The organism is Haloferax chudinovii (genome assembly GCF_042663345.1).
GTDB classification, from domain to species: domain Archaea; phylum Halobacteriota; class Halobacteria; order Halobacteriales; family Haloferacaceae; genus Haloferax; species Haloferax chudinovii.
In genome coordinates this window covers 1-111,565 of record NZ_JBHTAB010000003.1, presented here as the reverse complement: position 1 = coordinate 111,565, position 111,565 = coordinate 1, and the positions used below count along the sequence as shown (strand labels likewise).

General features: G+C 67.6%; 107 protein-coding genes and 3 tRNA genes (1 of these 110 cut by a window edge). 49 read left to right on the top strand and 61 right to left on the bottom strand.

Translation table 11 applies throughout. The annotated features are described in order from the left end of the window. Together ACFQI8_RS08105 and ACFQI8_RS08100 are read left to right on the top strand one after the other, a co-directional pair. Window positions 1-389: the 3' portion of a DUF5805 domain-containing protein gene (locus tag ACFQI8_RS08105; RefSeq protein ID WP_390243862.1), read on the top strand. Its footprint begins 58 nt before the window's first position; the window shows 389 of its 447 coding nt (coding positions 59-447); its start codon lies beyond the left edge, outside the window; it ends in the stop codon at window positions 387-389. Then, window positions 379-1,434: a tyrosine-type recombinase/integrase gene (locus ACFQI8_RS08100; RefSeq protein WP_390243861.1), complete on the top strand. Its 1,056-nt coding sequence runs from the start codon at window positions 379-381 to the stop codon at window positions 1,432-1,434. The genes ACFQI8_RS08105 and ACFQI8_RS08100 overlap by 11 nt, the downstream gene beginning before the upstream one ends. 73 nt (window positions 1,435-1,507) lie before the next feature. Here ACFQI8_RS08100 and ACFQI8_RS08095 read toward each other — a convergent pair whose 3' ends face one another. After that, window positions 1,508-1,891, bottom strand: coding sequence for a RidA family protein (locus ACFQI8_RS08095; protein ID WP_390243860.1), 384 nt, complete (start codon window positions 1,889-1,891; stop codon window positions 1,508-1,510). 188 nt (window positions 1,892-2,079) lie between these two features. Between ACFQI8_RS08095 and ACFQI8_RS08090 the strand changes: the two genes are divergently transcribed. Beyond that, entirely contained in the window at window positions 2,080-2,700 is a 621-nt protein-coding gene (locus tag ACFQI8_RS08090) for an ArsR/SmtB family transcription factor (RefSeq protein ID WP_390243859.1), read from the top strand. 42 nt (window positions 2,701-2,742) lie between these two features. After that, a complete protein-coding gene (locus tag ACFQI8_RS08085) occupies window positions 2,743-3,702 on the top strand; it encodes an META domain-containing protein (protein WP_390243858.1) in 960 nt (319 codons plus the stop codon). Here the strand turns inward: ACFQI8_RS08085 and ACFQI8_RS08080 are convergent, their stop codons facing one another. The 3 genes from ACFQI8_RS08080 to ACFQI8_RS08070 all read right to left on the bottom strand — a co-directional run bounded on the left by ACFQI8_RS08080 (window position 3,703) and on the right by ACFQI8_RS08070 (window position 7,686). Continuing rightward, window positions 3,703-4,599, bottom strand: coding sequence for a hypothetical protein (locus ACFQI8_RS08080; RefSeq protein WP_390243857.1), 897 nt, complete (start codon window positions 4,597-4,599; stop codon window positions 3,703-3,705). It lies immediately after the preceding gene. Between the two features lie 75 nt (window positions 4,600-4,674). Next, the gene (locus tag ACFQI8_RS08075; protein WP_390243856.1) at window positions 4,675-6,696 is read right to left on the bottom strand and encodes a hypothetical protein; all 2,022 of its coding nucleotides are present in this window, start codon (window positions 6,694-6,696) and stop codon (window positions 4,675-4,677) included. Between the two features lie 156 nt (window positions 6,697-6,852). Further along, entirely contained in the window at window positions 6,853-7,686 is an 834-nt protein-coding gene (locus ACFQI8_RS08070; RefSeq protein WP_390243855.1) for an MBL fold metallo-hydrolase, read from the bottom strand. Between the two features lie 257 nt (window positions 7,687-7,943). Here ACFQI8_RS08070 and ACFQI8_RS08065 point away from each other — a divergent pair, with 257 nt between their 5' ends. After that, a complete protein-coding gene (locus ACFQI8_RS08065) occupies window positions 7,944-8,066 on the top strand; it encodes a hypothetical protein (protein ID WP_390243854.1) in 123 nt (40 codons plus the stop codon). Window positions 8,067-8,220: 154 nt separating this feature from the next. Next, a complete protein-coding gene (locus tag ACFQI8_RS08060; protein WP_390243853.1) occupies window positions 8,221-8,670 on the top strand; it encodes a TIGR00725 family protein in 450 nt (149 codons plus the stop codon). Between the two features lie 28 nt (window positions 8,671-8,698). Here ACFQI8_RS08060 and ACFQI8_RS08055 read toward each other — a convergent pair whose 3' ends face one another. From ACFQI8_RS08055 to dph2, 3 genes are all read right to left on the bottom strand, one after another. Next, window positions 8,699-10,303 (bottom strand): hypothetical protein, encoded by a 1,605-nt coding sequence (locus ACFQI8_RS08055; protein ID WP_390243852.1) that lies wholly within the window; start codon window positions 10,301-10,303, stop codon window positions 8,699-8,701. 80 nt (window positions 10,304-10,383) lie between these two features. Continuing rightward, window positions 10,384-10,947, bottom strand: coding sequence for a DUF8173 domain-containing protein (locus ACFQI8_RS08050; protein WP_390243851.1), 564 nt, complete (start codon window positions 10,945-10,947; stop codon window positions 10,384-10,386). A 154-nt stretch (window positions 10,948-11,101) separates the two neighbouring features. Beyond that, window positions 11,102-12,136: a diphthamide biosynthesis enzyme Dph2 gene (gene dph2, locus ACFQI8_RS08045; RefSeq protein WP_390243850.1), complete on the bottom strand. Its 1,035-nt coding sequence runs from the start codon at window positions 12,134-12,136 to the stop codon at window positions 11,102-11,104. A 161-nt stretch (window positions 12,137-12,297) separates the two neighbouring features. Here dph2 and ACFQI8_RS08040 point away from each other — a divergent pair, with 161 nt between their 5' ends. The 4 genes from ACFQI8_RS08040 (at window position 12,298) to ACFQI8_RS08025 (ending at window position 14,734) form a co-directional block, all read left to right on the top strand. Then, window positions 12,298-12,951, top strand: a complete 654-nt coding sequence (locus ACFQI8_RS08040; RefSeq protein ID WP_390243849.1) for an alpha/beta hydrolase — start codon at window positions 12,298-12,300, stop codon at window positions 12,949-12,951. 77 nt (window positions 12,952-13,028) lie between these two features. Continuing rightward, a complete protein-coding gene (locus tag ACFQI8_RS08035) occupies window positions 13,029-13,403 on the top strand; it encodes a YlbF/YmcA family competence regulator (protein ID WP_390243848.1) in 375 nt (124 codons plus the stop codon). 63 nt (window positions 13,404-13,466) lie between these two features. Beyond that, a complete protein-coding gene (locus ACFQI8_RS08030) occupies window positions 13,467-14,084 on the top strand; it encodes a MinD/ParA family ATP-binding protein (RefSeq protein ID WP_390243847.1) in 618 nt (205 codons plus the stop codon). Between the two features lie 26 nt (window positions 14,085-14,110). Beyond that, window positions 14,111-14,734, top strand: coding sequence for an RAD55 family ATPase (locus ACFQI8_RS08025; RefSeq protein ID WP_390244050.1), 624 nt, complete (start codon window positions 14,111-14,113; stop codon window positions 14,732-14,734). Window positions 14,735-14,767: 33 nt separating this feature from the next. On the opposite strand, the gene ACFQI8_RS08020 is transcribed toward ACFQI8_RS08025, so the two are convergent. Together ACFQI8_RS08020 and ACFQI8_RS08015 are read right to left on the bottom strand one after the other, a co-directional pair. Then, window positions 14,768-15,034 carry a hypothetical protein gene (locus ACFQI8_RS08020; protein ID WP_390243846.1) on the bottom strand — a complete coding sequence of 89 codons (267 nt, stop codon included), beginning with the start codon at window positions 15,032-15,034 and terminating at the stop codon, window positions 14,768-14,770. A gap of 73 nt (window positions 15,035-15,107) precedes the next feature. Then, window positions 15,108-16,040: an FKBP-type peptidyl-prolyl cis-trans isomerase gene (locus tag ACFQI8_RS08015; protein ID WP_390243845.1), complete on the bottom strand. Its 933-nt coding sequence runs from the start codon at window positions 16,038-16,040 to the stop codon at window positions 15,108-15,110. A 155-nt stretch (window positions 16,041-16,195) separates the two neighbouring features. Here ACFQI8_RS08015 and ACFQI8_RS08010 point away from each other — a divergent pair, with 155 nt between their 5' ends. From ACFQI8_RS08010 to ACFQI8_RS07995, 4 genes are read left to right on the top strand one after another with little or no spacing between them, the layout of a single operon-like run. Then, window positions 16,196-16,675 (top strand): hypothetical protein, encoded by a 480-nt coding sequence (locus ACFQI8_RS08010; RefSeq protein ID WP_390243844.1) that lies wholly within the window; start codon window positions 16,196-16,198, stop codon window positions 16,673-16,675. 1 nt (window position 16,676) lies between these two features. Further along, on the top strand, window positions 16,677-17,384 hold the full coding sequence (locus tag ACFQI8_RS08005) for a DUF7546 family protein (RefSeq protein WP_390243843.1): 708 nt from the start codon (window positions 16,677-16,679) through the stop codon (window positions 17,382-17,384). Then, complete coding sequence (locus ACFQI8_RS08000) at window positions 17,381-18,802, top strand: hypothetical protein (RefSeq protein WP_390243842.1); 1,422 nt, start codon at window positions 17,381-17,383, stop codon at window positions 18,800-18,802. The genes ACFQI8_RS08005 and ACFQI8_RS08000 overlap by 4 nt, the downstream gene beginning before the upstream one ends. After that, window positions 18,799-19,086, top strand: coding sequence for a DUF7410 domain-containing protein (locus ACFQI8_RS07995; protein WP_390243841.1), 288 nt, complete (start codon window positions 18,799-18,801; stop codon window positions 19,084-19,086). Before ACFQI8_RS08000 ends, ACFQI8_RS07995 begins: the two co-directional genes overlap by 4 nt. A gap of 17 nt (window positions 19,087-19,103) precedes the next feature. Here ACFQI8_RS07995 and ACFQI8_RS07990 read toward each other — a convergent pair whose 3' ends face one another. From ACFQI8_RS07990 to ACFQI8_RS07965, 6 genes are all read right to left on the bottom strand, one after another. Continuing rightward, complete coding sequence (locus ACFQI8_RS07990) at window positions 19,104-19,322, bottom strand: hypothetical protein (RefSeq protein ID WP_390243840.1); 219 nt, start codon at window positions 19,320-19,322, stop codon at window positions 19,104-19,106. Between the two features lie 71 nt (window positions 19,323-19,393). After that, window positions 19,394-19,627 carry a hypothetical protein gene (locus ACFQI8_RS07985; RefSeq protein WP_390243839.1) on the bottom strand — a complete coding sequence of 78 codons (234 nt, stop codon included), beginning with the start codon at window positions 19,625-19,627 and terminating at the stop codon, window positions 19,394-19,396. Continuing rightward, entirely contained in the window at window positions 19,624-19,884 is a 261-nt protein-coding gene (locus ACFQI8_RS07980) for a cytochrome C oxidase subunit IV family protein (protein ID WP_390243838.1), read from the bottom strand. Before ACFQI8_RS07980 ends, ACFQI8_RS07985 begins: the two co-directional genes overlap by 4 nt. A 10-nt stretch (window positions 19,885-19,894) precedes the next feature. Continuing rightward, on the bottom strand, window positions 19,895-22,456 hold the full coding sequence (locus tag ACFQI8_RS07975; RefSeq protein WP_390243837.1) for a cbb3-type cytochrome c oxidase subunit I: 2,562 nt from the start codon (window positions 22,454-22,456) through the stop codon (window positions 19,895-19,897). Next, window positions 22,453-23,259: a cytochrome c oxidase subunit II gene (gene coxB / locus ACFQI8_RS07970; RefSeq protein WP_390243836.1), complete on the bottom strand. Its 807-nt coding sequence runs from the start codon at window positions 23,257-23,259 to the stop codon at window positions 22,453-22,455. The genes ACFQI8_RS07975 and coxB overlap by 4 nt, the downstream gene beginning before the upstream one ends. 328 nt (window positions 23,260-23,587) lie before the next feature. After that, on the bottom strand, window positions 23,588-24,103 hold the full coding sequence (locus ACFQI8_RS07965) for a DUF6789 family protein (RefSeq protein ID WP_390243835.1): 516 nt from the start codon (window positions 24,101-24,103) through the stop codon (window positions 23,588-23,590). A 114-nt stretch (window positions 24,104-24,217) separates the two neighbouring features. Here ACFQI8_RS07965 and cyaB point away from each other — a divergent pair, with 114 nt between their 5' ends. Both cyaB and ACFQI8_RS07955 read left to right on the top strand, forming a co-directional pair. Continuing rightward, entirely contained in the window at window positions 24,218-24,775 is a 558-nt protein-coding gene (cyaB, locus tag ACFQI8_RS07960) for a class IV adenylate cyclase (RefSeq protein ID WP_390243834.1), read from the top strand. Between the two features lie 126 nt (window positions 24,776-24,901). Next, window positions 24,902-26,110 (top strand): methionine adenosyltransferase, encoded by a 1,209-nt coding sequence (locus ACFQI8_RS07955; protein ID WP_390243833.1) that lies wholly within the window; start codon window positions 24,902-24,904, stop codon window positions 26,108-26,110. A gap of 72 nt (window positions 26,111-26,182) precedes the next feature. On the opposite strand, the gene ppk1 is transcribed toward ACFQI8_RS07955, so the two are convergent. Next, window positions 26,183-28,729 carry a polyphosphate kinase 1 gene (ppk1, locus tag ACFQI8_RS07950; protein WP_390244049.1) on the bottom strand — a complete coding sequence of 849 codons (2,547 nt, stop codon included), beginning with the start codon at window positions 28,727-28,729 and terminating at the stop codon, window positions 26,183-26,185. A gap of 266 nt (window positions 28,730-28,995) precedes the next feature. Between ppk1 and thiI the strand changes: the two genes are divergently transcribed. From thiI to ACFQI8_RS07935, 3 genes are all read left to right on the top strand, one after another. Next, window positions 28,996-30,171, top strand: coding sequence for a tRNA uracil 4-sulfurtransferase ThiI (gene thiI / locus ACFQI8_RS07945; protein WP_390243832.1), 1,176 nt, complete (start codon window positions 28,996-28,998; stop codon window positions 30,169-30,171). 209 nt (window positions 30,172-30,380) lie between these two features. Then, window positions 30,381-30,635 carry a hypothetical protein gene (locus ACFQI8_RS07940; protein ID WP_390243831.1) on the top strand — a complete coding sequence of 85 codons (255 nt, stop codon included), beginning with the start codon at window positions 30,381-30,383 and terminating at the stop codon, window positions 30,633-30,635. Between the two features lie 42 nt (window positions 30,636-30,677). Next, the gene (locus tag ACFQI8_RS07935) at window positions 30,678-31,130 is read left to right on the top strand and encodes a DUF5804 family protein (protein WP_390243830.1); all 453 of its coding nucleotides are present in this window, start codon (window positions 30,678-30,680) and stop codon (window positions 31,128-31,130) included. A gap of 21 nt (window positions 31,131-31,151) precedes the next feature. Here ACFQI8_RS07935 and ACFQI8_RS07930 read toward each other — a convergent pair whose 3' ends face one another. Further along, window positions 31,152-32,072, bottom strand: coding sequence for a PLP-dependent cysteine synthase family protein (locus tag ACFQI8_RS07930; protein WP_390243829.1), 921 nt, complete (start codon window positions 32,070-32,072; stop codon window positions 31,152-31,154). Between the two features lie 181 nt (window positions 32,073-32,253). Between ACFQI8_RS07930 and ACFQI8_RS07925 the strand changes: the two genes are divergently transcribed. After that, window positions 32,254-32,634 (top strand): thioredoxin family protein, encoded by a 381-nt coding sequence (locus tag ACFQI8_RS07925; protein ID WP_390243828.1) that lies wholly within the window; start codon window positions 32,254-32,256, stop codon window positions 32,632-32,634. A gap of 36 nt (window positions 32,635-32,670) precedes the next feature. On the opposite strand, the gene ACFQI8_RS07920 is transcribed toward ACFQI8_RS07925, so the two are convergent. After that, the gene (locus ACFQI8_RS07920; protein ID WP_390243827.1) at window positions 32,671-34,782 is read right to left on the bottom strand and encodes a thioredoxin domain-containing protein; all 2,112 of its coding nucleotides are present in this window, start codon (window positions 34,780-34,782) and stop codon (window positions 32,671-32,673) included. 182 nt (window positions 34,783-34,964) lie between these two features. Between ACFQI8_RS07920 and purD the strand changes: the two genes are divergently transcribed. After that, window positions 34,965-36,251: a phosphoribosylamine--glycine ligase gene (purD, locus tag ACFQI8_RS07915; protein WP_390243826.1), complete on the top strand. Its 1,287-nt coding sequence runs from the start codon at window positions 34,965-34,967 to the stop codon at window positions 36,249-36,251. Between the two features lie 90 nt (window positions 36,252-36,341). After that, entirely contained in the window at window positions 36,342-36,884 is a 543-nt protein-coding gene (locus tag ACFQI8_RS07910) for an acyltransferase (protein WP_390243825.1), read from the top strand. 86 nt (window positions 36,885-36,970) lie between these two features. Here ACFQI8_RS07910 and ACFQI8_RS07905 read toward each other — a convergent pair whose 3' ends face one another. The 4 genes from ACFQI8_RS07905 to ACFQI8_RS07890 form a co-directional block, all read right to left on the bottom strand. Further along, complete coding sequence (locus tag ACFQI8_RS07905; RefSeq protein WP_390243824.1) at window positions 36,971-37,864, bottom strand: mechanosensitive ion channel domain-containing protein; 894 nt, start codon at window positions 37,862-37,864, stop codon at window positions 36,971-36,973. Window position 37,865: 1 nt separating this feature from the next. Further along, a complete protein-coding gene (gene dacZ / locus ACFQI8_RS07900) occupies window positions 37,866-38,675 on the bottom strand; it encodes a diadenylate cyclase (RefSeq protein WP_390243823.1) in 810 nt (269 codons plus the stop codon). 117 nt (window positions 38,676-38,792) lie between these two features. Continuing rightward, a complete protein-coding gene (locus ACFQI8_RS07895; protein WP_390243822.1) occupies window positions 38,793-39,155 on the bottom strand; it encodes a group I truncated hemoglobin in 363 nt (120 codons plus the stop codon). A 361-nt stretch (window positions 39,156-39,516) separates the two neighbouring features. After that, window positions 39,517-39,599 (bottom strand) — tRNA-Leu (locus ACFQI8_RS07890). Window positions 39,600-39,705: 106 nt separating this feature from the next. Between ACFQI8_RS07890 and ACFQI8_RS07885 the strand changes: the two genes are divergently transcribed. Next, a complete protein-coding gene (locus tag ACFQI8_RS07885; RefSeq protein WP_004063163.1) occupies window positions 39,706-40,014 on the top strand; it encodes a transcription initiation factor IIB family protein in 309 nt (102 codons plus the stop codon). A 4-nt stretch (window positions 40,015-40,018) separates the two neighbouring features. On the opposite strand, the gene ACFQI8_RS07880 is transcribed toward ACFQI8_RS07885, so the two are convergent. The 6 genes from ACFQI8_RS07880 to ACFQI8_RS07855 all read right to left on the bottom strand — a co-directional run bounded on the left by ACFQI8_RS07880 (window position 40,019) and on the right by ACFQI8_RS07855 (window position 44,140). After that, on the bottom strand, window positions 40,019-40,225 hold the full coding sequence (locus tag ACFQI8_RS07880; RefSeq protein ID WP_390243821.1) for a DUF8147 domain-containing protein: 207 nt from the start codon (window positions 40,223-40,225) through the stop codon (window positions 40,019-40,021). Window positions 40,226-40,253: 28 nt separating this feature from the next. Continuing rightward, entirely contained in the window at window positions 40,254-40,754 is a 501-nt protein-coding gene (locus ACFQI8_RS07875; RefSeq protein WP_390243820.1) for a phosphopantetheine adenylyltransferase, read from the bottom strand. 116 nt (window positions 40,755-40,870) lie between these two features. Beyond that, entirely contained in the window at window positions 40,871-41,335 is a 465-nt protein-coding gene (locus ACFQI8_RS07870) for a helix-turn-helix domain-containing protein (protein WP_390243819.1), read from the bottom strand. A 67-nt stretch (window positions 41,336-41,402) separates the two neighbouring features. Then, window positions 41,403-42,479: a glutamate--cysteine ligase gene (locus ACFQI8_RS07865; protein WP_390243818.1), complete on the bottom strand. Its 1,077-nt coding sequence runs from the start codon at window positions 42,477-42,479 to the stop codon at window positions 41,403-41,405. Between the two features lie 156 nt (window positions 42,480-42,635). After that, on the bottom strand, window positions 42,636-43,301 hold the full coding sequence (locus tag ACFQI8_RS07860; protein ID WP_390243817.1) for a fibrillarin-like rRNA/tRNA 2'-O-methyltransferase: 666 nt from the start codon (window positions 43,299-43,301) through the stop codon (window positions 42,636-42,638). Further along, window positions 43,298-44,140, bottom strand: coding sequence for an NOP5/NOP56 family protein (locus ACFQI8_RS07855; RefSeq protein WP_390243816.1), 843 nt, complete (start codon window positions 44,138-44,140; stop codon window positions 43,298-43,300). Before ACFQI8_RS07855 ends, ACFQI8_RS07860 begins: the two co-directional genes overlap by 4 nt. A 115-nt stretch (window positions 44,141-44,255) precedes the next feature. Here ACFQI8_RS07855 and ACFQI8_RS07850 point away from each other — a divergent pair, with 115 nt between their 5' ends. The 8 genes from ACFQI8_RS07850 (at window position 44,256) to ACFQI8_RS07815 (ending at window position 48,674) form a co-directional block, all read left to right on the top strand. Next, window positions 44,256-44,390 carry a rubrerythrin-like domain-containing protein gene (locus ACFQI8_RS07850; RefSeq protein WP_152420716.1) on the top strand — a complete coding sequence of 45 codons (135 nt, stop codon included), beginning with the start codon at window positions 44,256-44,258 and terminating at the stop codon, window positions 44,388-44,390. Further along, window positions 44,387-44,809, top strand: coding sequence for a DUF8009 family protein (locus tag ACFQI8_RS07845; RefSeq protein ID WP_390243815.1), 423 nt, complete (start codon window positions 44,387-44,389; stop codon window positions 44,807-44,809). The genes ACFQI8_RS07850 and ACFQI8_RS07845 overlap by 4 nt, the downstream gene beginning before the upstream one ends. A gap of 38 nt (window positions 44,810-44,847) precedes the next feature. Continuing rightward, entirely contained in the window at window positions 44,848-45,219 is a 372-nt protein-coding gene (locus ACFQI8_RS07840) for a hypothetical protein (protein WP_390243814.1), read from the top strand. Between the two features lie 94 nt (window positions 45,220-45,313). Further along, the gene (locus ACFQI8_RS07835; RefSeq protein ID WP_390243813.1) at window positions 45,314-45,964 is read left to right on the top strand and encodes a DUF6517 family protein; all 651 of its coding nucleotides are present in this window, start codon (window positions 45,314-45,316) and stop codon (window positions 45,962-45,964) included. A gap of 89 nt (window positions 45,965-46,053) precedes the next feature. Beyond that, window positions 46,054-46,209, top strand: coding sequence for a hypothetical protein (locus tag ACFQI8_RS07830; protein WP_390243812.1), 156 nt, complete (start codon window positions 46,054-46,056; stop codon window positions 46,207-46,209). Further along, window positions 46,206-47,189 carry a magnesium/cobalt transporter CorA gene (gene corA / locus ACFQI8_RS07825; RefSeq protein WP_390243811.1) on the top strand — a complete coding sequence of 328 codons (984 nt, stop codon included), beginning with the start codon at window positions 46,206-46,208 and terminating at the stop codon, window positions 47,187-47,189. Before ACFQI8_RS07830 ends, corA begins: the two co-directional genes overlap by 4 nt. Before the next feature lie 221 nt (window positions 47,190-47,410). Beyond that, window positions 47,411-48,406, top strand: a complete 996-nt coding sequence (locus ACFQI8_RS07820; protein WP_390243810.1) for a transcription initiation factor IIB — start codon at window positions 47,411-47,413, stop codon at window positions 48,404-48,406. 88 nt (window positions 48,407-48,494) lie between these two features. Continuing rightward, window positions 48,495-48,674, top strand: a complete 180-nt coding sequence (locus ACFQI8_RS07815; protein ID WP_390243809.1) for a DUF7836 family putative zinc-binding protein — start codon at window positions 48,495-48,497, stop codon at window positions 48,672-48,674. Between the two features lie 51 nt (window positions 48,675-48,725). On the opposite strand, the gene ACFQI8_RS07810 is transcribed toward ACFQI8_RS07815, so the two are convergent. Continuing rightward, the gene (locus tag ACFQI8_RS07810; protein WP_390243808.1) at window positions 48,726-49,133 is read right to left on the bottom strand and encodes a translation initiation factor IF-2 subunit beta; all 408 of its coding nucleotides are present in this window, start codon (window positions 49,131-49,133) and stop codon (window positions 48,726-48,728) included. A gap of 267 nt (window positions 49,134-49,400) precedes the next feature. On the opposite strand from ACFQI8_RS07810, the gene ACFQI8_RS07805 reads away from it, so the two are divergent. Beyond that, complete coding sequence (locus ACFQI8_RS07805; RefSeq protein ID WP_390243807.1) at window positions 49,401-49,637, top strand: UPF0058 family protein; 237 nt, start codon at window positions 49,401-49,403, stop codon at window positions 49,635-49,637. A gap of 167 nt (window positions 49,638-49,804) precedes the next feature. Here the strand turns inward: ACFQI8_RS07805 and ACFQI8_RS07800 are convergent, their stop codons facing one another. From ACFQI8_RS07800 to malQ, 4 genes are all read right to left on the bottom strand, one after another. Then, entirely contained in the window at window positions 49,805-50,245 is a 441-nt protein-coding gene (locus ACFQI8_RS07800) for a DUF555 domain-containing protein (protein WP_390243806.1), read from the bottom strand. Window positions 50,246-50,306: 61 nt separating this feature from the next. Then, complete coding sequence (locus tag ACFQI8_RS07795; RefSeq protein ID WP_390243805.1) at window positions 50,307-51,221, bottom strand: DNA-3-methyladenine glycosylase family protein; 915 nt, start codon at window positions 51,219-51,221, stop codon at window positions 50,307-50,309. Between the two features lie 139 nt (window positions 51,222-51,360). Further along, the gene (locus ACFQI8_RS07790) at window positions 51,361-52,305 is read right to left on the bottom strand and encodes a mechanosensitive ion channel family protein (RefSeq protein ID WP_390243804.1); all 945 of its coding nucleotides are present in this window, start codon (window positions 52,303-52,305) and stop codon (window positions 51,361-51,363) included. Window positions 52,306-52,368: 63 nt separating this feature from the next. Beyond that, window positions 52,369-53,859: a 4-alpha-glucanotransferase gene (gene malQ / locus ACFQI8_RS07785; RefSeq protein WP_390243803.1), complete on the bottom strand. Its 1,491-nt coding sequence runs from the start codon at window positions 53,857-53,859 to the stop codon at window positions 52,369-52,371. Between the two features lie 206 nt (window positions 53,860-54,065). Here malQ and thrS point away from each other — a divergent pair, with 206 nt between their 5' ends. Beyond that, entirely contained in the window at window positions 54,066-55,997 is a 1,932-nt protein-coding gene (thrS, locus tag ACFQI8_RS07780) for a threonine--tRNA ligase (protein ID WP_390243802.1), read from the top strand. Window positions 55,998-56,027: 30 nt separating this feature from the next. On the opposite strand, the gene ACFQI8_RS07775 is transcribed toward thrS, so the two are convergent. After that, window positions 56,028-57,485: an alpha/beta hydrolase gene (locus tag ACFQI8_RS07775; RefSeq protein ID WP_390243801.1), complete on the bottom strand. Its 1,458-nt coding sequence runs from the start codon at window positions 57,483-57,485 to the stop codon at window positions 56,028-56,030. A gap of 351 nt (window positions 57,486-57,836) precedes the next feature. Between ACFQI8_RS07775 and ACFQI8_RS07770 the strand changes: the two genes are divergently transcribed. Then, a complete protein-coding gene (locus ACFQI8_RS07770) occupies window positions 57,837-58,088 on the top strand; it encodes a hypothetical protein (protein WP_390243800.1) in 252 nt (83 codons plus the stop codon). Window position 58,089: 1 nt separating this feature from the next. Here the strand turns inward: ACFQI8_RS07770 and ACFQI8_RS07765 are convergent, their stop codons facing one another. After that, window positions 58,090-58,320, bottom strand: a complete 231-nt coding sequence (locus tag ACFQI8_RS07765; RefSeq protein ID WP_390243799.1) for a hypothetical protein — start codon at window positions 58,318-58,320, stop codon at window positions 58,090-58,092. Window positions 58,321-58,438: 118 nt separating this feature from the next. Continuing rightward, window positions 58,439-58,512, bottom strand: a tRNA-Lys gene (locus tag ACFQI8_RS07760). Window positions 58,513-58,644: 132 nt separating this feature from the next. Between ACFQI8_RS07760 and ACFQI8_RS07755 the strand changes: the two genes are divergently transcribed. Continuing rightward, window positions 58,645-60,102 (top strand): DHH family phosphoesterase, encoded by a 1,458-nt coding sequence (locus ACFQI8_RS07755; protein ID WP_390243798.1) that lies wholly within the window; start codon window positions 58,645-58,647, stop codon window positions 60,100-60,102. Between the two features lie 4 nt (window positions 60,103-60,106). Here the strand turns inward: ACFQI8_RS07755 and ACFQI8_RS07750 are convergent, their stop codons facing one another. From ACFQI8_RS07750 to ACFQI8_RS07730, 5 genes are all read right to left on the bottom strand, one after another. Then, window positions 60,107-60,400, bottom strand: a complete 294-nt coding sequence (locus tag ACFQI8_RS07750; protein ID WP_007274456.1) for a PRC-barrel domain-containing protein — start codon at window positions 60,398-60,400, stop codon at window positions 60,107-60,109. Between the two features lie 184 nt (window positions 60,401-60,584). Then, window positions 60,585-62,786 carry an LUD domain-containing protein gene (locus tag ACFQI8_RS07745; protein ID WP_390243797.1) on the bottom strand — a complete coding sequence of 734 codons (2,202 nt, stop codon included), beginning with the start codon at window positions 62,784-62,786 and terminating at the stop codon, window positions 60,585-60,587. Further along, on the bottom strand, window positions 62,779-63,282 hold the full coding sequence (locus ACFQI8_RS07740; protein WP_390243796.1) for a LutC/YkgG family protein: 504 nt from the start codon (window positions 63,280-63,282) through the stop codon (window positions 62,779-62,781). The genes ACFQI8_RS07745 and ACFQI8_RS07740 overlap by 8 nt, the downstream gene beginning before the upstream one ends. Before the next feature lie 78 nt (window positions 63,283-63,360). After that, complete coding sequence (locus tag ACFQI8_RS07735; RefSeq protein ID WP_390243795.1) at window positions 63,361-65,196, bottom strand: Nramp family divalent metal transporter; 1,836 nt, start codon at window positions 65,194-65,196, stop codon at window positions 63,361-63,363. Between the two features lie 121 nt (window positions 65,197-65,317). Continuing rightward, entirely contained in the window at window positions 65,318-65,959 is a 642-nt protein-coding gene (locus ACFQI8_RS07730; RefSeq protein ID WP_390243794.1) for a helix-turn-helix domain-containing protein, read from the bottom strand. A 372-nt stretch (window positions 65,960-66,331) separates the two neighbouring features. Between ACFQI8_RS07730 and ACFQI8_RS07725 the strand changes: the two genes are divergently transcribed. The 3 genes from ACFQI8_RS07725 to ACFQI8_RS07715 all read left to right on the top strand — a co-directional run bounded on the left by ACFQI8_RS07725 (window position 66,332) and on the right by ACFQI8_RS07715 (window position 72,256). Beyond that, window positions 66,332-68,044, top strand: a complete 1,713-nt coding sequence (locus ACFQI8_RS07725) for an L-lactate permease (protein WP_390243793.1) — start codon at window positions 66,332-66,334, stop codon at window positions 68,042-68,044. Window positions 68,045-68,238: 194 nt separating this feature from the next. Continuing rightward, on the top strand, window positions 68,239-71,319 hold the full coding sequence (locus ACFQI8_RS07720) for an FAD-binding and (Fe-S)-binding domain-containing protein (protein ID WP_390243792.1): 3,081 nt from the start codon (window positions 68,239-68,241) through the stop codon (window positions 71,317-71,319). A 148-nt stretch (window positions 71,320-71,467) separates the two neighbouring features. After that, window positions 71,468-72,256, top strand: a complete 789-nt coding sequence (locus ACFQI8_RS07715; protein WP_390244048.1) for a CBS domain-containing protein — start codon at window positions 71,468-71,470, stop codon at window positions 72,254-72,256. Window positions 72,257-72,298: 42 nt separating this feature from the next. Here ACFQI8_RS07715 and ACFQI8_RS07710 read toward each other — a convergent pair whose 3' ends face one another. The 4 genes from ACFQI8_RS07710 to ACFQI8_RS07695 all read right to left on the bottom strand — a co-directional run bounded on the left by ACFQI8_RS07710 (window position 72,299) and on the right by ACFQI8_RS07695 (window position 75,495). After that, window positions 72,299-73,423 carry a pyridoxal phosphate-dependent aminotransferase gene (locus tag ACFQI8_RS07710; protein WP_390243791.1) on the bottom strand — a complete coding sequence of 375 codons (1,125 nt, stop codon included), beginning with the start codon at window positions 73,421-73,423 and terminating at the stop codon, window positions 72,299-72,301. A gap of 71 nt (window positions 73,424-73,494) precedes the next feature. Continuing rightward, a complete protein-coding gene (locus ACFQI8_RS07705; protein ID WP_390243790.1) occupies window positions 73,495-74,286 on the bottom strand; it encodes a helix-turn-helix transcriptional regulator in 792 nt (263 codons plus the stop codon). A 234-nt stretch (window positions 74,287-74,520) separates the two neighbouring features. Next, window positions 74,521-75,042: a GIY-YIG nuclease family protein gene (locus ACFQI8_RS07700; protein ID WP_390243789.1), complete on the bottom strand. Its 522-nt coding sequence runs from the start codon at window positions 75,040-75,042 to the stop codon at window positions 74,521-74,523. 21 nt (window positions 75,043-75,063) lie between these two features. Further along, window positions 75,064-75,495 carry a DCC1-like thiol-disulfide oxidoreductase family protein gene (locus ACFQI8_RS07695; RefSeq protein ID WP_390243788.1) on the bottom strand — a complete coding sequence of 144 codons (432 nt, stop codon included), beginning with the start codon at window positions 75,493-75,495 and terminating at the stop codon, window positions 75,064-75,066. 105 nt (window positions 75,496-75,600) lie between these two features. Between ACFQI8_RS07695 and ACFQI8_RS07690 the strand changes: the two genes are divergently transcribed. From ACFQI8_RS07690 to ACFQI8_RS07665, 6 genes are all read left to right on the top strand, one after another. After that, window positions 75,601-77,952: a DEAD/DEAH box helicase gene (locus ACFQI8_RS07690; protein WP_390243787.1), complete on the top strand. Its 2,352-nt coding sequence runs from the start codon at window positions 75,601-75,603 to the stop codon at window positions 77,950-77,952. Between the two features lie 127 nt (window positions 77,953-78,079). Further along, complete coding sequence (locus ACFQI8_RS07685) at window positions 78,080-79,237, top strand: alpha-1 4-glucan-protein synthase (protein WP_390243786.1); 1,158 nt, start codon at window positions 78,080-78,082, stop codon at window positions 79,235-79,237. 137 nt (window positions 79,238-79,374) lie between these two features. Further along, window positions 79,375-80,541, top strand: coding sequence for an iron ABC transporter substrate-binding protein (locus tag ACFQI8_RS07680; protein WP_390243785.1), 1,167 nt, complete (start codon window positions 79,375-79,377; stop codon window positions 80,539-80,541). Window positions 80,542-80,553: 12 nt separating this feature from the next. Further along, window positions 80,554-82,149: an ABC transporter permease gene (locus ACFQI8_RS07675; protein WP_390243784.1), complete on the top strand. Its 1,596-nt coding sequence runs from the start codon at window positions 80,554-80,556 to the stop codon at window positions 82,147-82,149. Then, window positions 82,139-83,308 carry an ABC transporter ATP-binding protein gene (locus ACFQI8_RS07670; RefSeq protein ID WP_390243783.1) on the top strand — a complete coding sequence of 390 codons (1,170 nt, stop codon included), beginning with the start codon at window positions 82,139-82,141 and terminating at the stop codon, window positions 83,306-83,308. Before ACFQI8_RS07675 ends, ACFQI8_RS07670 begins: the two co-directional genes overlap by 11 nt. Window positions 83,309-83,310: 2 nt before the next feature. Then, window positions 83,311-85,677, top strand: coding sequence for a DUF7846 domain-containing protein (locus ACFQI8_RS07665; protein WP_390243782.1), 2,367 nt, complete (start codon window positions 83,311-83,313; stop codon window positions 85,675-85,677). A 72-nt stretch (window positions 85,678-85,749) separates the two neighbouring features. Here ACFQI8_RS07665 and ACFQI8_RS07660 read toward each other — a convergent pair whose 3' ends face one another. Beyond that, window positions 85,750-87,048 (bottom strand): MFS transporter, encoded by a 1,299-nt coding sequence (locus ACFQI8_RS07660; RefSeq protein ID WP_390243781.1) that lies wholly within the window; start codon window positions 87,046-87,048, stop codon window positions 85,750-85,752. 303 nt (window positions 87,049-87,351) lie between these two features. Next, a complete protein-coding gene (gene malA, locus ACFQI8_RS07655) occupies window positions 87,352-89,391 on the bottom strand; it encodes an alpha-amylase MalA (protein ID WP_390243780.1) in 2,040 nt (679 codons plus the stop codon). A 174-nt stretch (window positions 89,392-89,565) separates the two neighbouring features. Here malA and ACFQI8_RS07650 point away from each other — a divergent pair, with 174 nt between their 5' ends. After that, window positions 89,566-94,095: a DUF7997 domain-containing protein gene (locus ACFQI8_RS07650; protein WP_390243779.1), complete on the top strand. Its 4,530-nt coding sequence runs from the start codon at window positions 89,566-89,568 to the stop codon at window positions 94,093-94,095. A gap of 105 nt (window positions 94,096-94,200) precedes the next feature. Beyond that, complete coding sequence (locus tag ACFQI8_RS07645; RefSeq protein WP_390243778.1) at window positions 94,201-94,686, top strand: SRPBCC family protein; 486 nt, start codon at window positions 94,201-94,203, stop codon at window positions 94,684-94,686. 65 nt (window positions 94,687-94,751) lie between these two features. Here the strand turns inward: ACFQI8_RS07645 and ACFQI8_RS07640 are convergent, their stop codons facing one another. The 3 genes from ACFQI8_RS07640 to ACFQI8_RS07630 form a co-directional block, all read right to left on the bottom strand. Next, window positions 94,752-96,893 (bottom strand): hybrid sensor histidine kinase/response regulator, encoded by a 2,142-nt coding sequence (locus ACFQI8_RS07640; RefSeq protein ID WP_390243777.1) that lies wholly within the window; start codon window positions 96,891-96,893, stop codon window positions 94,752-94,754. A 121-nt stretch (window positions 96,894-97,014) separates the two neighbouring features. Further along, the gene (locus tag ACFQI8_RS07635; protein ID WP_390243776.1) at window positions 97,015-97,896 is read right to left on the bottom strand and encodes a DMT family transporter; all 882 of its coding nucleotides are present in this window, start codon (window positions 97,894-97,896) and stop codon (window positions 97,015-97,017) included. A gap of 166 nt (window positions 97,897-98,062) precedes the next feature. Next, entirely contained in the window at window positions 98,063-98,194 is a 132-nt protein-coding gene (locus ACFQI8_RS07630; protein ID WP_256364934.1) for a hypothetical protein, read from the bottom strand. A 53-nt stretch (window positions 98,195-98,247) separates the two neighbouring features. Between ACFQI8_RS07630 and ACFQI8_RS07625 the strand changes: the two genes are divergently transcribed. Beyond that, window positions 98,248-99,579, top strand: coding sequence for an RNA-guided endonuclease InsQ/TnpB family protein (locus ACFQI8_RS07625; RefSeq protein ID WP_390243775.1), 1,332 nt, complete (start codon window positions 98,248-98,250; stop codon window positions 99,577-99,579). Window positions 99,580-99,628: 49 nt separating this feature from the next. On the opposite strand, the gene ACFQI8_RS07620 is transcribed toward ACFQI8_RS07625, so the two are convergent. The 6 genes from ACFQI8_RS07620 to ACFQI8_RS07595 form a co-directional block, all read right to left on the bottom strand. Then, window positions 99,629-100,381 (bottom strand): class I SAM-dependent methyltransferase, encoded by a 753-nt coding sequence (locus ACFQI8_RS07620; protein ID WP_390243774.1) that lies wholly within the window; start codon window positions 100,379-100,381, stop codon window positions 99,629-99,631. 96 nt (window positions 100,382-100,477) lie between these two features. Then, window positions 100,478-101,200, bottom strand: a complete 723-nt coding sequence (queC, locus tag ACFQI8_RS07615) for a 7-cyano-7-deazaguanine synthase QueC (RefSeq protein ID WP_390243773.1) — start codon at window positions 101,198-101,200, stop codon at window positions 100,478-100,480. An 82-nt stretch (window positions 101,201-101,282) separates the two neighbouring features. Further along, window positions 101,283-102,056, bottom strand: coding sequence for a 7-carboxy-7-deazaguanine synthase QueE (locus ACFQI8_RS07610; RefSeq protein ID WP_390243772.1), 774 nt, complete (start codon window positions 102,054-102,056; stop codon window positions 101,283-101,285). Next, entirely contained in the window at window positions 102,056-102,532 is a 477-nt protein-coding gene (locus ACFQI8_RS07605; RefSeq protein ID WP_390243771.1) for a 6-pyruvoyl trahydropterin synthase family protein, read from the bottom strand. Before ACFQI8_RS07605 ends, ACFQI8_RS07610 begins: the two co-directional genes overlap by 1 nt. Before the next feature lie 121 nt (window positions 102,533-102,653). Further along, window positions 102,654-103,037, bottom strand: coding sequence for an acyl-CoA thioesterase (locus tag ACFQI8_RS07600; RefSeq protein ID WP_390243770.1), 384 nt, complete (start codon window positions 103,035-103,037; stop codon window positions 102,654-102,656). A gap of 117 nt (window positions 103,038-103,154) precedes the next feature. After that, window positions 103,155-103,433 (bottom strand): hypothetical protein, encoded by a 279-nt coding sequence (locus tag ACFQI8_RS07595; RefSeq protein WP_390243769.1) that lies wholly within the window; start codon window positions 103,431-103,433, stop codon window positions 103,155-103,157. 192 nt (window positions 103,434-103,625) lie between these two features. Here ACFQI8_RS07595 and ACFQI8_RS07590 point away from each other — a divergent pair, with 192 nt between their 5' ends. Beyond that, complete coding sequence (locus ACFQI8_RS07590) at window positions 103,626-104,003, top strand: 2Fe-2S iron-sulfur cluster-binding protein (protein WP_390243768.1); 378 nt, start codon at window positions 103,626-103,628, stop codon at window positions 104,001-104,003. Between the two features lie 125 nt (window positions 104,004-104,128). Here ACFQI8_RS07590 and ACFQI8_RS07585 read toward each other — a convergent pair. The 3 genes from ACFQI8_RS07585 to ACFQI8_RS07575 all read right to left on the bottom strand — a co-directional run bounded on the left by ACFQI8_RS07585 (window position 104,129) and on the right by ACFQI8_RS07575 (window position 107,066). Beyond that, window positions 104,129-104,202: transfer RNA gene (locus tag ACFQI8_RS07585), tRNA-Tyr, on the bottom strand. A gap of 74 nt (window positions 104,203-104,276) precedes the next feature. Continuing rightward, on the bottom strand, window positions 104,277-106,412 hold the full coding sequence (locus ACFQI8_RS07580; protein WP_390243767.1) for a DEAD/DEAH box helicase: 2,136 nt from the start codon (window positions 106,410-106,412) through the stop codon (window positions 104,277-104,279). 171 nt (window positions 106,413-106,583) lie between these two features. Then, a complete protein-coding gene (locus ACFQI8_RS07575) occupies window positions 106,584-107,066 on the bottom strand; it encodes a hypothetical protein (RefSeq protein ID WP_390243766.1) in 483 nt (160 codons plus the stop codon). Window positions 107,067-108,343: 1,277 nt separating this feature from the next. On the opposite strand from ACFQI8_RS07575, the gene ACFQI8_RS07570 reads away from it, so the two are divergent. Continuing rightward, entirely contained in the window at window positions 108,344-109,549 is a 1,206-nt protein-coding gene (locus tag ACFQI8_RS07570; RefSeq protein WP_390243765.1) for a Cdc6/Cdc18 family protein, read from the top strand. Window positions 109,550-109,723: 174 nt separating this feature from the next. On the opposite strand, the gene ACFQI8_RS07565 is transcribed toward ACFQI8_RS07570, so the two are convergent. Both ACFQI8_RS07565 and ACFQI8_RS07560 read right to left on the bottom strand, forming a co-directional pair. Continuing rightward, window positions 109,724-110,506, bottom strand: a complete 783-nt coding sequence (locus tag ACFQI8_RS07565; protein ID WP_465261706.1) for a helix-turn-helix transcriptional regulator — start codon at window positions 110,504-110,506, stop codon at window positions 109,724-109,726. A gap of 83 nt (window positions 110,507-110,589) precedes the next feature. Then, on the bottom strand, window positions 110,590-111,150 hold the full coding sequence (locus ACFQI8_RS07560) for a TATA-box-binding protein (protein ID WP_390243764.1): 561 nt from the start codon (window positions 111,148-111,150) through the stop codon (window positions 110,590-110,592). Between the last annotated feature and the right edge of the window lie 415 nt (window positions 111,151-111,565).

Genomic DNA, 111,565 nt, shown 5'->3' with positions numbered 1-111,565 from the left:
CAATCTGGAAGGACCACGCGGACCGACTCGGGATGAGTCAGAGCGAATTTGTCAGAACGATGGTACAGGCCGGTCGGCGCGATTTCGACGTTCCGGCGAGGGGCGATAAAGCGGCCACAACCCCCGGGGTTGAAGGGGTGGAAACAGGCCTCCAGAACGACGGTTCGAATCAGGACAAAGTGGGCGAACATAACGACCGGTTCGAGGCCCGAATCGTCGAGGCGCTCGCGGCCGATTCGCATCGGTCGTGGGACGACCTCGTCGAGGCGCTGACCGACGGCATCGAAGACCGCCTCGAATCGACGCTTCAGGAGTTGCAATCGAGGGGCCGAGTCGTGTACAGCGGGCGACACGGCGGCTACACGCTGGCGGAGCGCGATGGCCGCTGAGCGACCCGCCGACGCGGAGGACCCGGTCGGCTACTTCCTGCAGGATATGACCTATCACGGGAAGACCGACCGGACCCGCGACGCCTACGAGCGCGTCCTCCGGGCGTTCGAGTCGTTCCTCGGCGACCCCTCGCGAAACCCCTCCGGGACCGTCCGGTCGGTCGACGACGCGACCCACCGCGACTGCATGGCGTGGATACACACCCTGCGAAACCGGGATGTCGCGCCGAGCACGGTGGCGACGTACGCCTCCTACCTCCACCGGTTTTACGCCTACATGGCGCAGGTCGGCGCGTTCGACTCCAACCCGATGAGCCTCGTGATGGAGGAGATGGACGAGCGCATCGACACCAACCCCGCCCGACGGGAGCTTTCGGTCCCGCAGATGCGGGCGTTCGTCCGCGGAATCGCCCATCCGCTGGACCACGCGCTGGTGGTCACCCTCCTCAAGACCGGGATGCGCGTCGGCGAACTGTGCAACCTCGACCTTCGAGACGTGTCGCTGGCGGCGGAGGCGGATACACCCGTAAGCGGTGTATCGACCCGCGCCGCGCTCGACGGCCGCGGACCGTCGATATACGTCGCCGCCGACCCGAGCGTCGGGAGCGTCACCAACGGCGAGGAGCGAACCGCCTCCAACAAGCGAAAGCGGTCGACGGTCGTCCCCGTCGATGACGAACTGGAGGACGTTCTGCGTCGCTGGCTGGCGGTTCGGCCCGATTCGCCGTCACCGGCCGGGCCGCTTTTCGTCGGCACCGCTTCCGGGTGGGGCCAGCGACTGGAACCCGACGCCGTCCACCACATCGTCACCGCTCACGCCGCCGACGCCGGCTGGTACCGGGCGGGCGGCGACCGCGAGGGAAACGTCACGCCGCACTACTTTAGACACTTCTTTACGACCCACCTCCGGGACCGCACCGGCGACCGCGGCATCGTCAAGTACCTCCGCGGCGACGTGGCCGGAGATATCATCGACACGTACACCCACAACTGGGGTGATAGAGTGCGCGAGACATACGAATCGAACATCTACTCGCTCCGCTGAGGAGCGAGCGAACGCTGTTCGAAGCGCGACTTGTAAACTTTATCTCGCTATATAGAATTGGTGAATGAGCGACCTATCGTTTAACACCCGTTGCCTCGATTTGGACGGCGGCGTCGTTCGGGAGCTCGGAGACGCCGACGACGGTCATCGCCGGCCGTCGGGTGGCGAAAGAGGCGTCGTAGGCCGACTCGATAGCGTCGATTCGGTCGAGGTCGGTCGTGTACACCGTGGTTCGGAGCACGTCGTCTAAGTCGAGCCCCGAGCGTTCGACGGCCGCTTCGACGCGTTCGAGCGCGCTCATCGTTTGGCTCTCGACCGACTGGAGGCCGTCCGCCGTCTGTTCCGGTTCGGGATACTGCGCGTCGAAGAAGACGAGTTGCAGGTTCCGCTTTCGGGCGCCGTAGCCGGCGGTCGCCTTGAAGTGGTCGCTCTCGTACCGAACCGCCTCGCCGTTCACAGCTGTTCCTCCGTGGGATTCGTTCGAATCTGGTTCACGGTCGTACTCCCCCGCGAGCGGCCATCGACGTGTCGCTAGCATGTACTAACTCCGAGAGAGGCGTTCTCACGCGGGGGACGAGAGGGTCAAACGGGTGCTTGACTCATGCCGGCCTCTTTATCCGTGGAGCGAGAACGACGGCCGAGACCGTGAGTTCGTTGCTCCCGTTGAAACCCGCCGCCGCATCGGTTCGAGATCGAGCCCTGACGCCGCTTCTCGTCGCACTCGACGACGACGACGCCGACGAGGTCCTGTCGGCGCTCTCGTCGGCCACCGCGAGGCGACTCCTCGCCGCCGTCTACGACGACCCGCGCCCCGCCTCGGAACTGGCCGACGCGCTCGACACGACGCTCCAGACCGTCGGCTACCACGTCGAGCGACTGGTCGACGCCGAGTTAATAGAGCCCGTGACGACGTGGGTCTCCGCGCAGGGCCGCGAGATGGCCGTTTACGGCCCGACACGCTCCGCCGTCGTTCTCTTCGCCGGCGCGGAGCGAACCGAATCGAAGCTCTCGTCGGGGCTTCGGACGCTGGTCGCCGGCGTCGGTGTCACGCTGGTCGGAAGCGTCGCCGTGCAGACGCTGTGGACCGCGCGACGGCCGCAGGTCAGATACGCCGCGCCGGCTCCGACCGCTCCCATCCCCGAACCGGGCGTCGCGGAGTTCGTCTCCGCCTTCCTCGCCGGCCCCGGCGCGCTCGTTTTCATCGTCGGCGTCGCTCTCGCCGTCCTCGTGAGCCTCGGCGCGGTCTGGACTCAAACGCGCGTTTGAGCCACACACAGGGGGAAGTGACCCCTACACGTTGGGTGCCGTGTGCAACGACGAACCCTCCTCGCCGCGGCCGGAACCAGCCTCGCGGCGGCGCTGACTGGCTGTACCGCGAGTGCCGGCAACGGCTCTGACGACTCTGACGACGGAGACTCGATGACCGAATCGACCCCCGACCCGACGCCGACGCCTGACCCGGTCGAAGCCGTCTCGGTCGCGACCGGCGAACGCCTCACGACCGTCGTCGGCGACGGACCCGCCAGCGACGCCGGGACGCTGAAACCACGCCACGTCCGCCTCGAAAACCCGACCGACGAGCCGTGGACCACCCGCATCGACGTCTCGCGCCCGCTCGGCGCGGGCCACGCGGAGACCTACGAACTCGCCCGCGACGCGACGGTGACCGTCTCGCTTCGCGTCCCCGCCGACTACGACGTGTCGGTCACCGACATCGACTCGGGCGACGAAGCGACCGAGACGGTCGGGCCCGAGGAGTTCGATTGTAACCGCTCGTGGACGGCGTTCTCTCCCGACGACAGCGGTGTCTCGGTCTCCGGCGGGTCGACGCGGATGGCCTGTAGCCCCAACACCGTCGAGGCCGACGACGCGGTCATGGTCGCGCTCGGCGACGGGTCGCTCCCCACCGAGGCCACGAAGCCACACGGCGTCGCCGTCTCGAACCCGACCGACACGGCCGAAGTCGTCGAATTCACCTACGAGACGCCCACGGGCGCGGCGGCCTTCGGCGGCACGTACCGCCTCGAACCCGGCGCGCGAGTCGGGGCGTCTGTGACCGAGGCCCGCGAGGTCACGCTCCGCGTCGCTCGGCGGAGCGACTCGGGCGACGAGGCGACCGAGACGGTCACCATCGAACAGTCGCAGTTCGACTGCAACGCGTCGAGCACGACCGTCTCGCTCACCGACGACGGCGGCTTCGAGTCGCGGACGCTCTCGACGCTGATGTTCTGTGGCGACGCGGAACCGAAAAACGAGTCGTCGGCGTAGTTAGACCTTCAGTTCGGTCTCCAGCTCGGGCGACGCGATGGCCCGTTTGACCGTCTCCGCGGCCGGCGTCGCCTCCGCGACGTTCTCCATCAGGACCGTCTCGCTCGGGAACAGGTGTTCGCCGAGGACGAGGCCGTGTTCGCGCGCGGTCGACCCGGTCATCGTGAGGTAGACGCCGAGACCGGTCTCCGCGATGGCGGCCTCCTCTTCGGGCGCGTCGTCCGGGTACGCGAACGTCACGCCGTCGAGACACCGCGTGCCGAGAACCGCCTCAACGAGGCGTTCGTAGCGCGGCGAGATACACAGGTCGCCCGCGTAGTCCGCGACGAAATCGCGGTCGAGTTCGGAGCCGGGCGGGAGGAGTTCGGGGTCGGCCATGAGCGTGTGATACACCGTGTCGCCGAGGCCGGAGACGACCCGTACGTCGGTGTCCATCGGGTCGATGCGGGCGTTCACGTCCTCGATGCTCCCGAGCCCCTCGGGGCGGAGCCCGACGACCTCTTCGAGGACGAGGTCGGCGCTGTCGAAGCCGAGGCCGAACTCGTGGGTCCGCAGGGCGCGGAACGGTTCCTCGCGGCCGACGAGGTGGATGTCGACCCCGTCGACGTCGAGGACGACGCTGTCGAAGACGATGCGCCGCGGCATGCCGTCTCGGTCGTCGCGCAGGAGCGTGTACTCCGGCCCGGCCGGGTCCGAGAGGTCGCTGTAGTCCGCGAGTCGCTCGTACACGTCGTGTTCCGGCTGGGTATGGCCCTTCGTGACCGACTTCTCGTATCGGAGTGTCGAGGTGATTTCGTCCGCCACCTCGGCGATGCTCTCGGTCGTGGCGAACCGTTCGAGCACCGCTTCGAGGGGGCGACCCTTTCGCGGAACAGCGACGCGCACCGTCTCTGTCATCATCGGAACGTCGGGGCGGCCCGCTAAACAGGTTGCGCTTCGGGAAAACGTCTCTCGGGAACGCGCTCGGTCGGGCTACTCCGCGTCGCCGTCGTCACTGTCGCCGTCGTCACCGTCGCCGTCGTCGTCGCCGGCGGCCGGACCGCCGCCCATACCGGTTCCGAAGGCCCCCGCGAGGCGCTCGCGGAAGGTTTCGAGTTCGGCGACGGTGTCGTCAAGCTCCCGGATGTCGTCGCGTAGGGCGTCGATTTCCTCGTCGGCCGCGGCGTCTTCGACCCGCGACTGAACGTCCGCGAGGCGGTCGTCGAGCGCCTCGCGCGTCTCCACGATGTCCCCGTCGAGTTCGGCGATGTCCTCGCGGATATCGCCGACTTCGGCGTGGAGCGTCGAGGCCTGCTCGGTCGCTTCCGCCGCGTCGGTTTCGGCCCCTTCGAGCCGGTCGACCGTCTCGTCGAGCCGACCAGAGATGTCGTCGAGGCGCTCGCGGACCGTCACGAGTTCCTCCTCGCGCTTGGCGAGCGTCTCCTCAACGCTGTCGAGGCGGGCGGAACCGGCATCGATGTTCCGCGAGGCGGTTTCGAGCCGCTCGTCGTGGTCATCGAACCGACCGTCGTGGTCGTCGAGACGGCCCTCGACGGTCTCGAACTGTTCGTTGTGGGATTCGAGCCAGCCGTGGTAGTCGTCGAGGGTGTCGTCCGCGGTTTCGAGGTCGGACGCGAGGCCTTCGAGCCGACCGTCGTGGTCGTCGAGGCGGCTCTCGGCGTCCGCGACTCGCGTGGCGACGCGGTCGGACCGCTCGTCGACCGCGGCGATGGTCTCTTCGGCCGCGTCGAGCCGAGAGGTCGCGTCGTCGACCGACTCGACCGCGCCGTCGACCATCGAGTCGAGGGCGTCGAGGTCCTCGCGGAAGTCGGCCATCTCGGCGCGGAACTCGGAGACGAGTTCGCTCCCGGTCCCCTCCTCGTCGATGAACTCCGCGAGCGCGTCGGAGTACGCCGCGAGGTCCTCCATCTGCGACTGGAGGCGGCGGATGCGCACGTCGGTGCTCCGGCGCGTCTCGGCGTCGACCGCCTCGCGGAGGACTTCGATGTCCTCCTCGTCGGCCGCGCCCGACCGAATCTCGGCGGCGAGCGCGCCGACGAGGCCGCCCGCGTCGGTCGCGGGCGCGCTTCCGGCCGGAGTCGCGTCGTCGTCCACACTCGGTTCGCCGGCCGACGGCTCGGCGTCTGCTTCGACATCGGCGTCCGCTTCGACCTCGGCGTCCGCTTCGACCTCGGCGTCTTCGGCGGCCTCAACCTCGACATCGGGCTGTTCGAGGTGTGCGGTCACGGCCGGCGCGGTGTCAGTGGCGACCGCGCGCGGGCCGGTCAGGTCGGCGGGCTCGTCGTCGGCTTCCTCGTCGTCGCCGAGCACGTCGGGGTCAGGCGTCGCGTCGGTCTCGACGTCCCCGTCGTCTCCGCCACCGAAGGCGGCCGCGAGGTCGCCGTCGCTCGGCTCGTCGCCGAGGGCCCCCGCGTCGGCGGTCGCGTCCGCCTCGGAACCGACGGCGGCTTCGGGCGCAGAATCGGCGTCCGCGGGCGCGTCGAGGACGACTTCCCCTTCGTCCTCTCGGTCCGCGTCGGCGGCGGACGACTCGTCACGGGGCGGGTCGCGGTTGCCCGCGAGCACGTCCCGGACGATCTGACTGCGGTCTTCGCCGAGGATGTCGTCGATGTCGTCGGGGTCGATGCCGCCGTCGACCGGGATGCGTTCGAGCGTCGGCTCTTCGAGGAAATCCGTCTGGTCGTGGCCGTCGGTGATGCGGATGCCGTAGACCGTCACGAGCTCCTCGCCGGGGTCGAGCGTCCGCTCGTACTCGACGCGGTGGTCCTTGTAGGCCGTCCAGTTGTCGCTCTCGAAGTCGGGGTGGAACCCGACGCTCTCCATCGGGAACGACTCCGGGATGCGGTCGATGACCCGGATTCGGGTCGCCTCGTCTCGCGTCGAACTGATGACGAACTTGATGGCGGGAACGGGAAACTCGTCGGCGGCGAAGGTCTTTTCGACCGTGACCTCGCCGTCGGAAACCGATGTAACCCCTTCGGACTCGCGGCTCATGGCCGCCACTTTCCCGACATCCATTATAAAACAACCGGGGGCGACGGGTCCGCCCCACCGCCGTCTTTCGATTCGACGGTTTCGATGCGGCGGCTATCAGTCGGCGATGGCCGTCGTGGGGACGGCCGCCGCCGAAAAATCAGTACGGGGGCGACCTCAGAGGTCGACGCGGTCGCCGATTTCGACGAGGTCGAGCGAGCGCGGGGCCTCGAAGCTCTTGGCGTGGTGGTGCAGTACCTTCGGGTCGGAGGTCATGCCCTTCCACATGTCCCAGTGGGTCGGCACGAGGCGGTCGAGGTCGAGGTCGCTCGCGGCCTCGATAATCTGGTTCTCGTCGTTGTACCACTTCGTGCGGACCGGTTCGCCCGTCTCCTTGTCGGAGATGTTACCGACGGTCCCGAACGCGAGGATGCCGAGGTCGAGGTCGTAGCGGTCGCCGACGTCGACGAACTCCTCGGCGGGCTTGGTGTCGCCGCCGTGGATGAACGTGCCCGACTCGTGTTCGAAGACGTAGGCGACCGGATGGCTCGCATCGGGGTCGTAGGCGGGTTCGACGTGGACGGTGAACTCGCCGATTTCGACGGTTTCGCCCTCCGTAACCTCCTCGAACTGGTCGTCCGAGAGGTCGTAGTCGTCGACCCACGCCTCGTCGTCGTAGGCGACCGAAAGCGAGTCGTCGGGGGCGACGAACGTCGCGCCCGTGTTCTCGAGGATGGGTGCCTGACTCGGGCCGTGGACGTGGTCGGTGTGCTCGTGCGTGGCGAGCACCGCGTCGGCCTCACTCACGTCTTCGGGGTCGAACGGGACGGGAATCATGCGGACCGTCCGCGGCGGGTCGCCGATACCGACGTACGGGTCGACGAACACCGTCGTCCCCTCGCTACCTTTGATGACGAACCCGTTGCATCCCAGATACCAGATGGCCACCGTCTCGGGGTCGGCCGCCTCGACCGCGCGCGGGAGCCAGTCGCCCCAGTCGCTGACTGTCATAGAGACGTGTCCTCGCGCGGGGGGACTAAGCGTTGCGCTCTCCCGTCGACTCGCCGCGAGCGGTTCCACACTCCCGACCGCCCGCTCTCCGCCCCGTTCCTCCCGCCGAAGCACAGACACGAACGCGAAATAGACAACAATCTCGTGATATTTGTGATAGAATCGTCCGGGATACGGAATGGTTTGAAGATATATGTGGTGTATAAGGTAGTACTCCGACAAGATATTTAATGGACAAGCTTGTGCTAGTAAGTACCATGTCAGGAACCCACAAGCAAACGGCGAACTTCTCGTCGATGGCTCGGACGATGCGCGCGTGCGGTACGTGGGAAGCGGTCTCCCCGCTGGACGACGACTCGCGGCGAACGGACGAGTTCTGACGCGACCGAGCAACACCAGTCCGACTCCGGTCGGGCGACGCGGCCCCGCACTTATCTTCTTCGACGCGGTCCGATATCTCATGCGCACAGTTATCAGTCACAACGTCGGCGAGCGCCGAGACGACACCCGCGGGCGGCGAGAGGAGGCCCCGCTGTGCGCGTGAGCGTCGTCGGCGGGAGCGCCGTCCCCGCCCCGGTCGAGACCATCGCGGAAGAGCTGGGTCGCCTGCTCGCCCAGCGCGGCCACACGGTCGTCTGCGGCGGCCTCGGCGGCGTCATGGAGGCGGCATGCCGCGGCGCGAAGGACGCCGGCGGCACGACCATCGGCGTCCTCCCGGGCGAGGACCGCGGCGAGGCGAACCCCTACGTCGACATCTCCGTTGCGACCGGTCTCGGCCACGCGAGAAACGCGCTCGTCGCGATGAACGGCGACGCCGTCATCGCCGTCGACGGCGGCGGCGGGACGCTCTCCGAAATCGGCTACGCTAACGTCTTCGACCGCCCGACGGCCGGAATCAGAACCCAACAGGTCGGCTCGCTGGACGGGTTCGAGCGGTGCGACTCTCCGGAAGCGGCCGTCGCGTTCGTCGAAGACGCGGTCTGAGAATCCAGTTCGGTCGCGTTGTTCTGTGCTACGCGTCGGCGACGCCCTCGTCGCGCTCGACGCAGTCGCGGAGCAGGTCGTCGACGACGGTCTCGCGGAACGACTCCCAGTCGGTCGTCGACGCCCACAGCCGGCCGGCGTCCGTCGGTTCGAGCGCGTCGCGGCCGCGTTCGCGCTCGCGCGTCGCGACGAACCCGTTTGCGGCAAGCCCCTCGACGGCCACGTCGAGTCGCGGGACGAGCGCGTTCGAGAGCCGCTTTTCGAAACGGTCGCCGGTCACGCTATCGCGAGCGACGCCCACGCAGAACGAATCGAACGCCGACCACGTCTCCTCGTCGCGCGCGCCGGCGACGATACCGTGGTGTTCGGCGCGCTCGCGGAGTTCGGCGGCGACCGCGCGGCGGGTCCGCGGGCGAGAGCGCGGCGGCCCCGTCGCGAGGACGGACAGCACCGCCGCTTCGAGGTCGCCCAGCGGCGAGAGCGCGTGGGCGTCGAGTTCGAGGGCCGACTCGCCGGTCACCGGGCCGGACTCGTCGAGTTCGGAGAGGCTCGTCGCGGCCGCCGTGGCCCGCTCGGAGAGGTCGGCCGTCCGCTCGGCGACCGGGCTGGCGGCGGCCGAGAGTTGCGACCGGGCGTCCAGATAGGCGTCGAGGTGCGCGTCGAAGCGGTCGAGCGACTCGAACAGCTCGATAGTCGCCCGGTCTTCGAACTTCCCGAAGCGCGCCTCACAGCTCGTTCGGAAGCGCGCGACCAGTTCGCGGGGGTCGTCTTCGACCGACGCGAGCAGGCGGCTCTCGGTGTCGAGCCACGCGTCGAGCGCGTCGAGGACCGCGTTCGGGTCGCGCGTGTCTTCGGGGTCCGGGCGGGGAGCCTCGGACTCGACGAGGTCGGCCAACTGTTCGCGGGCGCGACCGACGTAGGAACTCATCGCGCCGAACGGCGAGTCGCCGCCGGAGCGCGCCCCGCGAGCGCCCGCGGGACCGCGGACGCGAGAGTTCGGACGGGACGGCTGTGACTCGCCGCTGGCCTCGGCGAGCGCGTCGCGCAGGTCCGACAGGGCGATGCGGAGCGGCCGAGCGACGGCCGCGGCCGCGGGGCCGTCGGCGACGCGCCGGAACTCGGCGAACGCGTCTGACGCGGCCTCGACGTCGGCGACGAGCGTCCGGAAATCGTCGATGGCCGCGAGGTCGGGGTGGTCCGTCGCGGGAATCGTCAGGAGCAAGACGGTCCCGCGGTCGAGGTCGCCGCCGTCGACGAGGGCGGTCCGCGCGGCGTAGAAGGCGGCGGCAACCTGCGGGGGCGCGCCCGCGAGGTTCACCTGCACGTTGCCGTCCGCGGCGGCCTCGCGGAGCAGGTCAGCCGTCGCGGTGTACAGTTCTTCGAACGACGCGGTGAAGGGGAGTCGCGCTTCGTCGAGCGTCCCCCGTCCCGCGAGGCGTCTGGAGACGGCTTTCGCGGCGTGGGCGCTCGCTCGCGGCGCGCCGGGCGTACAGTCGTCCGGGTCGCGACCCTGCTCGGGGTCGGCCTCGTCGCGGACCAGCCGAACCCGGTCTGCGTCGACGTCGGCGGCTTCGAGCGGGGTGACGACCCGCTGCACGTCGAATCCGAGAACGGGGAGGTGGGTCGTCGGCATCTGTCTGACCCATTCGCTACCTGTACCCTGAATGTTGTGGTGGCCCGTGAGGACCGCCTGTCAGAAGCGCCGGAGCGGCGTCAGGACCACGCTCGGTAGAGGTTTCGCCCGACGACGCCGAGTCCGAGCATGTCGACGACGAACAGGATGACGCTACCGAGGATGGGCACGAGCGACAGGACCGCCGCCATGAGCGCACCGACGACGAGCGAGACGCCCAGCGAGGGCGACCCGCCCGAAGCGACGCCGGTCACGAGCGAACCGAGGAGGACCGTCGAGACCGCTCCGCCGACGATGCTGAGGAGGATGAGCGCGAGGAAGCCCGGAATCGCCACGAGGAGGCCGATGATAGTGATTGCGAGGAGGGCGAGGGCGATGAGGCCGCCGATGCCGACGCCGAGGCCCCAGAGGAACGAGCCGCCGGGGTCGTCTCGAATCTCGGCGATGGCGTCTCTGGTGTACGCCGGGGCCGCGGCGACGAGGATGCCGCCGACGACGAGGTCGAGGAGGAAGCTCCCGCCGGCGCGGAACACTGGCGAAATCTGCTGTGCGGATTCGAGGTTCTGCGCGGCGGCGGTTCCCGCGAGCGCGAGGACGCCGAGCAGACTCAGGAGAGCGGTTCGTGACGTTCGTGGAGGGACCATACGTGTCCGTGAACGGGCGACCCGTATAGGTATTCTGGAGAGATTGTCCGGAAATCGAACACGTTCGAGACGAGGCGCGACGAGAGAATCGAGACAGGACGCGACACCCGGCGGCGTGCGGGGCCGCTCAGAGGGAGTCGCGGAGCGTCACGAGTTACCAGGTGCCGTGGAACGTGTCGAATTCGAGGGCGTCGAGGGGTTCGTCGCCGACGGCGATGCGGTACTCCTGCGGCGTCAGCATCGGCTTGTGGAATCGCGGGCCGTCGTCGGTCGTGATGCGCGGACAGCCGGTGTTGACGAACGCGTCCATGTCGAAGTTCCGGAGCCTGTCGGGCGTCACCTCGTCCATCGTGAGGAGGTAGGCGTTGTCGTTGTCCTCCAGAATCTTCTCGGCGATTTCCATGCGGCCCTGGCCGATTTTCGTACAGAAGATGACGCCCCACTTCTCGGCGTCCATCGCCTTGTGGACCGAGGCGTAGCGCTGTTTCATGAACTTCCGCGTGTCGGCGATGGTGACGACGTTGTTGACGGGGTCGGCGATGACGACGTTCTTGTCCGGGTGTTCCATCGCGAGGCCGAGCGGGTGGAACTTGCCGCCGCCGACGTAGAGCACGTCGTCGGCCGGGATGTCCGCGGAGGCGTAGTTACAGCCGAGGACCTGCCCCTCGTATGTGAGGCGGTCGTCACCCTTGCGAGTCTGGACGGTGTAGCCGCGCTCTTCGAGCCAGTCGCACATCTCCTCGAAGCGGTTCATGTGCTGGGCGGTGGTGACGAGACCGACCTCGTCGCCCTCGATGTCGTCGAGGGCGTCCTCCATGATGGGGAAGGGGTCGACGTTGGAGAACAGCGGGACGTAGATTATCTTGTCCGACTCCTTCATCGGCGAGTGGCCGAAGTGGACGAACACGTCGGTCCGGCGCATGAGGTAGGTGTCGAGGTCGCACGCGCCGTAACACGGCTGGCCGGAGAGCATGAACGTCACGTCGTCGTCACAGAGCTGTCGGAGGTCGTCGGCGACCGCCGGACCGCGGCGCTTCAGCCCCTCGGGGAACTGGAGGCCGACGCGCTTGGCGTCGCGCTCTTCGACGGCTTCGACGATTCGTTCGAGTTCGTAGTCCCACTCCCGGTCGTGCTTCAGCGACATCCCGGTGTTTCGAAGGTCTCCCTCCGAGGAGGCGTCCTGGCTCATTGCCCCACTGTTGCGGACGGAGCCGTTTAACCACCGCGCTTCCCCACGAATGGGAGTTGCATACCCGCACGCGGGTCGGACTCGGTGGGGGGTCGACGGGGTCACCCGGTTACCCTCCCGTCACTCGGGGATTCAAGCCTCGCGGCGGCCTACCGCCGTGCATGTCAGACATCCCCCTCGAACACGTCCACGTCGAACCGGCGGAGCCGGGCGACGGACCGGCTCCCGCCGTCGTCTTGCTCCACGGCCGCGGCTCGAACGAACAGGACCTCCTGTCTATCGCACAGGAGTTCCCCGACCGCGTCCACGTCGTGAGCCTCCGCGCGCCCGACCGCCTGCAGGGCGGCTACACGTGGTACGAACTCGACCTCTCGGGGGGCGGCCTCCACCAGAGCCAGCCGCACGCCGAGCAGTTCGAGCGCTCGCGGACCCTCGTCCGCGAGGCCATCGCCGGCGCGGTCGAGGCGTACGACATCGACCCCGACCGAATCGGCCTCCTCGGCTTCAGTCAGGGCGCGATTACCAGTCTGTCGCTCCTCCTCGACGACCCCGACGACTACGCGTGGGTCGTCGCGCTCCACGGCTATCTCGCGGACTCGCACGCCGACCTCGACCCCGACGGCATCGCCGGCAAGCCGGTGTTCGTCGGCGGCGGGTCGATGGACCAGATTATCCCGGCCTCGCGGGTCGAACGCGCCGCCGACCGCCTCCGCGAACTCGGCGCGGACGTGACGGCGAACGTCTACGGCGCGCCCCACGGGGTCGGCCCGGACGAACTGCAGGACGTGGTCGCGTTCGTCGACGCCCACGTCTGAGCCCCCAGCGGGGCGGGCTCGCCGCTTTTCCTTCCCCGTTCGGCAGGTTGAAACCGCTCGCACCCCAACGCGCGGCTATGAGCACGCAGACGACGCGGCTCGAAGAACTCGGGCGCGAACTCGGCGAGGCCATCGCCGACCATCCGAAGTACGAGGCCTACGAGGAGGCGAAAGCCGCCGTCGAAGCCGACGACGACGTGCAGGAACTCATCACGGAGTTCAATCAGCTCCGCGAGGAGTTCAACGTGTCCCGACAGATGGGCGAAGCGACCCAAGAGGGGCTCCGGAAGGTCCAAGCGGCCCAAGACGAACTCCACTCCGAACCCGTGATGGAGGAGTACCTCCTCGCGCAGGCCGAACTCGTCGGCGAGTTAGAGAAGATTAATCAGGCCATCTCCGAGCCGCTGTCGGTCGACTTCGGCGGCGAGGCCGGCGGCTGTTGTCACGACTGAGGTCGGCTCGACGGACTCGTTTTCGCCGCAGGTTCAAGTACCAAGCCGGGGCCAACCCCGGCTATGTTGGCAATCGCGGGCGGCAAGGGCGGAAGCGGGAAGACCACCACGACCCTCGGATTGGCGAGCGCACTCGACGGCCCGGTGCTCGCCGTCGACGCCGACAGAGACATGCCGAACCTCCACGCGATGGCCGGCGTCGAACGGCCGGTGGACGCCGCCCCGGGCGCACCCGTCCGAGAGCCGTCGGTCCGCTCTCATCCGACTGACCCGACCGTCTCCGTGCTACCGGCACCCACCGGGACCGACGACGACGCGTTCGAGCGGTGGCTCCGAACCGCCGCGGACGACGAGCGGCGGGCGGTCGTCGACTGCCCCGCGGGGGCCGGCCCCGACGCCGCGGTCCCGCTCCGCGTCGCCGACGGCGTGGTCGTCGTGTCGCCGCTGTGCGCGCCGGCGCTCCGCGACGCCGCGAAGACGGCCGCGATGGCGCGGGCGCTCGGCACGCCGGTCGTCGGATGTGTCGTCTCGCGGTCACGAATGGCCCCCGAAGCGGTGTCCGACCTCGTGGGCGCACCGGTGCTCGGGACCGTTCCGGAGGAGTCGTCGCCAGTCCTCACTCGTCCAACAGTTCGGGCGGCGTACAGTCGAATCGCCGACAGGATTCCGGGGAAGAAGTAATATGAGCCACCGCCTAACGCATGAGCATGTCTCGACTGGCGACGGGAATCGACGTGCTCGACCGCCAGCTCGGCGGGGGCATCCCCGCGGGGAGCATCGTCCTCCTCGCCGCCGACCCGGCCAGCCAGTCCGAACTGTTTCTCCACGAACTGACGACCACGCGGGGGACGCTGTGGCTGACGACGGTTCGCTCCGCCGAGGCCGTCACCGACGCGCTCGAACGGAACCCCGGTCCGACCGGGAGCCCCACCGTGCGCGACGTGGGCGGCGACGCCCCGCTGGACGCCGCGAGCAGTCTGGTCCGCGACCTCCCGGAGGGCGCGAACCTCGTCATCGACGTGGTCGACGTGCTCGAACGGAGCGAGCCGCCCCGCTACCGGCGGTTCCTCAACGACCTCCAGACCCACATGGTCAACACGCGGGGGCTGACCGTCCTCCACGGCCTGAAAGGCGAGACGATTCCGGACAACCGCGACCTGACCGAGCACATGGCCGACGTGGTGTTCGACCTCGACACGAAGATAGACGGCTCGGAAATCGTCAACCGGCTCGCGGTCCCCAAGTTCCGCGGGGGGCGCGCGCTCGACGAGACCATCAAGCTCCGGCTGGCGGAGCGCGTCACCGTCGACACCAGCCGCGACATCGCCTGAGTATCGAGAATCGGTCCGCCCGGGGAGGAGCGCTCAGAACGCGAAGAACCCGAACGTGGCGAGCGTGACGACCGCGGTGAGCGCCATCCACGTCCGCGCGGACAGCGCCGCGCCGCGAGAAAAGACGGAGGCGAAGTACGGTGCGAGCGGGGAGAGGCGGTAGACGAACGGCACCTCGATGCCGACACCGTACTTGAGCGACAGGGTCAATGCGACGGTACAGAGCCCGGCGACGAGCGCGACTTTCACGTCGGTCAGGTCGCGGAACTGGTCCGTCGCGGCGTCGTCTGGCGAAGCCATGGCTACGAAGCGGTCGGAAGGCGAGTATCAAGAAGCCGCCGATTCGCCGGGAGAGCGAGGGCGGCGGACTCGCTTACTCTTCGTCGGCGTCGAGTTCCGCGGCGAGTTCGTCGGCGTCGATGTCGACGTCCTCGATTGCCTCTTCGATGTCGGCGCCGCCCGCGCCGCCCATCATACCGCCGAGGCCACCCATGCCGCCCATGCCGCCCTCGATGGTCTCCTGCACGATGACGCGGTCGATGTCCAGCCGCTGCATGATGTCCTGAGCGATCTGTTGCTTGGAGAACATCCACTGCTGGTTCATCGTCATCTGAGGCGTCGCCTCGATGTAGAGCGTGTCCTTGTCGACGGTGACGGTCTCCGTCTCGGGCTCGGCGTCCTCATCTTCGTCGTCGTCGGACTCGACGACCTGCTCCTCTTCGACCTCGTCCGTCTGAATCCAGACGTCGGGGGCCTCCTGGAGGTACATCCCGAGGAGACCGGAGGCCTGCTCCTCGCGGTCGTCGACGAGTTCGAGCACTTCGTACTCGTATTCGAGGTCCTCGCCGGCGAGGGGGTGGTTGAAGTTGACGCGGGCGCGACCGCCGATGATGGTCTCCAGACGGCCCTGGTCGCCGTCGATGGTGACCTGCGCGCCGGGGTAGCGGTCGTCCTCGTCGATCTTGTTGGCGCTGACCGTGCGCACTTCGTCCTCGTCGTACTCGCCGAAGGCGTCGACCGCCGGAATCTCGACGGTATCTTCATCGCCCGCCTCGGCACCGATGAGGGCCTCGTCGACCTCGGGGAAGACGTGGCCGGCACCGACGATGACGACGCGGGGCTCGAACTCGTAGCCCTCGACGTCGATCTCGGCCTCTTCGGCCACTTCTTTGTCCGTCGTGTCGACGACGTCGCCGTCCTCGATCGTTCGCACCGTGTACGCGAGGCGGACGAAGTCGCCGTCCTGAATACCGGACTCGACCTCTTCATCGACCTGCTCGGCCTCCGCCTGCTGTTCGTCGCTCATACACGCTACGTGACTCGTGCGACCCTTAAGAATCACGTTTCGCCGTCGCGACGCGTTCGAGGCGGCCGACCGCCGGGAACTCGACCCCGAGGGCCGCTGTGTGGTCGAATCGCTTATATCATTGTCAATAGTTATAGAAAACGAGGCGTGTTCACATGGCACAGACTGGCTTGTTCCTCGGGTTCGTCCTCGGCGTCGTACTGCTGGCGCTCACCGTGTTCCTGACCGGCCGCGGCTGGCGACACTACTCCGTCACGAGCGTGCCGATGCCGACCGGCGGCGGCTCGTCGGGGCGCGCGGGCGGAAGCGATACCGAGAGCGGAACCACCGCGCGTCGCTGGGCCGACGACACGACGGTCCTGTCGCTCGTCTTCCTCCTCGTGGCGCTCGGGTTCGGCGCGATGGCGGTGCTTTTCGTCGGCGGAAGCGCCATCCCCGAGGGCGTGTCGAACGCCGCGGGGCCGGCGCTCGGCGTCGGGACGCTCACCGTCGTCGTCGCGTACCTGTTCTACGGGACGTACCACGCCGCGCGGGGGCGCGGACTGACGCGGTCGCAGGCGACGCTCCTCGGGTCGTGGGTGCTCGGCCTGCTTTCCGCCGTCGGCATCGTGCTCAGGCTGGTGGGATTCCTCTGAGATGGCGACCTCGGACGCGGGGCGGCTGGACCCCCGACACGCGCCGCGGCTGTGGTGGCTCGCGGCGCTCTGTTGGGTCGAAGCGCTCGCCGTCGGGGCGTATCTCTCCGCCGCGCCGGAGCGCGTCGAGAGCCTCCGATACCTGTTGTACCCGCTCGTCTGGATAACCGTCGGCGCGGCGGCCGTCCTCTGGACCGACCCGTCGCGGGCGAGCCGTCGGGCGCGACTCGTCGCCGGCGCGGTCGCAGTCGCGTACTTCGTCGTCCTCGCGTCGCTGGCCGGACTGGTGTCCGTGGACCTCGCCGCGCTTCTCGGCGGGAGCCACGGGCACGCCGCCGCGCATCACCCGACCGGCTGGCAGTTCTCGCTCGCCGCGCCGGGATGGGGGCCGCGAGTGGGCTACGCCGGCGAAGTCGTTTCGGCGACGTTCGTCCCGTACCGCGTCGCCGGCTACCTCGCGCTCGCGTACCTCGTCTACGCCGCCGTCCTCGACGCCGCGAAGAGCGCGCTCTCGGGGGCGCTCGGACTCGTCTCGTGCGTCGGCTGTACCGTCCCGCTCGTCGGCGGCCTCGCCGCGGGGACGGCCGGCGGCACCGGCGTCGTGAGCGCGCTCCGGGCGCTCTCGGTCGATATCTCGACGCTGGTGTTCGTCGTCGCCGTCGCCCTGCTCGCGCTCGGACCGTCGCTGACGAAGCAGGCGCGGCGATGAGCCGACGCGCCGGGGACGTGGCCGGCACCGCGGTTCGGCGCGGTGCAGTCTGGACCGCGGCGCTCGCGGTCGCTTCGGTCGCTTTTTCGACTCCGGCGCTCGCGCACGCCGGCTCGCTGGCCGGGTCGCTCCGCTCCGTTCCGGCCCCGTTCTGGCTCGTCGTCGTCTCCGGCGGGGGCGTCGTCTGCGTCTCGTTCCTGCTGTCGGCGTTCGTCACCGACGACGAGACCCTCGACGCCTTCGGGCGCGCGGGCGTCCGAATCGGAGGCCTCGCAGGAGTCGTCGCAACCGCGGAGGCCGCGCTCAAGCTACTCGGCGTCGCCGCGCTCGTCCTCGTCGTCGCCTTCGGGCTGTTCGGGCCGCCCGTCGGCATCGCCAACCTCGGCGTCCTGCTCGTCTGGGTCGGCTGGTGGGCCGGGTTCACCATGGTCACCTACCTCGTCGGGAACGCGTGGGCGCTTGTGAACCCGTGGCGGACGCTCGGCGCGACGCTCCGCGACCGGGTTGCCGCGGTTCGCGGACTGTCGCGGCCGTACCCCGACCAGCTCGGGTCGTGGCCGAGCGTCGCCGGCCTCCTCGGACTCGTCTGGCTGGAGGTCGTCAGCCCGCTGGCGGTGAATCCGCGGGCGCTCGCCGCCGTGGTCGTCGCCTACAGCCTCGTCACCGTCGGCGGCGCGGTCGTCTACGGCGACGCGTGGTTCCGCCGCGCCGACCCCGTCGCTCGGGTGTTCCGGCTGTACGGCCTGCTCGCGCCGGTCCGGCGGGGCGACGGCGGCCTCTCGATTTCGGTTCCCGGCGCGGGACTGACGCGCACTCGCGAACGACTGGGAACCGACGACGTGGCGTTCGTCGTCGCGCTCCTCTGGGTGACGACGTTGGACGGCCTCGTCGTCACGGTCGCGTGGGGGCGCGCCCTCGACGCCGCGGGTGCGGTCCCCGCGTGGCTCGTGAACCTCGCCGGAATCGTCGCGGGCTTTCTCGTCTTCCTCGGCGGCTACCGACTGGCCGCGAGCGTCGCCCGCGGAACCGCGGACACGTACGTGACCGTCGGCTTCGTCGCCGGCTGGTTCGCGCCCGCGTTGGTCCCCATCGCCGCCGGCTACCACCTCGCGCACTTCCTCGGCTACGTCGTCGGACTCGCGCCCGCGCTGGTCGCGGTCGCGGCCTCGCCGCTGTCGCCACCCGCGAACCCCTCGGTGCTGGCCGCTCCGGCGTGGTTCGGCGGCCTCCAGTTGGCGTTCGTCGTCCTCGGTCACCTGCTCTCGGTGTGGGTCGCTCACGCCCGCGCGTTCGGCCTCTTTCCGGGTCGCCTGCAACCGCTCCGGAGCGAGTACCCCTTCGTCGCCGTCACGGTCTGCTACACGATGGCGAGCCTGTGGGTCGTCGCTCAACCGACGGTCGGAGGTGTCGCGGGGTGAGCCACCGAGACGCGGTCGTCGTCCCCGAAACCGCCGTCCCCGACGGCGAGACCGCGGCGGCGACGTGTCCGTACTGCGACCGGCCGTTCCGTCGGGAGCGACTCCGGGACCTCCACGTCGGCGACGCCCACGACGAACTGCGCGACGGCGAAATCACGGCGTACGAGGCGGCGGTCGAGGCCGAGGCCGAAGACCTGTTCGTCTACCACCTGAAGGTCGCCGGCGCGCTCGGCGTGGTCTTCACGGCGCTGTTCCTACTCGCGGTCGTCGGCTTCAGCCTGTGACGCGACGCGAGGGACCGTCAGGCGTGGTCGCCGCCGTGTTCGCCGTGTTCGCCTTCGGCGGGGTCCGGCAGGCGCATCACGACGCTGGTGAGGACGCCGACGCCCGCCAGCGCGACGACGCCGCCGACCACGACGAACGATTCGCTCGCGCCGACGGCCTCCGAGACGAGGAGAACCCCGAGTCCGAGGACGAGAGCTCCGAAGGCGGCCGCGAGGGCGACGGTTGTTCCTTTCATGCGTACCGTTACCACGCCGAGGTCAAAGAAGGTACGTCCGAGCGCGGGCCGGACGGAGGCGAGGCCGCCGGTCAGGCCGCGTTCTCGCCGGTCGTCGCGGCGACGACGACGAGCGCGAAGACGCCCACCGCGAGCGCGAGACCGGGACCGATGACGAGCGGGTCGGTGAGTTCGCCGGGGGCGACGCGGGTCATCATGACGGTCACGCCGACGCCGACGGGGACCGAAAACAGCAGGGCGTAGCCGACCGCGACGAGGGGTTCCCGGGAGCGCCAGCGGGAGGAGGAGTCGGCTCGCACGGTCACAGGAGCGAGTACGACGCCGCGAGGGTGAGCGCCAGCGCGGCCGCGAGGCCGATACCGACCAGATATGTCAGCGACCGCGGTTCGAACCGGAGGTGCTGGAAGTACGCCGCGACCAGCACCGCCTTCGCGGCCGACAGGGCGAGGATGACGCCGAAGGCCAGCCAGTAGCTCAGTCCCGCGAACTCGACCAGCACTTGGACGGTCGCCGAGACGAACAACGCCGCGTAAATCGCCGTATAGAGTTTCGTGGATACCATCGTTGTCACCTCACAGGATGTAGAACAGCGGGAACAGGAACAGCCAGACGATGTCGACGAAGTGCCAGTAGAGGCCGAAGTACTCCACCGAGCGGCTGTCTTCGAGGTACGCGCCCCGCCAGGCGCGCGCGGTCAGGTACAGCGCGACGAGGAGGCCCGCGATGACGTGGGCGGCGTGCAGGCCGGTCGTGAGGAAGAACGTCGAGGCGCGGACGTTCGTCGAGAGCCACAGCCCCTCGTGGAACAGGTGTTGCCACTCTAATCCCTTGTTGATGAGGAAGCCGATGCCGAGGACGAACGTCGCCCCGAGGCACGTCACGACGCCCCACTTGTGTCGCTTCTCGGCCGCGACGAGCGCGAGGACGACCGTGAAACTACTCGTGAGCAGGATGTAGGTGTTCACCAGCCCCGGAATCGGGTCGGGCGGAATCGGCTCCCAGCCGGTCCAGCCGAAGGCGACGCGGGTGAACACGTAGGCTCCGATGAAGCCCCCGAACAACACCACGTCGGACGCGAGGAATATCCACATCCCGACCTTGCCGTTGTCGATGCCGGCGAAGGGCCACGCCTCGCCCTCTTCGAAGACCGGGCCGTGAAACGGTTCGAGCCCCATGGCGACGAGCGACCCGAGAGTGACGACGCCGCCCGCGACCGCCGTGGTCGCGTAGGCGGCCCCGACCATCCCCTCGGGGAACGCGGCGTCTTGGAGCGATGAGAGGCCGAGGAGGACGAGGAACGCGCCCGCCGAGAGGACGAACGGCCAGATGCTCGCGTGGCTCGGCCCCTCGACTTCGGTCGCTTCGGCCGTCGAGAGCGCGGTGGCGACGGTCGTCGTCGCCGAGGCCGCCACACCGCCGTCGGAGACGGCCGCTCCGGTCGGCCCGCCGGAGCGGTCCTCGCTCTGTGCGACCTCGCCGATGTCGAGGAATTCGAGGTGTCCGTTTCGGTAGGTCGGCGTCCCGTCGAAGTTCTCCAGCGGCGGCGGCGACGAGACGGCCCACTCGGCCGTCGTCGCGTGCTCCCACGGGTTGTCGGGCGCGGGGTCGCCGACGAAGGCGCTCTTGAACAGGTTGTAGAACATGATGAGAAACGACAGTCCGAGGACGAACCCGCCGACGGTGGCGAGTTGGTGCCACGGCGCGAGTTCGGGCGCGTAGTCGAACACGCGGCGGGGCGTCTCCCACGCGACGAAAAGCGGAAAGTACAGCAGATTGAAACCGACGAAGTAGACGGCGAAGTGGAGTTTGCCGAGGAACTCGTCGTACATCCGGCCGGTCATCTTCGGGAACCAGTAGTAGAGGCCGCCGACGAGCGCCGTCACCCCGCCGACCATCACGTAGTGGAAGTGGGCGACGACCCAGTAGGTGCCGCGGAACTCGTAGTCGAGGACGACCGCGCCGAGGAACACGCCGGTGATGCCGCCGATGATGAACAACAGGAGCGCCCCGAAGACGAACAGGAACGGCGTCGTGAAGCGGATCTTCCCCTTGAGCATCGTGTAGATGAGCGCGAACACCATCAGGTCGAACGGGAGCGAGATGCCGATGGTGGTTATCATAAAGAGCGTCTTCACCTGGAGGTTGATGCTCGTCAGGAACATGTGGTGCATCCAGACGGCGAAGCTCTGGATGGCGACGAGCACCATCGCGAGGATGAACCACTTGCGGCCGACGATGCGGCGGCCGGTGAACGTCTGGAACACCTCGGCCATGACGCCGAGCGCCGGGAAGAAGACGATGTACACCTCGGGGTGGCCGAAGAACCAAAACAGGTGCGTCCACAGGAGCGCCCCCGCCGGCGACTCCATGGCGAAGTAGGTCGTCCCGAGCAGGCGGTCCGACGAGAGCACCAACAGCGCCGCCAGAAGCGCCGCGAAGGCGAACAGCATCATCCAGACCGTCAGGAGAATCGTCCAACTGAACAGCGGGAGGTTCCGGAGCGTCAGCCCCTCGGCGCGCATCCGGTGCATCGTCGTCAGGAAGTTGACCGACGAGACGGTGACGGAGGCGACGAACAGCACGAGCGCCAAGACGGCCGTCGACGCCCCCACGTCGGGCGTGAACGTCGGGACGTTCAGCGGGGCGTACATCGTCCACCCGCCGGAGAACGTCCCCCCTTGGAAGAACGAGACGCCGAACAGGATGCCCGAAAAGAGATAGAGCCAGTACGACAGCGCGTTGAGCCGCGGGAACGCGAGGTCTTTCGCGCCGAGTTGGAGCGGGACGACGTAGTTGGCGAAGCCGAACGCGAACGGCGAGAGGAACCAGAACACCATCAACAGCCCGTGGGCCGAGACGGTCTGATTGTACGCGACGGGCGAGAGAATCCCCTCGCCGAGCGCCCGCGGAGCGAGCAGTTGGACGCGCATCAGCCACGCGAGGACGCCGCCGAGCACGAGGAAGAAAAGCGACGTGACGACGTAGAGGATGCCAACGTCCTTGTGGTTCGTCGTGACGAACCAGCGTTTGATGCTCCCCCTGCCGGGGAAGTCGTGGCCGTGGTCGTCGCCGCCGCGGGCGACCTCGTGGCCGCCGTCGGCCGCGGCGTCCCGCTCGGGGGACGCGTCGGTCATGGCACCACCGCCGGCCGGAGGCTCGGTTGGGGTGCGACAGATTGGGCGACGGCCGATGAGGCGGCGACCGATCCATCGACGCTCGACCCGTTCGCGGTCGCGTTATCCGCGGTCGTGTTCGCGTACCACGCCTCGTACTCGTCGGGCGGCATCACGATGACCTCGGCGGACATATAGGAGTGGCCCACGCCGCAGAGTTCGTAACACCGCGCGGTGTACGTCCCCGGTTCGTCGGCGGTGAACCACGTCTCCGTCTCCTGTCCGGGGATGGCGTCGGATTTGACGCGTAACGCCGTGATACCGAAGTTGTGGAACACGTCCGCCGTGGTAATCGTCAGTTGGACGGGTCGGTCGGCGGGGACTCGAAGCACGCCGTCGGTGGTGTGGCCGTTCGGATAGGTAAAGCGCCAGCCGAACTGGTAGCCCTCGACCTCGACGTCGAGCGACTCGTCGTCAGCGGGGCCTTCCTCGACGTACAGGAGCGTCAGGTACGTCCACGAGACCAGCGAGACGACGATGACCATGCTCATGAAAAACGAGGTGAACAGCTTTTGGCCCCCGCCGCTCCCCGACGGGAGTTCCCCGAGGACGAGGCGGTTGCCCTCGTCGACGTGACCCTTTCCGGAGCCGGAGCGATACCGGTACGCGTTGTAGAGCATATACCCAACGACGACGACCCCGACGAGCGTCCCCAAAAGCAGGAACACCTCGAAGATGCGTTCGAAGACGAACGCGCGGGTCCCCCGCGGGACCAACCCCGACTGGAGCGGGAACGCGGCCGCCGGCATGAGTTCCGTGACCATTGATAACACCACCCAAATAAGATAATTAACGTTCGTGATGATTATTGTTTCGGAACCATCGGGTTCGGACGGTGTCGAGCGGCCGGTTCCGGCCGTTCACGGCGGGGCGAGGAGGAACGACGAAGGGGGGTGGGCGGGGGAGAAGAACGACGAAGAGAGGCTGACAAGAGGAGGCGGACGAGGGGGCGCGAATGAAAGGACGCGGACGAGGGACTCGGGAGACGGCAGTCGACGGCGACGGTCGAAAACAAAAGAGACGCTGGCGGGGCGCGAAGCGCGGACGACAGTGGGCGACGGCGAACAGCGACGACCGCGTCCGCAGTGACGCTCAGACCTCGTGTTGCGGTATTTCCGCGAACAGGTCGAGGAGGTAGCCGAGCGAGAGGCCGTACACCCAGTGGGCCAGAAGCGAGAACACGAGGAACGAGGCGGTGACGAACCCGTCCGCGGCCGGCCAGAACGCCGGCACGAAACCCACCCAGTAGAGCGTCGCGAACGACACGCCGCGGAGGTACGCCGGCGACTCCGGCGGGAGGAACGCGCCGACGACGACGAACGTCACCGGGAGGACGACCACCCCGCCGATACCGAAGAGGAACGCTCCGAGCGCGAACCTCGGTTCGTAGCCGAAGAACGCCGCCACCCCGGCGAACCGCGTAATCGGCTCGGTCGTGAAGAGACCGAGGAGTTCGGGGATGCCGACGAGGACGGGAAGCATCAACACCGTCCCGACGAAGCCGGCGGCCATCGCGGTGAGGATGACGTTCCCCGTGATTTCGTAGTCGGCGGTCTCGCCGGCGTGCTGTTCGACCGCGGTGGCCGGGTTCGGCGTCTCTTGGCTCATACTCCCGTCATACTACGGGTTCTTTCATGATAAAAGATAACAAATGCCACGATGCTGAGGAGTCGCCGGCGCGAGTCACCGACGTTTTTCCCCTCCGAACGCGCCCGTGAGAGCATGTACGAAGTCGAGGTCAAGGTCCGCGCGGACCACGACGCGGTTCGCGAGCGACTCGACGCGACCGAGGCCGAACGGGTCAACTGCGTCGCCCAGACTGACACCTACTACGACGCTCCGCACAGGGACTTCGCCGAGACCGACGAGGCGCTCCGACTCCGGCGCGAGTCGCGCTACGGGGGCGGCGAACTCGCCGACGAGGAGACCGTCGTCACCTACAAGGGACCGCTCGTGGACGAGTCGTCGAAGACCCGCCGGGAGTACGAGACCGGCGTCGAAGACGGCGAGACGATGGACGCCATCTGCGAGGCCGTCGGCTTCGAACCCGCCGCGACCGTCGAGAAAGAGCGCGAGCGGTTCGCCCTCGACGGCTACACCGTCTCGCTCGACTCGGTGTCGGGACTCGGCGAGTTCGTCGAGGTCGAAGTCGAGGTCGAATCCGGCGTCGACGACGCCCGCGAAGGGGCGTTCGCCGTCCTCCGGGAGCTCGGTCTCGACCCCGACGACCAGATTCGGACCTCCTACCTCGGGATGTTGCTCGGCGCGCCCGAGGAGTAGGCGGCCTCCCGGTCCCGCAGGCGTCGGTGCTCTCGGCAGATACTGCCCGAGCATACTCTCAAGTAATACGATGGTGGCCAAAGGTTTCCGCAAGTTATAGAACCGCCCGCCGGGTACGTCCCGCCAATGAGCGACCGAAATATCCGCCTCGAATCCGCCGACAAGCGCGCGGTCGAGGACCAGGAGGTCGAAATCGTCGAGCGAAAGGGTATCGGGCACCCCGACTCCATCTCCGACGGCATCGCCGAGAGCGTCTCCCGCGCGCTCTCGAACCTCTATCTCGACCGCGTCGGCAAGGTGCTTCACTACAACACAGACGAGACCCAGCTCGTCGCGGGCACGGCCGCGCCCGCCTTCGGCGGCGGCGAGGTCATCGAGCCCATCTATCTCCTCATCGTCGGCCGCGCCACGAAGGAGTACGACGGCGAGAAGATCCCCGTCGACTCGACGGCGCTCCGGGCCGCCCGCGAGTACCTCAACGAGAACATCCCCGGGCTCGACGTGGGAACCGACATCATCGTCGACGTGAAGCTCGGCGAGGGCTCCGGCGACCTCCAGGACGTGTTCGGCGAGGAGACCAAGCAGGTCCCGATGGCCAACGACACGAGCTTCGGCGTCGGCCACGCCCCCCTGACCGAGACCGAACAGATCGTCCTCGAAGCCGAGCGCGCTCTCAACGGCGCGGCCTACGGCGACGACCACCCCGAACTCGGACAGGACATCAAGCTCATGGGCAAGCGCGAGGGCGACGTCATCGACGTGACCGTCGCCGCCGCGATGGTCGACAAACACCTCGACGACATCGACGACTACGTCGCCGCCGTCGACAATGTGCGCGAGTTCGTTTCCGACCTCGCCACCGACTACACCGACCGCGAGGTCAACGTCGAGGTCAACACCGCCGACGACTACGAGGAGGGCTCTATCTACCTCACGACGACCGGCACGTCCGCCGAGCAGGGCGACGACGGCTCCGTCGGCCGCGGCAACCGCGCCAACGGGCTCATCACGCCGAACCGCCCCATGAGCATGGAAGCCACCTCGGGGAAGAACCCCGTCAACCACATCGGGAAGATTTACAACCTGCTTTCGACCCACATCGCCGAGACGGTCGTCGCCGAGGTCGACGGCATCCGCGACCTGCAGGTCCGCCTGCTCTCGCAGATCGGCCGCCCCATCGACGAACCCCACGTCGCCGACGCGAAGGTCATCACCGACGACGGCGTCACCGTCGCCGACATCGAAGACGAGGTCGTCGCCATCGTCGACCGCGAACTCGCGAACGTGACCGACATCACCCGCCGGACCATCGAGGGCGAACTCAGCACGTTCTGAGGCCTCGTCGCCCCGAAGGCCCGCGAAAACAAAGACAGAACACTAAACGCCGCGTCGCCCGCGAGGGCGACGCTACTCCTCGCCGTAGTACTTCTCGACCAGTCGCGCGGCCGCCTCGGCCGTCTTTCGGTAGTCGCGGTCGCCGTCCGGCGTCCGAACCGCGTACTCGTAGTGCCGACTGCTCGGCACGTACCACTTCTCGGGGAAGTCGTCGAGGACGCGCTGAGGGTCGCCGTTCTTTGGCGCGCCCGCGCCGGCCTCGACGGTGGGTTCGGTGGCGGATTCGGTGGCGGCGTCGGTTGCGGCGTCGGCGTCGCTTTCGTCTCCGACTCCGACTCCGACTCCGACGCTACCCCCATCTTCGTCCCCGTCCGCAGTCGCCGCGCCGTCTCGGGGGGTCATCACGGACGGGTCGGACTCCACGAGGAGCGTCTCGGGGACGTCCGGGTGCGACGCCGAGATACCGCGGTGGACGCCGGGCGTGTTCGACGCCGCGAGCGTCTGGTCCATCAGAATCTTCTGCATGCTAATCTCGTGGCCGTCGCCCGGGTTTCGCTGGTCGTAGGTGCCGTCGGGGCTCATCTCCCAGGCCTTCCGGTTGTCGGCGAAGCCGAGTTCGAGGACGAATCGCAACTGCTCGCGGATGTCGGGGTCCTCGACGGGCGCGATGGCCTCCACGCGCTTGTCGAGGTTGCGAGTCATCCAGTCGGCAGAGCCGATGTAGTAGTCCGGGTCGCCCGCGTTCTCGAAGTAGAAGATACGCGAGTGTTCGAGGAAGCGGTCCACGACGCTTCGGACCGTGACGGTCTCCGAGACGCCCTCCAGACCGGGGCGGAGCCGACAGATGTCGCGGACGAGCAGGTCGATGGCGACGCCGGCCATCGAGGCCTCGTACAGTTCCTCGACGATACCGGGGTCTTCGAGCGCGTTCATCTTGGCGACGATGCGGGCGTCGCGGCCGGCGCGGGCGTGTTCGGCCTCCCGACGGATGCATTTTGTGAACTCGTTTCGCATCGTCACGGGGGCGATGAGGAGCTTCCGGAACTCCTCGTCCAAGGAGGGGCCGGTGAAGAAGTTGAACACCTTCACGAGGTCCTGTCCGATGTCGCGGTCGGCGGTGAGGAGGCCGAGGTCGACGTAGCCCTTCGCGGTCCCGGAGTGGTAGTTGCCCGTGGCGACGTGGGAGTAGAGGCGGACGCCGTCTTCCTCCTCGCGGACGACGAGCGCGGTCTTCGTGTGCGTCTTCAGGCCGATGGTGCCGTAGGCGACGTGGATGCCCTCCTCTTCGAGTCGCCGCACCCATTCGAGGTTGTTCTGCTCGTCGAACCGCGCTTTGAGTTCGACCATCGCCGCGACCTGCTTGCCGTTGTCGGCGGCGTCGATGAGCGCCTCGATGACCTTCGAGTCCGAGGCAGTCCGGTAGATGGCGGCCTTGATGGCCAGCACGTTGGGGTCGTTTGCGGCCGCGTCGAGGAACTGCTGGACAGTGTCGCCGAACGAGTGGTACGGGTGGTGCAACAGCACGTCCTTGCGGCGAATCTCGTCGAAGATGGTGTCGCCGTCGTCGCCGGCCGCCTCGGGGGACGACGGGCCCGAGCCGATTCCCGCGTCGGTCGCGTCGAGGTCCGAAAACCGAGGATGGGGCTGGGGCGTCCACGACTCCAGCGAGAGGTCCGGGCGGTCGAGGTCCGTGAGGTCCATCAGTTCGCGGTAGTCGAGCGGCCCGTGGAGTTCGAACACCTCGCGGTCGTCGAGGTCCAACTGCTCGACGAGGAGGTCCCGCGCCGCCTCGGGCGCGTCCGCCTCGATTTCGAGGCGGACAACGGTGGCAAAGCGGCGCTGTTCGAGCACCTCCTCTATCATGTCGATGAGGTCCTCCGCGACCTCCTCGTTCCGGCGGACCTCGGCGTTCCGCGTCAGCTTGAACACCGCGGTGTCGACGACCTCGACGTTCGGGAACAGCAGGTCGAGGTTGGCGCGGATGACCTCCTCCAAGAGGACGTATCGAACCTCGTCGCCGTCGGTGTCGACCTCGACGAGCCGCGGGCGGTTCTGCGGAATCTTCACCCGCGTGAACGTCTGGTCGCCGTCGTCATCGCGGGTGACGACCGCGAGCGACAGCGAGAGGTTCGAGATGAAGGGGAACGGGTGCGCCGGGTCGAACGACAGCGGGGTGAGCGTCGGGAGCACCGAGAGTTCGAAGTAGTCGCGCATCTCCGCCCGCTGGTCGGGCATCAGCTCGTCGTAGTCGCAGATGCGGATGCCCTCCTCTGCGAGCGCCGGCCGAATCTCCTCGCGGTAGCACGCGGCCTGTCGCTCGAGCATGGGGCGGGCCTTGTCGATGGCTTCTTCCCACTGCTCGAGGGGCGTCCGCCCGTCGGTCGTCTGCTCGGTCACGCCGGCGTCTATCTGCTGTTTCAGCCCGCCGACGCGCTTCATGAAGAACTCGTCTAAGTTCTTCGTGAAGATGGAGAGAAAGCGGACCCGTTCGAGAAGCGGGTTCCGGTCGTCGAGGGCTTCGTTGAGCACGCGAGACTGGAACTCCAGTTCGCTCAGCTCGCGGTTGAGGTAGTACTGCGGGTCGGTGAGGTCGATGTCGGCTGGCGACTCGTCGGTCATTGGCATCGAGTGAGCGTCAAGTGGACGTCAGGTGGGCGTCGGGCGAGCGTCGAGCGCGGCGGCGGCGGGTTGGTTAGCGGTCGTACGAGTCAGAAACGGCGTGAAATCTATTAAGTAGTTTATATTGTTTCGCCGTCTGTCTACAGTTCAGTAAATTGTTCTATTTACAAATATATAACACTAATAGTAGCGGACAGCACCGCTCGGCGGGTTCGGACACCCCCTCGAAACGAGACGCTGAAGGGTGCCGCCGGAGAACGTCGACCGTGAATCAGACGGCGCACGTCGTCCTCGTCGGCTACGGCGAGGTGGGCACGAAGAGTTCGAGCGTCCGGGCGAAGATGGAGGCCAGACTGCGGACGAACCTCCAAGCGGTCCTCGACGACCGCTCACTCGCTGGCCGCGTCGAGCGGGAGTGGTCCCGCCTGCTCGTCCGCGACGCGGCCGACGCCGACGCCGTCGCGGCCGCCTGCGCCGAGGTGCCGGGCGTCGTCTGGGCGCGCCCCTGCGTCGCCTGCGACCCCGTCCTCGACGACATCGTCGAGACCTGTCGGACCCTCGCGTCCGACCACCCCAACGGGGCGGCGTTCGCCGTCGACGCCGACCGCGTCGGCGACGCCGACCGACACGCGTTCAGCAGTTCCGACCTCGAACGCGAGGCCGGAAGCGCCGTCGTCGAGGCGACCGGCGCGCCCGTCGACCTCGACGACCCCGACCGAACCTACCGAATCGAGTGCCGCGAGGAGACGGCGTACCTCGCCGTCCGGCGCTTCGAGGGGCCGGGCGGACTCCCGCTCGGGACGCAGGGACGGGCCGTCTCGCTCGTCTCCGGCGGCATCGACTCGCCGGTGGCGACGTGGGAGCTGATGCGCCGCGGTTGTGAAATCGTCCCCGTCTACGTGGACTTGGGCGACTACGGCGGCGCGGACCACCGCGCGCGGGCCATCGAGACGGTGCGAACCATCGCCCGCCGCGCCCCGAACGCGGACATGCGAGTACACGTCGTCCCGGCCGGCGACGTGGTCGAGCGACTGATGGACACCGTCGATGACACCCGGATGCTCTCGTTGCGGCGCGCCATGCTCGCCATCGCCGCCGAGGTCGCCACCGACGAGCACGGCCACGCTATCGTGACCGGCGAATCGCTCGGCCAGAAGTCGAGCCAGACCGGCGAGAACCTCGCCGTCACCGAGGCCGCGGTCGGCTACCCGGTCCACCGCCCGCTTTTGACCCGCGACAAGACCGACATCGTCGCGGCCGCCCGCGACCTCGGTACCTACGACGACTCGACGCTCCCCGTGGGGTGCGAGCGCGTCGCGCCGAGTTTCCCCGAGACGAACGCCTCGCTGTCGGCCGTCGAGGCCGCGGAACCCGACGACCTGTTCGACCTCGCGGTGGAGGCCGCCCGGGAGCGGGTGGTCGTCTCGCCGGACGGCGAGTGAGGCCGGAACCGATCGGCGGCCGTCGAACGCGCACCCGGAACCAGAACCCGGAGCGCGGCCGCCGCCAGACGCACCGTGGTGCGGTACCGACGTCCACACGAACCGTGCAAGCGACAATCATATTCTCGATTCATCGACCGTTTAGATTCCTTTCTGATGAACAATTGTACAAAAATGGATTTATCTACCGTGAGCACTAGGAGTCTCCCATGTCGAAGACATCGCGTCCCGGTCGCGGACACCCCGGCCCCGACTGGCGCGTCAGCCACCGAGCGTCGCGAACCGACTGGAGCGACACCGTCGAGCGGTGTGCGGCGTGCCACGCCCGCGTCGACCTGAGCGAGCCCCACTTTCAGGTACTCCTCGAACGAGACATCGACAAGCCCGGCAAGATAACCCTCGAACGCGAGCGCGTCGTCTTCTGCGACGAGTCCTGCGCCGCCGAGTGGGAATCGACCGCCTGAGTACCGGAACCGCTTTACCGAGTCCGGTCCCTCCCTCTCGACGTGACGCAGGTCTGTATCGTCGGCGCGGAGGACGTCCACCTCCAGTACGAACTGCTGTCGCGTGACACCGCGCGCGCGGCGCTCTCGACCTACGACATCTCGGAACCGTTCGACAACTCGCTTTCGGTCGACACGGTGAGCCTCGGCGCGGCCGTCTCGCTTCTCAACGACCTCAACTGGTATCTCGTCCGGTTCGCCGACTTCTCGCTGGTCCGCGAGCCCTCCGTCTCGCCCGACGAGTGGCTCTCCCGCGACCTCGCCCGACAGATTCGAGACGGGAAGGTCCAACCCGGAGACACCGGCGACCACCTCGCCATCTACGGCGTCGAAGACGGCCGCCTCGTCGAGCCGATGTACGTGACGCGCGTCGACGGCTCGGTGCCCGACTACGACCTCAGAGACGTGGAGCGGACGCTCGTCGTCAGAGTCGCGGAAGACGCGTTCGGTCGGTGAAAACAGGTCGTCTACCGGCCGTTATTCGTCGGCGTCGAACATCCCGGTCGACATGTAGCGCTCTCCCGAGTCCCAGAAGACCGTCACGACGAGCGGTTGGTCCGCCTCGTCCGCGTCGGGGTCGGCGAGTCGCTCGGCGACGCGCTTGGCCGCGAGGAGCGACGCGCCGGACGACTGGCCCACGAGGATGCCCTCCTCGCGGGCGAGGCGACGACACTCGGCCTCGGCGTCGGCGAGTTCGACGATTTCCACGTCGTCGAGGAGGTCGGTGTCGAGGTTGGGGCTGACGAAGCCCGGTCCCATGCCTTGGAAGTCGTTGTTTCCGACCTCGCGGCCCGAGAGAACGGCGCTCTCGGCGGGTTCGACGCCGACGACGCGCATCGAGGGGAACTCCTCGACGAGGCGGCGGCCGTTGCCCGAAATCGTGCCGCCGGTGCCGATGCCGGCGACGAGGGCGTCGATGCGGCGGTCGCCCACCTGTTCGAGAATCTCCTCGGCGGTCGTCCGGTAGTGCGCCTCCGGGTTCGCCGGGTTCTCGAACTGCCGGAGCTGGTACATGCCCTCGGCTTCGAGTTCGTCCGCGCGCTCTTTCGCGGCGGAGATGTCGCCGCCGACGAGTTCGATTGTCGCCCCGTAGGCGCGCATGATTTCGCGGCGCTCGGGGGACATCGAGTCCGGCATGACGATGGTCAGGTCGTAGCCCTTCGCCGCCGCGACGACCGCGAGTCCGATACCGGTGTTCCCGGACGTGGGTTCGACGAGGTGGTCGCCCGGCGAGATGTCGCCCGCCTCCTCGGCCGCCTCGACCATCGCCAACGCGGGGCGGTCCTTCGCCGACCCACCCGGGTTCTTCGACTCTATCTTCGCCGCGATTGTCGACCCCTCGGGGGAGTCGACGCGGACCAGCGGCGACCCGATAGCGTCGAGGATACTGTCGTCCATCGACCCTCCGTAGACGGCGCGGCACTAAACGACTGGCGGAGGCGGACGATACGGCCACCGTCTCGGGGGCCACGGAGGCGTCCGCCGACGCGCTCGGCGGACCGCCCCGCCACCGCCGGTGTGGGCGGCGAGCACCGCCGCGAGCGCACCCGTTAAATCCGCTCGGCCGGTAGACCGGCGCATGGCCGAAGCCGAGACGCTCGAAACGATGCAACCGAACCCTGCGTGGGACGCGGCGTCCTATCCCGACGTGGTCGACGCCCTCGCGGCCGCGGACTACACGTTCAAGGTCTGGGGCGGCGACTGGTGCGGCGACTGCCGCGGACAGCTCCCCGACTTCGCGGCGGCCCTCGACGCCGCCGGCGTCCCCGCCGAGCGAATCGACCACTACCCCGTCGAGAAGGCCGACGACGGCTCGAAGGTCGGCCCGCTCGTCGAGGCGTACGACATCGAACTCATCCCGACGGTCGTCGTCGAACTCGACGGCGAGGCGGTCGCCCGCTTCGTCGAAGAAGAAGAGGTTCCGATTGCGGTCTACCTCGCAGAGCGGCTCTCGAACTGAGCGCCGGCTCCTGTGTTTTCACAGTGGCTCCCGCCTTCACGCACCTTCGCCCGCCGTGAACCACGCCAGCGCCTCGTCGAGGTCGTGGGTCGGCGCGGAGCAGGTGAAGCTCTCGCAGGCGTAGACGGTCGGGTCGCCGTCGGCCGCCTCGCGGCCGGCCCAGATTGGCGGGGCCTCGTCTAATCCGAGTTCGTCCAGCCACGCGTCGAGTTCCTCGTCGGTGCCGGGGCGACGGGAGACGACGAGGCCGGGGAGATACCGCGAGGCGAGCGTCGCGCGCCACTCGTCGGGGACCTCGTCGGCGGCGATAGTGAGTTCTGGGACGCCGCTGGCGGCCTTCTCGGCCGCGAGCGCGAGCGAGACGTGTTCGAGGGGACTGCCGCGGACTCGGTTGGCGAACGACCCGAGGACCGCGTCGGCGACTTCCCCGAAGTCGGCGTCCGGGGCGAACTGTTCGAGGTCCAAGCACAGCGACGTGGCGACGCCGAGGCTCGACGGCGTGGACTGGTCGGTCGGCTCCTGCGGGCGGGTGACGAGCGATTCGCCGCTTTCGGGGGTGAAGTAGAGCGTGCCCGCGTCGGCGTCGTAGAACTCGCGGCGAGTCGCCCGCGCGAGGTCGAGCGCGAACGAGAGCGGCGCGAGCTCGCCGGTCGCCTGATAGAGGTCGAACGCGCCGCGCGCGAGGAAGGCGTAGTCTTCGAGGTAGCCGTCGCCTTTCACCTCGCCGTTCATCACGCGCCGCGAGAGCGTCTCGGTCGCGTCGTCCCAGAGGCGTTCGCGCACGAAGTCGAGGGCGCGGCGGGCGTCGGTCGCGAGCGAGTCGTCTTCGAGGACGACCGAGCCCTGCGCGAACGCCGAAATCATCAGCCCGTTCCAGCCGGCGAGCACCTTCTCGTCGCGGGCGGGGCGCTCGCGTCCCTCGCGGGCGGCGAACAGGGCCGTCCGGGCCTTTTCGAGCCGGTCTTCGACCTCGGACTCGGCGAGGTCGTACTCGTCGGCGAGGTCGGCGGTCGTCGCCGAGACGTTCAGCACGGTCGTCTTGCGCTCGAAGTTGCCGCCGGGCGTGACGCCGTAGCGGTCGCAAAAGAGGTCGGCGTCGAGGTCGGAGAGGAGGTCGCGCACGTCGTCGGGCGTCCAGACGTAGAAGGTGCCCTCCTCGCCGCCGGACTGGGCGTCGAGGGTGGCGAAGAAGCCGCCGTCGTCGTGAGTGAGTTCGCGGCGGACGAACTCGAACGTCTCCGCGGCGACAGTCGCGTAGGACTCGTTACCGGTGAGCCGGAAGGCGTCGAGGTACCGCGCGGCGAGGCCGGCCTGGTCGTACAGCATCTTCTCGAAGTGCGGGACGGTCCACTCGCGGTCGACGCAGTAGCGGTGGAAGCCGCCGCCGAGGTGGTCGCGGAGGCCGCCGTTGGCCATCGCGTCGAGGCTCTGCCGCGCCACGTCGAGCGCCTCGCGGCGGCCGGAGACGGCGTAGCCGCGGAGCAGGGCGTCGATGCGGCCGGGTTGGGGGAACTTCGGTCCGTCGCCGCCGAAGCCGCCGTGGTCGCGGTCAGCCCCGCGAAGTGCGGCCTGCACGGTGGTGTCGAGCACCTCCGAACCGGGGGCCTCACCGGGCGCGTCGGGCGTCTCCTCCAGTCGGTCGGTGATGGCGCTCGTCCACTGCTCGGCGCGGTTCTCTATCTCGTCGCGGTCGGTCCGCCACGACTCGGCGAAGCTCTCGACGAGGTCGCGGAAACCGGGCGCGCCGCGGCGGGGTTCGGGTGGGAAGTACGTGCCGACGAAGAAGGGCTTGCCCTCGGGGGTGAGCCAGACCGAAAGCGGCCAGCCGCCGCCGCCGGTGACGAGCTGGCAGATGGTCTGGTAGATGCGGTCGAGGTCGGGGCGCTCCTCGCGGTCGACTTTCACCGGGACGAACTGCTCGTTGAGCACCTCGGCGATGTCGGGGTCCGAAAAGCTCTCGTCGGCCATGACGTGACACCAGTGGCACGCCGAGTAGCCGACCGAGAGGAAGATGGGCTTGTCCGCCTCGCGGGCGGCGTCGAGCGCCGTCTCGTCCCACGGTTGCCAGTTGACCGGGTTGTCGGCGTGCTGGCGGAGGTACGGGCTCTGCTCCTCGTCGAGTCGGTTGCGTCCCACCGGGTCGGACATGCGTCGAGGTCGGCGCTCCGGGAACTAAAGCGGCGTGGAGACGGCCGTCGTGGCCGGCGCGGGGCGCGGGCCGGACAGCGAGTCCCCCTGGTTGGTGACGGAGCGAAACATACCCACATTTGTGCCTATTTCGTCGGCGATAAAGAGCAATCTTTACACTCCCGTGCGCAGGGTATGCGACCATGAGCGAGACCGTCCTTCTCGTCGGCGGCGGCGGCCGCGAGCACGCGATTGCCCGCGCGCTGGCCCCCGACTGCGACCTGTACGCCTGCGCCAGCAACCGAAACCCCGGCATCGCCGCCCTCGCCGAGGAGTTCGAGACGATTTCGGAGACGGCCGCCGAGGACATCGTCGCCTACGCCGAGTCCGTCGACGCGACGCTCGCAATCGTCGGTCCCGAGTCCGGGCTCGCGGCGGGCGTCGCCGACGCCCTCGACGAGGCGGGAGTCTACACCTTCGGGCCGCAGGCCGCCGAGGCACGCATCGAGACGGACAAAGCGTTCCAGCGGCAGTTCATGCGCGACGAGGAGATTCCGGGCAACCCCGACTTCGCCACCTTCGACGACATGGAGGCCGCCTGCGACTACATCGACGACTACGACGGCGACCTCGCGGTCAAGCCCGCGGGCCTCACCGGTGGCAAGGGCGTGAAGGTCATCGGCGACCAGGTGACGCCCGAGGAGGCGAAGGCGTACCTCCGCGACTCGGACTACGAGCGGGTCGTCCTCGAAGAGCGCCTCGTCGGCGAGGAGTTCACGATTCAGGCGTTCGTCGCCGACGGCGAGTTCCGCGTCAGCCCCGCCGTGCAGGACCACAAGCGCGCCTACGAGGGCGACGAGGGACCGAACACCGGCGGCATGGGCAGTTACACCGACGTGACGCCCTCCCTGCCGTTCATGGCCGACGGCGACTACGAGGCCGCCGTCGAGGTCATCGAGGCCGTCGTGGAGGCGCTCCCGGAGTACAAGGGCATCCTCTACGGTCAGTTCATGCTCACGACCGAGGGGCCGAAAGTCATCGAGTTCAACGCCCGCTTCGGCGACCCCGAGGCGATGAACACGCTTCCGGTCCTCGAAACGCCCTTCATCGACGTTCTCACGGCCGCCCGCGGGGGCGAATCCCTACCCGAACTCGACTTCGCCGAGGCCGCGACGGTCTGTAAGTACGCCGTCCCCGAGGGCTATCCGACGGACCCCGAGGCCGGCGCGGAAATCACGGTCGACGTGGAGGAAGGCGGCGATGCACTGCTGTTCTACGCGAGCGTCGACGACCGCGAGGGCGGCCTGTACACGACGACTTCCCGGTCGTTCGCGGTGGTCGGCGTCGCCGACAGCATCGCCGAAGCGGAGGAGCTCGCGGAAGACGCGCTCGCCGACGCCGGCGAGGGCTTCCACATCCGCCACGACATCGGTACGGCGGCGCTCGTCCAGCGCCGAATCGACCACATGGCCGAACTCCGCGGCGAGTAAGCAGGAAGCGGTTCCGCGGGACCGATGTTCTAGTTCTCTCGTTGCCCCCGCGCCGAGGGCGCTTTTACCCCCGCGGTCCAATCGACGGACGTGACTGACGACGATACCGCACCGGCGGACGCAGAGAGCCGCCGACACGACCGAATCCAGCACCACCCGACGCCCGGCCCGCGGAACTCGCTCCAGTACTGGACCGACGCCAAGCCCGTCTGGCGCGTGATGCTCAACTACGTGTTCGTCCTCGTCGCCCGCATCGCGCCGTCGCTCCGAGTCAGAAACTGGGCGCTCCGGCGCATCGGCGTCACCGTCGGCGCGGGCGTCTCGTGGGGCCTCGAAGCGACGCCGGACGTGTTCTGGCCGGAGCTCGTCACCATCGAGGACGACGCCATCGTCGGCTACGACTCGGTCATCCTCTGTCACGAGTTCCTGCAGGACGAGTACCGAACCGGCGAGGTCGTCGTCGGCGAGCGCGCCATGATCGGCGCGAAGGCGACCGTTCTCCCGGGCGTCCGCATCGGCGCGGGCGCGCAGGTCGCGGCGAACTCGCTCGTCACCCGCGACGTGCCAGCGGGCGAGACGGTCGCCGGGGTGCCCGCAAGACCCATGTCCGGCGGCGAGGCCGACGGGGAGTGACCGACTCGCCGTCGCCGTCAGATCGCCCACAGGTCGCCGTTAGGGCGACGAGCGAGCGACGTCTCGCGGGGCGGTGAGCGTTCGGGTCACCTGCGGACGCGCCCGACGCCCTTGTTGAGGACGCGCGCGTTCGGCACGACGAACTCCGTCTCCTCGGCTTCGACGTGGGTGACGAACATGTCGAACTCTTGTACCACTCCGCGGACGTCGCCGACGACGATTTCGTCGCCGATGCTGTACGGTTGGGTGAAAAAGAGGTACGTCCCCGCCGCGCCCGAGCGAAGCAGGTCGCGGAACGCCACGGCGCTGAACACGATGAGTCCGAGCAGGTACGCTCCCAAGAGGACGATGAGCGCGAGCGTGGCGACGCCGACCTGCGAGAGCGCGACCAGCGTGGCGAGAAAGAAGACGGTGTACTTGGCGAGCGCGGGGAGGAGATTCACCTGCGGGAGTTTGACCGCGCGAAACCGCTCGGCGACGAGGAGTTCGACCTTGTCGCCGACGACGACCCCGGTGATGAGGACCAGAATGGCGATGAACAGTTGCGGGAGGATGGCGATGACGAGGCCCCAAAACCGGTCGGCATAGTTGATTCCGACGAACGAAAGCGCGGCGAAGACAGTGATTCCGAGGACGAAGTACCGCGTCAGCCACGACAGGATTTCGACCGTCGAGGTCTCGAAGTCGCGGGCGGTCCGCTCGAAGGCCGTGCCCTCGATGGCCTCCGGAACGCCGACGCTGACGAGGAGTCGGTGGACGAGCGTCCCCGCGACGTACGCGAGCAGTATCCCGAAAAGCAGGATGGCGAGCACGCCGAGAAACCGAACGCCGGCGATTCGAACGATGTCGTCGACGACGCCGCCGACCGTCTGGAGCGGGGCGGCGGACACGGACGTTGACGCGGATGCTGACGCGGCTGTGGCCGCTGGCACGGGGCCGACCGACGAGTGGATGAGGGACGCCGAAGCGAACCCCGACATCTCAGTACGCCTCCGGGTCGATTTCGAGAATCATCTTGCCGCCTTTGAACGCCCGGACGAGCCCGTCGGACTCCGAGAGGACGATGGCCGTGGCGTTGGTGTCGCGGGTGATGGCACCGCCGGCCATGTGGCGCGCGCCCAGCCCCTTCGGGATGTCGACGCCCTCCGCGGAGGGTTCGAGATAGCGGTACGCCGAGACGATTTTCCCCGAGTCGGAGATGACGAACGCGCCGTCGAGCCGGGAGAACTCCTTGAGCATCACGTTGACGATGGGGTCGCCGACGTAGACGTGGGACTTCTCGAAGGGGTTGTACGAAAGCGGCCGCGACTTGTTCATCACCTTGCCCGCGTCGCCGACGATGAACAGCGCGCCGACGGGTTCGCCCTTCTGACCTTTCTTGCCCAGTTCGATGGCCACCCCGAACACGTCGCGGATGACGCCGGGGTCCGCCCGGGAGTTCGCAAAGAGGTCGTAGATGCCCGACCGCATGTTCTCCTCGACGCGGACGCGGACGAGCGAGTCCGGGTCGCCGCCGAAGACTCCGACGTTGCAGGCGATGGTATCGCCCGCCTCGACGATGCTCTGTTCCATCGCGCCCTCGACGCCGAAGCGGATGCGGTCTTTGACGTTCTGGAACTGCAGGGGCAGTTCCACGAACGTCTCGGCTTCGACCGTGTTCTCCGGCGCGATGACCACCGTCGGAACGTCCGTCTCGGCGAACTGCTCGTAGTGGGAGTGGCTCGGCGTGAACAGAAACAGCCCATCGACGTCCGCCACGAGATCGCCCAATAATTCGGATAACGCCACCATTGGTGGAGAGAGACACCGGGTGAGAAAAAGGGTTGTGTCGCGTCTGACGCGTGGCGTGCGCGGTTCGGCCGGTCGGAGCCGGCGGTCGATGCGCTCCGAAAGCGAGCGAACGGCTCCCTACGCGCCGAGAATCGGTGCTCTGAGCGCGGCGACCTCGTCGAGCACCGCGTCGGCGTCGTCCGGGGCGACGCCGTTTTCGTCGAGCGCGGCCGCGAGGTGTTCGGCGATGGCGTCGAAGTCCTCGCCCGAGAGGTCGAGGTGGTCGTGGGCCGCCCGCATGTCGGCCCCGTCGTACTCGACGGGACCGCCCGCGACGGCGCTGATAAACTTGACCTGATGGGCGCGCTGTTCGACCATGTCGATGTCGTCGAAGTAGTGCGCGACCGAGTCGTCGGCGAGGACGCGGTCGTAGAAGTCCGAGACGACTGCTTCGACGGCTTCCCGGCCGCCGAGGCGAGCGTAGAGTGACTGCGCTGGCATTCGTCGGGGTGTTGGACGGCGCGACGGTAAGGCTTCCTCCGAACGTATTCGGGGTCATTAAATGTGGACTGTAGAGTTCGGACACCAGTTTCTGAGACGCCAGCGAGTGCGATGTTCGTAGCCTATTCAACAGTGGTTCGGGCGTCGGATTCCTCCCACGGCTAAAGCCGTGGGCTTCCTCCTCGAATCTGTGTGAGACGTGTGGGGAAGATTCGAACGGCGGTCGAGACTCGCGGGGACAGGGTTCGAACCGGACCGAGACTCGCGGTGCTCGTCTCGTAGGGTTCGAACCCTTCTGTGGCGATTTTCGTCCTCGCTGTCGCTCACGGCTTCGCCGTTCGCGTCCACGTCGGACAGAAAATGCGCGGGACAGGGTTCGAACCTGCGAAGGTCTACACCACAGCGTCCTAAGCGCTGCGCCTTTGGCCACTTGGCTACCCGCGCGCAATCGGGCGACGCTCGCCCTTCGACCGCACATTTCCCGCACCGCTATATAAACGTCACGAGCGCCCGCCGCGGGGATTATGCTCCCGCGGCCGCAACGACGACCATGTACAGCGCCCGAGACCAGCGAGACAACCGCGAGTGGCTGGCCCGCATCGACGCCGCCGCCGACGGCCTCGAACTCGGTAGCGAGGCCCGCTCGTACGCCTCGGACATGTTTCTCACGCAGTTGCCCGACGAGGAGCGCTCGAAGAAAGCCGTCGCCGCCGCCAGCCTCTACGCCGGCGCGCTCATCGCCGGCGAGGAGCGCTCGCAGACCGCCGTCGCCGAGTCGATGGACGTCTCGCGGCTCAGCATCCAACAGCGCTGGAAGGACCTCCTCCGGGAGGCCGGCTTCCGCCCCCCGAGCTGGTAGGCGCTCACTCCCGGGCGTTCGACGGTGCCATCCGGCGGGTCAAAAGCGCGTAGGTCACCGCGACGGCGAGGACGCCGGCGACGAGACCGGCCGGGATACCGACGAAAAGCGAGAAGAAGACCCACCGAGCGGCCAGCTCGGTGACCGCGATACCGACGAGGACCGCGGCGACGACGCCGACGGCAAAGCTGGCGAAAAGCGGGTGTCGCATGGGTGCAGTACGACCGTGAGCGTGAAAGCTATTCGTCGCTCGGCGGCGTCCGACCGCGGCCCTCGCGGTCGGGCGTGAGGTTGCCGTGGCGGTCTATCTCCCCGGAGACGATGCGCGTCGAGGAGATGCGCTCGCCGTCCTCGGCGGGGACGTGTTCAACGACCTCGATACGGAGGGGTTCGAGGCCCTTCTCCTCGCGAATCTCGTTGACGCGCTCGCCGCCGCCCCGCGTCTCGGGCGAGACGATGAGCACGTCGAATTCCTCCTCGGTCGCGATGCCGGTCGGTCTGTCGAGTTCTCGGACCTCGAACTCGCGGCCGTACTCCTCGGCGAGCGGGCGGAGTTCGGCTTCGAGGTCGGCCTTGCGGTCGTCGAAGGGCCGGACGTAGCGGTCGACGTGTCGCGTCTTCGGCGCGAGTTCGTCGCTCGTGAGTCCGACGGTGACCGCACCCAATTCGAACGCCCGCTCGAACAGCGCGAGATGTCCATCGTGGACAGGGTCGAACGTCCCGCCCAACGCGACGTGCATACTCTCGGGGTGGGTGCGGCGCGACTTAAGCGGGTCGGGTTAGCCTAACAACGCCCGCGGCGAGCGAGGGGCGACGACGTCGCGCGAACCGGCGGGGAAGCCGGGACGCCGCGGAACTACTCTTCGCGAACCGTAATCGTGACCGGTTCGGTCTCGTCGGTGCGGTCGGTGCCGAGGTGTCGGTCGAGGTTGAACACGGCGTTCAACTGCGCCTGCACCTGCCCGGTGACGCCCTTCACGAGGTCGCTCGGCGCGATGGCGACGTACTCGTAAGGGTTGTTGCCCGCGCCGGAACTCTTCCGCTTGCGGCGCTCGACCGTCTCGTCGTCGGCGAGTTCGGCCAGCGCCTCCCGAACCGTACTCGGGTAGAGACCGGTCCCCTCGGCGACCTCCTCGCTCGTCGAGTGAGGGTGCTGTCGGAGGTAGACGTAGATTCGCGCGCGGGTCTCGGTGTCGAGAATCCACGCGAGCAGGTCCACCAACCCGTCGTCGAACTCGGAGACGGCGCAGTCGGCCGCGCCGCCCGAGTGGTCTTCGTCCGTCGACTCCGCGCTCCCCTCTGTGCTCTGGTCCGCAGACATTTGTGCTACGGCAAAGGTCAAAACTGGGGCGCTAAAAAATGTTTCCTGTCGCGCGTCGGCGTGCGACTCAGTCCAACGTCAGGTGTTCGCACAGGGCGTCGAGCCCGGATTCCTCGTGGATTCGTCGCTGGACGTCGGTTCCGGATTCGGCGTCGAGAAGCGACCGAAGGCCGTCGACGCCGAGGCGGTCGGACTCGGTCTCGACGAACGATTCGAGGCTCACGACGCCCTCGGAGTCGGGGGCGATGAAGTCGGTGTCCCGGCCGTAGCGGGTCGCGCGCCATTTGTTCTCGTCGAGGAGTTCCCGGCGGACCGCCGTTCCCGACTCGCCGGACTCGTAGCGGTCGGCGAGGTCCAACACGAGCGCGTGGACGTACTCGACGAAGTCGGCGACGCGTGCGGGGTCGGTCTGGGCGTCGGGGGTGCGGATTTCGACCGTCCCGTGGCCGGTGTGGGGGCGCACGTCGTACCAGAGTTCGCCCCGGTCGTCTATCGAGCCGGACTCGACCATCCGGCGCTCGAAGCGCTGGAACTCCGCGAAATCGTCGAAGGCGGTCGGCATGCCGGTGTTGGGGAGGTTCTCGAACACCTTGGCGCGGGCGGAGGCGAGACCGGTGTCGAAGCCGTTCCAGAACGGGGAGTTCGCGGAGAGCGCGAGGAGCGGCGCGAGATACCAGCGGAGTTCGTTGGCGACCCAGACGGCCTTGTCGGCGTCGTCGACGCCGACGTGGACGTGGAGGCCGGCGGTCGTGTTCCGGTGTTGCGGGTACTGAATCCGGTCGAGTTGCGCCTGATACCGGGGCTTCGTCGCGTGGTCGAGTTCGCGCCACTTGGCCGCGGGGTGGAGCCCGGCCGCGGCGATGCGGTAGCCGTGGTCCGCGGCGTGGTCGACGAGCGCCTCGCGGACCGTCGAGACGGCCGCGCCGACCTCGTCGGGGTCCTCGATGAGCGGCGTCTGCGTCTCGATAGTGAACTTGAACAGCTCGTGGTCGAGGCGTCCGGCGAGCGGTTCGGGAGGCTCCGGTCCGTAGACTAAGTCGTCGATACCCGAGGTGGGACGGCCGTCGGCATCGACGATGTAGAATTCCTCTTCGACGCCGAGCGTCCCCATTCGGTCGAAGGCATCCGCCGACCCTAGTTCCATCGCAACGGCGTAAGTTGCGCCGAATTAAAAACACCGTGGGAGCCGGCGAACGCGTCGCACGACCGCGGGCAAGCGAATCGGGCGATAGTGACGCCCGAAAAGCAGGTCTTCCGAGCAGTCGTCGGGCGGAGCGGTGACGGACCCGCCGGCGGCGACCTACTTCGGCCGGGCGACGATACCGAGGTGGTCCGCGTGGAAGCGGTCGAGACGGGCTGTTTCGAGGAGTTCGTAGGCCGAGTCGAGTTCGGCGAGCACGTCGTCGAACACGTCGTCGGGCTCCGCGGTCACGTCCTCGCTCCGCGCCTTGACGGCCATCAGGAGTCGGCCGTCGTCCGCGAGGAACTGTCGGTTGCGGACGGCGACGGTCGCCTGCCCGCGGGTCGCCACGTCCATGACGAGGCAATCGATGCCGGATTCGACCACGTGGGCGTAGGACTCGGGGTCGCGCGCGTCCTTCAGGAGCGGAAAGAGGTTGTCGCGGTCCTCGGCGACGCCGACGAGGTCGCGGACGGGTCGCGGGGCGAACTCCACGGCGTAGGTCGGCCCGGCGAAGTCGGCGACGTGCGAGACGGTCGTGCCCGAGGCGGCCCCGAGATAGAGCACCGACTCGCCGCCGACGAGGCCGGTGTCCATGCCGAGTTCGAGCATCGCACCGAGCTTCGAGCGCCCGGCGTCCCACGCGCGCCAGCCGTCGGCATCGACGGGTTCGCCGTAGACTCGTGCGCCCCGCGTCGAGAAGCGCTCGCGGCCGCCGAACGTCCGGCGTTCGACGCCGTCGGGAAGGTCGGCACCGGCGTCGGCCGCGGAACTGTCGTCGCTCATTCGTCGGCCTCCTCGTCGGCGCGGGCGCGAATCGCCTCCATCCGGTCGGCGAGTTCGGCGTGCAGGTCCGGCCGGTAGTCGCCCGAGTAGTGGTCGATCCGGGCGGCGATAGCGAGCTTTCCGGCGACCGCGCGAGCGGCCGACCCGCGGTCCTGCGGGCGCGTCCCGCGGACGTACTCGTGGGTGAAGATGACGCCGTGTTTGGGCGACGTGGCGCGGCCCTTCAGGTGCGCGAACAGGGCGTCTTCGGCCCCGAGCACTTGGACCGTGCCGCTCGGCTTCTTGGCGAGGCTTTCGAGTCCGCCCGCCAACGCGATGAGTCGCGCCGCGAGGACCGGCCCGGCCATCTCGGCGAGGTTCGGCGCGGCCGTGGGCGCGCGCTCCTCGATGAACGCCCGGAGGTCGTCGCGCTCGTCGAGCAGGTCCACCGCGCGGGTGGCGTAGGAGACGACGCGCTCCTCGGCGGCGGTGTTCGGGTCGCGGGCGGCGATGTCGCGGACGCCGTCGAGGCCGCGCGGAACGTCCTCGTAGCGCGTGCCGGCCCACTCGACGACCCGCTCGGCGAGTTCGTTCGCGGTCCGTTCGGCGTCGTCCATCGCGCGCACGGCGTGGGCGAGTTGCACGTCGTCGGCGCGCTCGCGCTCCGCGACGGCCTCGCTGGCGGCGGCGAGCGTCGCCGAGCGGAGTTTGGCGTAGTAGTCGGTCTCGTCGGCGGCGAACCCGGCGTCGACGGCCTCTGCCGGCCAGTCGGCGGGGGCGGGGGCGCGGCCCGTTCGGACTCGCGTCGCCCCGGTTTCGGAGTCGTCGGGGTCCGCACCGGCGAACCATGCGTCTGTCATACTGGCGGATTGCGCCCCGTCCGGGTAAAAGGACACGGACCCGCGGGCGCGGGTCGCCGCCCGTCCGACAGTTCTGTGGTAAGTTTTAACACACCATGTGTCGTACGAATGGCCGATGGAACGCGCTTCGTACGTCTGTCGTGAGTGTCAAACGACCGTGAGCGCCGCATCGTACCGGTCGACCTGCCCCGAGTGCAGTGGTGAACTGCGGCCCACGTCGGTGACGAACCGCCGGCGCGTCGGAGATTGAACGGCGCGCGCGGGTCGGCCGACCCGGACGCCATCCGCTCGCTCGCGGTCACGACCGACGACCTCGTGACCGCGCTCGAAGCGAACCGGCGGGGCGACGACCACGTCGTCCTCCGGGTCACCCCGCCGTTCTACGGGCGGATGCGAGCGCGGATTCACCGCACCGGCGGCGAGGCGTCGGACTACGCCGCCCCCGAGCCGATACACCTCGACCCGGGGGTCTTCGTCGCCGACGACGCCCCCGCGTACCCCGAGGCCGACGAGACCCGGCCGGAACCGTACGAGGTCGAGACCCACCACGAACGACATACCGAAGCGGTTCGGGCGTGGCGCTCGGCGGTCCGCGAGCACCTCCGCGGCGCGGTCGCGCTTCCGACGGGGGACGGCCCCCACGAGGTCGAGGTCAAGTACCTCGGGTGAGCGAACCACTTTTTCCCCGCGGGCCACACCGTAGCGACATGAGCACCGACGAGTACCGCCGCGGGACGGCGGTCGAGCGCGAGCGCCGGCGGAAACAGCACCCGGCCCGCGGCCGCTACCGCGGGGTGTTACCGGTCATCTACGCCATCGGGTTCGTCATCTTCACCGCCGTCTCGCTGTACATCGGGCCGGAACCGGCGTTCGCGGTCTACCTCGTCACGCACGTCTTCTACGCGGGACTGATTCGCGCCGACATTAGGTCGCTCCGCGGGCAGGGCATCGACTGGGGCGCGTCGCGGCACCTCTGGTTCGGCGCGGCGTTCGCGCTCCCGTTCGTCGCGCCCGCCTACTACCTCTACAGCGGTCGCGTGGTTCGCCGTGAAAACGAGTCGCGGAACCTCGACGACTGACGCGGAGCCGACGGACTGCTCGGTGGGGGGTGCGCCAATTCGGTCGCCGCCGCGGCCACCGAACTTATGCCCGGAGCGGGGAAATGCCGGGGTAATGAGTTCCAGACGCGTAGTCGCGGCGCTCGCGCTCGCCGCGCTCGTGCTCACGAGCGGATGTATCGGCTTTCTGACGGGCGAGGAGACGCTGAGATTCGAGTCGGAACCCGCCGCGGCTGACGCGACGGTCGCCGCGAACGCCGGCTACGAGACCAACGGGACCGAGACGTTCGCGGTGAACCGGACGCTCTCGTTCGGCGGACAGGAGCGCAAAATCGCCGCCAGCAACCACATCACGACCTACGAGAAGACGCTGGACCTCGGCTTCTTCGGCGAGGCCAGCCTCGGTTCGTTCAGCGTCATCTCGACGCCCGCGGTCGACGTCGCGGGCCAACCGCGGAACCCCATCGGCGACTACTCGAACGACGACCTCATCCGCCTCGTCGACAACCGGTATCAGGGCCTCAGCGACGTCCAGCCGGTCAGTTCGCGCAACGTCCAGATGCTCGGACAGACGGCCAACGTCACGAAGTACAGCGCCACCGCGCGGTTCGGCGGGCAGGAAGTCGACGTGTACGTCCACGTGACGAAGGTCCAGCACGACGAGGACTTCGTCGTCGCAATCGGGCTGTACCCACAGCAACTCGACGGCGAGGAGGAGAACGTCCTCGAGCTGATTCGCTCGGTCGAACACCCGTCGGAAGCGTAAGGACCGGGCGAATCGCTCCGGGAGGACCGCCGGCATCAGCGCGGGTCGCTTCGGGTGCCTTTTTCTCGTCGCCGCGGCTCGGTGAGTCTATGACTCGTGTACGGACCGCAGGCATCGCGGTGACGGCGCTCGGCGTCGTCGGCTACGGCCTCGGGGCGCTCGTCACCTATCCGGGACGAGCGTTCTCCGTGACGGCCGTCATGGTCGGCATCACGCTCTGGGCCATCGGAGGTGACGTACGGTGATTTCGGCGCTCGTCTACCGCGACGACGGGGTGTCGGCCTACGAGGAGACCGCGCTGGACGCGGCGCGCGACGCCGACGGGACCACGTGGGTTCGCGCGACGGCCGGCAAGGAGTTCGAGCGCGTCGCCGAGGCGTTCGGCATCCACTCGCTTTCGGTCGAAGACGTTCGGAACGACGCCCGCCCGAAGACCGAGGAGTACGACGAGTACACGTTCGTCGTCGTCCGGGTCGCGACGCTCCGCGCCGGCGAACAGGTGTTCGAAGAGGAAGTCCAGACTAGACCCGTGGGGCTCTGCTTTGGCGACGACTGGCTCGTGACGCTGACGCGCCGGGAGTTGGACCCGATAAACTACGTGTGGAACGCCATCAAGCGCGAGGAGCCGCGGATGCTCCGGTTCGGGCCGGACTACGTGGCCTACCGCGTCATCGACCGCATCGTCGACGAGTACTTCGGGCTGTTGGACGAGGTCGGCGAGGAGATAGAACTCATCGAGGACAGCATCTTCGAGGGGCCCGACCCCGAGGTGCTCGAAGGGCTGAACGCGGTCCGACGCGACCTGCTGTCGTTCCGAAAGACCGTGTGGCCGACGCGGGAGGCCATCGGCGTGCTCTCCCGCGGCGACCCCGACTACGTCCGCGAGGCGACGGAGAAGTACTACCGCGACGTGTACGACCACCTCGTCGAGTTGGTCGACCTGACCGAGACGTACCGCGACCTCGCGCGCGGCGCGCGGGACATCTACCTCAACACCCTCTCGCAGTCGACGAACGAGGTGATGAAGACGCTCACCGTCGTCGCGACCATCATCCTCCCGCTCACGCTCGTCGTCGGCATCTACGGCATGAACTTCGACCCCGGCGCGTCGGCGCTCAACATGCCCGAACTCGGCTGGGCCTACGGCTACCCCGCGACGATGCTCGGGATGGCGCTCGTCTCCGTGGTCCTGCTCGTCTACTTCCGGCGGGAGCACTGGCTCTGAGCGACGAAAGAGCTATACTACCCGATTAATCACACCGACGCTCGGTTATCGTCGGCTCGATGACGACAAAGCGGCCGCATCGTGCGATTCACCCGCACAAAGCGGGCGAAAGATTTATAAGGCTTTCGAACTTACTGTTGGTAAGGCCAGTCCAAGCCGGATTATTCTTTCGTCTTCTGTGGTCTTCCCGGCCGAGACGTATCCGCGCCTTCCACCCCACCATGAGCGACACCATAACCACCCGAACCTACAGTACCGACGCAAAGAGCAGGGACCTCCGTCCCCGCGAGTCCGAACAAGACGAAAAACAGCAGGGCGAAACGCAGGTCTGCCCCGAGTGTAGCGGCCACCTCGTCACCGACGAGGAACACGGCGAGACCATCTGCGAAGACTGCGGTCTCGTCGTCGAGGACACCGTCGTCGACCGCGGCCCGGAGTGGCGCGCGTTCGACTCCGCCGAGCGCGACAGCAAGTCCCGCGTCGGCGCGCCGACGACCCAGATGATGCACGACAAGGGGCTGTCGACCAACATCGGTTGGCAGAACAAAGACGCCTACGGCAAGTCTCTCTCGCCGCGCCAGCGCGAGCAGATGCAACGGCTCCGCACGTGGAACGAGCGGTTCCGCACCCGCGACTCCAAGGAGCGCAACCTCAAGCAGGCGCTCGGCGAAATCGACCGCATGGCGTCGGCGCTCGGCCTGCCCGAGAACGTCCGCGAGACCGCGTCGGTCATCTACCGCCGCGCGCTCAACGACGACCTGCTCCCCGGCCGCTCCATCGAGGGCGTCGCCACCGCGGCGCTGTACGCGTCGGCCCGGATGGCGAGCACTCCCCGCTCGCTCGACGAACTCGAAAAAGTCTCGCGCGTCGATAAGATGGAGCTCACCCGGACGTACCGCTACATCGTCCGCGAGCTGAAGCTCGAAATCAAGCCCGCGGACCCCGAGCAGTACGTCCCGCGGTTCGCCAGCGAACTCGGTCTCTCCGACGAGTCCGAGCGGCAGGCCCGCCAACTCCTCCGCGACGCGAAGGAGACGGGCGTCCACTCCGGCAAGTCGCCGGTCGGCCTCGCCGCCGCCGCCGTCTACGCCGCCGCGCTCCTCACCAACGAGAAGGTGACCCAAAGCGAAGTCTCGACGGTCGCGGACATCTCCGAAGTCACCATCCGCAACCGCTACAAAGAACTGCTCGAAGTCCAAGACGGCCTGATCGCGTAAGCGCTCCGTGGGTCGGTGGCCCGCACTTTTTCTCGGCCGTGCCAGTCCGTAACAACATTTATCCGCGCCCCCGGAGCATATACGGGGTATGGTTGAAGCGTTCGTCCGACTCTTGTGCCCCGAATGTGGAAAGGACTGGGAGACGAATCCGACCGAACTCCCCGGTCACCGCGACAACTACTCGTGTCAGGGCTGTGGCGCGACGCGCCGCACGGCCGAGTTCATGCGGACGGAGCGCGACCTCCAGACGCTCAAGCAGTTCGAGTAGCGAGGAGAGAGACCGTCCCCAGACCGGGAGCGACTGCCGGACGTGCGTTTTTTAGATGTCGGGAATCGTCGAGAGCGCGCCGCACGCGTCGCATTTCAGTACCTCCGCATCCCGTTCCGTGACGAGTTTCGTATCGGGCGACCCGCATTCGCTACAGCGCACGAACGACTCGACGTACTCGTCGAGCGCGTCGGCGATGCGGCGCTGGCGGAACTCGCCGGTAAAGCGCGCGCGGCCGCGGTCGTCGATTTGGGCGCTCGTGCCCAGTTCCGTCTGGAAGAACTTCAGGACGTGCGCCGCCTCGCGAGCGAGTCGGTCGTGGGTCGCCGCGAAGTTCTCGTAGACCGTGACGTTCCCCTCCTGCCGGACCGTCGGCTCCGGGACGCTGAAGCGGTCGCCGCCCTCCGCGACGTCCGACGACTCCGAGAGCGCGCGGTCCAGTTGGTCGTCGTAGTTCATGCGCGACAGTACGGACACGACGGCCTAAAATTCTCACGACCCCCGGCGCGCGCGACAGGCGTTCGGCGCGCGCCCTACATAGCTATATAAACTACTCGTGAGATTCCGCCGACGCTCGCTATCAACGGGGCGAAACAACAAACGAATTGAAAACGTTCGAACACGAAAATTCCCTTGAGACCCCCATAATCGGCGGTTTAAGGGAGTCGGATGCTAACGTGACTCAAGATAATACTATATCCCTCCGGTTTCAAGCCGTGGTTGCTCATGAAGAAGCAGGAACTCATCCACCTGCACGGTCTGCTCGCAGAAGTCCACACCCAGATTGAGGCCTGGGAGGACGAGGAAATCAGTCTCGTCGAGTACAACGAACTCGGCGTACGACCGACATCCATCCACAAGTCCAAAACGGACCACAAAGCAGCCGTGTTTAAGATAGCGAAAGGAATCACCGGAGCGATGCGCGAGGCCGAACCAGAGCCGCTCGCACCGCAAGCCGACTGAACCGAGAAAAGAAACGCGTTCTCCTCTGCGACCCTACACCCGAGAGCGACCGCGTCAGTCTCTCTCGCGCGACGACGTTCCCGAGCGACCGCCGCGTCGAAGCGGTGGATGAGTTCCGTGCAGGCAGAAACAGCCGGCTGGACTGAGGCGGCGACGCGACGACGGCCTCAGCGGTCGTCGACGAGGTCGTCGTAGTCGACGAGCGTGTCGTCGTCGTCCGACGCGCCGGTTTCGGTTCGGGTGTCCCCCTCGCCGTCCGTCTCCACCGAGTCGTCGTCGACGCGGTCGACAGACAGCACCTTCAGCGGGATGTTTTCGAGGCGTTGGCCGATCTCCTTTCGGGCGATGCGCGAGGCGTGTTCCTCCCGTTCGACGTTGAACACCGTCATCTCCAGTTCGAGGGCGACGAGCGCCTCGTCCGCGGCGATGAACGCGGGGGGAAGCTCCTCGCCGCCGGGCGAGGTGCGAGCGCCCATGCTAATCTCGACGTACTTCAGGTCGGGATTGAGCATCTCTCCGGTCTTCGAGATGGCGATTCGAATCGCCTCGTCGACGGTTTCCACGTCGTACACCGGGACCGCGGCCTCGACGACGACTCTGCAGTCCATGGGTACGATGAGGTAGTGTGCCGAAGGGTATCAACCTTCTTGCCACGCCGTCTCGTGTCGCTCACTCCCCGCCCGACCGGAGGTAGTGAAAGACGTACGTCTGGGTGTAGCCGGCGTAGCGACCGCCGAGACGCTCGCGGATGGCCCGCGAGGTGTCGGCGTAGTTCCCCCGGTCGCAGTCGGGGTAGTGTTCCTCGATGGCCGACCGAATCCACGTGTCGAGGGGAACGGCTTCGAGGTAGTCGAGCGAGAACAGGAGGACGCAGTCCGCGACCTTGTCGCCGACGCCGACGAACGTCGTCAGGAAGTCGCGGGCGTCCTCGTAGTCGCGGCCGCGGGCCTCGGCGGGCGTCGCCTCGCCCGTGGCGACCATCTCGGCCGTCCGCCGGACGTACGGCGCGCGGTAGCCGAGGCTGAGGTCGCGCAGTTCCTCCTCCGTGGCCTCGGCCAGTCGCTCGGGCGTCGGGTACGCGAAGTACGTCTCGCCGTCGAACGCGACGCGCTCGCCGTAGGTCTCTCTGAGCCGCGACTGCATCCCGAAGATGCGGGAGACGCGCATCTGCGCCGAACAGATGAACGAGACGAGACAGCCGAACGGCGGGTCGCGGACGAGCCGCATGCCCGGATACGCCTCGTAGGCCCGCCGGACCAGCGGTTCGTCGGGCATCTCCGAGACGATGGCGTCGAGGTCGTCGTCGAGGCGGAGCAGGTGGGTCAAAAGCGGGACGGCGTCGAGGTTGGACTCCCACTCCAGCGCGCCGTCGGTCTGGCGGACCCTGACGACGGCCGACTCGTCGGAGACGCCGTCGAGCGGCGGGACGACCGTCTGGTACCACGCGTCGCCGCCGTGGGCCGCGTCGCGCTCGTACATCCGGCCGTCGGGGCGGTCCCAGAGGTACGACTGGCCGCTCTCCAGCGTCGATTGGAGGTCGAACGCTCCGTCGAGGCTCGCGAGGTCGATGACACCCGTCTCCATCGCTTCGACGTTGGGCGCGGGGGATTTGCGGGTTTCGATGCCGGCGGGCGAGGCGGGGCGGCGACGAACCGGGGCGGCGACGTGTCGAGACGGCGGCGGCGCGGCGACCCGCGGTGCGCCACGTCGAGCCGTGTCGCGCTCAGCGGTTGCGGCTCACCGGGAAACTGACGCGGTCCGGGTGGTCGCCCAGTCGGTCGAGGACGCGCTCGTACAGCCGGTTTTTGACGCGCTGGGCGCGGGTCGGCGGGACGAGCACGCGGAGTCGGAAGACGACCCACGACTCCTCCTGTGCGACGTTGACCGTCGGGCCGTCGGCCACGTCGAGGTCCAGCGGCGACTCGGCGAGCCTGGCCCGGTAGCGTCTCATCGCGGCGTCCGTGTCGTCACCGAGCTCCTCGTCGGCCACGTCCAAGAGGAGTTGGCGGACGAACGGGAGGTCGGTCTCGTAGGACACCTGCACCGGCACCTCGGTCCAGACGCGGTCGAACAGCGCGCCGTAGTTGACGACCTCCGAGGAGAGGACCAGCGAGTTCGGGACGGTGACGGTCCGGCCGGTCGGCTGGTTCGACGCGAGGGGGCCGCCGGTCTCCCAGAGCGTCGTGACGAGGAAGTCGACCTCGGCCACGTCGCCGGAGACCGAGCCGATGTTGACGCGGTCGCCGACCGCGTACGGCCGCTTGACGAGGATGTAGAACCAGCCGATAAAGGAGAGAATCGGCTGTTGGAGCGCGAAGGTGACGGCGAAGCCGATGACGCCGAACGAGACCAACACGCCGAGCCACTGGTCGGTGAACGCGCCGAGGACGCCGACGAGCGCGAGGACGCCGAGCGTGAGTCGGAGGACGTTCCGAACGTCGTGGGCCCGGCGGCGGTCGGCGATACGCGCGACGAGGAACGCGGTGAGAAACCGGTAGACGCCGTAGGCGACGAGCGCGACCGCGGCGGCCGACAGCCCCTTCGAGAGGAGCAGGTCGGCGTTGGGCACGTCGAACTCCGAAAGCGGGGTCGTCGCGCGGACGAGCGCCGAGAGGACCGCGGCGAGGAGTCCGGCGGCGAACGCGCCGAGACCGAGGCGGCGAGACATACCGTTGCCGTCGGGTGGGCGACTGAAAAAGGTGTAGTCGAACCGGGGCGAGAGGCGGCGACCTCAGTTGCGGATGTGGAGGTCCGTGAGGTTCGCGAGGCGGTCGGCAACGGCGCTGTCGAGGCCCTCGCGGGTGACGCGCCACTCCCAGTTACCGGTCTGCGTGCCGGGGGTGTTGAACCGGGCGTGCGAGTCGAGGCCGAGGAGGTCCTGTGTCGTCGTGAACGCGAGGACGGACGCCGAGTTCCAGACGGCGTCGATGATGGACCAATGAATCTCCGAGCCGTCCGCGCCGATGTTGTAGTGGAGACAGTCGCGGGTGCGGTCGTCGAGGTCGCGGTAGTAGCCGACGAACGTGTCGGTGTCGTGGGTCGAGGTGTAGGCGACGGAGCTCTCCGGGTAGTGCATCGGCTGGTACATGTCGCCCTCGCGGCACCAGTCGGCGTACTGCGGGACGCGCATGCCGGGGAAGGCGAACCGGTCGCGGAGGTCGACGAGCGAGGCGTCGAGGAAGCCGAGGTCCTCGACGATGAACGGGAGGTCGCCGAGTTCGCGCTCGACCGTCTCGAAGAAGTCGTGGCCGGGCGCGTCGCGCCACTCGCCGTCGCCGGGGTCGTCGGCGTCGGCGTCGATGGCCCAGAACTCGTCGAACCCTTTGAAGTGGTCGATGCGGGTCACGTCCACGAGGTCGAACAGGCGACGGAGGCGGTCGAGCCACCAGCCGTAGCCGTCCTCGCGGAGCGTCTCCCAGTCGTACAGCGGGTTGCCCCAGCGCTGGCCGGCGTCGTCCGGGTTCGGCGGGACGCCGGCGACCACCGCGGGCTCGTTCGACTCGGTGAGGTCGAACGCCTCGGGGGCGGCCCACACGTCGGCGCTGTCGAGCGCGACGTAGATGGGGAGGTCGCCGACGAGGGTAATTTCCTTCTCGTCGGCGTAGTCGGCGAGGGCGCGCCACTGCTCGTCGAAGCAGAACTGGACGAACTCGCGGTAGCGAATCTCGTCGGCGTGCTCCTCGCGGGCGTCGGCGAGCGCGTCGGGGTCGCGGGTCTTCAGCTCGGTCGGCCAGTCTATCCACGCCCGCCGGAACTCGTCTTTCAGGGCGGCGAACAGCGCGTAGTCGTCGAGCCAGCCGGCCTCGCGCTCGCGGAAGGCGTCGAAGGCGGCGCGGTCGTCCTCGGCGGCCTCGGCCTCGAAGCGGTCGAAGGCGGTGCGAAGCCGCGAGCGCTTGTACTCGCCGACGCGCTCGTAGTCGACCGCGTGGGGGTCGAAGTCGGGGACTGGTTCGAGGTCGTCGTCGATGAGCCACCCGCGCTCCGCGAGGTCGGTGAGGTCGATGAGAAGCGGGTTGCCGGCGAACGAGGAGGTCGATTGGTACGGCGAGTTCGCCATCGCCGGCTCGGTCGGCCCGAGGGGGCAGAACTGCCACATGGACTGTTCGGCGTCGGCGAGGAAGTCAACGAAGGCGCGCGCGCCGTCGCCGAGGTCGCCGATGCCGTGGGGCCCCGAGACCGAGGTGACGTGCATGAACACGCCGCTTTGTCGAGAAAGTCGCATACCCACAGGGTCCGCGTGCGACCCAATTGGTACTTTGGGTCGAAACAGCGGGCCGACGACGAGACCGCGACCACGGGGCGGGGACCGCGTCGGGTCGCTGACGCCGCCATATTTGTGCTAGCAAACCGCACGAAACCGGCCGCGAGCGGGCGTCGCTCGCGCTCGTCTCAACAACACTTATTCTCCCCCGTCCGTTCCGTGCGCGTATGAGTGATATCGCTGTCATCCTCCCCGACGGGACGGAACTCTCCGTCGAGGAGGGTGCGACGGTGCGAGACGCCGCGTTCGCAATCGGCCCCGGCCTCGGCAAGGACACCGTCGCCGGCGTCGTCGATGGCGAGCTCGTGGACAAGGAGACGCCGCTCCACGACGGCGCGAACCTCGTCATCGTCACCGACCAGTCCGACGAGTATCTGGACGTGCTCCGCCACTCGGCGGCCCACGTCTTCGCGCAGGCCCTCCAGCGACTCCACCCCGAGGCCAAGCTGACCATCGGCCCGTGGACGGACGACGGCTTCTACTACGACGTGACGAGCGTCGACCTCGAACAGGAGGACCTCGAAGCCATCGAAGACGAGATGCGCGACATCATCGAGGCGGACCTCGACATCGAGCGCGTCCTCGTCGACCGCGAGGAGGCCCTGGAGAAGTACGCCGACAACCCCTACAAGCGCGACATCCTCGAAGACGAGGCCGCCGGCGACGACGAGCTCTCGTTCTACCAGCAAGGCGAGTTCGAGGACCTCTGTAAGGGCCCGCACGTCGAATCGACGGGCGAAATCGGCGCGGTCAAGCTCCTGAACATCTCCGCGGCCTACTGGCGCGGCGACGAGGACAACGACACGCTGACCCGGGTGTACGGCACGGCCTTCGAGTCCGAGTCCGACCTCGAAGACTTCCTCAACATGCGCGAGGAGGCCAAGGAGCGCGACCACCGGAAGCTCGGACAAGAGCTGAATCTGTTCGCCATCGACGAGACGACGGGACCGGGCCTGCCGCTGTACCAGCCGAACGGCAAGCGCATCCTCGACGAGCTCGCGGACTACGCGAAACAGCTCAACCTCGACGCGGGCTACGACCCCGTCGAGACGCCCCACCTGTTCCGGACGGAGCTGTGGAAGAAGTCGGGCCACTACGAGAACTACGTCGACGACATGTTCCTCCTCGACGTGAACGACGAGGAGTACGGCCTGAAGCCGATGAACTGCCCCGGCCACGCGACCATCTTCGACCAGCAGTCGTGGTCCTACCGCGACCTTCCGGTGCGCTACTTCGAAGACGGGAAGGTGTACCGCAAGGAACAGCGCGGCGAGCTGTCGGGCCTCTCGCGCGTCTGGTCCTTTACCATCGACGACGGTCACCTGTTCGTCCGCCCCGACCAGATCGAAGACGAGATCAACCTCATTATCGACAACATCCTGACGGTGTTCGACACCTTCGGGCTGGACGCCGAGGTCGCGCTCGCCACGCGCCCCGAGAAGTCCGTCGGGAGCGACGAAATCTGGGAGCAGGCGGAGACGCAACTCCGCGCGGTGCTCGACGACAGCGGCATCGACTACGGCATCGAGGCGGGCGACGGCGCGTTCTACGGCCCGAAAATCGACTTCGCGTTCAAGGACGCCCTCGGTCGCAAGTGGGACGGCCCGACGGTCCAGCTCGACTTCAACATGCCCGACCGCTTCGACCTGACGTACACGGGCGAGGACAACGAGGACCACCAGCCGGTGATGATTCACCGCGCGCTCTACGGCAGTTACGAGCGCTTCTTCATGGTTCTCATCGAGCACTTCGACGGCAAGTTCCCGTTCTGGCTCGCCCCCGAGCAGGTCCGCATCCTGCCCATCTCGGACGACCAGCTGGGCTACGCGAAGAAGCTCCAGTACGAGCTCGGCGACTTCCGCGTCGACATCGAGGACCGCTCGTGGACGCTCGGCCGGAAGATTCGGGAGGCCCAGACCGACCGCGTTCCGTACATGGTCATCGTCGGCGGCGACGAGGAAGCAGACGGAACCATCTCCGTCCGCGACCGCAAGGAGCGGGAAGAAAAGGACGTGAGCGTCGAGGCGTTCCGTGACCACCTCCGGAGCGAATACGACGAAAAGCGCCCGGAGCCCGACTTCCTCGCCGACGAAGAGTGAGGTCCCCGACTCCAGCCGAGTCCGGCCGACTCAAGCGGTAACTGATCCTCTGTTTCGGCGGTTCCGCGCCGCCGCGACCAACTCTCGCCGGACCGTCGTTCGGAACGACTCGTCTCTGATGAGGGTCGCGAGCACGCCGAAATGTCCGCAGTCCCACTCGCGGCGGTTCGGCCTCGGGACGCCCCACTCGTCGAGGAGCGCGCGGGCCGTCGAGGCGGGAGCCATCTCGTCGCGGGTCCCGACGAACGGGAAGACGCGTTCGGGCGCGAGACACGGGTCTTTCGGCGGGTTCAACAGCGGCGCGAACTCGTGGAGCGCCGCGCCGGTCCAGCCGGCCGCGTCGAGCGCGTCGTCGATGTCGAGCAGTCTCGTGAGTTCCCCCGAGAGGAGCGTCTGGTCGATTGCGCCGGGCATCCCCACGGGGAACAGCAGGTCGGGGCGCATCGACTCCGGCCAGTCGCCGCACCGGCCGCCGACGTGGAGCGCGATTGTGCCGCCGAGGCTGACGCCGCCGACGCCGACGACCGGCGCGCCTTCGGTCCGCGCCCAGTCGGTGAGGACGGCGGTCTCCAGCGCGGCCGCCGAGTAGAGCGTGAACAGGCCGACGGGCGCGCGGGCGATGTAGGGCTCGCCGCTGTAGCGACCGAGTAGCTCTCGGCGGCCGTGCCACGGCGCGTCGGGGAGGACGACCCGGTAGCCCTCGGGGGCGAGCGCGCGGGCGACGTACTCCTCTTCGGGCCAGTAGCCGAGTTGGTCGTCGAACGTCCCCCACCCGGAGTGGAAGACGAGCGTGGGGAGGTCGGCGTCACCGCCGGCGTTGGCGTCGGTGTCGACGGGTTCGTACACCCGCGCGGTCGCCCGGTCGCTGAGGTGCGGCGAGGGCGACCGGAAGCGAAGCAGGTACTCGACGGTTCCCGGCCCGCGGACGGTCGCAGAGCGCTCGACGCGGGGGAACTCCTCGGCCGCGCTGGACTCGGCGAAGCCGTAGAGCCGCTCGGGTTCGGCGAGTTCGTGGTGCCAGCGGGTCCGCGCGTCCTCGGGCGAGGGCGTCTCGAACTTCACCGGGGGTACGAGGTGTTCCTTCGAGAGGAACCCGAAGATATCGGTCGGTTTTGCCCGCCGTTCCGACACCTCGCGGCGCTCTCGCTCGACGGCGACGCGCTCGTCGGGCGTCGACTCGTCGTCGCCCCAGAAGACGCGCTCCCAGCGGTCCATCGTCTCGTCGTACGCGCCGCGGAGGCGCGCGTACCGCGCGAGGGCGCGTTCGATTCGGTCGTGGAGGTGCGGTGCCGGCGGCGCGCCGACCTCGCGGAGGTACGCTTCGGGACCCTCAGAGAGTGCCACGTCGGCCGCGGCGCGAGCGCGGACGACGGCGAACTCGCGAGGGAGAGCGCGGGTCTTGAACGCCTCGAACGGGCGCGAGGTCGAAAATCGGCCGGCGGGCGAGGTGAGCAACCGGTGTACCGCCGGGGTTTCGAGGTGGTCCATACCGTGGATACGAGTGACACGATAATGACCCTAGGCCCGCGTGTCGGCGAGTGAGAACGGCCGGAGTCGGCTGACGCTCAGTCCGAATCGAACCGCCAGCGCGTCGCGTCGGCGGGAAAACCGGCCCACGACAGCGGCACGACGGCGACGGTCTGGGCGAGCGTGATGACGCCGAACGCCCGGCGAGTCGAGTGAGATACGGCGTCCAGAATCTGAGACGGGTGCGGTCCATGGGCTGTGTGCGGCCAACCGGCGAAAAGAGATTCCGGAACCGGCGGTCACCGTCAGCGACCTAAAAGCCCGTCAGATAGCGGCAGTGGGCTTTATCTTTCAAGACGAGCGACACATCATATGGAACAGGTGGGTGGAAAGGCGGCGGCGAGAGGTTCGGAGACGCGCCTCGTTCGGGTCGAGCGGGAGATGAACGACCACGGGGCGATGACCGTTCGGGTGGTCGAAACCGGAGAGCTACGCACCGTGGTGGCGTGTGCGACTTCGGACCTGCGAGCGCGACTCGCTTCGACGGCGGCGGGCGCGGAGTTTCCGCTTCAACTCGTCCCGTCGCCGGGACGCGGGAACTCGTGGGTCGCACTCGGGCGGTGAGTCAGGCGTCGAACAGCAGTTTCGCGCCGACCGCGAGGCCGCCGAACAGCACCACGAGCACCGCGCCGGCGACGACGTCGGAACCGAAAACCAGCCCGAAGTCCGGGGTGAGAACCGCAAGGAACCGTCCGGGGTCGAAGTGGTCCTCGATGCCGGTAGCCAGTCCGAAGACGACGGCGACAAGGAGCGTGGCGAACACGAGGACCGCCTCGGTCCTGTCGCTTTGGGTCATACTCGGTAGCGTTCCGAGCGGGACATAAAACACCCGAGGGGGAAGCCACTCACCGGTCAGCGATTCGAGTGATAGACGGAGAGCCCCGGCTGTCGGGGTTGGTCTGGAAGGAAGGTAGTGGGCCGGACGCGATTTGAACACGCGACCGTCTGATTAAGAGTCAGACGCTCTGCCTAACTGAGCTACCGGCCCTTGCAATCTCTCGTAACTGCCGGTAGGTAAAATGACTTTCCTTTCTGTACGACGACGGCAGGGACGCACACGCGCGAAACAACGGACAAACGGTGGGTGTTAAGTGGCGGCCGGCCGGAGTAGCGGGCAACGATGAGTGCAGGGGTCAGCATTTCCTCGATGTCTACGTACGCGATACTCGGCTGTGGGAGCGTCGGGCACGCGGTCGCCGAGGAACTGACAGACGAGGGAAAAGACGTCCTCATCCTCGACAAGGACGAGAGCCGCGTCGAAGCCCTGCGCGACCAGGACTTGAACGCGCAGACCACGAACATCGCCGACCCGGAACTCGCCGACGCCGTCACCGGACGCGACGTGATTCTCATCCTCTCGTCGGACGTCGAGGCAAACAAGGCGGCCGTCTCGACCATCCGCGACCGCGACGAAGACCAGTTCATCGTCGTCCGCGCCTCCGACCCCGTCTCAGAGGACGAACTGACGAAGCTCGGTGCCGACGTGGTCATCAACCCCTCGGAGGTCATCGCCGACTCCGCGCTTCGGAGCGTCGAGTCCGGCGAACTCGAATACAAGGCCCGCCAACTGGCCGATATCCTGCGTGACACCGACCACGGGATGGCCATTCTCACCCACGACAACCCCGACCCCGACTCGCTCGCCTCGGCGGTCGCGCTTCAAGCCATCGCCCACGAGTACGACGTCGAAGCCGACATCCTCTACTCGGGCGACATGGGCCACCAAGAGAACCGGGCGTTCGTGAACATCCTCGGCATCGAACTCACGCCGCGGGCCGACTCGAAGTCGCTCGAAGAGTACGGCGCGGTCGCGCTCGTCGACCACATGAAGTCGGGGATGCCCGACCTCGGCGACGCCGACATCACGGTCTTTATCGACCACTTCGAACCCGACGAGGGCATCGACGCCCGCTTTACCGACGTGCGGCCGAACGTCTCGTCGACCTCGACGATTCTCACGAAGTACATCCAGGAGTTCGACCTCAGCCCGTCGCAGGCGGTCGCCACGGCGCTTCTCTACGGGATTCGCGCCGAGACGCTCGACTTCAAGCGCGACACGACGCCCGCGGACCTGACCGCGGCGGCGTATCTCTATCCCTTCGCCGACCACGACACGCTCGAAAAGGTCGAATCGCCGTCGATGTCGCCGGAGACGCTGGACGTGCTCGCCGAGGCCATCCAGAACCGCGACGTGCAGGGCTCGCACCTCGTCTCGAACGCGGGGTTCATCCGCGACCGCGACGCGCTGACACAGGCCGCCCAGCACCTCCTCAACCTCGAGGGCATCACCACGACGGCCGTCTTCGGCATCGCCGACGACACCATCTACCTCGCGGCGCGGTCGAAGGACATCCGCATGAACATCGGGAAGATTCTGAGCGACGCCTTCACGGGCATCGGCGAGGCCGGCGGCCACTCCACGCAGGGGTCGGTCGAGATTCCGCTCGGCATCTTCACGGGCATCGAGTCCAACGACGACAACCGCGACACGCTCCTCCAACTCACCGAGGAGGCGGTAAAGCGCAAGCTCTTCCGTGCGATGGGCGTCGAGGGCGGCGAGAGCGGAAACGGGAGTTAGAACGTCAGACGACGAGCGACTCTTCGTCTTCTTCTGGGTTCTTCAGGCGCTCGATGACGTCGTTGATGAGGATGACGTCGCCGACGGCGCGGACCCACCGATACGGAATGAGAACGCCCTTTCCGGGTTCGATCTGGTTGCGGAACAGTTCGTCGTTCAGCGCCGTCAACGCGAGGCCGGTGACCGTCTCGTGGTCCAAGTCGAGGCGGACGTCTTCGACCTCGCCGACGAACACACCGTTGTTCGAGTAGACCTCCCGGCCTACGAGCGTCGTAATCTCTTCGGGCGTCCCGTCCATATCCGCCAACATGGGATGCCGGGTCTTAATTGTTCGTAGCCCGCGAGTCGGGCCGCAGACGCGCGGCAGACGGGCGTCCGACGCCGGCGAGAAATCACCGGACGAAGACGTGTTGTTCGGTTGAGAAGACGGCGGACGAGTCGCCGCGGACGACTGCCGAGGTGGGAGCCGAGAAGGGGGCGCGTTACCGCCGCGGCGCGACCAGTTGAATCGGGTGTTGCGTCGGGCGGCTGAGGAGCGAATCGAGCTGTTCGAGACAGGAGGTGCCGCTGGCGACGACCGTGCGGTCCCTGTTCTCGTCGGTCTGGAACTGCCCCTGTAGCTCGGAGCCGACGTCGACGCTGAGTTCGTAGTACTCGGACTTGTAGCCGAACGAGCCGGCCATGCCGCAGCACTCCACGTCAGAGGTGGCGACGTCGTAGCCGAGGTCCGAGAGGACGGCCTCGGTGTGACCTTCGAGGCCGAGCGTGCGCTGTTGGCAGTGGCTGTGGTAGGCGACTTCCTCGCCCGCACCGGCTGAGAGCGCGTCGGCGTCCGCGCCGTGGTCCAGCAGGCCGAAGACGTACTCCATGACCTCGTAGCTGGCCTCCGAGATGCGCTCGAAGGATTTCTCGGGGAGGAACTTCTCGTACTCGGTTCGGAACATCGCGAGGTCAGACGGCTCGATGACGACGATGTCGCGGCCGTCGTCGATGTGCTCGGCGAGGCCGGCGTACACGTCGTGGGCGTGGTCCTCCGCGGTCGCAATCATCCCCTGCGAGAGCGGGGCGCGACCCGACGAGCGAACGTCGGGGACGATGACGTCGACGCCGAGGGCTTCGAGGGCGCGGACCGCGGCCTTCCCGCGTTCGACCTGCACGTGGTTCGTGTACACGTCGGGGTAGAGGACGGCGGTGCGGACCGGGTCGTCGACCCGCGAGATGCGGCTCTCGAACCAGTCTTTCAGCGTCTCGCGCTGGAATGCGGGGAGTTCGCGGCGGGCGTCGATACCGAGGAACCGCTCCATGAGGTCGCGGGAAACGTCCAGTCCGGCGGCCCAGTTGGAGACGGGTGCGAAGAAGCTCCCGACCTTGGCGGCCGTCTCGAAGTTGCCGAAGAAGCGCTTCTGGAGGCTGACGCCGCCGGGTTCCTCGTCGGGGGTGAGTCCCTCGACGAGCCAGTCGAGTTCGGACACCTCGCCGCGGTTGACCCGGTCGCGGACGACCGTGTTTATCCACGGGATGTCGATTTCGACCGGGCAAGCGGTGGTACACCGGCTACAGCCGGTACAGAGGTCGTTGAACTCCGCGGCGCTGTCGAGGCCCTCGACGCCGGCCTCCCAGCCGGTGCCGATGCCGCCGGAGTAGGTCTCGCCGCCGAAGGCGTGGCCGCCGACGTGCTGGAAGTTGGCGCAGACGTTGGAACACGCCGAACACCGGATGCAGTAGAGCGTCTCGCGGAGTTGGTCGTCCTCGCGCATGTCGAACCGCCCGTTGTCGATGAGCACGAGGTGGAAGTCGCGGTCCGTCTCGGTCGCCGAAAGCGGCGTGTCGGAGGCGTCGAAGTCGACGGTCGGCGACTCGACCGGCGGGGTCAGAAGCGAGATGTAGGAGGTGATGTCCTGTCCCGTTCCCGACTTGCCGATGAGTTCGACGAAGGGCCGGAGGTCTTCGACGGTCGGGATGACCTTCTCGACGCCGGCGACCGCGACGTGCGTGTCGGGCACGACGGCCGTCTTCCGAGCGTTGCCCTCGGAGGTGACGAGCGCCATCGTCCCGGTGTCGGCGGTGATGAAGTTCGCGCCGGTCATCCCCACGTCCGCGCCCTCGATGAGTTCGCCGAGTTGCTCGCGGGCGAACATGGTGAGTTCCTCGGCGGTTTCGAGGGGTTCGTCGGGGTCGAACGCCTCGTTGAATAGGTCGGCGATGGCCTCCCGCGACTTGTGGATGGCGGGCGCGACGATGTGCGACGGGGACTCGTCTGCGACCTGCAGGACCCACTCGCCGAGGTCGGTCTCGACCACGTCGATGTCGGCGGCTTCGAGGTCCTCGTTGACCGCTATCTCCTCGGAGGTCATCGACTTCGACTTGACGACGCGCTCGGCCTCCTTGTCCTCGCAGACCTCGCGGATGTACTGGTTCGCGTCGGCCGCGTCGTCGGCGATGTAGAGCGTGCCGCCGTTCGATTCGACGGTCTCGCGCAGTTGGTCGATGAGTTCGGGGAGCCGTTCGATGGCGTCTTCTTTGATGGCCCGCGCCTCCGATTTCAGCCCCTCGTAGTCGTCGAGCGTCTGGACCGATTCGTAGCGACCCTCGTTGAACCCGCGGGTGCTCGTGCCGACGGCGTCGCCCTCGGTCTCCATCAGCTGTCGAATCTTCGCCGCCTTGGCCTCGCGCGCCTTACTCATCGAGAATCACCACGTGGACTTCCTTCGGACCGTGCGCTCCCTTCACCAGCGCGCCCATATCGGCGGTGGCGCTGGGACCGGTGGCGATGATGGCCGAGGGGTGTCCCGTACGGAACTCCTCGCCCAGCCAGTCGAACGCCTCGGGCATGCCGGGGACGATGTCCGACCGCCTGAGGACGGCGACGTGGAGGTCGCCGAACAGGCTCACCGGTTCGACGCCGTCGGGCGTGCCCTGCACGACGACGCTCCCGTAGTCCGCGATACCCAGTCCAGCCGCCGTGATACCGGCGTTCGCCTCGCGGAGGTCAGCGGGAGTCGGGTCGGTGTTCACCCAGTCGGGGAGGTCGACGCCGTCGTACGGGAGTTCCACGCCGACGGCCGGCTCCGGACAGCGTTTTTCGAGTACGTCTGCCAGCCCGTTGGGTGACGCGTGTGTCCAGCCTACTTCGAGTCGTTCGAGCGAGTCCTCGAACGTCGCAACCGTGCCGGTTGACATACGTTGAGCTAGCGCGTTCTACATAATCGTTCTTCGGGTTCGGACACCACGCTGTCGGTTAATTATGTAGGATTCGAGTCAGGGGAATCGGCCGACCGCCTCGTCCGCGTCGGCGACCGTGCCGGCCGCCTCGCGCTTGCCGGCGGCGGATTTCGTCACGGCGTAGGCCTGCACGACGACGTAGCCCGCCCAGAGGAGGTAGCCGCCGGTCCCGCTCCCGAGAACCGTCGGGACCGTCCGGAACGCCGCGAGGCCGACCCCGTTGAGCCACGTCCCGATGAGAAGGACACTGAAGTAGCCGTAGAAGCCCGTCGCCCACCACATGCCGACGACGCGCGCCCAGCCGGGTTGGACGTGTTCGGGGAGCCGCGTCGTGTTCATCACGAGGACGAGCGCGGTGTAGGGCCACATGATCACGCCGGACATCGCGGCCCCGACGACGAGGAAGAAAAACGGCTCTTGGCCCTCGAACGGCGAACTAAACAGGAGGATGATGACGACGCCCCAGACGCAGAAGGCGGTGAGGAGCCGCCAGAACAGCTTCGGAAGGTCCCAGCCGGCCTCGCGGCCGTAGGACTCGTAGAGGGCGTCGGCGCTGTTGCGGACGAACGACTCGACGATGGCGTACTCGGTGGTAAACAGCGCGACGAAGAGGACCGCTAAGACGAGGAACGAGCCGACCGTGCCGAGCAGCGGGACGACGTGGCCGAGCCACATCTGGATGGCGTTGGCGGTCGACCCCGACGCGTAGCGGATAGCGACGCTCATCAGCGCGGGGGCGACGAGAAGTAAGCCGACCACGAACGTCAAGAGGTGTTCGAGTTGGACGACGCGCCACCAGCCGCGCCAGCGGCGGAGGTTCGTCAGCGTCGGGCGGAACGCGAAGCCGTCGCGCTGGATGGGTTCGGGGTCGTCGCCCCGGAGCGGGTTCTTCACGCGCCCCTGATAGTTACCCATGCCGTAGCCCTTCTCCCGCATCCAGAGGCTTTGGGAGAGGTTGAGGTAGCCGCCCGCGCCGGCAAAGGCGAGGCCGCCGAGGAAGACCGCGATGTCCAGCCCCTCGGGGAGCGTTCCGACCGACCCCGCGGCCGCGGGGAGGTCGGCGAACTCGACCCACGAGCCGGTGACGGCGACGAGGAGCAGGGCCGCGCCGATGGCGACGAACAGGAGGCCGATTTGGAACACCTCGACGGCGTTGTACATGACCGACGACACCTGATACGAGAGCCAGATGACGCCCATGAGGGCGGCGGCGACGAGTTTCCACGTCGCGAGCGACGCGCCGAACAGCGCGACCGACCCGTCGAGTCCGAGCGCCGTCGTGGCGACCCGCGCCGCGCCGGCGGCCCACCCGGGCCAGCCGAGGCTGACGAGGCCGCCGACGAGAAACGCCCACGGCCAGTACGACCCCACGCGTGCGAACGCGCGGAAGATGCTCTCGCCGGTGGCGAGCGTCCAGCGCTGGAGTTCCGTGTTGATGAGGAACTGCGTGAAGACGCCGACGACGAACGCCCAGAACACCGCCCAGCCGTACTGCGCGGTCAACACGGGCCAAAAGAGCGTCTCGCCGCTCCCGAGCGACGCCCCGAGCATGATGGCCGAGGGGCCGACGACGTGGCCGACGCGCGGGACCCGCGGGAGGTCGGCGAGGCGGAACGACCCGCCGTCGCCCGACTCGGGGTAGTCGTCCGAGTCGTCGGACTCCTCCAACTCCTCGTAGCGAAGCGGGAGATACCAAGTGCCGCGATACTGCTTTCCCTCGACTTCGGAGGCGTAGACGTCGTCGCCGCCGGCGACGCTCGGTTCCGTCGAGGGCGTAGACTCCGAGGGTCCTGCGGTGGCGTCGTCCGAGTCGTCGAGCGCGTCCGACCGCGCGGAGGCGTCCGCGTCGGAATCGGGGCGACCGTCGCTCACGAGCGGCCACACTCCGAGACGAAACTATCGAACGGCGAATCGCTTGACATCGGTGCGTTTGCCGGAATTGTGGCCCGATGGTGTATAAATTCGTAGGGTGAGGCCGCGTTCGAAAACCGGACTACCCGCCGAGGAAGTGCCAGATGTGGCCGCGCTCTTCCGGCGGGTCGACGCCGGGCAGTTGCTTGAGCGCCGGCTGAATCGCGTTCCACCAGCCCTCGGCAGACTCGAAGCCGGCGGGGTAGTCGTGGTACACGTCCCGCAGGAAATCCGCCTTCTTCGCCTCGGGGTGGTCGGTGAGGTACTGGTACGCCGCCGACAGCGCCTCGCGGCGGGCGTCGAGCATCGGGCCGCTCCCCGGCAGGTCCGCGCGCTCGATGGCGGACGAGACGGCGGGCGGGTGGTCGAGGTCGGCGGGGTCGTCGGCCTCGCCCGAGGGCCCGGTTTCGGAGGGCGAAGCCGGGTCGGTCGAGTCGGCGGCCCGCCCCGCAGTCGACTCCCCGCGGGCGGGCATCGGAATCCAGAACACCCGGCTCCGAGCGCCGACTTTCCGGGTGGCGAGGTCGCCGCGTTCTTCGAGTTCGTTCAGTTTGTTGTGCGCGGTGCGCCGCGAGCAGTCGAGCGCCTCCATCACGTCGGTGGCGGTGAGGGGGCGAGCGGCGTCGTCACGCTCCTCGAACACGTCCAAGACGGCGTCCAGCGAGATGCGTCCCACGTACTGTCCGTGCTCGTTTCGGGAGCGCGCGCGAGACTCATCGTCCATGATAATTCCAATCCACACGACTGCATAAGCCTTTACACACGTGTGTATTACCAATTCAGTCGTGTGTCGTGGCCGAGAAACACGTGTGAACTGGCCGTTCCGGAGCCCGGTTTTTCCGATTTCGCTCCGAATCCGAACCAACAGGATAGACCGTGTGAGACCAGAAATCGGGGTTTAATCGCGTATTTGGCACGGTATCCACGACTGTACTGGATTCCGAACTTCGGAGAAGACGACCCCAACCGAGATGTCAGGAATAGCGACGAACGATAGATATATATCACAAAAGTTGTGTATCTGATTCCACGATGCACCGCATCAGGCACGAATCTGGAACGGCACAGGCTGGAACGAACTGCGGAGGTGTGCGGCATGGTTAGCGCGACCGACGCGCTCGTCGCACTGCTCCCGCTCATCACCATCGCCTATCTGATGGTCGGGCGGTACTGGCCCGCGACGCGGGCGATGCCCGTCGCGTGGGTCGTCGCAATCGGGGCCGGCGTCCTCGGCTGGGGCATGACGCCGCAGTGGGTCATCGCCTCGACCATCAACGGCTTCATCACCGCCTCGAACATCCTGTACATCGTCTTCGGGGCGATTCTGCTCCTGTACACGCTCAAGCAGACGGGCGCGTTCGACGCCATCAACGACGGCTTCGCCTCCATCAGCGAGGACCGCCGCGTGCAGGTCGTCCTGCTCGTGTTCCTCATGGGCTCGTTCATCGAGGCGGCCGCCGGCTTCGGCACGCCCGCGGCAATCGTCGGCCCGCTCCTCGTCGGCCTCGGCTTCCCGCCGCTCGCGGCCGTCGTCGTCGCGCTGACGGGGAACCTCATGGCCATCACCTTCGGCGCGGTTGGCACGCCGCTCATCATCGGGATGATAGACATCTTCGGCGACGTGCCGGTCATCACGAACGCGCTCGACGCGCAGGGCATGGGCGTCGAACAGTGGGTGTCCGAAATCGCGGTCTTCGGGGCGATGAACCACGTCGTCGTCGGTATCCTGCTTCCCTTCATCGGCGTCGCCATGATGACGCGCTTCTTCGGCGAGGAGCGCTCGGTCAAGCCGGCGCTGGAAGTGCTTCCCCTCACGCTGTTCGCGTGGGCGTCCTTTTCGGTGCCGTACTTCCTGACGGCCTACTTCCTCGGGCCGGTGTTCCCCGGACTGGTCGGCGCGATGGTGGGGCTTCTGCTCACCGTCTCCGCGCTCAAAGCCGGCTTTTTCCACCCCGACGAGGAGTGGGACTTCGCGCCGCAGACCGAGTGGCCCGACCACTGGGTCGGCGACATCCAGCCCGGCGAGACGAGCCAGCGCGGCGGCGCTGTCGCCGCTGACGGTGGTGCGGTCCAGCAGATGTCGCTGTGGAAGGCGTGGACGCCGTACGTCCTCGTCGCGGCGCTCCTCGTCGTCACCCGCGTGTTCGACCCGCTGACGAACTTCCTCACGTCGACGCTCGTCTTCGAGTACGCCAACATCTGGGGCACGGAGTTGGCCGGCGACTTCCAGTTGCTCTACCTGCCCGGCGCGGTGTTCCTCGCGGTCCACCTCGTCACCATCGGCCTCCACGACATGGACGCGAAACAGGTCAAAGCCACGTGGGGGGAGACCGTCGAAAAAGTCACGCCGGCGGTCATCGCGCTGTTGTTCGCGGTCGCGACCGTCCAAATCATGCTCCAGTCGGGCAACGCCACGGGCACCGACAGCATGCTCATCGTCCTCTCGGAGGGCATGGCCGGCATCGCGGGCGGCGTCTACCCGTTCTTCGCCGCCTTCGTGGGCGCGTTCGGCGCGTTCCTCGCGGGGTCGAACACCGTCTCCGACATCCTGTTCGGCACCTTCCAGTACGGCGTCGCCGACCAGATCGGCACGCCGAAGACCGTCATGCTGGGCGCGCAGGCGGTCGGCGGGGCCATCGGCAACCTCATCGCCGTCCACAACGTCGTCGCCGCGCTCGCGGTCGTCGGCCTCGTCGGCGAGGAGGGCCGCGTCATCCGCCTCGAACTCATCCCGCTTCTGTACTACGGGACCGCGACCGGCATCCTCACGCTCCTGTTCAGCTACGTGCTGTTCCCGGGCGTGTTCTGACCGGTCGGCGCTTTCGACCCGGCCCGGCCGAACTATCTCGGCCCGAATCGACTCGATTCGACTCGGTTCGACTTGACCCGGATCGATTCGAACCGCGAACCGACTCGCAACCCACCCGCGCGCGACCCGGACTGACGCCCGTCACCGGGTGTCTTTATCCGTTCACGCAAACCGACATACGACAGAGCTAATCAATGGCATCCAACACGCACGAACCGGCCACCGACCCCGCGCTCGCTGGCGATTACGACTACGTCAGCGACGACGTCGAGCGGCCGGGGCTGGTCGAAGACCTCGAGTCCCTCGTCGAGGGCGACGTGCGCTTCGACACCTACACGAGAACGCTGTACGCGACCGACGCGTCGGCCTACGAGCAAGTCCCCATCGGCGTCGTCATGCCGACCTCGACGGCCGACGTGGCGGCGGTGATGGAGTACTGCGCCGACCGCGAGATTCCCGTCCTCCCCCGCGGCGGCGGCACGAGCCTCGCCGGCCAGACCGTCAACGAGGCCGTCGTCCTCGACCTCGTCCGCCACATGGGCGGCGTCGAGGAAATCGACCCCGAGGCGCGGACGGCCACGGCCGAAGCGGGCGTCCGCCTCGGCGAACTCAACGAGGAACTCGCCCCCCACGGCCTGAAGTTCGCGCCCGACCCGGCGTGGGGCGACCGCTCCGCGCTCGGCGGCGCAATCGGCAACAACTCCACCGGTTCGCACTCGCTGAAGTACGGCAAGACAGACTACTACATCGAGGAACTGGAGGTCGTCCTCGCGGACGGGACGGTGACGACGCTCGGCGAGGTAAGCGTCGACGAACTCCGCGAGTCCGGCGACCCCGACGGCGACCTCGAAGCGCGAATCTACGCCGAAATCGCGCGGATACTCGACGAGGAGGCCGACGAGATTTCCGAGCGCTTCCCCGACCTGAAGCGCAACGTCTCGGGCTACAACCTCGACATGCTCGTCGACGAGATGCGCGGCGAGCGCCGCACGCCCGACGACGCGGGCATCGACGAGGACTGGGAGGCCGGCCGGGTCAACCTCGGCCGGCTCATCGCCGGGAGCGAAGGCACCCTCGGCATCGTGACGAAGGCGACCGTCTCGCTGGAGGAGATTCCGAACACCGCGTCGGTGGCGCTTCTCACCTACGACGACGTCATCGACGCGATGCACGACGTTGCCCCCATCCTCGAACACGAGCCCGCGGCCGTCGAGGTCATGGACGACGTGCTTCTCGACCTCGCGCGCGACACCGCGGAGTTCGCGGACGTGGTCGGAATGCTCCCCGAGGGCACGGACTCGACGCTCCTCGTGGAGTTCTACGCCGACTCCGACGAGGCCGGCAAGCAGAAGGTGGCGAACCTCATCGAAGACCGCGTCATCGACCCCGACGGGACCGAGTTCGACCCCGAGGCGGGGTCGGCCTCAGTGACCGAAAACGAGCGCCGCGCGACCGACTTCATGGAGGCCCACGACGCCGACACGCGCGCGAAGTTCTGGAAGATGCGCAAGTCGGGCCTCCCGATTCTCCTCTCGCGGACGACCGACGAGAAGCACATCGCGTACATCGAGGACACCGCCATCCCGGCGGAGAACCTCCCGGCGTACGTCTCGGACTTCCAGGACATCCTCGACGAACACGACACCTTCGCGTCGTACTACGCCCACGCGGGGCCGGGCGTCCTGCACATCCGCCCGCTCGTCAACACGAAGACGGCCGAGGGCGTCGAGACGTTCGAGGCCATCGCCGACGAGGTGACCGACTTGGTCGTCAAGTACGGCGGCTCCGTCTCCGGCGAACACGGCGACGGCCGCGCGCGGACCCAGTGGAACCGCAAGCTGTACGGCGACCACCTCTGGAACGTCTTCCGCGACCTCAAGACCGCGTTCGACCCCGACTGGCTCCTGAACCCGGGGAACATCTGCGGCGACTACGACATGACCGAGAACCTCCGCTTTTCCCCCGACTACGAGTTCGACGCCGGCTTCGAACCGGCGCTGAACTGGGACAACGACAACGGGTTCGAGGGCATGGTCGAACTCTGCCACGGCTGTGCCGGCTGTCGCGGCCAGCAGTCCACGGTCGGCGGCGTGATGTGCCCGACGTTCCGCGCCGCCGAAGAGGAGATTCAGGCGACTCGCGGGCGCGCCAACATGCTCCGGCAGGCCATGAGCGGCGGCCTCCCCGAAGACGAGATGTTCACCGACGAGTTCGTCGACGAGGTGCTCGACCTCTGTGTCGGCTGTAAGGGCTGTTCGAAGGACTGCCCGAGCGAGGTCGACATGGCGAAGATGAAAGCCGAGGTCGTCCACGAGTACCACCAGCGCAACGGCTCCAGCCTCCGCGACAAGCTGTTCGCCAACATCGATTCGCTGTCGAAGCTCGGCTCGGCGTTCGCCCCGCTCGCCAACGCGGCGACGAAGGTGCCGGGCGCGCGGACGGTCATGGAAAAGACCGTCGGCATCGCCAAGGAGCGCTCGCTCCCGAAATTCCATTCGACGAGCTTCGTCGACTGGTTCGAGAGCCGCGGCGGGGCGGGCGTCCCGGAGGCGCAGGCCGACCGCAGGGCGCTGGTGTTCCCCGACACGTACACGAACTACAACCACCCCGAGGTCGGGAAGGCCGCCGTGAAGGCGCTGGAGGCCGCGAACGTCCACGTTCGGATTCCGGAGGGCGTCGCCGGCTCCGGCCGGCCGCCGCACTCGAAAGGCTTCCTCGACAAGGCCCGCGCCGACGCCGAGCAGAACGTCGAGGCGCTCGCGCCCGCCGTCGAGGAGGGCTGGGACGTCGTCCTCTGTGAGCCCTCGGACGCGGTGATGTTCCAGTCGGACTACCTCGACCTGCTCTCCGGCGACGACGTGGAGGCCGTCGCGGAACACGCCTACGGCGTCATGGAGTACGTCGACGCGTTCCGGCTGGACGAGTCGCTGTCGTTCCACCCGCAGGACGACTACCTGACGTATCACGGCCACTGCCACCAGAAGTCCACGAAGAAGGACCACCACGCGGTGGGCGTTCTCCGCCGCGCCGGCTTCGAGGTGGACCCGCTGGACTCGACGTGTTGCGGGATGTCCGGGTCGTTCGGCTACGAAGCCGAACACTACTCCATGTCGAAGGCCATCGGGAACATCCTCGAAGGCCAAGTGGCCGAGAGTCCGGGCGACGTGGTCGTCGCCCCCGGCGCGTCGTGTCGGACGCAACTCGAAGACATGGACGGGGCGACCGACGACCCACCGCACCCCGTCGAGATGCTCGCGCGCGCCATCGACGCGTAAGCGACGCGACGGCAACGCGACGCCGAAACGACGCGGGCCGGGTTCCGACGCACGCCGTCCCGCCTCGTTTTTCGTCGCAGATACGTTTAGGGCGCTCGCCGGCCAATCGCGGGACGACCGAGATGCGAGGGAACCAGCCATGACACCGATGGAACTCGACGACGTGCGCGTCGACGCGTACATGACGACCGGCGTGGAGACCGTCGGCCCGGACGCGTGGGTCACAGACGTAGTCGACAGACTCAAAGCCGGCCCGCAGTACGGCGGTCTCCCGGTCGTCGACGACGAGCACCGCCTCCTCGGGTTCGTCGGTGCGATAGACCTCTTGGAGGTCAACGGCGACGTGCGGGTCGAGTCGGTGATGAGCCGCGACCTCGTAGTCGTCCGCCCGGAGATGACGGTGAAGAACGCCGCGCGCGTCATCTTCCGCACCGGCCACCAGTTCCTCCCCGTCGTCGACGACGACCGAGTGTTGCTCGGCCTCTTTTCGAACGGCGACGCGGTGCGGAGCCAAATCGAGCGGACGACGCCCTCGAAGGTCCAGAGCACCCGCGAGATGCTCGAACGGACCCACGACACGTCCATCGGCGTCGGCGAGCGCGAAGTCGACGTCGGCTCGCTGATTCCGACCCAGCGGGAGGTCTACGGCGACGAGCTCGAAGGCCGGAAGTACGAACTCCAGAACGGCCTCGCGGAGCCGCTTATCGTCGTCTCCCACGGTTCCGAGACGTTGCTCGTCGACGGTCACCACCGGGCGATGGCCGCGAGGCGGCTCGATATCGACCGGATGCTCGCGCACGTGCTCACGGTCTCGCCGGAGGACGTCGACGAGTTGGGCCTGCGCAGGATGGCCCGCCTCGGCGGCCTCCGGTCGCTCGCGGACGTAGAGGTCAACGACTACCTCCAGCACCCGCTCATCGAGAAGACAGAACAGTAGGCGGGCGGGGAGCGAGAAGCCGTAACCGGTGGGCGTGGCGGGCTACTCGGCGAGGTCGTCGAGCGCGTCGCCGAAGGCGGCGAGTCCGGTTTCCATCGCCTCGGGGTCGCCGCCCAGCGAGATGCGGAACGACTCCGGCGAGTCGAAAAATCGGCCGGGGACGACGAGCACGCCGCGGTCCCACGCGGCGTCCGCGACCGCGTCGCCGTCGGCGGCGGCGTGGTCGAGGAAGGCGAACGTCCCGCCGGCGTGGATGCGCCCGTCGAGGTCGTCGCGCTCGGCGACGAACGCCGCGAGGAGGGCGTGATTGGCCGAGAGGTGCTCGCGGGCGGCGGCCTCTATCTCGTCGCCGTGGTGGAGCGCGCGCCGGGCGAGTTTGGTGCTCGGTTCGGCGACCGCGGGGAGGTACATCGACGCCGAGCGGGCGCGCTCGACGACCGCTTCGGGGCCGATAATCCAGCCGACGCGGAGGCCGCCGAGCCCGTAGAACTTCGTTAGCGACCCGGTGGCGACGGTGTTCTGCAGGCCGGACGCGGTGGTGCCGCCGAAGGGGCCGTCGACCGCGGGGTCGACGAAGGGCGCGTACACCTCGTCGACGAGGAGGTAGCCGCCGGCGTCGGCCGCGGCCGCCGCGACCTCGGCGAGTTCGGCGCGCGGCGTGAGTTTGCCCGACGGATTGTGTCGGTTGGTGACGATGGCGTAGGCGAAGGTGTCGGTCGAGGCCCCGTCGAGGCGGGGGGGTTCGAGTTCGTAGTCGTACTCCGGTGGGCGGACGAAGCGGTCGACGCGCGCGCCGAGCGCCTCCGACGTGGCCACGAGCGGCTGATAGCCGGGTTTTTCGACGAGAACCTGCGGACGCGTGGCGTCGGACTCGTCGCGGTCGTCGTCGTCAGTCGCGAGGTCGAGAAGGGCGCAGGCGGCGAGGAAGTTCGCGTTCGTCGCGCCCGCGGTGACGAGGACCGACGACTCGGAGACGCCGTAGCGTTCCGCGAGTTGGCCGGCGAGCGTCGCGTCTTCGGGGTCAGAGCGACCCTCGAGAACCGGCGGGACGAGGTCGTCGCCGCGGCGGGACGGGCCGAGGTCGCTCGTCGCGAGGTCGTGGGTGGCCTCGGCCGCCCGGTCGACAATCCACTCCAGATAGGGGATTCCGGGAAACGTCGTCGTCATTGGGACTCCTTCGCGGGCACTGCCGTAAGTCGTTGGGGTCTCGGGGGCATCGGCCGCAGGCGGTGGTGACCTCAGCGGTCGTCGATTGACGGCCGAGGAAGCGGCGCGGCGTCTGTCCGCCAGTCGTCGATGCGTCGTCTGGCCCACGACACCGCCGGCCGCGAGTCGTTGTAGATGAGGCCCGCGAGGCCGCGCTCGGAGTACGCGACGAGGAACGCGACGGGGCCGTCCGGGAGGTCCGAAACGACGAGACTGTAGGGAAGCGAATCGACCGACTGGAGGGAAAAAGAGTCGACCGACCACGCCTCGGCGAGCTGTGGCCGATAGGCGGTGACGAGTCGCTGGACTACGTCGTCGGTGGCGACGAGGTCGACCGGGGTGCCGCTCTCGACGACGGCCCGGTAGTAGGCGTCGACCTGCGAGGGAAGGGCCCCGCGGACGCACCCGCGTATCGACGCCGCCGCTTCGACGAAGGACGTGAGCTTCGACAGCGCGGGGCCGGAACCGCCGTCACTGACGGAGATGGCGTCACAGCCGTCGAGGAACGCCGGTGCGAGCCGCGCGTCCGAGTCGAGCGAGTCGAGCACCGCGGCGGCCGCGTCGATATCGTCCAGACACTCGACGAAGTGCGCGTACGTATCGAGCGCCATTCGACCGGCGAGCGTCGGGCGGTGGACGCCGCCGTTCGTCTCGACGAAGCCCGCGCGCTCCAGTTCGCGGAGCCCGCGGTCGACGGTCGACCGCGACACCGGGAGGTCGCCCGCGAGTTGCGCCGTCGTTTGAGGCTGGCGAACGACGGCGTCGAGCACGTCGGCCCGCGACGCGAGCACGTCGAACACCTCGTCGACCTCGGACCGAACCATGTCGAATTATATGAACGTGATGCTACTTAAATAACAGGAGAACCGGGCGTTTGTATATAAATAATCGATTTGTTTATATACTCTTACTCACCGTGTGAGTGAGTGATGCGATGGGTGAAGTAAAGCGTGTAGCAGGAGTAGAAGGCTATGCCGGGGTGCCTCTGACAACCGGCTTTTCGTCCGAACCGGGGTGCCCGGTCCGGTTCGGGCGTCAGAAGGGGAAGACATTCCCCTTCACATTTTGCTCCGAAACGCTTCTTCGACGAGGGGAATCGCCGTCTCCACCGAGTCGCCGCGCGCGAGGTGCGCGTCGCACGAGCAGTCCGACGAGCCGAAGCCGTCGACGCCCGCCGCACCGAGCGACGACGCGAGTTCGGTCGCGACCGCACACTCCACGTCGCGGTCGGTGACGCAGACGACCCGCGCGAGGTCGGTGTCGGTGTGTCCGCCGAGGTAGTCGACGTGCCAGTGGCGAACCTCGTGGTCGCCGGCCGCGACGCGCCGGTGGCGGCGGACGCGGCGGAGGCCACCCGCGCCGAACGCGCTCCCGACGTAGACGTAGGCTCCCGCCGAGAGGCGGTGTTCGCCCAGCGCGCCGACCTCGACGGTCACCGCGGGCGCGTCGAAGACGAGCGCGTACGTCCCGACGGGCGACCGAGCGTCGAGCGCCAGCGGGTCGTCGTCGGTGCCGAGGACCGCGGGGTCGAGCGAGTGGACTGTCGGGGCGTCGTCGGTCGGGTTCCGCGAGACGGGCATAGTCGGGGAACGTCCTTCCGGTTACGAAAGCTCGGCGGGTCGCTTTTCGGCGTTGTCGAGGAGAGCCGCAAACAGGTCGGCCGCGGCGGCGTCGAGGTCGTAGACGCTGTGGACGTCGTCGGGGTCGCGGCCGCGGCCGCTGGCGGCGCCGACGACCTTGGCGATTCGGTCGTAGTTGTCGCGGACGAGACTACCGAGGAGACCGGGCATTCCGGCGCGGTCGGTGAGCTCTTTGGCGGCGGCGCGACCGGCGTAGACCCGGCGCTCGCGGCGGTCGACGAGCACCATGGCGAACGGCACGTCCGCGAACTGGGCGTCGAGGAACGCCTGCGCCGCGTCGTCGTACCACGAGATGGCTTCCACGTCGTCGAGGCGCTTCAGCGCCGACGCGGCGACCGAGCAGTAGGCGCACTCGCCGTCGTAGATGAGCACGGCGTCCGCGGACTCGTTCATATCTTTCGTCGGGACGCGAAGCACAAAAACGGCGCGGCAGTCGTGCCGTGTGCTATCAGTTCCAACCTGCGACAGCGTTAGGGCGACCACGTCCGCAGTGGGCGTGTGGACGACCTCATCGAGTGGCTTCGGACCAGACCGTACTACGAGGGGCAGATTCGGTCCCACCGCCGGTTCGAGGCGCGCGAGCCGGCGTTTGCCGACGTGGACCTCGAACCGCGGTTGGCGTCGGCGCTCGACGACCGCGGCATCGACCGGCTCTACCGGCATCAGGCCGAGGCGGTCGAGGCTATCCGCGACGGGAACAACGTCGTGTTGGCGACGCGGACCGCGAGCGGCAAGAGCCTCGCGTACACCGTCCCGGCGTTCGAGCGGGCGATGGACCACGGCGGGCGGACGCTCTATCTCGGCCCGCAGAACGCGCTCGTCGCCGACCAACTCGACACGCTGTCGGACCTCGCGCGCGGCCTCGGCTTCGGCAGTCGCGTCTCGGTCGACCAGTACACCGGCCGGCTGTCGAAGTCGGAGAAGCGCGAGGTCAGAAAGCGGATGCCGACGGTCCTGCTTTCGAACCCGGACATGGTTCACTACGCGCTTCTCCCGCACGCCCATCGGCTGTGGGAGTGGTTCTTCTCCTCGCTGGAGACGGTCGTCATCGACGAGGTCCACGGCTACCGCGGGGTGTTCGGGAGTCACGTCGCCCTGCTCGTCCGCCGGCTCAAGCGCGTCTGCGAGCGGTTCGGGGCCGACCCGCAGTTCGTCTGCTGTTCGGCCACCATCGGCAACCCCGTCGAACACGCCGCGCGCATCACCGGCGAGCGGGAGGACTCCTTCGCGCTCGTGGACGAGGACGCGAGCGGGACCGGCGAGACCAACTGGCTCCTCTGGAACCCCCCGGAGTACGAGAATCCCGACGCCGGTGGGTCGGGGCGGCGGCGCTCGGGCCACGTCGAGACCAAGAACCTCTTTGTCGACCTCGTCGCGCGCGGTCACCAAACGCTGGCGTTCACCCGGGCTCGACAGGCCGCCGAACGGTACGCCTCCGAGAGCGCGAGCAACCTTCGGAGTCGCGGCGAACACGCGCTCGCCGGCGAGGTGGCGGCGTATCAGGCCTCGCTGACCCACGACCGGCGGCGGGAGATAGAGGCCGGCCTCCACGACGGCGACATCGCGGGCGTCTGGAGCACCAACGCGCTGGAGCTCGGCGTCGACGTGGGCGGCCTCGACGTGGTGCTCATCGACGGCTACCCCGGCACGCGGATGTCCGCGTGGCAACAGGCCGGGCGGGCGGGCCGCGGCGACAGACCCGCCTTGGTCGTGTTCGTCGGCGGCGAGGACCAACTCGACCAGTACCTGATGAACCACCCCGCGGAGTTCTTCGACGGCGACCCCGAACGCGCCGTCTCCGACCCGGAAAACGACCATCTCCTCCCCTCCCACGTCGCCTGCGCGGCCGCCGAGAACTGGCTCTCGACCGAAGACGAGTCGTACTTCGGCGGGTCGTTCCCCGGCGTCGTCTCCGACCTCGAAGCCGACGGCACGCTGGCGCGCCGGGAGACCGACGACGGGCTCCGGTGGACTCACGACGGGAGCGAGAGCCCGCAACACGCGATGAGCCTCCGAACCATCACCGACCGCGAGGTGCAACTGATGGATTCGCGGAACGACGAGACCATCGCCACGCTGGCGTTCGACGACGCGCTCCGGGACGCCCATCCCGGCGCGGTCTACCACCATCAGGGTCAGACGTACGAGGTCGCCGAGTTGGATTTGGACCGCGACGTGGCCCGACTCCAGCCGACGTGGGCTGACTACTACACCCGCGTCCTCCACGACAAACACATCACGGTCGAGCGGGACATCCTGTCGAAACCGCTGTCGGCGCGGTCGGACGTGGAGGTCCGGTTCGCGGAGGTGACGATGCGAAAGCAGATAACGGGCTTCGAGCGCCGCGACCCGAAGCGCGGGACGACCATCGGCCAGCAACTGCTCGACCTCCCGGAGACGAGCCTGCGGACGAAGGCGCTGTACTTCACGGTCCCCGGCGACGTGGACGCGGAGATGCGCGAGCTATCGAGCGACCGCCCGGAGGGCCGCGACTACGGCTTCAACGGCGGCATCCACGCCGCGGAACACGGCATAATTTCGCTGTTCCCGCTTCGACTGCTCTGTGACCGCGGCGACATCGGCGGGCTCTCGACGCCGTACCACGCCCACACCGACCAGCCGACGATCTTCATCTACGACGGCCACCCCGGCGGGGTCGGCATCACGCGCGCCGGCTACGACATCGTGGAGGGGCTGATGCGCCAGACCGCCGACCTGATTTCGGACTGCGACTGCGAGGACGGCTGTCCCTCCTGCGTGCAGTCGCCGCAGTGCGGCAACGCGAACGACCCGCTGGCGACGGACACGGCGGTCCTGCTGTTGGAGTCGCTGACGGGAACGCGGGCCTGAAGCGGGCGACCGGGCGCGAACCGCCCACCTCCGCCGACCCGACGAGTGAAATATCACTATACCGTCATTTCAGGGCCGCTATCCCGAACCAACATCTATTTTTGGGTGGCCTAAATCTATGGAGGCAATGAATGCGGACATCTGTGTGATCGTCCCGACTATCCGGGAGTACGAGTGCATGCGGGCGTACTTCGACAACGCGCGGGCACACGGTTTCGACCTCGACCGGCTGTTCGTTCTCCTCGTGACCGAGGACTTCTGTGACACCGAGGGGATGGCGTCGATGCTGGACGACGAGGGGGTTTCGGGCGCGGTCTTCGACGGGACGGCCCGCGAGGAGTGGTACGACGAACACGATGTCTCCGAGTACTCGCATCTCGTGCCGGCGGCGAGCCACGCCCAGACGAGCTTCGGTCTGCTGTACATGTGGGCGCACTCCGAGTTCGACTACGGCGTGTTCATCGACGACGACACGCTCCCCCACGACGAGTGGGACTTCTTCGGTCGCCACATGGCGAACCTCGCTCGCACCGACGAGGTGGAGTCGGTGTCGAGCGACGAGCGCTGGGTCAACGTCCTCTACCAGAACGCCGACGAACACGGGCTGTACCCCCGCGGCTACCCCTACTCGGCGATGGACGAGACCGTCGAGACCGGGACGCGCGAACTCCGCGACGTGGTCGCCTCACAGGGGCTGTGGACGAACGTCCCCGACCTCGACGCGGTCCGCATCCTGATGGACGGCGACCTCGAAGGGCAGGCCCAGACCCGGACCGACTTCGAGGACTTCGACGGCGACTTCGTGGCCGAGCCGGGCCAGTACCTCACCGTCTGCTCGATGAACCTCGCGTTCGAGCGCGAGGTCGTCCCGGCGTTCTACCAGCTCCCGATGGACGACAACGAGTGGGAGGTCGGTCGCTTCGACGACATCTGGTCGGGCGTCTTCCTCAAGCGCGCCGCCGACGTGCTCGGGAAAGACGTCGTGACGGGCTACCCGCTGTGCGAGCACAACAAGGCCGCTCGCCCGACGTTCGACGACCTCAACAACGAGGTACCGGGCCTCGAACTCAACGAGCACCTCTGGGAGGTCGTCGACGCGGTCGGCGGGGACGCCGACAGCTACGCCGGCGTCTTCGAGGCGATGGCCGACGCCCTCGCCGACGGCGACTGGTCCGAGTACCGCAACGGCGGCTTTTTCAACTACGTCGGCGAGCACATGCGCGACTGGCTGGACTGCCTCGCCGCGCTCGACGCGCCGCGGGCCGCCGCACCGGCCGACGACTGACTGATTGGCCGACGATTGACCAACCGGCCGACCGACGCGCACCGACGGACCGAGTAGCGGCTCTTTGTCCCGCGGTTCGGCCGCTTCTCTCGACAAATCGGTAGGTATAAATGTTTTAGGGAGGCCTAAATTCATATATGCACGAACGCGATCGAGAGCTTCGCCGTCACAGTCGTCGCCGATTCATCGCGACGACGGCGGCCCTCGGGGTCGGCGCGCTCGCCGGGTGTACCGGCGGAAGCGGCGAGGAGACAGAGACGACGACCGAAGCCGGAACCAACGAGTCGGTCGGACAGATCGGCTCCGGGCGTTCTCCGTTCGGCGAGCGCGAGATTACCGGGGGCGTCTCCGTCACGGAGATGCCGGACCTCTCGGGCGAGCTCACGCTCTACTCGGGGCGCGGGCAGGCGCTCGTCGGCGAACTCATCTCCTTTTTCGAGGAGTACTACGACGAGTTCACCATCCGCCCGCGGTACAACTCGGCGGCCGAACTGGTCAACCAGATTCAGACCGAGGGGCAGAACAGCCCCGCAGACGTGTTCTTCTCGGTCAACGCGGGTTCGCTCGGTGCGCTGAAGGACGCCGGTCGCACGCAGGAGCTTCCGAGCGAGGTGCTCGACCTCGTCCGCGACGAGTTCCACGACCCGGACGGGCAGTGGACCGGGACTTCCGGTCGCGCCCGGACCGTCCCGTTCAACACCGACCAGTTCGACGAGTCGGACATCCCCGACGACATCATGGCCTTCCCCGACACGGAGGCGTTCAGAGACAACATCGGCTGGGCACCGACGTACTCCTCGTTCCAGGCGTTCGTCACGGCGATGCGCGTCCTCGAAGGCGAAGACGCCACGAGAGAGTGGTTACAGGGGATGCAGGACCTCGGCGTCACGGAGTACAACGACGAGTTCCTCGTCTCGCAGGCCGTCGCCGACGGCGAAATCGGCGCGGGCTTCGCCAACCACTACTACATCCAGCGCATCCTCGCCGGGCGACCGAACGCGTCGCTTTCGACCGCCTTCACCGCGGGCGACGCCGGGTCGATTTTCAACGTCGCGGGCGCGCTCGTCCTCGACAGCACCGACGACGCCGAACTGGCGAGCAACTTCGTTCGACACCTGCTTTCGGCCGAAGCGCAGGACTACTTCGCGCGGACCACCTTCGAGTACCCGCTGGTCTCGGGTGTCGACCCCATCGGCGAACTGCCGAGCATCGACGAACTCAGCCCGCCGGAGGCCCTCGACCTGACCCAGCTTTCGGACCTCGAAGGAACCGTGGAACTCTTGCGTGAGGTGGGCGTCCTCTGAGGTAGCATACTCATGGCGACCGAACAGCAGACTGGGACCGGTGGAGGAGACGACGAGCAACCGCTCGGTCTGACCATCGCGAGCGGGGCCGTCGCCGCCGCCGTCGTCGTCCCGCTGTTGTGGCTCGTCAAGACCGCGCTCGACGTGGGGTTCGCCGAGGCGGTGGCGCTCGTCACCCGGCCGACGACCGTCGAAGTGTTCCTGAACAGCGCCGTCCTCGTCACGCTCGTCACCGCCGCGTGTATCGGACTCGGCGTCCCGCTGGCGTACCTGACCGTCCGGACCGACCTGCCGTTCAGGCGCTTTTGGACCGTCGTCGTCTCTCTCCCGCTCGTCATCCCGAGCTATATCGGCGCGTTCGCGTTCGTCTCGGCGTTCGGCCCGCGGGGCGCGTTCCAGCGGCTCTTGGCCCCGCTCGGCGTCGACTCGCTCCCCGAGATATACGGACTCCCCGGTGCCGTTTTGGTGCTGACGCTCTACACGTACCCGTACGTGTTCATCACCACCCGGGCCGCGCTGAAGTCGATGGACACCACGCTCATCGACGCCGCGCGGACACTGAACCACAGCCGTTGGGAGGCGTTCAAGCGGGTGACCGTCCCGCAGATTCGCCCCGCGGTCGCCGCCGGTTCGCTCCTGACGGCGCTGTACGTCCTCTCGGACTTCGGCACGCCGGCGATTATGCGGTTCGACGCCTTCACTCGCGTCATCTACGTGGAGTTCGGGACGTTCGGCCGCGACACCGCGACGCTCCTGTCGCTCCAGCTCATCGCCGTGACGCTCCTCATTTTGACCCTCGAATCGAAGATTCGGGGCGACGAGCGCACGACGACCGGCGGGCGCTCGGGGGCACCGATGCCGCTCGGCCGGTGGAAGTACCCGGCGCTCGGCTTCGCGGCGCTCGTCGCGACCGTCGGACTCCTCGTCCCGCTCGGCATCCTCTTTACGTGGCTCGCGCAGGGCGTCGCCGCGACGAGCGGGTCGCTCGCGTTCCAACCCGAGTACGCGTTCAACTCGGTCCTCGTCGCGGCGGCGACCGCGGGCGCGGCGACGCTCGCCGGCCTGCCGGTCGCGTATCTCGCCGCGCGGCACCCGTCTCGGCTGAGTTCCGTCTTCGAGCGCGCGACCTACGTCGGCTACGCGGTGCCGGGGGTCGTCCTCGGACTGGCGCTCGTCTTCTTCGGAAGCTCCTACGCGACGCCCATCTACCAGACGCTCTATCTCCTCGTGTTCGCCTACGTCATCCGTTTTCTCCCGCAGGCCATCGGGTCGCTCCGGGCGTCGTTCCTCCGGGTCGACCCCGCGCTCCCGGAGGCGGCGCGGACGCTCGGCGAGACCCCGTCGGGGGCGTTCCGTCACGTCACGCTCCCGCTCGTCGCGCCCGGTCTGTTCGGCGGCGCGGCGCTCGTCTTCCTGACCACGATGAAGGAACTGCCCGCGACGCTCCTGCTCCGCCCCTCGGGGTTCAGTACGCTCGTGACGCACATCTGGACGGCCTACGAGCAGGGCTACTTCGGTCAGGCCGTCGTGCCCGCGTTCATCCTGCTTTTCGTCTCCGGGCTCTCGATGCTCGTCATCATCACCCAAGAGGGATACGATGTCAAATAGCACACTCTCGACCACCGACCGTTCGAACCGCACGGAATCCACCGGCTCCGAGGCCGACGACGAGGACGCCGGCGGCGTCCTCGAACTCGACGACGTCTCAAAGTCCTACGGCACCGAGTCGGTCATCGCCGACCTCTCGCTCAGCGTCGAGGAGGGCGAAATCCTCACGCTCCTCGGCCCCTCGGGCTGTGGGAAGACGACGACGCTCCGGCTCATCGCCGGACTCGACCGCCCCGACGGGGGCGAGGTCCGACTGAACGGAAACGTCGTCTCCGGCGGCGACACCTTCCGCGCGCCCGAGGAGCGCGGCGTCGGCGTCGTCTTCCAGGAGTTCGCGCTGTTCCCGCACCTCACCGCGGCCGAGAACATCGCCTTCGGGCTGAAGGACCTCGACGAGGCCGCACGCGACGAGCGCGTGGCGGACCTCCTCGACCTCGTGGGACTGGAGACCCAAGGCGAGAGCTACCCCGACGAGCTCTCCGGCGGCCAGCAACAGCGGGTCGCCCTCGCGCGGTCGCTCGCGCCGGAGCCGGCCATCCTGCTCCTCGACGAGCCCTTCTCGAACCTCGACGTTGACCTCCGCGTCCAGATGCGCGAGGAGGTCCGCCGCATCCTCAAGGAGGCCGGCGTGACGGCCGTCTCCGTCACCCACGACCAAGAGGAGGCGATGTCCATCTCCGACCGCGTGGCCGTGATGAACGACGGCGACCTCGAACAGATCGGCGAGCCCGAGCAGGTGTTCCAACACCCCGAGTCGCGCTTCGTCGCCGGCTTCCTCGGCTACGCCGGGTTCCTACCGGGACGCATCGCGGGCGACGTGGTCGAAACCGAGCTGGGGACGGTCGGCCGCGACCAGATTCACGGCCTCGCGCCCGAGTACGACGACACCGACATCGACATCCTCGTCCGCCCCGACGACGTGTCGGCGCATCCCTGCAACGGCGGCGACGGCCACGGCAAGGTCGTCGGCAAGCGCTACCTCGGCCCGACCATCCTCTACGAGGTCGAACTCCACGGCGGCGATACCCTGCTGTGTATGCACAACCACGACGAGACAGTCCCGACCGACGGCTGTGTCGAGGTGACGCTCGACGCCGGCCACGAACTCGCGTGGTTCCCGCGCGAACAGCGCCCCGAGACCGGCCTCTACTCGGACTGAGAATGGGTCGGCGAGACTCGAATACGGGCTGGAGCGTCCCGCTCGGCGGGCGCGTTCGCGCCGCGGTCCGCGGCCTCGCGTTCGGGACCGGCTTCTCCATCGACATCGACCGAACCCGGACGCGGCGGCGACTCGCCGCGCTCTGTGTCTCCCTTGTCGTCGGACTCGTCGTGACGTGGCTCGCAGTCGACCTCTTTCCGTACCACACCGTCAACGACGACGAGGGCGTCTACCTCACGCAGGCCGCGATGCTCCTCGAAGGCAAGCTGTTCCTCTATCCCGGCCAACTGACCGAGGCCGTCAGGCCGTGGTTCTTCGTGGTACAGGAGACGCCGAGCGCGCCCGGCGGCGTCCAGCTCTACTCGAAGTACTCGCCGGCGGTGCCGGCGCTGTTCGCGGTCGGTCTCGCCTTCGGGCTTCCGAACCTCGTGTTGGGGGCCATCGCCGCGGTGTCCGCCGCGCTCGTCTACGCCCTCACCGCCGACGCGTTCGACCGGACGACCGGCGTCGTCGCGGCGGGCCTGCTCGGGCTCTCGCCGTTGTTTCTGCTCACCTCGGCGACGTTCCTCGCGTACGCGCCGACGACGATGCTCAACCTCGGCTTCGCCGTCTGCTACGTCCGGGCCGCCCGCCGGGACTCCTCGGGCTACGCCGTCGTCGCCGGCGCGCTCATCGGCGCGGCGTTCTTCGCCCGGCCCTACACCGCCGTCCTGTTCGCCCTGCCGTTCATCGCCCACTCGCTGTGGGCGCTGGCGACCGCCCGGCGCGCGGGGACCGGCTGGGTCGTCTTCCGCCGGTACGCCGCCATCGCGCTCCCCGGCCTCGCGTTCGTCGGCCTGACCCTCGCGTACAACGCCGTCGTGACGGGCGACCCGCTCACGTTCCCGTACATCGCCTTCGCCCCGCGGGACGGAATCGGCTTCGGCGAGCGGGCCATCCTCGACTACGAGGTCGTCTACACGCCCGCCATGGGCGTCGATACTGCCGTCGAAGCGCTCGACCTGCTCGCGACGCGCTGGGGGCCGATGGGCTGGCTCGGCACCGTCGCCGCGGTGTTCGGCGTCGGCGTCACCGCCCGCCGCTGGTGGGGCCACAAGACCGGCCGGAACCTCCGGGGGAGCGCGAGACGCCGCCACCACGGGCTCGGCGGCCGCGACCGCGCGTTCGCCGAACTCTCGGACGACGCCCTCGCTTGCGTCGTCGCGGGCGTGTTCGCCTCGGTGTTCGTCGGCAACGCCGCCTTCTGGGGGACGCACAACGGCCTCCGAAACGGTCTCATCGACCTCCTCGGCCCGTTTTATCACTTCGACGCGCTCGTCCCGCTCGCGGTGTTCGGCGCGGCCGGTGTCGTCGCCGGCGCTCGACTCCTCCGCCGACTGGCCCACCGCCGCTTTTCGGCCTCGGAGGCCCGCGGCGTCGTCTTCTCGGTGCTTCTCGTCTCGGCGCTGTTCGCCGGCGGCGTGACCGTCGGGGCGGTCGAAGAACCATACGACGAAAACCGGCTCCGAACCGAGACCTTCGCGTCGACCTACGAACCGCTCCTCGACGCCGGCTTCGAACAGCCGCCGCTGACGCCGTCGCTTCCGGGCGTCGGTGCCGGCGGTCTCGAAAGCGGTGCCGAGGGCATCGGGGGCGGTGACGGCGGTCTCGGCGTCGCCGGCGACCCGGCCGCGGCGGGCACCGAGACGAAGGCGCTCGTCTTCCACCCCGGCCCCTACGGCGACTGGTCGGCCCATCCCTTCCAGACGCTCCGCAACGACCCCGGGTTCGACGGCCCGGTGCTGTACGCCATCGACGGCGGGGCCGAACGGGACGTCGCGGTCCTCGACGCGACGAACCGGACTCCGTATCGGTTCACCTATCGGGGCACGTGGACCGGAGCCGAAGCGCCCGTCGAACCGGAACTGACCCGACTCGACGTGCTCGCCGGCGAGCGGGTCGACGCGACGACGGCGCTCGGCGCGCCCGCGTGGGCGAACACGGTGTCGGTCCGCGTCGAGACCGAGGAGGGGTACGCCCGCTACGACGCGGCGACGGCCGAGAACCTGACCGTCGAGTGGTCGCTGACGCCGGCGGGCGTGGCCGTGACGAACCGCCCGCTGGCCGCCGGCCCAGCGCGGCTGTCGGTTCCGGCGGGCGCGAGCGAGGTCGACCTCGCGGTGACCTACGCCGGTGACTTCGGCGAGACGGTCACGTACCGCCAGACCGTCTCCGTCGAGCGCTCCGGCGGCGAGGTACGGGTCGTCTGGCCGCCGGAGACCCGCGTCTGCCGGCTGACCACCGACTGCGGGACCGAAGGCGAGTGGGTCGGACCCGACGGTGACTACCTCGACGGCGTCTCGGTCGAGACCGACGCGCGCGTCGCCTGAGGCGAACGTCGAGAGCCGGCGGCTCGCGAGCGGTGGGCGTCGAGCGAAAAATGAAACGTCGCGGTCGAGGGCTCAGTCGTCGGCCGGGCCGGTCGTTCCCGACGAGCCGAGGAAGCCGTCGACGGTCGCGCGCTCCGCGATGTGCGGGCGGTAGACCCACGCGTTCAGGAGGACGATGGGAACCATCGTCGCCGCGACGAGCGCGTAGCCGACGTGCAGGTTCGGCAGGAGCACCGAGGAGTAGACGAGCGGGTAGGTGATGCCGCCGATGGTGCCGACGCCGCCGACGACGCCCGCGACGGCCCCCGAGCTGTTGGGGAACATCGCGGGGACCTGCGCGAAGATTGCGCCTTCCGCGAACGCGCAGGCCATGCCGACCATGAAGCCGGCGGCCACCGCGATGAGGACGGTCCCCGAGAGGCCGGCGAGGGTCATAACGAGCATGGAGACGACGATGAACGACAGCGCCACGAACGTCCACTGCTCGCGGTAGCGGCCCTCGAAGACGGGCAGAATGTCCATCTCCTTGCGAGCCAGCACGTCGCTGACGTAACCGCCGATAGGCCGGAGTAGGCCGGCCGCGATGGAGAACGTGGCCGCGAACGTGCTCGCGAGCACGAGGTTGTTCGTGTTGAACGCCTCGCGGTAGTAGGTGGCGAGCCAGCCGTTCATCGAGAGTTCGAGACCGAAGCTCATGACGTAGGCGAGCGCGAGCGCGACGGTCCCGTACCGGGTCGCGGTGTGGACCCACTGCTTGAGCGTCGCGTTGTCGGCGGTCGCCTGCCGGCGCTCGTCGGTCGCCGCGGCCTCGCCGAGGACGTAGTAGGCGACCGCGAGCAGAATCGAGACGACGCCGGTGTAGAAGAACGCCGCCCGCCAGTTGCTCTGGAACAGGGGCCCGCTCCAGTCAGCCCCGAACACGCGGGGCAGGATGAGCGCGCCGCCGGCGGCCCCGGCGTTCCCGACGCCCGCGTAAACGCCTTCGGCCATGCCGAGGTTCTCCTCTTCGAACCACTCAGAGACGTGTTGGATGCCGATGACGAACGTGATGCCCGCCGTGGCGACGACGAGGCGCTCGACGAAGAACACGGTGTAGCTCTCGGCGAACGCGCTCGCCATCGAGAACACCCCGACGTAGCCGAGGACGATAGCGAACACCACCGGCGCACCGAACTTATCCGAGAGCCAGCCGGTGAGGATGCGGCCGAAGGGCGCAAGCCAGATTGCCGCGCTCGCCAAGATGCCGATTTCGGCGAGCGAGAGCCCGAACTCCTCCGCCATCGGCCCGGTAAAGGGCGCGAACGAGAACCAGATGAGAAAGGAGAAGTTGAACCCGATAGTGGCGAGAAGGAGCGTTCGCCACTTGGTCATTTTTACGAGACCCATACGCGAACCCCTTCCAAAGTAGCACAATCGTGCACAGTTTCGCCGTTCTTCTGCATCGATTTGTATATCATATGGCGAGTAGCACAGAGGTATAATAGAAAAACTCTGTCCACAATGCCCCATAAACACTTATCGATTGTTTAGAGAGATAGACCAGATAAGAAGTATATTACCGATATTATCGGATACTATACCGGGTTTTACAGTGAACACACGTCCAAAAATCCGCTGAGGGTATGAATCTAGTGGGGGCCTCCACCCGCCGGAAGCGTGTCCGGCGTTCGAGAGTTACGCGAGCGGGCAGACGACCACGTCGTCGACGCGGACGCCACCCTCGGCGGCGACCGACTCACCGGAGACCACGTCAGTCGCGTCGACGTCGAGGTCGCCGACGTCGACCGTGGTCGCGCCGGGCGCGAAGTTGAGCACACAGAGATACGAGCCGTCGTCGTGGTCGCGGACGAACGCGACCGCGCGGTCGGAGTCGGCCTCGTAGTCGATGCGGCGGAACGTCCCGTCATACCGGAGCGCGGGCGTCTCGTCGCGGACCTCGATGAGCCGCTCGTAGTGCTCGTGGACGTCGTCGCTCGCGTGGTCCCACGCGAGGGCGTCGCGGCGGCCGCGCTGGCCGATTTCCTGCCCGCCGTAGATCATCGGCACGCCGGGGAGCGTAAACAGCGCGCCCGCGGCGGCCAGCGCCTCGTCCTCGCCGCACTCGACGACGTAGCGCGTCTCGTCGTGATTTTCGAGGTAGAGCATGAACGACGCGTGGTCGGGGAAGCCGACCTGCGTCCGCTGTTCGATGGCGTCGAGGATGCGCTCGGCGGGTTCGTCGCCGCGGCCGACCTGCCGGAGCGTGAAGTACAGCGTCGTGTCGAAGTGCATATCGAACATGCCCTCGTGGAAGTCCGCGATGTAGGGAATCGTCTCGTCGAGGAGCAGGAACTCGGGGTCTTTCGCCTTCACGCGGTCCCGAATCTCCTGCCAGAACGTGTCGGGGACGGCCCACGCCATGTCACAGCGAAAGCCGTCGACCACCTCGGCCCACATGTCAACCGCGTCGAGCAGGTAGCGCCGGACGTCGAGGTTCCGGTGGTCGAAGTTGGCGATGTACTCCCAGTCGAAGTAGGTGCCCGGCTCGCCGTCTTCCCGCCACTCGTACCAGTCGTAGTACTCGGAGTCGGGGTTCTTGTAGGCGTCCTCGAAAAAGGGGTGGGCGCGCGCGGAGTGGTTGAGCACGAGGTCGAAAAGCACCTTCATGCCGCGGTCGTGAGCGGCCTCGACGAACCGCTCGTAGTCCTCGCGGGTGCCGAGGTCCTCGGCGACGTCGTAGAAGTCCACGATGTTGTAGCCGTGGGGCGCGTGGTCGTTCTCCAGCACGGGGGTGAGCCACAGGCAGTCGACGCCGAGCGATTCGAGGTAGTCGAGCCGCGTTTCGAGCGCCTCGAAGGTGTTGTCGGCGTCCTCGACGTCCGAGGCGTAGCCGCGGACGTAAATCTCGTAGAGCGTCACCGCTTGGGCCCACTGCGGCGGGTCGTTCGGCCGAGAGACGGAGACGGACGCCTCCTGCGCGCCGGAGCCGTCGGCGTGGCCCGTCACGTCGGCCTGTACCGCGTCGGTCTCCGCCTCGGCGACCCCGCCGTCGGCGATGGCCTCGCGTTCGACGGTCACGGTGTCGGGGACGCTGTACGTCTCGTCGAGGGCGACGGCGTGGACGCGAAGCCGGTCGCCAATCGCCGAAAGCGGGACGCGGAGTTCCCAGCCGTCGGTCTCGACGGCCGCGTCGTCAACCTCGTCGCGGTCGTCGACGACGAACTCGACCACGAGGTCGTCGCGGTCGGTGTCGCTTTCGGGGTTCGGGTGCGGGTCGGCGCGGACGACGACGACACCGTCCTCGACGGTCGCGTCGAGCCTGATGCGCGGGCGACCTCCCCGTCCCCGCTGGGCGTCGCCGGTACCGCTTCCGGAGCCGGACGCGCCGCCGCTGAACCCCGTCGGGCGCGCGGAGCCGCTCTGTCCGCTGTAGCCGCTCATCCCGCTCATCCCGCTCGCGCCGCTCCTGACCGAGCCGGCGGGCAGGTAGGAACCGGGGAAGACGCGGACGGTGAGCGTGTACGTCACGTCGGGCGCGTCGAGTTCGACGACGTACCGCCCGGCCGCGTCGGGCGTGAACTGCACGACTGCAGTGTCTTCGTCGAGTTCGAGGCTACTGGCGACCGGCGCGCTCCGAACCCGCCACGAGTAGTCTGCGTCGGGGTTCGGGTCGCGAGGCGCGAGTTGTACTGACTCGCCGACAGACATGAACTGCGGCGGTCCTGGGTGTTGCATACTCACAATCAACGTGCCGGGAGACTTTGAGTTTACCCCTGACGTGACCGGCGTTCCGGTGAGAGACGGGGTCTACCGAGTCGCCACGGAGTCCGTCGAATTCGTCGGTCTACAGGCATAAATGATGGCAAACGGGCGGCCAATACTTATGGTTCGGGACCCTCGTCTACCTCTATGCGACTTCGGACCGCGTTAAACGAATATAAACGCGACCGGGGCGGACGCTTCCCAGAGGAGTGTCGGACCTCGGACGGCGCGTTTTCGGGCCACGGGGACCGACTCGTCTACGTCGGCCTCGACGGCTCCCTCCGGGACTACTCTGCTTCGCTTTCGGGCCTCTACGGCATCGACCGCTCTCGGTTCGGCATCGAGACGGACGGCGAGACGCACTGGTTCGACGAACTGGAGTCCGTGCGACAGCACTACTACCGGGAGACGAGCCTCGTCGAGACCGAGTACGACGCCGGGGAGTACACCGTTCACCAGTACGACCTGACGCTCGGTCGCGCTCACGTGACTCACGTCGAACTCCGTGGTGCGATTCCCACCGACGCCCACCTGACGGCGTTTCTCACCTTCGCCCCCGAGGGCCGAGAGACGCGGGTCGGCCGACTCATCCACGAGGCCGACGGCGACACCCAAGCAGTCGAAGTGTTCCACCGGAACGAACACGACTACGTCACCGCGTCGACCGGGCTGACAGACGTTCGCGGCCAGATTCCCGAGCGATTCGACGAGATTCTGTCCGACGACGCCTTCGACTTCCCGCGGGAGGCCGTCCTCGACCGCTACGAAGACACCCACCTCTCGGGCGACGTGGTCGTCAGCGCCCCGCTCGAACAGGAGGGCCGCGCCGCGCGAACGACGCTCGTCACCCAGCTTTCGGACCACAACGAGATGGCGCGAACCGACGCCCTCGCCGACCTCCGACACTGTTCGGTCCAGCACGCGACCGCGGACGCGCTCCGCGATGCCGCCCGCGAGCAGGCCGAGGTGTTCGTCCCCGACGGGACGCCGCGCGAGCGAATCGTCCGCGCCGACCTCCGGGCGCTGTCGCTTCTAACCGCCCCCAGCGGCGCGCGCATCGCCGGCCCCGAGTTCGACCCGTTTTACGCCCACTCCGGCGGCTACGGCTACACGTGGTTCCGCGACGACGCCGAGGTCACGCAGGCGCTCGCGAACGCCGACGACGCCTTCGACCTCGGCCTCGGCGACCGCCTCGCGACGAGCGCGGCGTTCTACTGCGAGACGCAACTCGAAGACGGCACGTGGCCCCACCGCGTCTGGGCGGTCGACGGAACCGTCGCCCCCGGCTGGGCGCACGGCCGCGTCGAGGGCACCGGCGACGAGGAGTATCAGGCCGACCAGACGGCGAGCGTCGTCGCCGCGCTCGCGTCGCTCCTCGCCGAGCGCCGCGACGAACTCGACGACGAACTCGTCGGGCGCATCCGCTCGACCGTCGCGGCGGGCGTCTCCGGACTCGATAGCAGTCTCGAAGCCGACGGGCTCCCGAAGCCCTGTCAGAACGCGTGGGAGAACATGAGCGGCCGGTTCACGCACACGGCCGCGACGTTCCTCCAAGCGTACGCCACGGTCGCCACCGCGCCCGTGAACGACGACCTCCGCGAGCACGCCGCCGAGCAGGCGACCGCGGTGTACGAGGGACTCGACGAACTCTGGTCCGACGAGCGCGAGGTGTACGCCCTCCGCATCGACGGGAACGGCGGACTCGACGACCGACTCGATTCGTCCACGTTCGCCCTCGTCGACGCCATCGACGCCTACGCCGACGTCGGAGAGGTCGACTCGAAGACCGCCGACCGGCTCATCAAGCACATGGCCGCGACGCTGAAGGGGCTCTACCGGAACCCCCGCGGCGACGTGGCCGGGTTGGTCCGGTTCGAAGAGGACTACTGGCGCGCCGACGGGCAGGACGGCGAGAAGGTCTGGTCCGTCTCGACCGCGTGGGGCGCGAACGCCGCCGCGAAGTTCGGCGTCCTCTGTGACCGCCTCGGGAAGGACGGCCGCCGCTTCGTCGAGCGCGCGACGAACCTCTACGAACTGCTCCAGCCCGACGGCCCCTTCACGACCGGCGCGGGCTACCTCGCAGAGCAGGTGTTCGACGACGGGCGCTTCGACAGCGCGACGCCGCTGGGGTGGCCCCACGCAATCCGCATGGAGACGACCGCCGTCCTCGCCGATATCGACGCGCTCCCCGCGCCGAAGCCCGCGCCGACCGGCCCGGAGAACCGGCCGCGGTGGACGACCGGCGAGAAGTACGGCATCGGAACCGTCGCGGACCACTACGCCGACGACCCCTCGCGCGTCTGGTTCACCCTGACCGAGGGCGCGCTGACCGAGGTCCGCTTCCCGCGGGTCGACCTGATGAACCTCCGGACGCTCGACTTCCTCGTCGTCGACGCCGACCCGGACGACGAGTACACGGCGCGGACCCACAACGAGACCCGCCGCGACGACCACGCGGACACGGTCGAACGCCGGGCCGAAATCGTCGACGACGACGCGCTCGTCTTCCGCCACGTCGTCACCGAGACGGGCGACGGCCGCGGCCACGAGTGGGAGCTCACCGTCGAGTACGTCATCGACCCCGAACACGACGCGATGCTCGCGGACGTGCAGTTCGAGTCCATCGACGGCGACGACTACGAACTGTACACCATCGCCGACACGGCGCTGGCGAACACCGGGACGAAAGACCGCGGCATCCGCCTCGGACAGCCCGGGAGCTACCACCTCGTCGCCCGCGATGCGGGCGCGTTCGACGCCGGCGACGGCCACGAACCGCTCCTCATCGACCAGGACGGCAAGGAGTACAGCGTCGCCATCGCGCTCACCGCCGCCGGCCGCTTCGAGTGGGCCACCGTCGGCGTCGCCGGCTCGCGGTACCTCGCGGAGTTCTTCTCGAAGGGCACAATCCCGAGCGCCCAAGAGCGCGTCGACGACGAGAACGTCGTGCTCGTCGGGCGCATCGGCACGGGCGACGAGCTCGGCGAGACGCTGGCGCTCGGCTTCGCCGAACACGCCGACACCGCCGCCGCGCTCGGCGAGGCGGCCGGGGCGCTCACCCGCGGCTACGAGACGGCCCGGTCTGCGTACGTCGACTCGTGGGCCGACTTCCTCGCCGACAAGGAACTCCCCGGCTCGGTCGCCGACGAAGACGACCTCGCCGCGCAGTACAAGACCGCGCTCATGAGCCTGCGGGCGGTCGAGGACAAGACCTACCTCGGGGCGGGGCTCGCCTCGCCGTCGGTCCCGTGGGGCGAGGCCGTCGCCGCCGAGGAGTCCAAGGGGTACGGCTACAACTTCGTCTGGTCGCGGGACCTCTATCAGGTGTTTACCGTCTTCGAGGCCGTCGGCGACGTCGAGACGGCCATCGACGCGCTGGAGTACATCTACACCTACCAGCAGGACGACCGCGGCTTCATCCCGCAGAACACCTACCTCAACGGGCGGACCCGCTGGGGCGGCGAGCAGATGGACAACATCTCGTTCCCGCAGGTGATGGCGTACATGCTCCACGAGCGCGGCGTCACCTTCGACGACGTGGGCTACGGCTACGAGAACGTCAAGCACTCCGCGGACTACGTCGCGCGGAACGGGCCGCCGACCGCACAGGAGCGCTGGGAAGAGGAAGCCGGCTACTCGCCGTCGTCCATCGCGGCCGAAATCGCCGGCCTCGGCTGTGCGGCGGCCATCGCGCTCGACGAGGGGCACACAGAGGACGCGCTCGTCTGGCTGGCGCTGGCCGACGACTGGACCGAGCGCGTCGACGACTGGACCGCCACGCGGACCGGCACCGACCGCAACGCGCACACGCCGTACTACGTCCGCATCACCCGCGACGGCGAACCCGACGCCGGGCACCTGCGGACGCTCGCGAACAACGGACCGACGCTCGACGAGCGAGAGATAATCGACGCGGGCTTCCTCGAACTGACTCGCCTCGGTATCAAACCCGCCGACGACGAGGTAATCCGCAACTCGGTGAAGGAGGTCGACGAGACGATTCGCGTCGACACGCCCCACGGCCCGGCGTTCTACCGGTACAACGGCGACGGCTACGGCGAGCGCGAGCGCGACGAGGAGGGCGCGCCGTGGTCCGTCGACGCCAAGGGGAAAGGCCGCCTGTGGCCCATCTTCACCGGCGAGCGCGGCGAGTACGAACTGCTCGCCGGGACCGAAGACGGCGACCTCGCACCGGACAACCTGCTTCGGACGATGGCCGCCTTCGCCAACTCCGGCCGCATGCTCGCAGAGCAGGTCTGGGACCGCGAGCACGCGACCGAGTTCAACTGGGAGTTCGGCGAGGGAACCGGCAGTGCGACGCCGCTCGCGTGGTCGATGGCCCAGTACGTTCGCCTCGCCCACGGCGTCGACGCGGGCGAACCCGTCGAGACGCCAACGTTCCTCCGCGAGCGGTACGTCGAGTCCGACCGCCCGGACGGGCCGTCCCTCCGCGTGAGCACGCGGTTCAAGGGCGACAAACTCGTCGTCTCGGGGCAGACCGACGCCGCCGTCGTCGCGGTCAAGACGCCGGGCGAGACCCGACTCGTCGAACCCGACGGCGAATCGTTCGAGGCCGTGGTCGCCATCGAGTACGGCGAGAACCAAGTGACCGTCGCCGCGGCGACGCACACGGACCTGACGAAAGCCGGCACGACCGTCTCGCGCTTCACGCTCTGAAGGCGGCGCGACCGACCGGCCGCCGACCACGAGGTCGGCGGTTCGCTTCCGTTTTCGACCCGTTCCGCCAGCACCGCTTTTCCGTCTCCGGCCTAACGGTCGGGTATGTCGGTCTACCAGCGTCGAACCCGCATCGCCGCCCCGCTCGAACGCGTCTGGGAGTTCCACTCGGACGTGTCCGGGCTGGAGGCGCTCACCCCGACGTGGATGCGCCTCGAAATCGAGTCGGTCCGCGGCCCCGACGACGAGGCGGAGCCCAACGAACTCGTCGCCGGGACGGAAATCGAGATGTCGATGCGGCCGTTCGGCGTCGGCCCGCGCCAGCGGTGGACCTCGCGCATCCTCGACCGCGAGGCGGGCGAGAGAACGGCGTGGTTCCGCGACGACATGGTCGACGGCCCCTTCCCGCGGTGGGTCCACACCCACCGGTTCGTCGCCGACGGCGACGAGACGATACTCGAAGACCGCGTGGAGTACGAACTCCCGTTCGGCCCGCTCGGCGACCTCGCGGGCGTCTTCGGCGGCGTCGGCTTCGAGGGGATGTTCCGCGGGCGACACGCCGAGACGAAGCGACTGCTAGAAGAGAAGTAGAGAGAATAGAGAGGAGGAGAGAGGGCGAGAGAGGGGTAGCGCGGGTCGTCGGGAGCGGCGACGGCTCAGTCGTCGCTGAGCGAGAACCGCGGTTCGACCTCGGAGCGGACGCCGCCGGTGTCGAACTCGAAGCGCGCGCCGCCGAGGTCGGACTCCGGAGCGGTCACCTCGATGTCCCAGCCGTGGGCCTCGACGATGCTCTCGACGATGGAGAGCCCGAAGCCCGTTCCGGACGCGGAAGTCGTGTGCCCGTGTTCGAAAACAGTGTCGCGCTCGTCGGCCGGGATACCGGGGCCGTCGTCGGCGACGTAGAAGCCGGTCTCGGTGGGGCCGACGCGGACGATGAGTTCGTCGGCCGCGCTCGTCGCCGACGACTCGTGAGCCGCGGTCTCTGTGCCGGACGAATCCGCAGTAGGGCCGGCGTCGGACGCGCCCGGCGCGTCCGACGCGTCCACCGCTCTCCCCGACGCGCCGTCTGCCGAGGCGTCCCCGAAGTCGCGACAGGGACCGCCGTGTTCCACCGCATTCCGAAACAGGTTCTCGAACGCCTGTTGGAGCCGCCCTTGGTCGGCCTGTGTGGACCCGAGGCCGTCTTCGACGATGAGCACCGCGTCGTCGCCGGTGTCGACCGCCTTCCACGCCCGCTCGGCGACGTCCTCGATGGCGATAGAGCGCGTCTCGCCGACCGTTCGGCCCTGTCTGGCGAGTGTGAGCACGTCGTTGAGGAGCGTGTCCATCCGGGTGACCCCGTCGAGCGCGCGGTCGAGGTAGGTCACGTCCGCTTCCTCGCGGGCGAGTTCGACGAACCCCTTGGCGACGTTGAGCGGGTTCCGGAGGTCGTGGGAGACGACCGACGCGAACTCTTCGAGGCGGTCGTTCTGCCGCTGGAGCTCGCGCTCGCGTCGCTGGCGGGCCAACGTGTGCGTGATGTTGTTCCCGACAGAGCGAAGCAGGTCGACTTCGGTGTCGGTCCACGAGCGACTCGTCTCGACCACGTCGAAGATGACGAAGCCGACGAGCGCCCACTTCGACACCATCGGTACGGCGACGAAGCCGCCGGTCTCGACGTCGGTGAGCACGCGCTTCGTGTCCGACGCCTCGGGCGGGAGGTCCGAAACGCGATGGAGGCGGACGTTCTCGAAGCGGTGGAGTCGTTCGAGCAACCAGCGGGCGTCTTCGAGGGCGACGCGCTCGGGGTGCTCGCAACGGTCGCCGCCGCGCCAGTCGTGCATCCGGGCGGCGACGTTCGTCTCGTCGTCGTAGAGGTAGACCGAACAGCGGTCGAGGTCGGCCACCTCGCCGACCGACTGGAGCGTCCACTCGATTTTCGTGCCGATTTCGTCGGTCTCGGCGCTCATCAGCGACGTGGAGGTGTCCAAGACGGCGTCTTTCAGGCGCGTCTCGTAGCGCAGTCGGTTCCGCCGGCGGCGGCGCTCGGTCACGTCCTGTAGCGTCCCGATGACGGCGGGTTCGTCGTCCTCGGTGGGGCGGAGCGCGAGATGGCCCTCACAGAGGAGGTCGTCGTCGTGCGGGTACGCCGAGCCGGGCGACAGCACCGTCTCGAAGCGCTCCGTGTCGGGGGCGTCCGGAGAGACGACCCGCTCGAAGGCGGACAGAATCTCGTCGTCGGACTCGGCGGCGAGGTCGGCGAACTCCCGACCGATGATGGCCTCGCGGTCGTAGCCGGTGAGTTCGCAGAAGACGCCGTCGGCGGAGGTAAAGCGCCCCGCGGAATCGAGGGAGTAGACGCCGCTGTCGAGCACCTCGATGGCGGTTCCGTATCGCTCGGAGGCCGCCTTCGCGCGGTACTGCGAGACGGCGTTGACGACGCGGTTGGCGAGGACCGTGTACTGGTCGGTGCCGGTGTCTTTCTGCATGTAGTCGGTCGCGCCGACGCGGAAGGCGTCGCGGGCGACTTCCTCGGAGCCCTTGCCGGTAAAGAGGATGAAAGGGAGGTCGGAGTGTTCGGAGCGGACCGCCCGGAGGAACTCCAGTCCGTCGATATCGGGCATATCGTAGTCCGACACGACGCAGTCGACTCGTTCCTGTCGGAGCCGTTCGAGGGCCTCCGCCCCCGAGTTCGACGTCGAAACCGACAGGTCGACGTCGCCGGCCTCGCGTTCGAGATAGATCGACACGAGGTCCGTCAGACTGGGTTCGTCGTCGACGTGGAGGACGCGTACGTCTGCCCCCGGACCGTCGTCCATACCGTGTAGCGACCGCTCACCGTAATGAGCGTTGTGACGCGGTTATCACCACCGATAACGGAGTCTGGGGGATTTCGAATCCGGAGTTCTGAACCGGAGCTATCCGATTCGAGAGCGCCGCCTAGGACGCGCTGACGTAGATTCCGCCGAGGACGACGGCCCCACCGAGGACCGTCGGGAGCGTGGGAATCTCACCGAGGAGAAAGAGCGCGAGTATCGTACTGCCGACGGGCTCTCCGAGGAGTGAGACGGAGACGACGCTCGATTCGAGGTGGGCGAGCGCCCAGTTGATGACCGTGTGGCCGAAGACGCCCGGCCCGACCGCCATCCCGAGAAACAGGAGCCACTCGCGCGGGGGGTACCCCGTAAGCGGGTCGCCCCGGCCGACCGCGACGACGAGGAGCGCGGCGGCACAGACCGTGTAAACGACGACCACGTAGGGGACGAGCGAGACCCTGCTTCGGACGCTCCGACCCGTGAGGACGTAGGCGGCCGCCGTCACGGCTCCGATGACCGCGAGCCCGTTTCCGAGAAGCGGACGCGGCGCGCCGCTGGCGGCGAGGAAGTCGGAGACGGACATGAGCGCCATGCCCGCGAGCGCGACGCCGATGCCGACGGCGGTGCGGCGGCTCACGCGCTCGTCGAGGACGGCCCACGCGCCGACGGCGACGAAAAGCGGTTGGGACTGCACGAGCGTGACGCTCGCGGCGACCGTCGTGTGGTTGAGGCTCTCGAACCACGACGCGAAGTGGGCCGCGAGCGCGACGCCCGCGCCCCCGGCCGCCAGAAGGTCCCGCCCCGAGATGGTCGCCAGCGCGTCGCGGTGGCGGACGAGCGCGACCGGCGCGAGGAGAGCTACGGTGAACAGGACTCGGTAAAAGGCCTTCACGAGGCTCGGCGCGGTGCTCCAGCGGACGAGGATGGCGCTCGTGCTGACCGCGAGGACCGCGATGCCGAGGCCCGCGAGCGGCGAGATTGGGGCGTCAGAGTCGGGCGTTGACACACCTCCACGTCGCCGGGACTCCGCTTACCGTTTGTGGGTCTCGGCGAGTCGCAGTCCGCGGCGGGGAGCGGGAGTTCTCCCGACCGAGCTACCTGAATCGAGGAGAGAGTCCCGCCGTTCACGGCGGGCGTGAATCCGACAACAGGGACACAACCGCCGACAATGCTCAGTCCGGGGTATCCAAATCTTTCGCCGCGTGGAGCAACATCCCTTCCCACGTCAGGCCGTGGTCGTCCTTGATTCGCTTCAACCGTTCATGCACGTCGTCGTCCACTACTACGTGGATGTTCTTCGCCATACATACAGACAAAAGCCAAACATACATCAGCCTTCGGATGCAAGGTGTTGGTGATGAAGCGGACCAACACCTTCGAGGTGGTTCCTCTGTCCGACGCGGACGAGGAGTTGCTTCGACGCCTGTTGGACGCTTCTGCCGCTCTCTGGAACGAAATCAACCACGAGCGCCGCGAACACTACGCCGACCCCGGCGGCGACGTATGGGACATCAGCGAGTATCGCGGGCGCTACGGCGGCACGCTCGGGGCTTCGACCGTTCAGCAAATCGAACGGAAGAACCGCGAAGCATGGCGGTCGTTCTTCGCGCTCCAAAAGAAGGGCGAAGCAAACGGCAAGCCCGGATACTGGGGCAACGCCGAGGACGGCCGCGAACTCCGAACGTATATCCGCAACACCTCGTACACCGTCGAGTGGGGCGAATACTCCCGGCTCGAAATCCTCGTTGGCCATGACCTGAAAGACGAGTACGGGCTTGGATACCGCGAACGCCTCCGGCTCGAAGTCCGGGGCGAACCCAACTGGAAAGAGTACGACAAGCAAGGCCGGTTGGAGTTGTTCTGGGACGAGAACGCACAGACATTCAGGGCCTTTCAGCCAGTCACTATCGACAATTCTCGGCTGGCACACCCACTGGCGGACGAAACCGCCGCTCTGGATATTGGTGCGAACAACCTCGTCGCCTGTTCGACTTCGACCGGCACGCAACTGCTGTACGAGGGACGCAACCTGTTCGAGCGGTTCCGCGAGACGACGCGAGAAATCGCTCGTCTCCAATCGCTCTTGGACGACGGCAGGTACAGCAGTCACCGGATACGCTCGTTGTACCGCCGTCGGACGCGCCGACGCGACCACGCCCAAGACGCACTCGCACGTGACCTCATAGAGCGGTTGCACGACGAAGGCGTCTCCACGGTGTACGTCGGGGCACTCACAGACGTACTCGATACGCATTGGTCGGTCGAAGCGAACGCGAAGACGCACAACTTCTGGGCGTTCCGGCAGTTCATCGACCGACTCGCCTGTACCGCCGAGGAGTATGGTATCTCGGTGGAGGTTCGTTCGGAAGCATGGACCTCTCAAGAGTGTCCGAACTGCGGTTCAACAGATCGGACGACACGCCACCGCGACACGCTGACGTGCCCGTGCGGTTTCGGGGGCCACGCAGACCTCACAGCGTCCGAAACGTTCCTGAGACGTCATCAGAACTCAGAACGTTCTGATTGGCGAACGAGACACGCTGTGTCTCGTCAACGGCAGACCGACGTAGCACGGCCGATGGCACGGCCCGTGCGCCTCAAGTGGAACGACCACGACTGGTCAGAGTCACCACGCTCTTGTTCCAACGAGGAGCGCACGAACCCGCAAGTTGCCTCCGTGGGTCGGTAAGCGATACCCCCAGCGAGAGGAAACCCCGGCGTTCGCGCCGGGGAGGATGTCATTCTTTTCGCGCTCGAATCAGCGCCTTCGGGTTGGCGAACGAGACGACGGAGTCGCTGTCGAACGCCACGTCGAACAGGGATTTCGCGTCCTCGGGCGCTTCGCGGAAGCGACGTTCGAGTTCGTCTCGGTCCTCGGCGGAGACGTTCGTCCGCTCGGTCCACGGGTCGAATTCGAGGCGTATCGCGGCTGTCTCGACCGCCTCGACCGACAGACCCGCGGCCTCGAACCACTCGCGCCACCGCGAAACCGGGTGGAGTTCGACGTGGGTCGGGTCGCGGAGGACCTCGACGCCGTTGAGGAACTCGGCGAGGGATGCGTCCTCGGGCGCGACGTTGTCCTCGAAGGCGAAGACGCCGCCGGGTTCGAGGACGCGCGCGACCTCCGCGACGAACGACTCGGGGTCGGGGAAGTGGTGCGCGGCGATGCGGCAGGCGGCCGCGTCGAAGGAGTCGTCCGCGAACGGGAGGCGCTCGGCGTCGGCGACGACGCCCGCGACGGGGTACTCGCGGACCGCGGTGGCGACCATCTCCGGGGCGGCGTCGGCCGCGACGACCGCGGAGACGCCGGCATCGGCTATCGCGCCCGCGGTGTGGCCGGCCCCGGTCGCCACGTCGAGCGCGCGGGTCGCGCCGCGACACCACGACGCGAGCGTCTCGCGGTCCTCACCGAGGCGGTGGACCTCGCTGTCGAAGTACGACTCGGCGGCGCTTCCGAACTGGGCGGCGGTTCGGCGTTTCTCGTCGCTCATGACGCGGGGTTCGCGTAGGTCGGTGAAAAAGGGGCGCGAGGAGACAGGTCGGAACGCGAGCGAGGTGCGATCCGCGTCGGCGGCGGGCAGAGGACGCTACGACGCGTCCGCGTCCGCGTACGCCGGTCGCTCGGCGTACGGAATCGGGTCTCGCTCGCCGAGGTGCTGGAACGCCTGCAGGCGGAACGCACAGGAGTCGCAGGTGCCGCAGGCCGGTTCCTCGGCGCGGTAACAGGACCACGTGTGTTCGAAGGGGACGCCGAGTTCGAGGCCGCGGCGGGCGATGTCGGTCTTCGAGTCGTGGACGAACGGGACCTCCAGCGAGATGGTCGTGTCGGGCTTCGTGCCGACCTCGACCATGGCCTCGAAGGCGTCGAAGAACTCGGGACGGCAGTCGGGGTAGCCCGAGTAGTCCTCGGAGTGCGCGCCGACGAAGACGGCGTCGCAGTCGTTCGCCTCGGCGTACGAGACGGCCATCGACAGGAGGTTGGCGTTGCGGAAGGGAACGTAGGAGGTCGGGATGTCGTCGGCGTCCATGTCGGCGTCGGCGACGGCCATCGAGTCGTCGGTGAGCGACGACGCGCCGATCTGCTTCAGGTGGCTCGTCTCGATGTGGAGGAAGTCCCGAGCATCGAGTTCGTCGGCGAGCGCGCGGGCGCAGTCGTACTCCTTCGACTCCGTCTTCTGGCCGTAGGAGGTGTGGAGCGCGTAGAGTTCGTAGCCGCGTTGCTTGGCCTCGTAGGCGGTCGTCGCGCTGTCCATGCCGCCCGAGAGGAGGACGACGGCACGCTTCTCGTCGGAAGTGGATTCGGTAGTCATCGATATCGTGGAATGGTTCGGGGTTCGTTCGGGGTGCGTTCGGGGTGCGTTCGGGGTGCGTTCGGGGTGCGTTCGGGGGTTCTCACGTCTCGGGCGCGTCGTTCCAGAGGTCGACGTGGAGTCGCGGCGTGTAGCGGTAGCCGAACGCCGCGGCGAGGTCGGCGACCTCGGTCCGAGTTCGGGCGAGTTGCTCGCGGGTCTGTCCCTCGGGCATGAGCAACACGTCGCTGTCGCGTACCTCGCGGTCGGTGACGCCGCGCACGTCGGCGACGAGCGACTCGATTTCGTCGAGGTCGTCGCGGCCGGTGACGACGAACTTCAGTTGGAACTCCGCCGCGTGCTCGACGAGCGAGGCGAGCGCGTCGAGGTCGACGCGGGCGTCCTCGTGGCGCTCGGTCCAGACGCCGGAGTCCACGTCTGCCGGGGCGTTGTCGGGCGTCGGCGTCGACGACGCGAGCTTGGGGCTGACGCTCGCGAGGTCGACCGGCGCGTCGGTTTCGAGCGTCCCGTTCGTCTCGACGGTCAGGTGGTAGTCGTCGGCGAGCGCCGACAGGAGCGCGTCGGTCTCGTCGTGGACGAGCGGTTCGCCGCCGGTGACGACGACGTGGTCGGGGGACCGCGACTCGACTTCGGCGACGATTTCGTCGAGGCTCAGCCACGCGTGAGTCGGCTCCCACGAGGTGTGAAACGAGTCGCAGAACCAACAGCGGAGGTTACAGCCGCTGGTGCGGACGAACGTGCTCGGGACGCCGGCGAGTTTGCCCTCGCCTTGGAGCGACGCGAACAGCTCGTTTATCGGGAGGCGGTCGCCCTCGGCGTCGGTGTCGTCGCGGGCGACGGTGTCGGAGACGGGCATTAGAAGCCGGCGCAGAGTTCCGACGTCTCGCCGACCGAGACCGAGACCTCGGAGACGGTGTCGGGGAGCGCCGCGAGCAGTTTCTCTTCGAGGACGACGGCCATCACCTCGGCCGTCGGCGGCGCGTCGAGGACGACCGTTCCGTCGGCGTCGCCGGAGCGCTCGAACGCCTCGACGAGCGGGTCGCCCGACTCGACGAGAAAGCGGTGGTCCCACTCGTCGATGACGTCGGTCACGACGCCCTTGTCGACCACCCAGCCCTCGGCAGTCAGGTCGCCGACGACGCGGACCGAAATCTCGTAGTTATGCCCGTGCGGGCGGCTACACTTGCCGTCGTGGTGGAGGAGGCGATGGCCGGCGCTGATGCGAATCGGCCGGTCGCGCCCGATGTGGAGGACGCGCTCGCCTGCTCGGGACAGCGGGGTCTCGTCGTCGGCGTCCGCCGACCGTGCGTGCTCTAGTGTTCCCCGAGGCATATCTGAGGATTATCTCGAGAGTATATAATTCTCCTGTCTCGGCTCAGTCGGTCGAGTAGCGGGCCCTGTCGGTCGCGGACTGTTCGGAGAGACAAAACGCGACGCGGACGGCGGCCGGGCGCTACGGTTGGTCGGCGATTGCCTCGCGCCACTGGTCGGGGACGCGCGTCGGGCGACCCTCGTCGTCCATGGCGACTTGAACCGTCTCGCCGGTGGCGACGACCTCGCCGTCGTAGGAGAGCGTGTAGGAGATGGGGAAGCTCTTTCCGCCCGGTTCGCCGGCCTCGACTGCCACCTCGACGGTGCCGACGCCCTCGATTGGGGCGCGGTAGTCGAGTTCGAGGTGCGCGACGACGATGTGCGGGTCGGAAAGCGGCGTCCCCAACACCTCCTCGAAGAAGCGGACGCGGGCCTGTTCGCAGTAGGTCGCGTAGACGGCGTTGTTCACGTGTCCGAACGAGTCGTGGTCGCGGAACCGAACTTCCACCTCGGCGACGAAGCTCATTGCGGTGCGCGACACGGGCGAGGAGTATAGCACCGACGGTTTGCCTCCGGTGGAGCCGGTGAGGTGAGCCGAAGACGCGGGGACGAGCGACGGGCGAAAGGCGGGGTCGCGGACGACTCAGTTCGCCGTGCGCGCCGACTGGTCGACGGGGGGAGTCCGGCGGCCGTGTAGCGCGACGGCTTTCCAGACGTTCGAGCGCGACCCGGCGCGGACCATCTCGACGGGGACGCGAGCGCCCTCGGGGAGCGACGCGAGCGTGTCGCGGATTCGCTCGGACTCGTAGGCCACGAGGTGGCGCGTTTCGTTCGTCTCGTGCAGTTCCACCGTCATCGTCTCGTGGTCGTTCATCTCGACGCGGACGTTCACCAACACCGGAGCGGACGCGAGGGTCACCATCACGCTCACCTACGAATCCGGCCGTCATAAGCCGTTATAATACTGATATCTTCGGGTATAGACTCTACATAGATGACGAGAGAGCCGCGAGTGAGAGGGTGGGCGAGCTGACTGGGCGAGAGGGCGAGTCGACTGGACGAGGGACCGACCCGAGGGATATACCCATGTCGAGTCGGCCCGAACGACCGACCGATGAGCGACCGCAAGTCCCGACCTCGAACCGGGTGCGACCCGGCTGACTCGACCGTCACGGTTCGTGTCCGCGACGTCAACACCGACAGCGACCGCGTCACCGACCTCGACGTCGAACGCGGGACCGTCCTCCGCGACGCGCTTCTCGACGCCGGACTCTCGCCGTACGCGCGACTCACGACGCGAGTGAACTGCGGCGGCCGCGGCCTCTGTGCGACGTGCGGCGTCCGGGTTCGCTCGGGCGAGCCGACGCCCGACCACTGGCACGACGACCTCGCGGCGCGGTTCGGCTACCCGCGGCTCTCCTGTCAGATTCGCGTCGACGGACCGATGACCGTCGAACTGGTCGAGAAGGTGGTGTGGGGCGGTCGGGAGTGATAGTCGGTGAGGAGACTCCGATTTGAACTCACTCGCAACGCTTCGCGTTGCTCGCTACTCAAATCGGGTCGAGGCGTCCTTCACATGCAACACCGCTCGCTCCGCTCGCGGGTGTTGAAATTCAGTCCGCTCTCCCCGATTTGAACGGGGGACAAGCCGATCTACAGTCGGCTGCTCTGCCAGGCTGAGCTAAGAGCGGTCAAGAGAATCTCAATCTACGGGTAGACTTAAGAATTCTCATTCCGGGCGGCGAAGCGCCCGACATCGGGGCGATTACTCGTCGGGTACCGCCGACTCGGAGTCGTCCGCAGACGCTGACTCGGAGTCGTCCGCAGACGCCGACTCGGTGTCGTCCGACTCGTCGCCTTCGGCGTCGGTGTCGCCACCGTTCGATTCAGTGTCGAGGTCGTCAGAACTCGTCTCCCGGACGCGAATCCCCTTCCCGGCGAGGTGTTGCATCTGACGCTGGGCGAAGTCCTCCTCGCTGGTCCCGCGGGTGGCGAGCACGTAGACGAGCGCGCTCCCCGTGGGTCGCATGGTTCGGCCGGCCCGCTGGGAGCCCTGCCGGCGGGAGCCGCCGAGACCGGAAGCGACGATTGCGAGTCCGGCGTTCGGGAGGTCGATGCCCTCGTCGCCGATGCGTGAGATGACGAGGGTGTCGAGGTCGCCGTCGCGGAACGCCTCGAAGTACGCCTCGCGGCGGTGGTGGCGGGTCTCGCCGCTGACGAACGGCACGTCGAGCGCCTCGGAAATCGCCTCGCCCTGGTCGAGATAGTCGACGAAGACGAGGGTCTTCGAGTCGGCGTGTCGGGCGCGGAGCCGACGAATCTCGACTATCTTGCCGGGGTTCATCGCGGCGAGCATGTGCCGCTCGCGGCCGTCGCTGGAAGCCCACTCGTTTCTGGCCATGTCGCTTCCCCAGCCCACGTAGCGAATCTCGACTTCCGGCTCCTGAACGTAGCCGGCGTCGAAGAGTTTGCCCCAGTCGGTGCCGATAGGCGGGCCGATGAGCGTGAAAATCTCGGCTTCCTTGTCGTCCTCGCGGATGGGGGTCGCCGACAGGCCGAGGCGGTGTTTGGACTGGAGGTCGGCGCTCCGCTGGAAGACGCGACTCGGGATGTGGTGGGCCTCGTCGTAGATGATGAGCCCCCAGCGGCGCGAGTCGAAAAGCGAGCGGTGGCGGTCCATCCCGGCGGTCTGGTAGGTGGCGATGGTGACGGGGCGAATCTCTTTTGCGCCCCCGTGGTACTCGCCGATTTGGTCGGCGTCGAGGTCAGTCGTCGAACGGAGTTCCTCGTGCCACTGGCGGGCGAGTTCTCGACTCGGCACGAGAATCAGCGTCTCGCCGCCGACCGCGGCGAGCGCGCCGATGCCGGCGATGGTCTTCCCCGCGCCGGGCGGCCCGACGAGGACGCCGGCGCGCTGGTCGACGAATCGGTCGACCCAGTCTCGCTGGTAGTCGCGGAGGTCGACGCCGAGCGCGACGTCGAGTTCCTCGCCCTCTTCGAGGTCGCGGTCGTCCTCGACGGGGTAGCCCGCGTCGTAGAGGATGCGCTTTATCGCCGCGATTTCCTCGTCTCTGACCCACGCCTCCGTGTCCGAGATGGGCGCGTAGACGTGGTCGTCGTCGAGTTTCTGGAGCGCGACGTTGCCCATGAGGCTCTCGGTGGCGGCTTCGAGGACGGTGTACCCCTCCTCGTGAGAGTAGAGACGGAACTGGTGGGCGCGCTTCCACTGGTCTTCGACCCACGCTTCGAGGTGCGACGACCGCTCGGGAAGGACCGACCGGAGCATCGAGAGCAGGGACTCGACGTCGTCGAAGGGGGCCTGCCACACGTCTTCCTGCCGGATTCGGTAGAGGTAGCCTCGGCCTCGACCCTCGCGGTCGCCGGTGGTGTCGACGAGGTGTGCGAACTGCGAGAGCCGCGCCCGTGTGTACTGAGTCGGGTTGTCGACGACTATCTCGCGGCGTTTCGGAAAGAGAACGACCCGCTCGCGCGAGGCGAGTTCGCCCCACTCGGTCGGGTACCAGACGACCGGGTCGGTCTCGACGTTCACCCGCTGGACTCGCTCCGCATCGGCGAGCGCCTCGAGTCCGTCCATCGCGTCCGCCTGCGAGACCCCGAGACGGCGGGCGACCTGCTGGGCGGTCGCGACGGGGCGACCCTCGGATTCGAGCGCCCCGTAGAACGACGCGAGCGAGACGCCGTCCGCCGCGTCGCTCGGCTGGTTCGCGTCGGTCGGGGGCGCGTCAGGAAGGGACGCGTCGGTCACGCTGGACACGTCGGATGCGTCGGGGGCTTCGGATACGTCGGTCGCATCGGCCAACCGGTCGAGTACGTCTCGGGACGTGCCGGTTCCGTCGCCGTCTCCGTCGGGAGGACCCGGGTCCTCGTCCTCGGCAGTCATCGAACGCGGGTACGGCCGCGACGGGGAAACGGCTTGCGACACCGGGAGTCCGTGAGACGGGCGAGCGGCCTCGTTCGTCGCGAGTGAGCGCAGTTGGATTTCGACGAGCGCGAACGAGGGCGAGAAGACGCGACTCGATTTTCGTCGAAGCGGTTCTGCGTCGCCTCGACGTTATCGAGACGTGCTCGACCGCGCCGGAGCCATCCGGTCGAAGACGGCTCGGAAATCGTCGTCGACGGTGAGGAACTCAGGGAACTCTTCGAGGGTTCGAACGCCGTCGAGATAGACGTACTCGACCGGTTCCGGGGGTATCTCCTCGAAAACCTGAACCGGGCCTCGCTCGGTGAGACCCACGAACGGTCGCCCCTCTGGGTCGGTCTGGGGCGTCAGTTCGTGTTCGAGGTAGAGTTTCGCCATCGCGAGCGCGCTCGCGAGTGGAACCTGTCCGGGCGTCAACTGCCACGTGACCTCTCGATTTTCGTAGTGGACAGTGGTCACATAGCCGTTGTCGAACCGAAAGCAGTCGACTCGCTCTCCCGAACGCGACCACCGCGTCTCCGTCGTACGGGAGCGTTTGAGGGACCATTCCTCGTCGTCGCCGCGGTCTAACACGGCCTCGCCGAGGCGCACCCACACGCGACTGAGCGCACGCATACGTCACTGATTCGTCCCCCTGGGTAATTGCATTGACGCCACGGGAACGAAACAGTCCGTCGCGAGTGAACGTTGTGACGTGAGACCGACTCGGGTGCGGGTACGTGAGACCGACTCGGGTGCGAGGGTGTATCAGAGCGTGCGCCATTGGGCGCGGCCGCTCGGACGTAAACAGCCGGATGCGCGAGAGTCGCACGCACACCACGTTTCCGGTGAACGAGGAGACTGCTCCCCGAGTCGTTGCCGCGGGTGACTCACACCTCGCTTCCGGTGAATCGTGAGTCCGCCTGAGACGGGCAGAGACACCACGTTTCCGATGAATTAGCGCGAGACGTTCGGGAGATAACCACCCGACTCGGTGCGAGACCGGCAAGCGGAGAACGTGGTCCCGAAAGCCGTTGCCGCGAGCCGATTCGCCGAAGAACGTTGCAACGCTGACAGACACCACGTTTCCGGTGAAATACAGCGCGAGGGAACGCGGCAGTAACACCGACCGATGGAGTCGTCAGTTCGCACGTGGGTCGCGAGGACGGAGTCGCGCGAACACCACGTTTCCGGTGAACTGGTGAGTGGCTGACGGTGGGACGCGTGGCGGGAAACGAGTCTGAGGACTCGAACCGTTCCCGTGCGTCCCGGATACAACTGAATCGGTCCACTTATAAGGAACACACCACGTTTCCGGTGAAAACAATCGTTTTAGCCACTCTCCAAGGGTTTCTGCCAGGGACTGCGGAACCGATGTGAGACACCGCGTTTCCGATGAGTAAGCGTGCTCGAGCCGTCAGTGGGCGCCGAACGGCAACTCGGCCCTTATCGGCGGGCAGAACAGTACACATAACAACACTTAAATAATTAATTTGTGTTACCGACCATTGATACACTCGCAAAAGTAAAAAGTACTCGACATTCGAGTACTGTTCGACCGGAATAGACCGTCTCAGTCGAGTGTTTTCGAGCGACTCGTTGATTCTCGGAGTCGGACGTATTGTCGGCCGATCTCAATTCTGCTGTGGTAACTGCAGGTCTGTTAGACCTAAGAATCTCGTTCGTTTCGTCGCTTTCGGACGTTCTCACCCTGTTCTTGTCCGGACCCCACGGCTGGGCAGGCTGTTTTCGTGTGGTCAGGGAAGAACCCCCACACCGTGTTTCCGGTGAACGGGAACCTCCGTTTCGTGTGGACCGTCGACCGGGGTCCGGAGCCGTTCACCGGAAACGTGGTGTGTGTGTGCTGGGTCGAATGGTAAGTCCTTTCACCGGAAACGTGGTGTGTTGCGAACATGCCTAACGCCAGCGACGACCTCTTCACCCGGGAGGACCCCATCTTCGCCAACAAGGAGTTGTTGGAGATCAACCACCTCCCGGGTGAGGGTCGCATCGTCGGTCGCGACGACGAGATTTCGGATCTCGCGACCGCGGTGAACCCCGCCATCTTCGGACAGAGTCCGAGCAACGTCCTCATCTATGGGAAGACGGGGACAGGGAAGTCGCTCTGTGCGAAGTACGTCTCCCAGCGCCTCGTCGAGACGGCCGAAGAAGAGGGGGTGAAAGCGACGTTCGCCTACGTGGACTGCGCACAGGACACGACCGAGACGCAGGCCGTCCAGACTATCGCCGACAGCGTCAACGACACCGCGGTTACCGGGATTAAAGTCCCCGACAAGGGACTTTCGACGTCGACGTACTACAAGCGGCTGTGGCGCATCCTCGACGCACTGTACGACGTGGTTCTCATCATCCTCGACGAGATCGATAAACTGAGCGACGACGACATCCTCATGCAACTCTCACGGGCCGGTGAAGCGGGGAAGATTGCCGGCTGTAAGCTCGGTGTCATCGGCATCAGCAACAAGATACAGTACAAAGACCGGATGGACGAGCGGGTCAAGTCCAGCCTCTGTGAGCGCGAGTTCGTTTTCCCGCCGTACGACGCGAACCAGCTCCGCGACATCATGGACGCCCGGAGCGACGCGTTCCGCGACGGCGTGTTAGACCCCTCGACCATTCCCCGGGCCGCGGCGCTGGCCGCCCGTGAACACGGGGACGCGCGGAAAGCGATTGACATCTTACGGTACGCTGGCGAAATCGCACAGTCGATGGGAGCGAGTACCGTCAAGGAGAATTTCGTCACGCAGGCGCGTCAGCGCGCGGAGACCGACCGCTTCCGCGAGTTGATTCGCGGGTCGACACCGCACTCTCGCTACGTGTTACAGGCGCTCGCCATCCTCTCGCTTTCGAACGAAAAGCAAGACGGCTTCCGAACGAGCCGCGTCTACGAGGTCTACGAGAACATCTGCCGACAGCAGGGCTCCGATAGCCTGTCGCTCCGGCGGGTTCGGGACCTACTGAAAGAACACGCCTTTCTCGACATCATCGAACAGTCGAAACACAGCGGCGGGAGCGCGGAAGGTAGCTACACCAAGCACCAACTTCTCGAAGACCCGGACGTGGTGAGGGACGTCCTCATCGAGAACACGGACAGCTGATTGGTGAATCGGAATCTCGACCGGGGCGTGTGAGGACCGAACCGCCTAGCGGGAACGCTGTACCACCGCAGATGTACCTCCGTAGAGTGGCCTCTTATACTTTATTGCAATAACACGTGACTGGAATATTCACGCGTGACCGACCCGGTCACGATTTTCACTGTCGGCGGAGACTCACGGTTCGAGTCGGTCGACCGGGACCGACGTCGATCGGACCGATTCGTACAGGCTTTCGACCCACGAGACGACTTCTGGGGTGTCGCCGTCCACGAGGGCCGTCAGGTTGTTGTGTTCGTCGTAGGCGGAGACGATGCCGTGGCCGTCGACCACCAGCAGTCCGAAATCGAGGCTCTCCTCGGCGATTCGAAGCTCGAACTGGTCGAGTTCCCGCGCGCGCTCGAAGGAGTCCGGATAGGCGTCTATCGACCGTTCGAGGACCCCGCGGTCGACGATGAGTTCCATCCGGGTGTTCTCTCCCAGCACTGCTTCGGCCGATTCGTTGAACACGCGACTCACGATGGGCGCGACACCGCGGAAGCGGTCGACCGGCTCGTTTCCGACGATAGTTAGATATCTGTTCAGCGGCGCATGCGGGTCGTTTTCCGCGGCGGTCGTGATGTTCATCTGACCGAGGACACCGGGCGGAGCGTCCTCACAGATTTCCGCGGCATCCGCCAGAAACTCGCTCATTCGGTCGGCGCATTCGACCGCCTCGCTGAACCGTTCGTACTGCTCGTGGACTATCGTTCCCCCCGGAGTGAGGTGATACAGCCCATCGTCCTTCTTCGCCCATCCGCGGTCACAGAACCCCGCAAGTGTCCGCTGTGCCGTCTCTCGGGCGCAGTCACAGCGTTCCGCGAGCTCCGTCGGTCGGCGTGGCTCGACCGCCAAGGCTCGGAGAATCGCCTCCCTGCTTTGCGACCCGACGAGAAACGCCACGTCCTCCCGCGCGCTCATGTCATTCTGTTAGACTGTCCGGCATTTTACACTTATGGGTGCTCGTACCCGTGCGCGGCGAAAAATCGATGGTTCGGAAGCGCCTATCCGAGCAGTCCAAGCGCGTCGATGCGCTCGACGATCTCTTCGACGGCGGTTTCCGCGTCGTCCGTCCGCTTTCCTCCGGTGATGACGATTTTTCCGGAACCGAAAAGCAGGATGACGACCTTCGGCTCGTCCATCCGGTAGACGAGACCGGGGAACTGCTCGGGTTCGTACTCGACGTCTTCGAGTCCGAGACCGATAGCCAGCGCGTTCAGGTTCAGGTTGTGTCCGAGGTCAGCGCTGGAGACGATGTTCTGGACGGTTATCTCTGGCTCCTCGTCGACGGGAATCTGAAGCTCGCGGAGCTTGTCAAAGATAATGCCGAGTGCGTCGTGCACGTCGTCGATACTCTTTGCACCCGTGCACACGATCTTCCCCGAACGGAAGATGAGCGCAGCGGCTTTCGGGTCCTGGGTGCGATAGACGAGGCCCGGGAAGTTGTCCGGGTTGAAATCTGCACCGGGGAGGTCGTCGGCGAGGGCTTCGAGGTCGAGCTCCTGACCGATCCCGGTCGATGCGACTACGTTCTGAATCTCGATGGAGTCTGCCGGCCCACTCATTGCTCGCACGTGAATCGTACCTCCGGCCTTATAAAGCGACCCGTTATAAACCGACTTCAACGGGTCCATTCTATCGGCCTTTCGCACGCACGCGAAACTAATACCTTGATTTCTCGCTCGACCGGATTGATGTCACAACTGACCGCGCGTGAAGTTATGGCACGCCTCGTGTCTATTTTTCTCACAGAGCCACTAAATCAATGGGGTTAAATGTAACCGTGCCATTCGGACTAATGCGAAGAAGCGCACGGGGGCACTCCCCCCGACGGCTTCCACCGAACGCCCCGGCCCCAAGGTCGTCAGGCGCTCGCCGGGATGATACACCTTCCCGGGGGTCGCCACGATACGACGGCCTTAAGTGGTCCAAGGCATTTCGGATGAATGCGAACGACACACCGCGATTGCAGGGCGATTC

Excerpts from the sequence above, each read along its gene's own strand:
- ACFQI8_RS08100 (WP_390243861.1), top strand. The coding sequence starts at position 379 with ATGGCCGCTGAGCGACCCGCCGACGCGGAGGACCCGGTCGGCTACTTC.
- ACFQI8_RS08080 (WP_390243857.1), bottom strand. The coding sequence starts at position 4,599 with ATGACAGAGACGGTGCGCGTCGCTGTTCCGCGAAAGGGTCGCCCCCTC.
- ACFQI8_RS08075 (WP_390243856.1), bottom strand. The coding sequence starts at position 6,696 with ATGAGCCGCGAGTCCGAAGGGGTTACATCGGTTTCCGACGGCGAGGTC.
- ACFQI8_RS08070 (WP_390243855.1), bottom strand. The coding sequence starts at position 7,686 with ATGACAGTCAGCGACTGGGGCGACTGGCTCCCGCGCGCGGTCGAGGCG.
- ACFQI8_RS08065 (WP_390243854.1), top strand. The coding sequence starts at position 7,944 with ATGTCAGGAACCCACAAGCAAACGGCGAACTTCTCGTCGATGGCTCGG.
- ACFQI8_RS08055 (WP_390243852.1), bottom strand. The coding sequence starts at position 10,303 with ATGCCGACGACCCACCTCCCCGTTCTCGGATTCGACGTGCAGCGGGTC.
- ACFQI8_RS08050 (WP_390243851.1), bottom strand. The coding sequence starts at position 10,947 with ATGGTCCCTCCACGAACGTCACGAACCGCTCTCCTGAGTCTGCTCGGC.
- dph2 (WP_390243850.1), bottom strand. The coding sequence starts at position 12,136 with ATGAGCCAGGACGCCTCCTCGGAGGGAGACCTTCGAAACACCGGGATG.
- ACFQI8_RS08040 (WP_390243849.1), top strand. The coding sequence starts at position 12,298 with ATGTCAGACATCCCCCTCGAACACGTCCACGTCGAACCGGCGGAGCCG.
- ACFQI8_RS08035 (WP_390243848.1), top strand. The coding sequence starts at position 13,029 with ATGAGCACGCAGACGACGCGGCTCGAAGAACTCGGGCGCGAACTCGGC.
- ACFQI8_RS08030 (WP_390243847.1), top strand. The coding sequence starts at position 13,467 with ATGTTGGCAATCGCGGGCGGCAAGGGCGGAAGCGGGAAGACCACCACG.
- ACFQI8_RS08025 (WP_390244050.1), top strand. The coding sequence starts at position 14,111 with ATGTCTCGACTGGCGACGGGAATCGACGTGCTCGACCGCCAGCTCGGC.
- ACFQI8_RS08020 (WP_390243846.1), bottom strand. The coding sequence starts at position 15,034 with ATGGCTTCGCCAGACGACGCCGCGACGGACCAGTTCCGCGACCTGACC.
- ACFQI8_RS08015 (WP_390243845.1), bottom strand. The coding sequence starts at position 16,040 with ATGAGCGACGAACAGCAGGCGGAGGCCGAGCAGGTCGATGAAGAGGTC.
- ACFQI8_RS08010 (WP_390243844.1), top strand. The coding sequence starts at position 16,196 with ATGGCACAGACTGGCTTGTTCCTCGGGTTCGTCCTCGGCGTCGTACTG.
- ACFQI8_RS08005 (WP_390243843.1), top strand. The coding sequence starts at position 16,677 with ATGGCGACCTCGGACGCGGGGCGGCTGGACCCCCGACACGCGCCGCGG.
- ACFQI8_RS08000 (WP_390243842.1), top strand. The coding sequence starts at position 17,381 with ATGAGCCGACGCGCCGGGGACGTGGCCGGCACCGCGGTTCGGCGCGGT.
- ACFQI8_RS07990 (WP_390243840.1), bottom strand. The coding sequence starts at position 19,322 with ATGAAAGGAACAACCGTCGCCCTCGCGGCCGCCTTCGGAGCTCTCGTC.
- ACFQI8_RS07980 (WP_390243838.1), bottom strand. The coding sequence starts at position 19,884 with ATGGTATCCACGAAACTCTATACGGCGATTTACGCGGCGTTGTTCGTC.
- ACFQI8_RS07975 (WP_390243837.1), bottom strand. The coding sequence starts at position 22,456 with ATGACCGACGCGTCCCCCGAGCGGGACGCCGCGGCCGACGGCGGCCAC.
- coxB (WP_390243836.1), bottom strand. The coding sequence starts at position 23,259 with ATGGTCACGGAACTCATGCCGGCGGCCGCGTTCCCGCTCCAGTCGGGG.
- ACFQI8_RS07965 (WP_390243835.1), bottom strand. The coding sequence starts at position 24,103 with ATGAGCCAAGAGACGCCGAACCCGGCCACCGCGGTCGAACAGCACGCC.
- cyaB (WP_390243834.1), top strand. The coding sequence starts at position 24,218 with ATGTACGAAGTCGAGGTCAAGGTCCGCGCGGACCACGACGCGGTTCGC.
- ACFQI8_RS07955 (WP_390243833.1), top strand. The coding sequence starts at position 24,902 with ATGAGCGACCGAAATATCCGCCTCGAATCCGCCGACAAGCGCGCGGTC.
- ppk1 (WP_390244049.1), bottom strand. The coding sequence starts at position 28,729 with ATGACCGACGAGTCGCCAGCCGACATCGACCTCACCGACCCGCAGTAC.
- ACFQI8_RS07940 (WP_390243831.1), top strand. The coding sequence starts at position 30,381 with ATGTCGAAGACATCGCGTCCCGGTCGCGGACACCCCGGCCCCGACTGG.
- ACFQI8_RS07930 (WP_390243829.1), bottom strand. The coding sequence starts at position 32,072 with ATGGACGACAGTATCCTCGACGCTATCGGGTCGCCGCTGGTCCGCGTC.
- ACFQI8_RS07925 (WP_390243828.1), top strand. The coding sequence starts at position 32,254 with ATGGCCGAAGCCGAGACGCTCGAAACGATGCAACCGAACCCTGCGTGG.
- ACFQI8_RS07920 (WP_390243827.1), bottom strand. The coding sequence starts at position 34,782 with ATGTCCGACCCGGTGGGACGCAACCGACTCGACGAGGAGCAGAGCCCG.
- purD (WP_390243826.1), top strand. The coding sequence starts at position 34,965 with ATGAGCGAGACCGTCCTTCTCGTCGGCGGCGGCGGCCGCGAGCACGCG.
- ACFQI8_RS07905 (WP_390243824.1), bottom strand. The coding sequence starts at position 37,864 with ATGTCGGGGTTCGCTTCGGCGTCCCTCATCCACTCGTCGGTCGGCCCC.
- dacZ (WP_390243823.1), bottom strand. The coding sequence starts at position 38,675 with ATGGTGGCGTTATCCGAATTATTGGGCGATCTCGTGGCGGACGTCGAT.
- ACFQI8_RS07895 (WP_390243822.1), bottom strand. The coding sequence starts at position 39,155 with ATGCCAGCGCAGTCACTCTACGCTCGCCTCGGCGGCCGGGAAGCCGTC.
- ACFQI8_RS07885 (WP_004063163.1), top strand. The coding sequence starts at position 39,706 with ATGTACAGCGCCCGAGACCAGCGAGACAACCGCGAGTGGCTGGCCCGC.
- ACFQI8_RS07880 (WP_390243821.1), bottom strand. The coding sequence starts at position 40,225 with ATGCGACACCCGCTTTTCGCCAGCTTTGCCGTCGGCGTCGTCGCCGCG.
- ACFQI8_RS07875 (WP_390243820.1), bottom strand. The coding sequence starts at position 40,754 with ATGCACGTCGCGTTGGGCGGGACGTTCGACCCTGTCCACGATGGACAT.
- ACFQI8_RS07870 (WP_390243819.1), bottom strand. The coding sequence starts at position 41,335 with ATGTCTGCGGACCAGAGCACAGAGGGGAGCGCGGAGTCGACGGACGAA.
- ACFQI8_RS07865 (WP_390243818.1), bottom strand. The coding sequence starts at position 42,479 with ATGGAACTAGGGTCGGCGGATGCCTTCGACCGAATGGGGACGCTCGGC.
- ACFQI8_RS07860 (WP_390243817.1), bottom strand. The coding sequence starts at position 43,301 with ATGAGCGACGACAGTTCCGCGGCCGACGCCGGTGCCGACCTTCCCGAC.
- ACFQI8_RS07855 (WP_390243816.1), bottom strand. The coding sequence starts at position 44,140 with ATGACAGACGCATGGTTCGCCGGTGCGGACCCCGACGACTCCGAAACC.
- ACFQI8_RS07850 (WP_152420716.1), top strand. The coding sequence starts at position 44,256 with ATGGAACGCGCTTCGTACGTCTGTCGTGAGTGTCAAACGACCGTGAGC.
- ACFQI8_RS07840 (WP_390243814.1), top strand. The coding sequence starts at position 44,848 with ATGAGCACCGACGAGTACCGCCGCGGGACGGCGGTCGAGCGCGAGCGC.
- ACFQI8_RS07835 (WP_390243813.1), top strand. The coding sequence starts at position 45,314 with ATGAGTTCCAGACGCGTAGTCGCGGCGCTCGCGCTCGCCGCGCTCGTG.
- ACFQI8_RS07830 (WP_390243812.1), top strand. The coding sequence starts at position 46,054 with ATGACTCGTGTACGGACCGCAGGCATCGCGGTGACGGCGCTCGGCGTC.
- ACFQI8_RS07820 (WP_390243810.1), top strand. The coding sequence starts at position 47,411 with ATGAGCGACACCATAACCACCCGAACCTACAGTACCGACGCAAAGAGC.
- ACFQI8_RS07815 (WP_390243809.1), top strand. The coding sequence starts at position 48,495 with ATGGTTGAAGCGTTCGTCCGACTCTTGTGCCCCGAATGTGGAAAGGAC.
- ACFQI8_RS07810 (WP_390243808.1), bottom strand. The coding sequence starts at position 49,133 with ATGAACTACGACGACCAACTGGACCGCGCGCTCTCGGAGTCGTCGGAC.
- ACFQI8_RS07805 (WP_390243807.1), top strand. The coding sequence starts at position 49,401 with ATGAAGAAGCAGGAACTCATCCACCTGCACGGTCTGCTCGCAGAAGTC.
- ACFQI8_RS07800 (WP_390243806.1), bottom strand. The coding sequence starts at position 50,245 with ATGGACTGCAGAGTCGTCGTCGAGGCCGCGGTCCCGGTGTACGACGTG.
- ACFQI8_RS07795 (WP_390243805.1), bottom strand. The coding sequence starts at position 51,221 with ATGGAGACGGGTGTCATCGACCTCGCGAGCCTCGACGGAGCGTTCGAC.
- ACFQI8_RS07790 (WP_390243804.1), bottom strand. The coding sequence starts at position 52,305 with ATGTCTCGCCGCCTCGGTCTCGGCGCGTTCGCCGCCGGACTCCTCGCC.
- malQ (WP_390243803.1), bottom strand. The coding sequence starts at position 53,859 with ATGCGACTTTCTCGACAAAGCGGCGTGTTCATGCACGTCACCTCGGTC.
- thrS (WP_390243802.1), top strand. The coding sequence starts at position 54,066 with ATGAGTGATATCGCTGTCATCCTCCCCGACGGGACGGAACTCTCCGTC.
- ACFQI8_RS07775 (WP_390243801.1), bottom strand. The coding sequence starts at position 57,485 with ATGGACCACCTCGAAACCCCGGCGGTACACCGGTTGCTCACCTCGCCC.
- ACFQI8_RS07770 (WP_390243800.1), top strand. The coding sequence starts at position 57,837 with ATGGAACAGGTGGGTGGAAAGGCGGCGGCGAGAGGTTCGGAGACGCGC.
- ACFQI8_RS07765 (WP_390243799.1), bottom strand. The coding sequence starts at position 58,320 with ATGACCCAAAGCGACAGGACCGAGGCGGTCCTCGTGTTCGCCACGCTC.
- ACFQI8_RS07755 (WP_390243798.1), top strand. The coding sequence starts at position 58,645 with ATGAGTGCAGGGGTCAGCATTTCCTCGATGTCTACGTACGCGATACTC.
- ACFQI8_RS07750 (WP_007274456.1), bottom strand. The coding sequence starts at position 60,400 with ATGGACGGGACGCCCGAAGAGATTACGACGCTCGTAGGCCGGGAGGTC.
- ACFQI8_RS07745 (WP_390243797.1), bottom strand. The coding sequence starts at position 62,786 with ATGAGTAAGGCGCGCGAGGCCAAGGCGGCGAAGATTCGACAGCTGATG.
- ACFQI8_RS07740 (WP_390243796.1), bottom strand. The coding sequence starts at position 63,282 with ATGTCAACCGGCACGGTTGCGACGTTCGAGGACTCGCTCGAACGACTC.
- ACFQI8_RS07730 (WP_390243794.1), bottom strand. The coding sequence starts at position 65,959 with ATGGACGATGAGTCTCGCGCGCGCTCCCGAAACGAGCACGGACAGTAC.
- ACFQI8_RS07725 (WP_390243793.1), top strand. The coding sequence starts at position 66,332 with ATGGTTAGCGCGACCGACGCGCTCGTCGCACTGCTCCCGCTCATCACC.
- ACFQI8_RS07720 (WP_390243792.1), top strand. The coding sequence starts at position 68,239 with ATGGCATCCAACACGCACGAACCGGCCACCGACCCCGCGCTCGCTGGC.
- ACFQI8_RS07715 (WP_390244048.1), top strand. The coding sequence starts at position 71,468 with ATGGAACTCGACGACGTGCGCGTCGACGCGTACATGACGACCGGCGTG.
- ACFQI8_RS07710 (WP_390243791.1), bottom strand. The coding sequence starts at position 73,423 with ATGACGACGACGTTTCCCGGAATCCCCTATCTGGAGTGGATTGTCGAC.
- ACFQI8_RS07705 (WP_390243790.1), bottom strand. The coding sequence starts at position 74,286 with ATGGTTCGGTCCGAGGTCGACGAGGTGTTCGACGTGCTCGCGTCGCGG.
- ACFQI8_RS07700 (WP_390243789.1), bottom strand. The coding sequence starts at position 75,042 with ATGCCCGTCTCGCGGAACCCGACCGACGACGCCCCGACAGTCCACTCG.
- ACFQI8_RS07695 (WP_390243788.1), bottom strand. The coding sequence starts at position 75,495 with ATGAACGAGTCCGCGGACGCCGTGCTCATCTACGACGGCGAGTGCGCC.
- ACFQI8_RS07685 (WP_390243786.1), top strand. The coding sequence starts at position 78,080 with ATGAATGCGGACATCTGTGTGATCGTCCCGACTATCCGGGAGTACGAG.
- ACFQI8_RS07680 (WP_390243785.1), top strand. The coding sequence starts at position 79,375 with ATGCACGAACGCGATCGAGAGCTTCGCCGTCACAGTCGTCGCCGATTC.
- ACFQI8_RS07675 (WP_390243784.1), top strand. The coding sequence starts at position 80,554 with ATGGCGACCGAACAGCAGACTGGGACCGGTGGAGGAGACGACGAGCAA.
- ACFQI8_RS07670 (WP_390243783.1), top strand. The coding sequence starts at position 82,139 with ATGTCAAATAGCACACTCTCGACCACCGACCGTTCGAACCGCACGGAA.
- ACFQI8_RS07665 (WP_390243782.1), top strand. The coding sequence starts at position 83,311 with ATGGGTCGGCGAGACTCGAATACGGGCTGGAGCGTCCCGCTCGGCGGG.
- ACFQI8_RS07660 (WP_390243781.1), bottom strand. The coding sequence starts at position 87,048 with ATGACCAAGTGGCGAACGCTCCTTCTCGCCACTATCGGGTTCAACTTC.
- malA (WP_390243780.1), bottom strand. The coding sequence starts at position 89,391 with ATGCAACACCCAGGACCGCCGCAGTTCATGTCTGTCGGCGAGTCAGTA.
- ACFQI8_RS07650 (WP_390243779.1), top strand. The coding sequence starts at position 89,566 with ATGCGACTTCGGACCGCGTTAAACGAATATAAACGCGACCGGGGCGGA.
- ACFQI8_RS07645 (WP_390243778.1), top strand. The coding sequence starts at position 94,201 with ATGTCGGTCTACCAGCGTCGAACCCGCATCGCCGCCCCGCTCGAACGC.
- ACFQI8_RS07640 (WP_390243777.1), bottom strand. The coding sequence starts at position 96,893 with ATGGACGACGGTCCGGGGGCAGACGTACGCGTCCTCCACGTCGACGAC.
- ACFQI8_RS07630 (WP_256364934.1), bottom strand. The coding sequence starts at position 98,194 with ATGGCGAAGAACATCCACGTAGTAGTGGACGACGACGTGCATGAACGG.
- ACFQI8_RS07625 (WP_390243775.1), top strand. The coding sequence starts at position 98,248 with ATGAAGCGGACCAACACCTTCGAGGTGGTTCCTCTGTCCGACGCGGAC.
- ACFQI8_RS07620 (WP_390243774.1), bottom strand. The coding sequence starts at position 100,381 with ATGAGCGACGAGAAACGCCGAACCGCCGCCCAGTTCGGAAGCGCCGCC.
- queC (WP_390243773.1), bottom strand. The coding sequence starts at position 101,200 with ATGACTACCGAATCCACTTCCGACGAGAAGCGTGCCGTCGTCCTCCTC.
- ACFQI8_RS07610 (WP_390243772.1), bottom strand. The coding sequence starts at position 102,056 with ATGCCCGTCTCCGACACCGTCGCCCGCGACGACACCGACGCCGAGGGC.
- ACFQI8_RS07605 (WP_390243771.1), bottom strand. The coding sequence starts at position 102,532 with ATGCCTCGGGGAACACTAGAGCACGCACGGTCGGCGGACGCCGACGAC.
- ACFQI8_RS07600 (WP_390243770.1), bottom strand. The coding sequence starts at position 103,037 with ATGAGCTTCGTCGCCGAGGTGGAAGTTCGGTTCCGCGACCACGACTCG.
- ACFQI8_RS07595 (WP_390243769.1), bottom strand. The coding sequence starts at position 103,433 with ATGGTGACCCTCGCGTCCGCTCCGGTGTTGGTGAACGTCCGCGTCGAG.
- ACFQI8_RS07590 (WP_390243768.1), top strand. The coding sequence starts at position 103,626 with ATGAGCGACCGCAAGTCCCGACCTCGAACCGGGTGCGACCCGGCTGAC.
- ACFQI8_RS07580 (WP_390243767.1), bottom strand. The coding sequence starts at position 106,412 with ATGACTGCCGAGGACGAGGACCCGGGTCCTCCCGACGGAGACGGCGAC.
- ACFQI8_RS07575 (WP_390243766.1), bottom strand. The coding sequence starts at position 107,066 with ATGCGTGCGCTCAGTCGCGTGTGGGTGCGCCTCGGCGAGGCCGTGTTA.
- ACFQI8_RS07570 (WP_390243765.1), top strand. The coding sequence starts at position 108,344 with ATGCCTAACGCCAGCGACGACCTCTTCACCCGGGAGGACCCCATCTTC.
- ACFQI8_RS07565 (WP_465261706.1), bottom strand. The coding sequence starts at position 110,506 with ATGAGCGCGCGGGAGGACGTGGCGTTTCTCGTCGGGTCGCAAAGCAGG.
- ACFQI8_RS07560 (WP_390243764.1), bottom strand. The coding sequence starts at position 111,150 with ATGAGTGGGCCGGCAGACTCCATCGAGATTCAGAACGTAGTCGCATCG.